The organism is Tropicibacter alexandrii, from assembly GCF_003667315.2.
Classification (GTDB): Bacteria; Pseudomonadota; Alphaproteobacteria; order Rhodobacterales; family Rhodobacteraceae; genus Tropicibacter; species Tropicibacter alexandrii.
This window is the reverse complement of the sequence record NZ_RCTZ02000005.1, coordinates 113,116-224,572: the sequence shown is the minus strand read 5'-3', so window position 1 is coordinate 224,572 and position 111,457 is coordinate 113,116. Positions and strand designations below refer to the sequence as shown.

Annotated in this window: 110 protein-coding genes, 2 tRNA genes, 1 other RNA gene and 1 pseudogene (2 of these 114 running past the window's edge); 60 read left to right on the top strand and 54 right to left on the bottom strand. The window is 64.2% G+C overall.

From position 1 onward, the window contains the following. The 4 genes in view from D8Z78_RS08860 to qhpG are tightly spaced (each overlapping or abutting the next) and all read left to right on the top strand, a layout consistent with a single transcriptional unit that may run on beyond the window. Positions 1–854 carry the end of a hypothetical protein gene (locus tag D8Z78_RS08860; protein ID WP_121629666.1) on the top strand. The gene continues 964 nt to the left of window position 1, outside the view, so the window shows 854 of its 1,818 coding nt (coding positions 965–1,818); its start codon lies beyond the left edge, outside the window; the stop codon is at positions 852–854. Continuing rightward, entirely contained in the window at positions 851–2,689 is a 1,839-nt protein-coding gene (locus tag D8Z78_RS08855) for a ferritin-like domain-containing protein (RefSeq protein ID WP_121629667.1), read from the top strand. The genes D8Z78_RS08860 and D8Z78_RS08855 overlap by 4 nt, the downstream gene beginning before the upstream one ends. Continuing rightward, positions 2,682–3,965: a radical SAM/SPASM domain-containing protein gene (locus D8Z78_RS08850; protein WP_164932925.1), complete on the top strand. Its 1,284-nt coding sequence runs from the start codon at positions 2,682–2,684 to the stop codon at positions 3,963–3,965. The genes D8Z78_RS08855 and D8Z78_RS08850 overlap by 8 nt, the downstream gene beginning before the upstream one ends. After that, positions 3,958–5,283 (top strand): flavin-dependent monooxygenase QhpG, encoded by a 1,326-nt coding sequence (gene qhpG, locus D8Z78_RS08845; protein ID WP_164932924.1) that lies wholly within the window; start codon positions 3,958–3,960, stop codon positions 5,281–5,283. The genes D8Z78_RS08850 and qhpG overlap by 8 nt, the downstream gene beginning before the upstream one ends. Here qhpG and D8Z78_RS08840 read toward each other — a convergent pair. Continuing rightward, complete coding sequence (locus tag D8Z78_RS08840) at positions 5,220–8,609, bottom strand: AAA family ATPase (protein ID WP_121629670.1); 3,390 nt, start codon at positions 8,607–8,609, stop codon at positions 5,220–5,222. The genes qhpG and D8Z78_RS08840 overlap by 64 nt on opposite strands. Positions 8,610–8,674: 65 nt before the next feature. Further along, complete coding sequence (locus D8Z78_RS08835) at positions 8,675–9,049, bottom strand: DUF3307 domain-containing protein (protein WP_128910755.1); 375 nt, start codon at positions 9,047–9,049, stop codon at positions 8,675–8,677. Between the two features lie 131 nt (positions 9,050–9,180). Here D8Z78_RS08835 and ssrA point away from each other — a divergent pair. The 6 genes from ssrA (at position 9,181) to D8Z78_RS08805 (ending at position 12,639) form a co-directional block, all read left to right on the top strand. Continuing rightward, positions 9,181–9,528: a transfer-messenger RNA gene (ssrA, locus tag D8Z78_RS08830) on the top strand. Between the two features lie 53 nt (positions 9,529–9,581). Next, positions 9,582–10,025: a nuclear transport factor 2 family protein gene (locus tag D8Z78_RS08825; protein ID WP_121629672.1), complete on the top strand. Its 444-nt coding sequence runs from the start codon at positions 9,582–9,584 to the stop codon at positions 10,023–10,025. Positions 10,026–10,139: 114 nt separating this feature from the next. Next, positions 10,140–10,613, top strand: a complete 474-nt coding sequence (locus D8Z78_RS08820; RefSeq protein ID WP_121629863.1) for an SspB family protein — start codon at positions 10,140–10,142, stop codon at positions 10,611–10,613. 100 nt (positions 10,614–10,713) lie between these two features. After that, positions 10,714–12,111: a class II fumarate hydratase gene (gene fumC / locus D8Z78_RS08815; protein ID WP_121629673.1), complete on the top strand. Its 1,398-nt coding sequence runs from the start codon at positions 10,714–10,716 to the stop codon at positions 12,109–12,111. 121 nt (positions 12,112–12,232) lie between these two features. Continuing rightward, positions 12,233–12,406, top strand: a complete 174-nt coding sequence (locus tag D8Z78_RS08810) for a DUF4169 family protein (protein ID WP_121629674.1) — start codon at positions 12,233–12,235, stop codon at positions 12,404–12,406. Next, the gene (locus tag D8Z78_RS08805; protein WP_121629675.1) at positions 12,403–12,639 is read left to right on the top strand and encodes a ribbon-helix-helix domain-containing protein; all 237 of its coding nucleotides are present in this window, start codon (positions 12,403–12,405) and stop codon (positions 12,637–12,639) included. The genes D8Z78_RS08810 and D8Z78_RS08805 overlap by 4 nt, the downstream gene beginning before the upstream one ends. Here D8Z78_RS08805 and D8Z78_RS08800 read toward each other — a convergent pair. The 4 genes from D8Z78_RS08800 to D8Z78_RS08785 are packed head-to-tail and all read right to left on the bottom strand — an operon-like array spanning position 12,636 to position 16,263. Beyond that, positions 12,636–13,715, bottom strand: coding sequence for an ABC transporter ATP-binding protein (locus D8Z78_RS08800; RefSeq protein WP_121629676.1), 1,080 nt, complete (start codon positions 13,713–13,715; stop codon positions 12,636–12,638). The two genes, D8Z78_RS08805 and D8Z78_RS08800, sit on opposite strands and share 4 nt — an antisense overlap. Before the next feature lie 59 nt (positions 13,716–13,774). Beyond that, complete coding sequence (locus D8Z78_RS08795; protein WP_121629677.1) at positions 13,775–14,323, bottom strand: RSP_2648 family PIN domain-containing protein; 549 nt, start codon at positions 14,321–14,323, stop codon at positions 13,775–13,777. Then, the gene (locus D8Z78_RS08790; RefSeq protein ID WP_121629678.1) at positions 14,320–15,525 is read right to left on the bottom strand and encodes an RSP_2647 family RNA methyltransferase; all 1,206 of its coding nucleotides are present in this window, start codon (positions 15,523–15,525) and stop codon (positions 14,320–14,322) included. Before D8Z78_RS08790 ends, D8Z78_RS08795 begins: the two co-directional genes overlap by 4 nt. A 42-nt stretch (positions 15,526–15,567) precedes the next feature. Then, positions 15,568–16,263 (bottom strand): DUF6778 family protein, encoded by a 696-nt coding sequence (locus D8Z78_RS08785; protein ID WP_121629679.1) that lies wholly within the window; start codon positions 16,261–16,263, stop codon positions 15,568–15,570. 212 nt (positions 16,264–16,475) lie between these two features. Here D8Z78_RS08785 and edd point away from each other — a divergent pair, with 212 nt between their 5' ends. Together edd and D8Z78_RS08775 are read left to right on the top strand one after the other, a co-directional pair. Continuing rightward, entirely contained in the window at positions 16,476–18,281 is a 1,806-nt protein-coding gene (gene edd, locus D8Z78_RS08780; protein WP_121629680.1) for a phosphogluconate dehydratase, read from the top strand. A 58-nt stretch (positions 18,282–18,339) separates the two neighbouring features. Beyond that, positions 18,340–18,984 (top strand): bifunctional 4-hydroxy-2-oxoglutarate aldolase/2-dehydro-3-deoxy-phosphogluconate aldolase, encoded by a 645-nt coding sequence (locus D8Z78_RS08775; RefSeq protein WP_206169657.1) that lies wholly within the window; start codon positions 18,340–18,342, stop codon positions 18,982–18,984. A gap of 112 nt (positions 18,985–19,096) precedes the next feature. On the opposite strand, the gene D8Z78_RS08770 is transcribed toward D8Z78_RS08775, so the two are convergent. Together D8Z78_RS08770 and D8Z78_RS08765 are read right to left on the bottom strand one after the other, a co-directional pair. After that, positions 19,097–19,366, bottom strand: coding sequence for a hypothetical protein (locus D8Z78_RS08770; RefSeq protein ID WP_121629681.1), 270 nt, complete (start codon positions 19,364–19,366; stop codon positions 19,097–19,099). Then, entirely contained in the window at positions 19,363–22,137 is a 2,775-nt protein-coding gene (locus D8Z78_RS08765) for a [protein-PII] uridylyltransferase family protein (RefSeq protein WP_121629682.1), read from the bottom strand. Before D8Z78_RS08765 ends, D8Z78_RS08770 begins: the two co-directional genes overlap by 4 nt. 89 nt (positions 22,138–22,226) lie before the next feature. Between D8Z78_RS08765 and D8Z78_RS08760 the strand changes: the two genes are divergently transcribed. The 4 genes from D8Z78_RS08760 to D8Z78_RS08745 all read left to right on the top strand — a co-directional run bounded on the left by D8Z78_RS08760 (position 22,227) and on the right by D8Z78_RS08745 (position 24,876). Continuing rightward, complete coding sequence (locus tag D8Z78_RS08760) at positions 22,227–22,694, top strand: YbaK/EbsC family protein (RefSeq protein ID WP_121629683.1); 468 nt, start codon at positions 22,227–22,229, stop codon at positions 22,692–22,694. A 198-nt stretch (positions 22,695–22,892) separates the two neighbouring features. Further along, complete coding sequence (locus D8Z78_RS08755; protein WP_121629684.1) at positions 22,893–23,336, top strand: DUF2852 domain-containing protein; 444 nt, start codon at positions 22,893–22,895, stop codon at positions 23,334–23,336. Positions 23,337–23,397: 61 nt separating this feature from the next. Continuing rightward, a complete protein-coding gene (locus tag D8Z78_RS08750) occupies positions 23,398–23,841 on the top strand; it encodes an RDD family protein (protein WP_420824310.1) in 444 nt (147 codons plus the stop codon). Between the two features lie 222 nt (positions 23,842–24,063). After that, positions 24,064–24,876: an arginyltransferase gene (locus tag D8Z78_RS08745; protein WP_121629685.1), complete on the top strand. Its 813-nt coding sequence runs from the start codon at positions 24,064–24,066 to the stop codon at positions 24,874–24,876. 2 nt (positions 24,877–24,878) lie between these two features. Here D8Z78_RS08745 and D8Z78_RS08740 read toward each other — a convergent pair whose 3' ends face one another. The 4 genes from D8Z78_RS08740 to D8Z78_RS08725 all read right to left on the bottom strand — a co-directional run bounded on the left by D8Z78_RS08740 (position 24,879) and on the right by D8Z78_RS08725 (position 29,862). Continuing rightward, positions 24,879–25,118: a hypothetical protein gene (locus D8Z78_RS08740; RefSeq protein ID WP_164932923.1), complete on the bottom strand. Its 240-nt coding sequence runs from the start codon at positions 25,116–25,118 to the stop codon at positions 24,879–24,881. Between the two features lie 241 nt (positions 25,119–25,359). Further along, positions 25,360–27,720, bottom strand: a complete 2,361-nt coding sequence (locus D8Z78_RS08735) for a TRAP transporter large permease (RefSeq protein ID WP_121629687.1) — start codon at positions 27,718–27,720, stop codon at positions 25,360–25,362. A gap of 13 nt (positions 27,721–27,733) precedes the next feature. Then, a complete protein-coding gene (locus D8Z78_RS08730; protein WP_121629688.1) occupies positions 27,734–28,663 on the bottom strand; it encodes a TRAP transporter small permease subunit in 930 nt (309 codons plus the stop codon). Positions 28,664–28,776: 113 nt separating this feature from the next. Next, positions 28,777–29,862: a TRAP transporter substrate-binding protein gene (locus D8Z78_RS08725; protein ID WP_121629689.1), complete on the bottom strand. Its 1,086-nt coding sequence runs from the start codon at positions 29,860–29,862 to the stop codon at positions 28,777–28,779. A 316-nt stretch (positions 29,863–30,178) separates the two neighbouring features. On the opposite strand from D8Z78_RS08725, the gene D8Z78_RS08720 reads away from it, so the two are divergent. Beyond that, the gene (locus D8Z78_RS08720; RefSeq protein ID WP_121629866.1) at positions 30,179–31,576 is read left to right on the top strand and encodes a cache domain-containing protein; all 1,398 of its coding nucleotides are present in this window, start codon (positions 30,179–30,181) and stop codon (positions 31,574–31,576) included. Continuing rightward, positions 31,573–32,220 carry a response regulator transcription factor gene (locus tag D8Z78_RS08715; RefSeq protein ID WP_121629690.1) on the top strand — a complete coding sequence of 216 codons (648 nt, stop codon included), beginning with the start codon at positions 31,573–31,575 and terminating at the stop codon, positions 32,218–32,220. Before D8Z78_RS08720 ends, D8Z78_RS08715 begins: the two co-directional genes overlap by 4 nt. A 3-nt stretch (positions 32,221–32,223) precedes the next feature. Here D8Z78_RS08715 and D8Z78_RS08710 read toward each other — a convergent pair whose 3' ends face one another. After that, on the bottom strand, positions 32,224–32,448 hold the full coding sequence (locus D8Z78_RS08710; RefSeq protein ID WP_121629691.1) for a hypothetical protein: 225 nt from the start codon (positions 32,446–32,448) through the stop codon (positions 32,224–32,226). 393 nt (positions 32,449–32,841) lie between these two features. Between D8Z78_RS08710 and D8Z78_RS08705 the strand changes: the two genes are divergently transcribed. Both D8Z78_RS08705 and ilvN read left to right on the top strand, forming a co-directional pair. Continuing rightward, positions 32,842–34,596: an acetolactate synthase 3 large subunit gene (locus tag D8Z78_RS08705; protein ID WP_121629692.1), complete on the top strand. Its 1,755-nt coding sequence runs from the start codon at positions 32,842–32,844 to the stop codon at positions 34,594–34,596. A gap of 141 nt (positions 34,597–34,737) precedes the next feature. Continuing rightward, positions 34,738–35,298 carry an acetolactate synthase small subunit gene (gene ilvN / locus D8Z78_RS08700; RefSeq protein WP_121629693.1) on the top strand — a complete coding sequence of 187 codons (561 nt, stop codon included), beginning with the start codon at positions 34,738–34,740 and terminating at the stop codon, positions 35,296–35,298. A gap of 69 nt (positions 35,299–35,367) precedes the next feature. Here the strand turns inward: ilvN and D8Z78_RS08695 are convergent, their stop codons facing one another. Further along, positions 35,368–35,685: a hypothetical protein gene (locus D8Z78_RS08695; protein WP_121629694.1), complete on the bottom strand. Its 318-nt coding sequence runs from the start codon at positions 35,683–35,685 to the stop codon at positions 35,368–35,370. 269 nt (positions 35,686–35,954) lie between these two features. Between D8Z78_RS08695 and D8Z78_RS08690 the strand changes: the two genes are divergently transcribed. The 3 genes from D8Z78_RS08690 to D8Z78_RS08680 all read left to right on the top strand — a co-directional run bounded on the left by D8Z78_RS08690 (position 35,955) and on the right by D8Z78_RS08680 (position 38,246). Next, positions 35,955–36,782 carry a helix-turn-helix domain-containing protein gene (locus D8Z78_RS08690; protein ID WP_240672055.1) on the top strand — a complete coding sequence of 276 codons (828 nt, stop codon included), beginning with the start codon at positions 35,955–35,957 and terminating at the stop codon, positions 36,780–36,782. A 103-nt stretch (positions 36,783–36,885) separates the two neighbouring features. After that, positions 36,886–38,037, top strand: a complete 1,152-nt coding sequence (locus D8Z78_RS08685) for an aromatic ring-hydroxylating oxygenase subunit alpha (protein WP_121629695.1) — start codon at positions 36,886–36,888, stop codon at positions 38,035–38,037. After that, positions 38,034–38,246: a hypothetical protein gene (locus tag D8Z78_RS08680; protein WP_121629696.1), complete on the top strand. Its 213-nt coding sequence runs from the start codon at positions 38,034–38,036 to the stop codon at positions 38,244–38,246. Before D8Z78_RS08685 ends, D8Z78_RS08680 begins: the two co-directional genes overlap by 4 nt. 30 nt (positions 38,247–38,276) lie before the next feature. Here D8Z78_RS08680 and D8Z78_RS08675 read toward each other — a convergent pair whose 3' ends face one another. The 3 genes from D8Z78_RS08675 to prfB form a co-directional block, all read right to left on the bottom strand. Beyond that, positions 38,277–39,089 carry a DUF2189 domain-containing protein gene (locus D8Z78_RS08675; RefSeq protein ID WP_121629697.1) on the bottom strand — a complete coding sequence of 271 codons (813 nt, stop codon included), beginning with the start codon at positions 39,087–39,089 and terminating at the stop codon, positions 38,277–38,279. Between the two features lie 79 nt (positions 39,090–39,168). Beyond that, positions 39,169–39,570, bottom strand: a complete 402-nt coding sequence (locus D8Z78_RS08670) for a RidA family protein (protein WP_121629698.1) — start codon at positions 39,568–39,570, stop codon at positions 39,169–39,171. A 4-nt stretch (positions 39,571–39,574) separates the two neighbouring features. Then, a complete protein-coding gene (gene prfB / locus D8Z78_RS08665) occupies positions 39,575–40,699 on the bottom strand; it encodes a peptide chain release factor 2 (RefSeq protein WP_121629699.1) in 1,125 nt (374 codons plus the stop codon). Positions 40,700–40,790: 91 nt separating this feature from the next. Here prfB and D8Z78_RS08660 point away from each other — a divergent pair, with 91 nt between their 5' ends. Next, positions 40,791–41,645, top strand: a complete 855-nt coding sequence (locus tag D8Z78_RS08660) for an aminoglycoside phosphotransferase family protein (protein ID WP_164932922.1) — start codon at positions 40,791–40,793, stop codon at positions 41,643–41,645. A gap of 33 nt (positions 41,646–41,678) precedes the next feature. Here the strand turns inward: D8Z78_RS08660 and D8Z78_RS08655 are convergent, their stop codons facing one another. Both D8Z78_RS08655 and D8Z78_RS08650 read right to left on the bottom strand, forming a co-directional pair. Then, positions 41,679–44,204: a penicillin-binding protein 1A gene (locus tag D8Z78_RS08655; protein WP_121629701.1), complete on the bottom strand. Its 2,526-nt coding sequence runs from the start codon at positions 44,202–44,204 to the stop codon at positions 41,679–41,681. Between the two features lie 96 nt (positions 44,205–44,300). Next, a complete protein-coding gene (locus D8Z78_RS08650; protein ID WP_121629868.1) occupies positions 44,301–45,845 on the bottom strand; it encodes a helicase HerA-like domain-containing protein in 1,545 nt (514 codons plus the stop codon). 472 nt (positions 45,846–46,317) lie between these two features. On the opposite strand from D8Z78_RS08650, the gene D8Z78_RS08645 reads away from it, so the two are divergent. Beyond that, entirely contained in the window at positions 46,318–46,938 is a 621-nt protein-coding gene (locus tag D8Z78_RS08645; protein ID WP_121629702.1) for an invasion associated locus B family protein, read from the top strand. Positions 46,939–47,011: 73 nt separating this feature from the next. Here D8Z78_RS08645 and D8Z78_RS08640 read toward each other — a convergent pair whose 3' ends face one another. Continuing rightward, on the bottom strand, positions 47,012–47,977 hold the full coding sequence (locus D8Z78_RS08640; RefSeq protein WP_121629703.1) for a DUF808 domain-containing protein: 966 nt from the start codon (positions 47,975–47,977) through the stop codon (positions 47,012–47,014). Between the two features lie 25 nt (positions 47,978–48,002). Beyond that, on the bottom strand, positions 48,003–48,392 hold the full coding sequence (locus D8Z78_RS08635; protein WP_121629704.1) for a DoxX family protein: 390 nt from the start codon (positions 48,390–48,392) through the stop codon (positions 48,003–48,005). Between the two features lie 171 nt (positions 48,393–48,563). Here D8Z78_RS08635 and gap point away from each other — a divergent pair, with 171 nt between their 5' ends. Continuing rightward, positions 48,564–49,568, top strand: coding sequence for a type I glyceraldehyde-3-phosphate dehydrogenase (gap, locus tag D8Z78_RS08630; RefSeq protein WP_121629705.1), 1,005 nt, complete (start codon positions 48,564–48,566; stop codon positions 49,566–49,568). Positions 49,569–49,734: 166 nt separating this feature from the next. Here the strand turns inward: gap and D8Z78_RS08625 are convergent, their stop codons facing one another. From D8Z78_RS08625 to D8Z78_RS08610, 4 genes are all read right to left on the bottom strand, one after another. After that, positions 49,735–51,069, bottom strand: a complete 1,335-nt coding sequence (locus D8Z78_RS08625) for a sigma-54-dependent transcriptional regulator (protein ID WP_121629706.1) — start codon at positions 51,067–51,069, stop codon at positions 49,735–49,737. A 10-nt stretch (positions 51,070–51,079) separates the two neighbouring features. Continuing rightward, complete coding sequence (locus D8Z78_RS08620; RefSeq protein WP_121629707.1) at positions 51,080–52,840, bottom strand: sensor histidine kinase; 1,761 nt, start codon at positions 52,838–52,840, stop codon at positions 51,080–51,082. A 37-nt stretch (positions 52,841–52,877) separates the two neighbouring features. Further along, complete coding sequence (gene purQ, locus D8Z78_RS08615; protein ID WP_121629708.1) at positions 52,878–53,546, bottom strand: phosphoribosylformylglycinamidine synthase subunit PurQ; 669 nt, start codon at positions 53,544–53,546, stop codon at positions 52,878–52,880. Positions 53,547–53,685: 139 nt separating this feature from the next. Next, positions 53,686–55,500 (bottom strand): methyl-accepting chemotaxis protein, encoded by a 1,815-nt coding sequence (locus D8Z78_RS08610; RefSeq protein WP_240672054.1) that lies wholly within the window; start codon positions 55,498–55,500, stop codon positions 53,686–53,688. A gap of 9 nt (positions 55,501–55,509) precedes the next feature. On the opposite strand from D8Z78_RS08610, the gene D8Z78_RS24575 reads away from it, so the two are divergent. Beyond that, a complete protein-coding gene (locus D8Z78_RS24575; RefSeq protein WP_164932914.1) occupies positions 55,510–55,737 on the top strand; it encodes a hypothetical protein in 228 nt (75 codons plus the stop codon). A gap of 12 nt (positions 55,738–55,749) precedes the next feature. Here the strand turns inward: D8Z78_RS24575 and purS are convergent, their stop codons facing one another. The 6 genes from purS to purC all read right to left on the bottom strand — a co-directional run bounded on the left by purS (position 55,750) and on the right by purC (position 61,249). Beyond that, on the bottom strand, positions 55,750–55,980 hold the full coding sequence (purS, locus tag D8Z78_RS08605; protein ID WP_121629709.1) for a phosphoribosylformylglycinamidine synthase subunit PurS: 231 nt from the start codon (positions 55,978–55,980) through the stop codon (positions 55,750–55,752). Between the two features lie 142 nt (positions 55,981–56,122). Next, positions 56,123–58,333 carry a right-handed parallel beta-helix repeat-containing protein gene (locus D8Z78_RS08600; RefSeq protein WP_121629710.1) on the bottom strand — a complete coding sequence of 737 codons (2,211 nt, stop codon included), beginning with the start codon at positions 58,331–58,333 and terminating at the stop codon, positions 56,123–56,125. A gap of 180 nt (positions 58,334–58,513) precedes the next feature. Further along, complete coding sequence (locus tag D8Z78_RS08595) at positions 58,514–59,314, bottom strand: endonuclease/exonuclease/phosphatase family protein (RefSeq protein ID WP_121629711.1); 801 nt, start codon at positions 59,312–59,314, stop codon at positions 58,514–58,516. Between the two features lie 139 nt (positions 59,315–59,453). Further along, the gene (locus tag D8Z78_RS08590) at positions 59,454–59,993 is read right to left on the bottom strand and encodes a hypothetical protein (RefSeq protein WP_121629712.1); all 540 of its coding nucleotides are present in this window, start codon (positions 59,991–59,993) and stop codon (positions 59,454–59,456) included. Positions 59,994–60,107: 114 nt separating this feature from the next. Next, positions 60,108–60,278, bottom strand: coding sequence for a hypothetical protein (locus D8Z78_RS24570; RefSeq protein ID WP_164932921.1), 171 nt, complete (start codon positions 60,276–60,278; stop codon positions 60,108–60,110). Between the two features lie 209 nt (positions 60,279–60,487). Beyond that, the gene (gene purC / locus D8Z78_RS08585) at positions 60,488–61,249 is read right to left on the bottom strand and encodes a phosphoribosylaminoimidazolesuccinocarboxamide synthase (protein ID WP_121629713.1); all 762 of its coding nucleotides are present in this window, start codon (positions 61,247–61,249) and stop codon (positions 60,488–60,490) included. 187 nt (positions 61,250–61,436) lie between these two features. On the opposite strand from purC, the gene D8Z78_RS08580 reads away from it, so the two are divergent. The 12 genes from D8Z78_RS08580 to D8Z78_RS08525 all read left to right on the top strand — a co-directional run bounded on the left by D8Z78_RS08580 (position 61,437) and on the right by D8Z78_RS08525 (position 73,058). After that, positions 61,437–61,751: a DUF1476 domain-containing protein gene (locus D8Z78_RS08580; protein ID WP_121629714.1), complete on the top strand. Its 315-nt coding sequence runs from the start codon at positions 61,437–61,439 to the stop codon at positions 61,749–61,751. 188 nt (positions 61,752–61,939) lie between these two features. Beyond that, positions 61,940–63,808 (top strand): GNAT family N-acetyltransferase, encoded by a 1,869-nt coding sequence (locus D8Z78_RS08575; protein WP_128910754.1) that lies wholly within the window; start codon positions 61,940–61,942, stop codon positions 63,806–63,808. A 76-nt stretch (positions 63,809–63,884) separates the two neighbouring features. Beyond that, positions 63,885–64,760: a DMT family transporter gene (locus tag D8Z78_RS08570; RefSeq protein ID WP_121629716.1), complete on the top strand. Its 876-nt coding sequence runs from the start codon at positions 63,885–63,887 to the stop codon at positions 64,758–64,760. A gap of 111 nt (positions 64,761–64,871) precedes the next feature. Further along, complete coding sequence (locus D8Z78_RS08565; protein ID WP_121629717.1) at positions 64,872–66,086, top strand: OmpP1/FadL family transporter; 1,215 nt, start codon at positions 64,872–64,874, stop codon at positions 66,084–66,086. A 133-nt stretch (positions 66,087–66,219) separates the two neighbouring features. Next, a complete protein-coding gene (locus D8Z78_RS08560) occupies positions 66,220–67,125 on the top strand; it encodes a DMT family transporter (RefSeq protein ID WP_121629718.1) in 906 nt (301 codons plus the stop codon). 52 nt (positions 67,126–67,177) lie between these two features. Beyond that, positions 67,178–68,050 carry an ATPase gene (locus D8Z78_RS08555; RefSeq protein ID WP_121629719.1) on the top strand — a complete coding sequence of 291 codons (873 nt, stop codon included), beginning with the start codon at positions 67,178–67,180 and terminating at the stop codon, positions 68,048–68,050. 31 nt (positions 68,051–68,081) lie between these two features. After that, positions 68,082–68,576: a peptide deformylase gene (locus D8Z78_RS08550; protein ID WP_121629720.1), complete on the top strand. Its 495-nt coding sequence runs from the start codon at positions 68,082–68,084 to the stop codon at positions 68,574–68,576. 144 nt (positions 68,577–68,720) lie between these two features. Continuing rightward, a complete protein-coding gene (metA, locus tag D8Z78_RS08545; RefSeq protein WP_121629721.1) occupies positions 68,721–69,641 on the top strand; it encodes a homoserine O-acetyltransferase MetA in 921 nt (306 codons plus the stop codon). Further along, positions 69,638–70,573, top strand: coding sequence for an alpha/beta fold hydrolase (locus D8Z78_RS08540; protein ID WP_121629722.1), 936 nt, complete (start codon positions 69,638–69,640; stop codon positions 70,571–70,573). The genes metA and D8Z78_RS08540 overlap by 4 nt, the downstream gene beginning before the upstream one ends. A gap of 84 nt (positions 70,574–70,657) precedes the next feature. Beyond that, positions 70,658–71,530 (top strand): polyphosphate kinase 2, encoded by an 873-nt coding sequence (ppk2, locus tag D8Z78_RS08535; RefSeq protein WP_121629723.1) that lies wholly within the window; start codon positions 70,658–70,660, stop codon positions 71,528–71,530. Next, on the top strand, positions 71,527–72,144 hold the full coding sequence (locus D8Z78_RS08530; protein WP_121629724.1) for a TetR/AcrR family transcriptional regulator: 618 nt from the start codon (positions 71,527–71,529) through the stop codon (positions 72,142–72,144). The genes ppk2 and D8Z78_RS08530 overlap by 4 nt, the downstream gene beginning before the upstream one ends. Before the next feature lie 59 nt (positions 72,145–72,203). Beyond that, positions 72,204–73,058, top strand: a complete 855-nt coding sequence (locus tag D8Z78_RS08525; protein WP_121629725.1) for a sulfotransferase family protein — start codon at positions 72,204–72,206, stop codon at positions 73,056–73,058. On the opposite strand, the gene D8Z78_RS08520 is transcribed toward D8Z78_RS08525, so the two are convergent. From D8Z78_RS08520 to D8Z78_RS08505, 4 genes are all read right to left on the bottom strand, one after another. After that, positions 73,043–74,098 carry a glycosyltransferase family 2 protein gene (locus D8Z78_RS08520; RefSeq protein ID WP_121629726.1) on the bottom strand — a complete coding sequence of 352 codons (1,056 nt, stop codon included), beginning with the start codon at positions 74,096–74,098 and terminating at the stop codon, positions 73,043–73,045. The two genes, D8Z78_RS08525 and D8Z78_RS08520, sit on opposite strands and share 16 nt — an antisense overlap. A gap of 158 nt (positions 74,099–74,256) precedes the next feature. Then, entirely contained in the window at positions 74,257–74,742 is a 486-nt protein-coding gene (gene rpsI, locus D8Z78_RS08515; protein WP_121629727.1) for a 30S ribosomal protein S9, read from the bottom strand. Positions 74,743–74,744: 2 nt separating this feature from the next. Then, positions 74,745–75,203, bottom strand: coding sequence for a 50S ribosomal protein L13 (rplM, locus tag D8Z78_RS08510; protein WP_121629728.1), 459 nt, complete (start codon positions 75,201–75,203; stop codon positions 74,745–74,747). 163 nt (positions 75,204–75,366) lie between these two features. Beyond that, positions 75,367–76,767, bottom strand: coding sequence for an aminotransferase-like domain-containing protein (locus tag D8Z78_RS08505; protein ID WP_121629729.1), 1,401 nt, complete (start codon positions 76,765–76,767; stop codon positions 75,367–75,369). A gap of 97 nt (positions 76,768–76,864) precedes the next feature. On the opposite strand from D8Z78_RS08505, the gene D8Z78_RS08500 reads away from it, so the two are divergent. Next, on the top strand, positions 76,865–77,095 hold the full coding sequence (locus D8Z78_RS08500; RefSeq protein ID WP_121629730.1) for a DUF1127 domain-containing protein: 231 nt from the start codon (positions 76,865–76,867) through the stop codon (positions 77,093–77,095). Here the strand turns inward: D8Z78_RS08500 and D8Z78_RS08495 are convergent. Then, on the bottom strand, positions 77,092–77,514 hold the full coding sequence (locus D8Z78_RS08495) for a PaaI family thioesterase (protein ID WP_206169656.1): 423 nt from the start codon (positions 77,512–77,514) through the stop codon (positions 77,092–77,094). The genes D8Z78_RS08500 and D8Z78_RS08495 overlap by 4 nt on opposite strands. A gap of 45 nt (positions 77,515–77,559) precedes the next feature. Here D8Z78_RS08495 and D8Z78_RS08490 point away from each other — a divergent pair. The 3 genes and pseudogenes from D8Z78_RS08490 to gluQRS all read left to right on the top strand — a co-directional run. After that, positions 77,560–78,351: pseudogene (locus D8Z78_RS08490) on the top strand (enoyl-CoA hydratase); the annotation flags it as partial. 31 nt (positions 78,352–78,382) lie between these two features. Continuing rightward, positions 78,383–79,726, top strand: coding sequence for a methylenetetrahydrofolate--tRNA-(uracil(54)-C(5))-methyltransferase (FADH(2)-oxidizing) TrmFO (gene trmFO, locus D8Z78_RS08485; RefSeq protein ID WP_121629733.1), 1,344 nt, complete (start codon positions 78,383–78,385; stop codon positions 79,724–79,726). Then, positions 79,723–80,637 (top strand): tRNA glutamyl-Q(34) synthetase GluQRS, encoded by a 915-nt coding sequence (gluQRS, locus tag D8Z78_RS08480; protein ID WP_121629734.1) that lies wholly within the window; start codon positions 79,723–79,725, stop codon positions 80,635–80,637. The genes trmFO and gluQRS overlap by 4 nt, the downstream gene beginning before the upstream one ends. On the opposite strand, the gene hisI is transcribed toward gluQRS, so the two are convergent. Then, positions 80,630–80,983 carry a phosphoribosyl-AMP cyclohydrolase gene (gene hisI, locus D8Z78_RS08475; RefSeq protein WP_121629735.1) on the bottom strand — a complete coding sequence of 118 codons (354 nt, stop codon included), beginning with the start codon at positions 80,981–80,983 and terminating at the stop codon, positions 80,630–80,632. The genes gluQRS and hisI overlap by 8 nt on opposite strands. 69 nt (positions 80,984–81,052) lie before the next feature. Between hisI and D8Z78_RS08470 the strand changes: the two genes are divergently transcribed. Continuing rightward, complete coding sequence (locus tag D8Z78_RS08470) at positions 81,053–81,505, top strand: iron-sulfur cluster assembly scaffold protein (protein ID WP_121629736.1); 453 nt, start codon at positions 81,053–81,055, stop codon at positions 81,503–81,505. A 53-nt stretch (positions 81,506–81,558) separates the two neighbouring features. Further along, on the top strand, positions 81,559–82,962 hold the full coding sequence (locus tag D8Z78_RS08465) for a methyl-accepting chemotaxis protein (protein WP_121629737.1): 1,404 nt from the start codon (positions 81,559–81,561) through the stop codon (positions 82,960–82,962). Positions 82,963–83,140: 178 nt separating this feature from the next. Here the strand turns inward: D8Z78_RS08465 and D8Z78_RS25220 are convergent, their stop codons facing one another. The 5 genes from D8Z78_RS25220 to sciP form a co-directional block, all read right to left on the bottom strand. Beyond that, positions 83,141–83,263, bottom strand: a complete 123-nt coding sequence (locus D8Z78_RS25220; RefSeq protein WP_255446344.1) for a hypothetical protein — start codon at positions 83,261–83,263, stop codon at positions 83,141–83,143. 172 nt (positions 83,264–83,435) lie between these two features. Continuing rightward, positions 83,436–85,526 (bottom strand): ATP-dependent DNA helicase RecG, encoded by a 2,091-nt coding sequence (gene recG / locus D8Z78_RS08460; RefSeq protein ID WP_121629738.1) that lies wholly within the window; start codon positions 85,524–85,526, stop codon positions 83,436–83,438. Beyond that, a complete protein-coding gene (gene ligA / locus D8Z78_RS08455; RefSeq protein WP_121629739.1) occupies positions 85,523–87,637 on the bottom strand; it encodes an NAD-dependent DNA ligase LigA in 2,115 nt (704 codons plus the stop codon). Before ligA ends, recG begins: the two co-directional genes overlap by 4 nt. A 67-nt stretch (positions 87,638–87,704) precedes the next feature. Next, positions 87,705–88,421, bottom strand: a complete 717-nt coding sequence (gene ctrA / locus D8Z78_RS08450) for a response regulator transcription factor CtrA (RefSeq protein ID WP_121629740.1) — start codon at positions 88,419–88,421, stop codon at positions 87,705–87,707. A 101-nt stretch (positions 88,422–88,522) separates the two neighbouring features. Beyond that, on the bottom strand, positions 88,523–88,795 hold the full coding sequence (gene sciP / locus D8Z78_RS08445) for a CtrA inhibitor SciP (RefSeq protein WP_121629741.1): 273 nt from the start codon (positions 88,793–88,795) through the stop codon (positions 88,523–88,525). A gap of 123 nt (positions 88,796–88,918) precedes the next feature. Between sciP and mnmA the strand changes: the two genes are divergently transcribed. Then, positions 88,919–90,061: a tRNA 2-thiouridine(34) synthase MnmA gene (gene mnmA / locus D8Z78_RS08440; protein WP_121629742.1), complete on the top strand. Its 1,143-nt coding sequence runs from the start codon at positions 88,919–88,921 to the stop codon at positions 90,059–90,061. Between the two features lie 191 nt (positions 90,062–90,252). Here the strand turns inward: mnmA and D8Z78_RS08435 are convergent, their stop codons facing one another. The 4 genes from D8Z78_RS08435 to D8Z78_RS08420 form a co-directional block, all read right to left on the bottom strand. After that, positions 90,253–91,461: a beta-ketoacyl-[acyl-carrier-protein] synthase family protein gene (locus D8Z78_RS08435; protein ID WP_121629743.1), complete on the bottom strand. Its 1,209-nt coding sequence runs from the start codon at positions 91,459–91,461 to the stop codon at positions 90,253–90,255. Further along, positions 91,458–91,715 carry an acyl carrier protein gene (locus tag D8Z78_RS08430; protein WP_121629744.1) on the bottom strand — a complete coding sequence of 86 codons (258 nt, stop codon included), beginning with the start codon at positions 91,713–91,715 and terminating at the stop codon, positions 91,458–91,460. The genes D8Z78_RS08435 and D8Z78_RS08430 overlap by 4 nt, the downstream gene beginning before the upstream one ends. A gap of 35 nt (positions 91,716–91,750) precedes the next feature. Beyond that, the gene (lpxD, locus tag D8Z78_RS08425; protein WP_121629745.1) at positions 91,751–92,842 is read right to left on the bottom strand and encodes a UDP-3-O-(3-hydroxymyristoyl)glucosamine N-acyltransferase; all 1,092 of its coding nucleotides are present in this window, start codon (positions 92,840–92,842) and stop codon (positions 91,751–91,753) included. Between the two features lie 236 nt (positions 92,843–93,078). After that, a complete protein-coding gene (locus D8Z78_RS08420) occupies positions 93,079–94,725 on the bottom strand; it encodes a L,D-transpeptidase family protein (RefSeq protein ID WP_240672052.1) in 1,647 nt (548 codons plus the stop codon). Between the two features lie 356 nt (positions 94,726–95,081). Between D8Z78_RS08420 and mepK the strand changes: the two genes are divergently transcribed. After that, positions 95,082–95,651 carry a peptidoglycan L,D-endopeptidase MepK gene (mepK, locus tag D8Z78_RS08415; protein WP_121629746.1) on the top strand — a complete coding sequence of 190 codons (570 nt, stop codon included), beginning with the start codon at positions 95,082–95,084 and terminating at the stop codon, positions 95,649–95,651. Between the two features lie 367 nt (positions 95,652–96,018). On the opposite strand, the gene D8Z78_RS08410 is transcribed toward mepK, so the two are convergent. Together D8Z78_RS08410 and D8Z78_RS08405 are read right to left on the bottom strand one after the other, a co-directional pair. Further along, positions 96,019–96,095 (bottom strand) — tRNA-Asp (locus D8Z78_RS08410). 36 nt (positions 96,096–96,131) lie between these two features. Beyond that, positions 96,132–96,208: transfer RNA gene (locus D8Z78_RS08405), tRNA-Asp, on the bottom strand. Positions 96,209–96,452: 244 nt separating this feature from the next. Between D8Z78_RS08405 and D8Z78_RS08400 the strand changes: the two genes are divergently transcribed. Beyond that, on the top strand, positions 96,453–97,217 hold the full coding sequence (locus tag D8Z78_RS08400) for a polysaccharide deacetylase family protein (protein ID WP_121629871.1): 765 nt from the start codon (positions 96,453–96,455) through the stop codon (positions 97,215–97,217). On the opposite strand, the gene D8Z78_RS08395 is transcribed toward D8Z78_RS08400, so the two are convergent. Beyond that, positions 97,173–97,523, bottom strand: coding sequence for a hypothetical protein (locus D8Z78_RS08395; RefSeq protein WP_128910753.1), 351 nt, complete (start codon positions 97,521–97,523; stop codon positions 97,173–97,175). The two genes, D8Z78_RS08400 and D8Z78_RS08395, sit on opposite strands and share 45 nt — an antisense overlap. A 282-nt stretch (positions 97,524–97,805) precedes the next feature. Here D8Z78_RS08395 and rimK point away from each other — a divergent pair, with 282 nt between their 5' ends. The 6 genes from rimK (at position 97,806) to D8Z78_RS08365 (ending at position 101,589) form a co-directional block, all read left to right on the top strand. Then, positions 97,806–99,218 (top strand): 30S ribosomal protein S6--L-glutamate ligase, encoded by a 1,413-nt coding sequence (rimK, locus tag D8Z78_RS08390; RefSeq protein WP_121629872.1) that lies wholly within the window; start codon positions 97,806–97,808, stop codon positions 99,216–99,218. Between the two features lie 207 nt (positions 99,219–99,425). Next, positions 99,426–99,788, top strand: coding sequence for an SUF system Fe-S cluster assembly protein (locus D8Z78_RS08385; RefSeq protein WP_121629748.1), 363 nt, complete (start codon positions 99,426–99,428; stop codon positions 99,786–99,788). Positions 99,789–99,838: 50 nt separating this feature from the next. Next, entirely contained in the window at positions 99,839–100,450 is a 612-nt protein-coding gene (locus tag D8Z78_RS08380) for a hypothetical protein (protein ID WP_128910752.1), read from the top strand. 66 nt (positions 100,451–100,516) lie between these two features. Beyond that, the gene (locus D8Z78_RS08375; RefSeq protein WP_121629750.1) at positions 100,517–100,903 is read left to right on the top strand and encodes a HesB/IscA family protein; all 387 of its coding nucleotides are present in this window, start codon (positions 100,517–100,519) and stop codon (positions 100,901–100,903) included. 1 nt (position 100,904) lies between these two features. Then, positions 100,905–101,210, top strand: coding sequence for a hypothetical protein (locus tag D8Z78_RS08370; RefSeq protein WP_128910751.1), 306 nt, complete (start codon positions 100,905–100,907; stop codon positions 101,208–101,210). A 55-nt stretch (positions 101,211–101,265) separates the two neighbouring features. Continuing rightward, on the top strand, positions 101,266–101,589 hold the full coding sequence (locus D8Z78_RS08365) for a TfoX/Sxy family protein (RefSeq protein WP_121629752.1): 324 nt from the start codon (positions 101,266–101,268) through the stop codon (positions 101,587–101,589). A gap of 2 nt (positions 101,590–101,591) precedes the next feature. On the opposite strand, the gene D8Z78_RS08360 is transcribed toward D8Z78_RS08365, so the two are convergent. Together D8Z78_RS08360 and D8Z78_RS08355 are read right to left on the bottom strand one after the other, a co-directional pair. After that, on the bottom strand, positions 101,592–102,206 hold the full coding sequence (locus tag D8Z78_RS08360; RefSeq protein WP_121629753.1) for a glutathione S-transferase family protein: 615 nt from the start codon (positions 102,204–102,206) through the stop codon (positions 101,592–101,594). Between the two features lie 55 nt (positions 102,207–102,261). Further along, complete coding sequence (locus tag D8Z78_RS08355; RefSeq protein ID WP_121629754.1) at positions 102,262–103,158, bottom strand: isopenicillin N synthase family dioxygenase; 897 nt, start codon at positions 103,156–103,158, stop codon at positions 102,262–102,264. A gap of 113 nt (positions 103,159–103,271) precedes the next feature. Between D8Z78_RS08355 and tpiA the strand changes: the two genes are divergently transcribed. The 4 genes from tpiA (at position 103,272) to D8Z78_RS08335 (ending at position 106,249) form a co-directional block, all read left to right on the top strand. Beyond that, positions 103,272–104,021, top strand: a complete 750-nt coding sequence (gene tpiA, locus D8Z78_RS08350; protein WP_121629755.1) for a triose-phosphate isomerase — start codon at positions 103,272–103,274, stop codon at positions 104,019–104,021. A 78-nt stretch (positions 104,022–104,099) separates the two neighbouring features. After that, positions 104,100–104,813, top strand: a complete 714-nt coding sequence (locus tag D8Z78_RS08345) for an ABC transporter ATP-binding protein (protein ID WP_121629756.1) — start codon at positions 104,100–104,102, stop codon at positions 104,811–104,813. Positions 104,814–104,838: 25 nt separating this feature from the next. Beyond that, positions 104,839–105,630 (top strand): ABC transporter permease, encoded by a 792-nt coding sequence (locus tag D8Z78_RS08340; RefSeq protein WP_121629873.1) that lies wholly within the window; start codon positions 104,839–104,841, stop codon positions 105,628–105,630. 67 nt (positions 105,631–105,697) lie between these two features. Further along, positions 105,698–106,249, top strand: coding sequence for a tetratricopeptide repeat protein (locus D8Z78_RS08335; protein WP_338064676.1), 552 nt, complete (start codon positions 105,698–105,700; stop codon positions 106,247–106,249). On the opposite strand, the gene D8Z78_RS08330 is transcribed toward D8Z78_RS08335, so the two are convergent. Next, positions 106,246–106,878 carry an ABC transporter ATP-binding protein gene (locus tag D8Z78_RS08330; protein ID WP_121629757.1) on the bottom strand — a complete coding sequence of 211 codons (633 nt, stop codon included), beginning with the start codon at positions 106,876–106,878 and terminating at the stop codon, positions 106,246–106,248. The genes D8Z78_RS08335 and D8Z78_RS08330 overlap by 4 nt on opposite strands. Further along, on the bottom strand, positions 106,878–107,852 hold the full coding sequence (locus D8Z78_RS08325; protein WP_121629758.1) for an ABC transporter substrate-binding protein: 975 nt from the start codon (positions 107,850–107,852) through the stop codon (positions 106,878–106,880). Before D8Z78_RS08325 ends, D8Z78_RS08330 begins: the two co-directional genes overlap by 1 nt. A gap of 154 nt (positions 107,853–108,006) precedes the next feature. Here D8Z78_RS08325 and D8Z78_RS08320 point away from each other — a divergent pair, with 154 nt between their 5' ends. Both D8Z78_RS08320 and D8Z78_RS08315 read left to right on the top strand, forming a co-directional pair. Then, positions 108,007–108,426 (top strand): c-type cytochrome, encoded by a 420-nt coding sequence (locus D8Z78_RS08320; protein WP_420824309.1) that lies wholly within the window; start codon positions 108,007–108,009, stop codon positions 108,424–108,426. A 192-nt stretch (positions 108,427–108,618) separates the two neighbouring features. Further along, on the top strand, positions 108,619–110,385 hold the full coding sequence (locus D8Z78_RS08315) for a PQQ-dependent methanol/ethanol family dehydrogenase (protein WP_121629759.1): 1,767 nt from the start codon (positions 108,619–108,621) through the stop codon (positions 110,383–110,385). Positions 110,386–110,586: 201 nt separating this feature from the next. Here the strand turns inward: D8Z78_RS08315 and D8Z78_RS08310 are convergent, their stop codons facing one another. Then, a protein-coding gene (locus D8Z78_RS08310) for an N-acetylmuramoyl-L-alanine amidase (protein ID WP_121629760.1) crosses the window boundary here: on the bottom strand, positions 110,587–111,457 show its 3' portion. Its footprint extends 338 nt past the window's final position; only the last 871 of its 1,209 coding nucleotides appear in the window; its start codon lies beyond the right edge, outside the window; its stop codon occupies positions 110,587–110,589.

Below are 111,457 nucleotides of genomic sequence, written 5' to 3'. Positions count from 1 at the left end.
TGTTGATCGAGGCGCGGCTTGCCGCCCGAGGCCATCTGCATCAAGCCAAGGCCCGCGCCTTCGCCGGGCCGCCGGATTTCGCCCCCGACAAGCGCCCGATGTATTCGATCACGGACGAGCTCGAAGACCGCGAACTGCCGCCCGCCGAGCTGGACTTCGACAAGACCCCGACCCAGATGCTCGACCTCTTCCGCCGGATCTTCGAGACCGCCAGCCTGATGAACCTCGACCAGCGCCGCGCCTGGGCGCTGGGCGGCAATGCCTCGATCCTCGGCGCGCAGGACAAGGACGACCCCGATTGGGATGGCGACATGTCCCCCCATGTCGGCCCCAAATCCATGCGCCGGGCGGATGCGCCCTATGCCGATCTGACGCCGGATTACACGCCCGGCCAAGGCGACACCCGCGTGCCTGTCTCGGGCGAGGATGACCGCCTGCCCTATACGATGGTGGTGCAGCAGGTCCATGCCCGCATGGCCGACAGCCCCGTGCTGCGCGCCTATATGGCCCGCAAGCCGGGGCGCGTGCGCGAATTGGTCCGCCCGCCCTTTGCCTCGATCAAGGAACTGCCGCGCAGGCCCGACATGACCAAACCGGCGCGCGTCCCCGTGGGCAAACATGCCGACGCGCCGATCCCGCCGACCCTGATCGACGGCGAGCCTTTGCGCTATCGCGACCCGCGCAACCAGAAGGACCAGACCTATGACATGCGCATGCCGCCCTTCATGCGCCATTCCATGGGCGTGCCGCTGACCATCACGCGGCGCCAATACGACCTGCTCATGGCTTGGCTCGACAAGCTGGAAACCGACCCCGCTTGGCGGGCCGATCCGGTCCGGGAGGATCACGCATGAAAGTCAAACCCGTCAACCAAAGCGCCAAATCCGGCCCTGCCTCACCCGCCTACCCGCAGCCCGTGCTTGGAAACCCGGCTGCGACCTTGATGGAATCCGGCGTTGGCAATTGCTTTCCGGGGCTGGAATTCGACCTGCGTCAGCTGGATGTGCGGTTCTTTCCCGGTCTGGTCTTTGCCTTTCCCGGCATTACCCAGAACGGCCCGGACGGCACGCAAGGCGCGCAGCTTGTCTATGTGAACACCGGCGACGACCCGATCTTCCTTGAGGATCGCAAGTGGATTCACGACCTCGCCAATACGCTGAATGGCGAACAAGGCGGCGCGCTGGGCGGTGGCCAATGGTATCTGCACTGGGTCGAACAGGGCGGCAACCGGATCGAGCTGTATGACAACATCATCTGGCAGAACACCGTCACCAAAACGCCCTACGAGGGCGAGATTGCATGGTGGATCATCCGCCTGATCCAGATCGACCCGGACCCGGATTTCGCCGACCTGACCATTGCCCTGACCCAGCGCGACGAAAACGGCCAGCCCTCGGGCCATCCCGTCGTGCTCAAGGGCAAACGCCGCGCCTATCTGGACGATGAGGGGATGATCCCCGATGTCTACCGCCCGGGCGAATTGACGGCGTCGATGTGTTCCCCATGGACCCATGATTTCCGCGATTGCGCCTGTCAATATTGGGCGTCGAACCATCCCGATGTGGCCTTGGGCGAGGTGCAGGACCCCCAGCAACTGGCCGATCATACCGACGATCTGGACGCCGCGCAGGCGGTCACCTTCCTCGACTGGATGCGCAGGCGGTCCGATCCGGCGCGCGATATCGCGGCACAGCCGACCATCGAACTGGCGCGCCCCATGCGCTACGATCCCTACGAGATCAACCTGCATTGGGAAGAGCTCGATTTCGTCCTACAGGGTCAGGAAACGAGCGGCACCTTCAAGCCTGACCGCGAGGACCTGAACGAAGACCCGTATCCCGATCTGGCCGCGCTGATCCACGATCTCAGCCACAACCTCGCCCGGTTCGAGTTCAGCCTTGCGATGGAATATCTCTATGCTTTTTTCAGCTTGCGCGCCCCGGATGACGTATCACCTGAACAGGAACGCGATTGGCCCGGCTTGACCAACGACCTGCGCGCGGCGCGCCAGTTGATCCTGTCCGTGGCGATATCCGAGATGACGCATCTGCGCTGGGTCAACCAGACGCTGTGGACGCTACACGACATGCACCCCGGTTACGGCCCGTATCTGCCCGTGGTCGCGCCCGCGCCCGGCGTCCCCGGCGAGGATGACGAGATCCGTCCAAGCCAGCTGCGCATCGCCACCCAAAAGGTCATCGGCGAATTCGTCGAGGTCGAACGCCCCGGCGGCGATCTCGACACCGAATATGCCAAGATGGTCCACTACATGCGCGAGCATCCCGGCCAGTTTCCCCCGGGTCTGGATCAACTGGCGGTGCGGATCGACAGCGACGGGCTGAACCACTACCAGAAGTTCCGCGACGTGTTGCGCATCCTCGATCCCTATTCCGGCTGTCCCGACGTCTATCTGCGCCCACTGACCGAGGCCGCGCCGGACGACCCGCGCGCGCAGCCTGCTTTGGCGCTGCTGGATGCCATCGTCGCCCATCTGCGCAGCGGGTATTCGGCCGAGGCGGCCACCGCCCAAAGCAATGCCGCGCGCCTTGCCTCGCAAGACGAGATCACCACCGCGCGCGACCTCATGCATCAGCTGTACGACGCCGCCGAAGTCCTTGCGCGGGACCACGATCTTGGCGTTCCCTTCTTTGCCCATGCGGGCCAGTACGAGGCCGCGTCTCGTGGCTGACGGCGGCAACAGACCCGGTCCCGAGGCGCATCTGGCAAGCAACCTGCTGCTGGTGGCCGAGACGGCGGGCATCTATGCGCTCGACCCGGATGATATGGCCGAGGTGGCCGGGCGCCTGAACGCCGGACTGCCGGTTCTGGCCGATCTTGGGCTGGACACTGACGCGCCATTGCCCGTGATCGCGCCCGGCCCGGTGCGCGCGCTGGCGCTGACGGTCAGCCAAGCCTGCAACATGGCCTGCACCTATTGCTACGCGGCTGGCGGCAGCTTTGGTGGGCCCGAAACCCGGATGACCGAAGCGACCGCCTTTGCCGCCATCGACCGGTTGATCGGGGATGCGCCCCCGGGTGGCGCGGTCAAGATCGCCTTCATGGGGGGTGAACCGATGCTGGCGCGTCCCCTGATCCTCGCCTCTGTGCGATACGCCCGTGAACACGCCGCGGCCCGCGCCGTTCAGGTCGGCTTTTCGATCACCACGAATGGCACATTGCTGACCGAGGCGGACGCGGATTTCCTTGCGGAACAAGGCTTTACCGTCACGGTCAGCCTCGATGGCGGACGTGAGACCAATGACCGCTTGCGCCCCATGCGCGGCGGCGCAGGCAGCTTTGAGCGGGTGGCAAACAGGTTGGCACCGCTTCTGGCGCGAGCCGATCGCATCCCTCTGACGGCGCGGGTGACCGTGACGCCCAAAAATATCAATATCCGTCAGGTGGTTGGCGATCTTTCCTCGCTTGGTTTCTCAAGTGTCGGGGTGTCGCCCATGCTGACCTCACCGACGGGTGACGGCGCGCTTAAACCGTCTGATTTCAGTACCTTGCTGGATGAAATGATCGCGACGGGTGAAGACTGGCTCGCCGCGACCGAGGCGCAGCAGCCACATGCCTTCTCGAACCTCGCCACGGCGGTGCAAGAGCTTCACAGGGGAAAGGCGCGCAGTCACGGCTGCGGCGCGGCGCGCGACTATCTGGCGGTCGATGCCAGCGGTCGATACAGCGCCTGCCACCGCTTCGTGAACGATCCCTTGGGGGCCATGGGCGATCTGGATGACGGCATCGACCACGCCGGTCGCGCCCGCTTCCTTGCCGAGCGCCGCGTCGAGGCCCAGAGCGAGTGCGCGCGCTGCTGGGCCCGCAAGCTGTGCGGCGGCGGATGTCACCAAGAAGTGCTGCATGTCGGGCGACCGGCGTGCGACTACGTGCGCGGCTGGCTCGATTTCGCGTTGCATGCCTACGGCCGACTTCTGGTCAGCCGACCGGACCTGTTCGATGCCTGAGGTTCTGGTCGCGGGGGCCGGTCCCGCCGGGTCCGTCGCCGCGCTGATCCTTGCCCGTGCGGGCCATCGGGTCACGCTGGTCGATCCCTGCCTGCCGGTCCGACACCGCGTCGAAAGCCTGCCCGCCCATGCTATGCCAATGTTGCACGGCCTGCGGCTTGGCAGCGTGATCCAAGCGGCGGAACTGGGCCGGGCGGTCGAGACCGAGCTGGCGTGGCGCGGTGCGCCCGAACATCGCCACCACGCGAACCCGCCGATCCTGTTGCACCGCCCGAGGCTGCATGCCAGCCTACGCAGCGCCGCGCTGGCCTGTGGGGTGCGCCTGCGTTCCGGTCGTCTCGGCATCCAGCCCGATGGCACCGCGATCCTGCGCGGCAACACGGTCGAAGCTCTGACGTCGGATGTGATCCTAGATGCACGCGGCCGCGCCGCGGGTGGGCTGCGTGCACTTGGTCCAGCGCGCATCGCGCTTCCCTTTCAGGCGCGCGCGCCTCGGACCATGCCGGACAGGATGCGCCTTGTGGCTGGTCCCGATGCCTGGATCTGGCTGGCCTGCCATTCCGGTGGGCAGGTCGACGGTGCCCTTCTCGCCGCACCGGAAAGCTTGATGGGCACGAAACCCGACACCAAACGACGCATGATCGTCGAAATCGTGCAGGATCTGACCGAAATCAGCCTTGGGCGCCCTTGCCCTGCGACGCTTGCCTGCGCAACGCCGTGGTCTGACGGGCCAGTGATCCGGGTCGCCGACGCGGCGCTTGCGCGCGATCCGATTGGCGCGCACGGGCTGACGCATGCTTTTCGGAGCGCGGTTCAGGCCGCTGCGGCGACCCGGACGCTGTTTGAGGCCCCGGATGACGCGGGCGCAGCCCGGGCCTATCTGGCCCATCGCCATCAGCTTGATTGCGAGGCCGCATGGCAGGCCACCTGTCGCGCCTATGCAGATCAGGCGCGCTACGCCACGCCGTTCTGGGACGGTCCCGCGCCTGCCCCGCAGCCCGATCTCCCCCGGCCGGAACCCACGCGCCGGTTGACGCTGAACACCCGGGCAACCCGGGTCCCGTGCCTGTCGGGCGGCCTCATCCGCTGGACGGACGGCATGACGCTGCCCGTGAGCGGGACACCGGCGGCGCATCTCGGCGGCGTGGCGGCGCCGATCCTGCTGGACTTGCTGAGCACACCCGGCTCGGCATCGGAAATGGCAACCCGCCTGTCGCGCGTCGCGCCGCGCGCCGCCGTGCCAGCCTTGCTCGATCACCTGTTGGCCGAAAGGGTCCTTGCGCCGATTGCCGAACCCGACGACATCAAGCGTCGATAGCGGCGCATGTCCCAGCCGTCATCATCCGACACGATCCGCGCCGCGACCTGCCGCAGCGCAGCAAAGTCGCGATCCATGCCCCGGAACTCGACGAGGTCGCAGGCGATCCGCAAGGCAAGGGTCACCGAGCCGATGGACGCCGCGCGATCAAAGGCCAATTCGGCCGCACGGTTGGCCGCGTCGACCTCGCCCCGGGCGCGCTGGATCGCTGCGCACAGCCGGTCCAGTTCCGGCGCAGTCCAGACTTCGCCAGTACGCTCTTGGTCTTCGAGTGCGGCGGCCACGCAGGACTCCGCGCGGTCGACCTCTCCGGCCTGAAGATAGACACGCGCCGCCAACCCATACACCGTGGGCCAGTAATTATACGGATTGTGACGGCGCAGCTCGGCCATATGTGCCTCAAGTGCCCGCAATCGTGCAGCATCGGGCACCTCGTTGCGGGCCAGCACCCGCGCCACCAGACCAAAGGTCAGCCCCGCGCCGCGCGCCAGCTTGATGTCGAACCGATCCGCGGTGTCGAGGGCATCATCTGCGGCCTGCACCAGATCGCCGTCATCCACAGCAAGCCCCGCCAACATGCCGCGAAACGCCTGCGCCTGTCCCAGAGAATGGGCATGGGCGATCTTGCGCGCGTGGTCGACGGAAAACCGGCTCATCTCGCGCGCCGCAACCAAGTCGCCCCGCATCCACAGCGCATAGGCAAGGAAGGCCGCGCTGATCTCGGCATGGTCGTACCCATGGGTGTAGGCAAGGACGAGGTCCTGTTGCTCGTCATACGCATCGAGCGCCGCGCGCAGTTCGGTTTCGGCATGTTCGAAACGCCCGACATGCAAGGCGACCTGCCCAAGCGCCCGGCGACTGATCATGGTGAAGACCCGCTCTCCGGTCCGGGAGGCAAAGGTCACCAGCGCCTCGGCCAGACTGTGGGCCCGGCGATAATCCGCGCCGACCAAAGCGTGCGCATAGAGCCCGGCCCGCGCCAAGAATTCCGCACGCGTGTCGCCCAGTTCGCAGGCAAGGGTCAGGGTTTGCTGGGCGAGGTCCCGCACCTCGTCATGGGCGATGCCCAGACGGCCCCGCTTGACCGCTGCAAGGCCGGTGAGGACGCGCATGCGCAGCCGCTTGTGTTCCTCGGTCCGGCTGCGGATGTCCAGTGCGGACAGTGCCGACATAGCCATTTGCAGGTAGTGATCCGCCTCGACCAACGCAGAGGCCGCAAGGAACCGCTCGCCCGCGCTCAGCGCCAGCGGCGCGGCCTGCCCCGGCGCCCCGGCGGCGGCGGCATGCGTGGCCAGCACGTCGGGGCTGCGCGTGCCCATGTCGAGCGACATCTCTTGCAAGGCGGCCATTGCGCGCCGATGCAGGTCGCGGCGATCGGCGCCGACGAGACGCTCGTAGACGACATCGCGGTACAGATGGTGGTGAAAGCGCATGGCGGCGCCGGTCTCTGTCCGGGCGACGATCCCCGCTTCGAGCAACTCGTCCATCCCGAGATCGACCTCGGTCTGCGGACAGCCCAGCATGCGCGCCAGCAGGTCGCGGTCGGCCTCGGCGTCCAGCACCGCCAGCGCCGAGGCGACGGGCCGCCCGGCACCGAGCGTGTCCAGCCGCTCCGAGACGCTTTCATACAAGGTCTGGGGCACGCTGACATCGCGGCCCAGCGTCCCTACCCGATCTTGGGAAAAGGCCCGCGCGAGGCTTTCCAGCATCAGAGGATTGCCCTCGGACAGTTGCAGGATGCGCTTGCGGATGGCGGCGGGCACCGGACGCCCGTCCAACTGCTGTTCCAGCAGGCGCGCCGCGGCGTCGGGCTCTAACGCGCGAAGACCAAGGCGCAGCCGCGCCGGGTCATCGGACCAGAGCGGTTCATCCTGATTGCGCGAGGTCGCGACGAACAGCACGCTGCGACCCTCGGCCCGGCTTGCGCAGGTTTCGAGAAGGTCACGGGTGGTCGCATCGCACCAATGAGCATCTTCCAGCACGATCACCACCGGTTGCCCGGCTGGACTGCGCAGCATCCAGTCGACCAGCGTCTCGATCAATTGGCCGCGCTGCGCGGCGGGCGGCATTGGCCGGTCGGGCTGGCCCCGGCTGGCATCCTCGAGCAGCAGCAGCCTTTGCAGCGGCGCCAGAGCCGTTTCCGGCAAGCCGCCCATCACATGCCGCAAGGCGTCCATCCGCGCCAGCGGCGTCGCGGCCTCGGCATCGCCGATCAACTGGTCGAACATCCGCACCACCGGCGCGAGCGCCGAATTCTGCGACAGCGCACGACAGCCGAGGAAGATCACCCGTGGTCCGGCCTCGCGGATCTCGGACAGGCCCTCGCGCAGGAGGGTCGATTTGCCGAGGCCGGCCCCCCCGGTCAGCACGGTCGTCCGGCGCGCGCCCTGCAAGACCTCGGACCACGCCTGCATCAGGGTCGCGCGTTCCGCCGCGCGCCCCACCGATTGGCCCGGACTGGCCGTCTTGGGCTGGGGACTGGCGCTGGCCCGCGCCCGTCGCACCAGCAACCCGAGGCCATCGACATTGTCGAAGCCCTTCAGCGCCACGTCGGGGCGGTCCTCGAACTCGAACAGGCCCTCGACCTCGGAGCGGGTCGGTCCGTCGACCATGATGCCCAGCGGCGGGCTGACCGTTTGCAGCCGCGCCGCACGATGCATCACCTGACCGACCATATGCAGCCCGTCCCCGGCCACCGCCTCGGAGGGGCGCCCGACCACCGCCGGACCGGTGGCCACGCCGATCCGATAGCTGACCTCGACCTGCCGCCCCGAGGGCAGCGCGTATTCCCGCACCGACAGGTCGTGCTGCATCGCCAAAGCCGCGCCAAGCGCGCGTTCCGCGTCACCCAACCGGGTGCGCGGATAGCCAAACAGCATGATCACGCCATCGCCCTGCAAGGAGGCAACATAGCCCCCGAATCGCCGGGCGAGCGCCCCTGCCGCAAGATAGAAGGACTGGAACAGGTCGTTCATCTCGTCCGGGCTCAGCCGTTCGGCCAGTTGGGTCGAGCCGATCATGTCCACGAAAAGCACCGTGAGGCGGCGCATCTCGAAGCCTTCGGGCAGCGTTTCGGACAGGTCGGGCTGCGTGCCATTGCCCCGGATGATCGAAATCACCTTCTTGCGCTGGCCCAGCGTCAGGCCGAGTTCCTTTAGGTCTGGCTCTTCGAGGGTCCAGAACAGGGCGTCGTCGATATCCTCGTCCCGGAACCGTACGATCAGATCGGCAAGGCCGATCCGCTGCAAGGCGGTTTCCATGTCCGGGCGTATGGCCACGCGCGTCCCCTGTCCTGACCAGACACGCCCCGGTTGGTCCGGGGTCATGTCAATGTTCCTACAGGGTATATTGCGCTGGCAGCCCGGCCTGTCCACCTCGCTTTCGTGACAAGTCAGGCTGCGACCGCTACCAACATGGCAAGATAGGTCAGGTGATGCGCCAACTGATCGAGCCCGACGGCCCGCCAATAGCCGTCCTCCTCGCAGGTGTGGCCCTTGGCCAGCGAGTAACGCGCCTTGGCCCAGTCGATGTGATAATGCACGGCACATTCGAAGACCGCGCCCAACAGGGCCAGCGACAGCGCCACGCCGAATGTTAGCATCAGCAGCAGGCTCATGCCCGCATGCAGCCCCGCATGTGCCAGCCCGCCCGGATGACCCCAGCGGCCCTTGTTCGCCAGCATCCAGGGCGTCTGCCACCAGAAATCCGCAAACATGTGCTTGACCTGCAATGCGGCCAGAAGGGCCAGAACCCATAAAACACTCAAACCGTCATCCCCTCGCACGCGGTCCGCCAGTCTCAGGCTTTCAACTCTGGCCGCAGAGGGAGCGGTTGACTGTGATCCACGTCACATCCGCCGGTTTACCACGCGAAACTGTTGCTGCGACGCCGATCTCACCCCTTGCGCGCGCCGAACAGACGCCTATATTCACTGTGTCCCTTCGGGGACTATGGGCATAAACGCGCATGTAATAAACGGATCGGACCCGGGGGCGGTACCCGGCGTCTCCACCAATATCCTTCGTTTGGGGAGCATGGGGACGAAATAGGATCGACGAACGCGTAAAGATGTAGCTTTGTCCCGGTGAGATACCACCGTTATCGGTTCACAAAGTACAATTGCAAACGACAATCGTGCTCCGGTTGCTCTGGCTGCGTAAGCAGTTCGAGGAATCGAAATCTAAGCCCTTGCGCCTAGCAGTGTAAGGCGGGGTTCGGAGGTACCTGGCAACAGAAACCTCCACTTCCCCCATCCCCATTAGGTCGTTGTTAATTGATGACGTGGCACTCCTGTTGCCATGACATACACCGCTGAAGATTTTTCCCGGATCGTCGATCGTCTCTTCATGAACGTCTGGAAACGGAACGACATGGGGGAAATCGCACATCTCTTCCATCCCGACTGCCGCGTTCACGGATTGGTGCCCGGGGAATCGCTCAATCGCGATGAATATCGCGAGGCGGTCGAGCAATATCAGCAGCTGGCGCGTTTGCACCGATATGAACTGCTCGACGTGCTGTTCGACGGCACCGATCGCGCGGCTGTCCGGCTGTGCCTGCATCTGACGGCCACCGTCGCCGGCATCACCGCGCCGCAGGATGCGATGATGTTCATCCGGCTCAAGGATCGGCAGGTGATCGAGGCGCATGTGCAGTTCGACACGCTCAAGTATTTCGAGCTGATCGGCGCCCTGCCCGCCAATTCCTCCTTCCTGCTGCTGGCCGGGCACGCGCTGACCTGAGCCAATGGCGAAGCCGTCCGGACCGCGGCCGCTTTCGCAAAGCATTTGAGATTCCTCCTTTCCCTCCCTCGCAAAACCAATATGCTGACCACAAAAGGCAAGGGGCTGCACATAATGTCCGATGGGATCGACTACGGCAAACTCATGCACCGCGCGATGCGCGGGCTCATCCAGGAAGTGCTGACCGGCGTCCAGGAACACGGCCTGCCCGGCGATCACCACTTCTTCATCACGTTCGACACTGCGCATCCGGAATCGGAACTGGCGGATTGGCTGTCTGATCGCTACCCGAACGAAATGACCGTCGTGATGCAGCATTGGTTCGACAATCTAGAGGTCACCGATGAGGGGTTTGGCATCACGCTGAACTTCGGGGACGCGCCGGAACGGCTGTATATCCCCTACGATGCAATCAAGACATTCGTGGACCCCAGTGTCGAATTCGGCCTGCGCTTCGAAAGCCAGGAAGAGGATGACGAGGACGATGTGCCGCCCGAACCCAACGATGACGGGCCCAGCGGCGGTGAAAAGCCCACGCCGGAACGCAAGGATGCCGAGGTCGTCAGCCTCGACCGGTTCCGGAAATAGCGTTTCTTGGAGCGGCGTTAACGGTATCCAACGGTATACCGTATTGTCATCCTGAATATCTGCGGTAAGACGGGAGCACCTTGTATCAGGAGGATGCCCCATGACCGCCACCCGCACCGAGACCGACAGCTTTGGCCCTCTCGAAGTGCCGTCCGAGAAATACTGGGGCGCGCAGACGCAACGCTCGATCATGAATTTCCCGATCGGCTGGGAAAAGCAGCCCGTCGCCATCGTCCGCGCGCTTGGGGTGATCAAGCAGGCCTGCGCGATGGAAAACAAGGCAACCGGCAAGCTGGATGCGCGTCTGGCCGACGCCATCATTCAAGCCGCCGGTGAGGTGATCGACGGCAAGTTCGACGACAATTTCCCGCTGGTGGTCTGGCAGACCGGGTCCGGCACCCAGTCGAACATGAACGCCAACGAGGTCATCGCCAACCGCGCGATCGAGATCCTCGGCGGCGTGATCGGGTCCAAGGACCCGGTGCATCCGAACGACCATTGCAACATGGGGCAGTCGTCCAACGACACGTTCCCCACCGCCATGCATATCGCGAGCGCCATGATGGTCCGCGACACGCTGTTGCCGGGGTTGAAGAAACTCGCCGAAGGCCTTGAATCCAAAGCAGAAGAGTTCAAGGACATCATCAAGATCGGCCGCACCCATACGCAAGACGCGACGCCTTTGACGCTGGGGCAGGAATTCTCGGGCTATGCATTCCAAATCCGCAACGGAATCAAGCGCATCGAGGCCGCGCTGCCCGGCATTTACGAACTGGCACAAGGCGGCACCGCAGTCGGCACCGGGCTGAACACCGATCAAGGCTGGGCCGAGGCCGTCGCCGCCCATATGGCCGGGATCACCGGCCTGCCCTTTGTCACCGCGCCGAACAAGTTCGAGGCGCTGGCCGCGCATGATGCCATGGTCTTCATGTCCGGCGCCTTGGCCACCGTGGCGGGGGCGATGTACAAGATTGCCAACGATATCCGCTTTCTGGGGTCCGGCCCGCGCTCGGGCCTTGGCGAATTGATCCTACCGGAAAACGAGCCCGGCTCGTCGATCATGCCGGGCAAGGTGAACCCGACGCAGGCCGAGGCGATGACACAGGTCGCCGCCCATGTGATGGGCAACGACGCAGCGATCAAGTTCGCCGGTAGCCAAGGCCATTTCGAGCTGAATGTCTACAACCCGATGATGGCCTACAATCTGTTGCAGTCGATGCAGTTGATCGGCGACGTGGCGGACAGTTTCACCGAGCGGATGCTGGTTGGCATTCAGGCGAACCGCCCCCGCATCCAGAAGCTGATGGAAGAAAGCCTGATGTTGGTCACCGCGCTGGCGCCCACGATCGGCTATGACAACGCCACCAAGGTCGCCAAGACCGCCCACAAAAACGGCACCACGCTGAAGGAAGAGGCCATCGCTCTGGGATTCGTCGACGCCGAAACCTTTGACGGGGTGGTGCGCCCCGAACAGATGATCGGCCCGAAGGAAACGTGAGCGCCCTTTCGGGTATTTGAAAAGAGAAGAAACACGGTGCGCGCGCGCGCAATCCAGTGGGCCGCTGCGAGATGCATCGATTGTGCATGGATTGTATCGGGTTTTCGGCTAAAGTTTCGCCATGAGCAAAGTCGTGAACCTGACCCGTTTTCGCAAACAGAAGGCCCGCGAGGACAAGCGCCGCGCGGGCGACGAGAATGCTGTGCGCCACGGCGTGAGCAAGGCCCAGAAATCTTTGGATCAGGCTCGCGCCGACAAAGACAGGCGCGATCTCGACGGGCATGAACTCGAATGACCGGCAGGCCAGTGAAACGCTCGCTGACGCTTCAGGGACATCGGACTTCGGTGTCTTTGGAAGATGCGTTCTGGAAGGAGTTTCGCCGCATTGCGACCGAAGAAGGAAAGCCGATCAATGCCTTGGCGGCAGAAATTGATGCATCGCGTGATCCGGATGTGGGGCTGGCCTCATCGATCCGGGTGTTCATCCTGAAACGCCTTCAACGCATCCGGGACGGGTCGCCCCCCTAGCTTTTGGGAAAGATGAAGCACCGGTCGCGGCGCACCGAGAGCCACATCGGCGTGCCCGGTTTGGGCAGGAAGACGTTGGGCACCGTGGCTTTCAGCACTTCGCGGTCGTGGTCCATGCGGAATTCCACAAGGCTTTCGGACCCCATGAAGCGCGCACGCTCCACCAGCCCCCGCGCGGGCGCCCCCTGTGCCACGGTCGGATTCGGCCCCTTGCCAGCGCGGTCGAAATCGATGGCCACGTGCTGCGGGCGAAAGACGATCTCGACCTCGGTGCCGTCGGGCACGCCGGGTGCGAGGAAGCGGCCGAAGGGCGTGGCCACAAGCGCGCCCTGAACCTTGCCCGTCAACAGGTTGATATCGCTGAAGAAGGCGACGGCTTCGCGGTCGGCGGGCGCATTGTAGATGTTGTAGGGTGCGCCCCGCTGGACGATCTTGCCGCCCCGCATCAGGGCGATTTCATCGGCCATGCGCATGGCCTCTTCGGGTTCGTGGGTGACCAGCAGGACGCTAGTGCCCTCTTCCTTGAGCAGATCCAAAGTCTCGTCCCGGATACCGTCGCGCAGGCGGTTGTCGAGACCCGAGAACGGCTCGTCCATCAGCATGACCCGGGGCTTCGGGGCCAGCGCACGGGCCAGCGCAACGCGCTGCTGTTCGCCGCCCGACAGGTGATGCGGGTAGTCGTCAAGGTAATGCGACAGGCCAACTCTGCCCAGCAACTCCTTGGCACGGCGCTTTTTTTCCGCACCGGACCCTTTGAGGCCAAAGGCCACGTTCTCACCCACGGACAGGTGTGGAAACAGGGCGAAGTCCTGAAACATCAAGCCGATGGAGCGCCGTTCGGGGGGCACGCGGAACACGGTGTCGCAGATCAGCTGACCGTCGACATGAATCGTGCCGCTGTCCTGCATCTCGACCCCGGCAATCATCCGCAACGTCGTCGACTTGCCGCAGCCCGACGGGCCAAGCAGACAGGTCACGTGACCCGGTGCAATCGCCAACGACACGTGATCGACCACAGCCTTGCCGTCGAAGCGCCTGACAAGATTGCGAATTTCCAGCCGGGGGGGCACTGTCATCCGGGCGTTCCAAGGTGAGAAAAAGCGTCGGGTTTAGCTATCAGTCCAGTGGCGGGGTTTCAACCCTGCGCGGACACCGCCTTGGCCAGTCGCGGCAGGCGGGCTTTCTTCAATAGCGCGCGCATTTGCCAGTCCTCGCCGGACAGGCGGCGGGCGGTGGCCAGAACCTGATCACAGGTGGCCTGAACGGGATCGGGATCGGACTGGAAAAACCCAATCAGAAAGGCATCGGGATCGGCGCGGCTGACCCCCTCTTCGGCAAGGATATTCCTTGGAAAATCAGAGGCATTCATGGTCACCAGCACATCGGCCGACCCGGCAATCGCCGCCGCAAGCACATGCCGGTCATTCACATCCGGCAGCCAGAGGCGGTCCTCGACCGAAGGCTTCCACGTGACTACGGCGTCGGGCCACGCGGCGCGCAGCAGCGCGATTTCGCCGCGGGCCTGCGGTTCGCCCTCGGGGCCGATCTTGCGGGCGGCGCGGGCCCATTCCTCAAGGATGCGCTCGGACCACAGGGGCTGGTACAGGCCTTGCGCCGCCACGCCCAGCAGGACCTCGCGCATCACCGTCGGGAACAGGACGCAGGTGTCGAGCAGGACCTTCACAGCCGGAAGAACAGCGCCTTGAGATAGCCGCTTTCGGCCAGTTGCGGCAGCAGCGGATGATCCGGCCCTGCAAAGCCGGTATGGATCAGCGTCGCCCGCCGACCGGCGCGCCCGATGCCCCGCAGGCAAGCGCCTGTAAACGCGGACAGATCCGCCGCGTGCGAGCAGGAGCACAGCACCAGGTAGCCGTCTTCGGCCACCAGCGGCGCGGCAAGGCGCGCGACGCGCTCATAGGCGCGCAGGCCCTTTTCCAGCGCCGGTTTGTTGGGCGCAAAGGCCGGCGGGTCGCAGACCACCAGATCGAATGCTTCGCCTTCGGCGCCAAGCGCGTCCAGCACGTCGAAGGCATCGCCCTGCCGGGTCTGGAAGCGGTCGGTCCGGCCCATCCGCTCGGCCCCCTCGCGGGCCAGTTCCAGTGCGGGACCCGATCCGTCCACCGCCAAGGCGCTTTCGGCACCTCCGGCCAGCGCCGCAAGGGCAAAACCGCCCACATGGCTGAACACGTCGACGACGCGCGCGCCGGGCGCCAGCCGCGCGGCAAAGGCGTGGTTGTCTCGCTGGTCGTAGAACAGCCCGGTCTTTTGACCGCCCGTCAGGTCGGCCATGTAGGTCGCGCCGTTCATGCCCACGGGCACGGCGTGTTCGGGCGCCTCGCCGCGCAGGACGGCGTCGACATCATCCAACCCTTCGAGCGCGCGGCCCCGCCCCCCGGCATTCTTCAGCACAGTCGCGCAACCGGTCGCCGCAACCAGTGCCTCGGTCAGTTCCTCCAGCAGCATCTCGGACCATGCCGCGTTGGGCTGGATCACCAGCATCTCGCCGAACCGGTCCACGATAACCCCCGGCAGCCCATCGGATTCCGCATGGATCAGCCGGTAATAGGGCTCGTCATAGATGCGGGTGCGCAGGCTCAGCGCCTTGACCACCTTGGCCTGCAGCCAATCGCCGTCGATGGCCACCTCTTCGCGGTCGAGCATGCGCGCGACGATCTTAGACGTCGGATTGACCGCGACGGTGCCCAGCACCGTGTGATCGTTGTCGACCAGCGTCGCGATGGTCCCCGGCGCGATCTTGCGCGCGCGGCGGTCCATGACAAGTTCATTGTCAAAGACCCAAGGCGCCCCACGGCGGATGGCGCGGGCGTTGGCCTTGGGCAGAAGTCGGAGGACGGGGCGCTCGATGCGCAAAACGGGGGCTGTCATGCCCTCGGCTTTACCGCGCTTTCGGGGTGGTGGGAAGATGCCTCAGATCTGGCTCAGCGCCGTATCCAGCTTGTCGTCCTGATCGTTCCAGCCCCCGGGCAAGGTCAGTTCGGCGCGGATCGCGCGGGCCAGATGCTGGGTGATGCGGACCTTCTGGGTGATGCCCTGACGCTCGGCCTCCAGCGCCTTGCGCCCGCCATATCCATGGAAGTCCAGATGCACCGGGTTCTCCTGCAGCACCGCACCGGTGCGGGCGTCGCGCACCACCATCAGGAAATCGATGGTATGCCGACCACCGACGGAATAGCGCGCCTTTTCGGTCAGCGCGTGAAAGCGCGACACGGTGATCTCGACCTTCACCTCCTGCGCGCCCTCCAGACCGTCGCGGCTGCGTTCGAGGCTTGCCTGAAAGATCTTGCCAACCTGCTCCTTGCGGTTGCCATAGGGGTCTTCCCGCCACACGATATCCGCATAGGGATGGTACATGTTGGCCTCGGAGACCGTCAGGTCCTGCGGCACCTTGATCTCGAAATCCACGACTTTGTAGCGCGCGGCCGGGGCCGTTCGCATATCGGGCGCAGGCCGGGGCAGCGAAGCTGTCCGGTAGCCCTCGGGTGTGTCCGGGACGACCTTGGACGGAACGGCCTCGAACGGCGCATTGCGTGTCACCGTCGTCGAACCACATGCGGAAACGCCCGCCATGAGAACCAGTACCGAAACCAAGCGAAAGGTCTTCATCTGTTCAGGCCTTCTTCCCGATCCCCGGTTGGGGTAATATTTCGTTAACCACTCCCTAGGCGGGAATCTGGGCGCGTTTGCGGCGCAGAGCAGGCAATACGGTGCCAGCAGGCTCAGAGTTCGGATTTGCACGGTAACCCTTTACTGTAACCCTTTACTGTTAGCGGTAACAGGTGTAGGTGAAAGCTAAACGCACAGGATCGGAGGCTCCCATGTCCCTCAACGACACCATCGCATCGGTCACGACCCGCATCGAGGAGCGGTCTGCCACCATGCGCGCCACCTATCTCGACCGCATGCGTCGCGCCGCCGACGAGGGCCCGCGCCGCGCCCACCTGACCTGCGGCAACCAGGCCCATGCCTATGCCGCCATGGGCGACGACCAGAACGCGCTGGCCACCGGCACCGCGCCGAACCTCGGGATCGTGACCGCCTATAACGACATGCTCTCGGCGCATCAGCCGTTCGAGCGGTTTCCGCAACTGATCCGCGATGCCGCACGCGCCACCGGCGCCACGGCGCAGGTCGCGGGCGGCGTGCCCGCCATGTGCGATGGCGTCACCCAAGGTCAGGTCGGCATGGAACTGTCGCTGTTCTCGCGCGACGTGATCGCGCTGGCCGCCGGTGTCGCGTTGAGCCACAACACCTTTGACGCCGCCGTCTATCTGGGCGTCTGCGACAAGATCGTGCCGGGCTTGATCATCGCCGCCGCCACCTTCGGCTATATCCCGGGACTGTTCCTGCCCGCCGGTCCGATGACATCCGGCTTGCCCAATGACGAAAAGGCGCGCATCCGCCAGCTTTTTGCCACCGGCGAGATCGGTCGCGACGAGCTGATGAAGGCCGAGATGGAAAGCTATCACGGTCCGGGCACCTGTACGTTCTACGGCACGGCGAACACCAACCAGATGCTGATGGAGTTCATGGGCCTGCACCTGCCGGGCGCGTCCTTTGTGAACCCGAATACTCCGCTGCGCGATGCGCTGACCGTGGCAGGCGCGCAGCGCGCGTTGGAGATCACCAATCTGGGCAACGACTACCGCCCGGTCTGCGACGTGCTCTCGGAAAAGGCCTTCGTGAACGGCATCGTCGGGCTGATGGCCACGGGCGGATCCACCAACCTCGTGCTGCACCTGCCCGCCATGGCGCGCGCTGCCGGGGTCCATCTGGAACTCGCCGACTTCGATGAGATCTCGTCGGTGACGCCGCTGATGGCCAAGGTCTATCCCAACGGTCTGGCCGACGTGAACCACTTCCACGCCGCCGGGGGTCTGCAATACATGATGGCCGAGTTGCTTGAGGCGGGCCTGCTGCATGACGACGTCATGACCGTCGCAGGCGACGGCCTGTCGCGCTACACGCAGGAACCCAAGCTGGAAGGCGACCGGATCGAGTGGGTCGAGGCCGACCGCCAGACCCAGAATGACAAGATCCTGCGCCCTGTCGGCGATCCCTTCCAAAAGACCGGCGGGCTGAAGCAGCTTTATGGCAATCTGGGCCACGGCATGATCAAGGTCTCCGCCGTCGCCCCCGAACGCCATGTGATCGAGGCCAAGGCGCGTGTCTTTCAGGATCAGGAATCAGTCAAGACCGCCTTCAAGAACGGAGAATTCACCGAGGACACCATCGTCGTCGTCCGCTTTCAGGGGCCTAGCTCCAACGGCATGCCGGAACTGCACGGGCTGACCCCGACGCTGGCGGTCCTGCAGGACCGCGGGCTGAAGGTCGCGCTGGTCACCGATGGCCGCATGTCCGGTGCATCGGGCAAGGTGCCCGCCGCGATCCACGTCTCGCCCGAAGCGAAGAATGGCGGCCCGTTGGCCAAGCTGCGCGACGGCGACATGGTCAGGCTGGACGCGGTCAACGGCACACTGGATTGCCTTGCCGAAGATTTCGAAACCCGAGAGAACGCCACCGCCGACCTGACCGGCAACGGCCACGGTGTTGGCCGCGAGTTGTTCGAAGCCTTCCGACAGAATGTCGGCCTCGCCTCGAACGGCGCCGCCGTGGTGGTCTGACCCCTGTTTCTTCTTGGTCCAAATACCCGAAATCCATCGCCCGCAAGGAGCACTGCCCATGATCACCCCCCAAGACGCCAGCCAGAAAGCGCGCGCCCTGTGCGAGATGGCCCCGGTCATCCCCGTCCTCGTCGTCGACGATGCCGCGCAAGCAAAAGGGCTTGCAACCGCGCTGGTCGCCGGTGGCTTGCCCGTTCTCGAAGTCACCCTGCGCACGCCCGCCGCGCTGGACGTCATCCGTGAAATGGCGCAGGTCGAGGGCGGCGTGGTTGGCGCCGGGACCTTGTTGACCCCGAAGGACGTGCAGAATGCTGTGGATGCGGGGGCGAAATTCGGCGTCTCGCCGGGCGCGACCGACACCATCCTGTCAGCCTGCGAAGAGGCGGGCCTGCCCCTGCTGCCCGGCGCCGCCACCTCGTCCGAGGTCATGCGCCTGCTGGAACGTGGCTATACCGTGCAGAAATTCTTCCCGGCCGAGGCGAATGGTGGGGCACCTGCGCTCAAGGCAATCGGCGCGCCGATCCCGCAGGTCAGCTTCTGCCCGACCGGGGGCGTGTCGATGAAGAACGTGAACGACTACCTGTCGCTGTCGAACGTTCTGTGCTGCGGTGGCAGCTGGGTCGCCCCGGCGGACAAGGTCAAAGAAGGCGATTGGGCCGCGATCGAACAGCTTGCCCGCGAGGCTGCCGCCCTGCCGCGCTGAAAACGCGGGTAGAAGCCGCTTCGAAGCGGCTTGATCCAAGCGCCTTCAAAGGCGCTTGGCACGCAAATTCGAATTTGCGTCCTTCAAGGCTTTTCGAAAAGCCTTGCGCGCCTCAGTCGCGCGGCCGCGATTTCCAGCCGCCGCGGCGGCGCGGACGCTGCATCGGCACCAGCGCCTCTTGCAAGACGATGGTCATCGGATGATCCGGCTGACCATGGCGCTCCAGCAGGGTCCGTATGGGCCCTTCGGTTCCGCAATCGGCTGGCATCGACAGCGCCCAATCCATGAAAATCGAGCGGCATTCCCCGGCGGTGATCCCCTCGATCTTGTAGGCCTCGGAAATCAGACCCTTCGGGTCCTCTGCACTTCCCTTGCTGTTCATTCATCCGTCTCCAGAGCGGGCAAGACCCGCGAAATCACCTCTGCCGCGCGGCTGGCCGCGCCTTGCAACGCATCCCTCAGCGCGTCGATCCCCTCGACGCCGGTCAGTCGCCCAAGGAAAGCGCAACCGCCCTGCCCCAGCACCGCCGGGTCGAGCGCCTCCTCACTGACCAGCCGCGCGCCGATCTGCAAGGCCCAGAACAGCCGGTAGCTGTCGATCAGCGTGTCTTGCTCGGACTTGTCCAGCCAGTCGGCCAACCCTAGCGCGCGCGGCGACTGCCGCACGGCCTTTCGCGACAAAAGCGAGGCCGCCTGCGCCACCAATTCGATATCCTGCATCCGGCCCGGACCGATCTTAGCCTCATAGGCATCGCCGCGCCCCTTCGCATCGAAGATGCGTTTGCGCATGACGGCCACTTCGCGCAGGACGCGATCCTTGTCGCGGGGCCGTGCCAACAGCTCTTCGCGGAAGGCCTCGACATCCGCCGCCAGCGCCGGTGCGCCGGCCACGACCCGCGCACGGGTCAGGGCGAGATGCTCCCAGACCCAAGCCTCGGTCTGCTGGTAGTCCTGAAACGCCGCCCAAGAGGTCGCGACCGGCCCCTGATTGCCCGAGGGACGCAGGCGCATGTCGACCTCGTAGAGACGCCCCTCGGCCATCGGCGCGGTCATGGCCGTCACCAAGGCCTGCGTCAGGCGCGCATAATACGTCCGCGAAGCCAGCGACTTGCGCCCTTCGGAAAACTCCACCCCATCGGGATCGTAGATCACGATGACGTCCAGATCGGACCGCGCATGCAGCCGCCCCGAACCCAGCGAGCCCATGCCCAGCACAACCGCCCCACGCCCCGGCGCGGGGCCATATTTCAGCGCGAATTCCGCCTGCACCACCGGCCAGAGCGCTGCCAGCGTCGCTTCGGCCAGATCGGCATAGGCGCGCGCGGCCTCCTCGGCCTCCATCAAGCCGCGCAACAGGTGGACGCCGACGCGGAAATGCCATTCCTTGCCCCAGCGCCGGGTCAGGTCCAGACGGCGCTCATAATCCGGCTCATCCTCCAACCGGTCCGCCAGTTCCCGCCGCAGCGCATCGCGACCCGGCCAAGCGGCAAAGAAATCGCCCCCGATCACGGCATCGAAGACGCTGGCATTGCGCGCCAAGTATCGGCCCAGATCGGGCGCCGTCGCCACGATATCGACCACCAGATCGACCAGATGCGGGTTCGCCTCGAACAGCGAGAACAGCTGTACGCCCGCGGGCAGCCCGGCGAGAAAGCCGTCAAACGCCACCAGCGCCTCTTCGGGGCGCGGTGAGGCGGCCAGCCTGCGCAGGATCTCGGGACGCAACCGGCGGAAAATCGTCACCGCCCGTTCCGAGCGCAGGCACGGATAGGTCGGCCAGCGCGCGGGAATGTCGCTGTCCTCGAACACATCCGACGTTTCGCCCCCGCCGCTTTCGGGCGCAAAGAACCCTTCGGTCAGCTCATGCACCTCGGTCAGCCGTTCGGTCAGTTCGATCTGGAGATCCTCGACCGACAGGCCCATCAGGCAGGCCACCCGCTCCATCCCTTCGGTCGACTTGGGCAGGTCATGGGTCTGCGCATCGTTGACCATCTGGATACGGTGCTCGACCTCGCGATGGGCGCGGTAATGATCGGTCAGGATCTGCGCCACTTCGCCCGGGATCCAGCCCTTCTCCGCCAGCACCGCCAGCCCGTCACAGGTGCCGCGCACCCGCAAATCCGGGTCGCGCCCCCCGGCGATCAATTGCCGGGTCTGGGTAAAGAACTCGATCTCGCGGATGCCGCCACGCCCCAGCTTCATGTTATGCCCCGGCAGGGTGATCGGCCCACCCAGACCCTTATGCTCGCGGTAGCGCAGCCGCATGTCATGGGCGTCCTGAATGGCGGCGAAGTCGAGATGCTTGCGCCAGACAAAGGGCTTGAGCGTGTCCAGAAACCGCCCCCCGGCCTCTTGATCGCCCGCGCAGACCCGCGCCTTGATATAGGCCGCGCGCTCCCACGTGCGGCCAAGGCTCTCGTAATAGCGTTCCGCCGCCTCCATCGCCATGCAGACCGGCGTCACCGCCGGGTCGGGGCGCAGCCGCAGATCGGTGCGAAAGACATAGCCCTCGCCCGTCAGGTCGTTCAACGTGCCGGACATCTTGCGCGTCGCCCGCACCAAGGCCTGCCGCGCCTCGTGATACTCCGCCGGATCATAGCGCGTCTCGTCGAACAGGCAGATCAGGTCGATATCCGAGCTGTAGTTCAGCTCGCCCGCGCCCATCTTGCCCATGGCCAGCACGACCATGCCCGCCGCCGTGTCTAGATCGGCATCGGTCATGCCCGGCAGTTTGCCGCGCTTGATCTCATGCGCGAGCGCCGCGCGCAGCGCCAGCGCCACCGCGTCATCGGCAAAGGCCGTCAGCGTGCCCGTCACCTTTTCCAAGGGCCACGCCCCCGACAGGTCGCACAGCGCGATCATCAGGGCGATCCGCCGCTTGGCCACGCGCAGGGCCGCGCCCAGCTGGTCCGGCGGGGTCTCGTCCAGCGCCGCGCCAATGGCAGCCACCGCCCGTTCCGGCGCCTCGACGGCGCCTTCCAGCCAAGCCGCCTCCTTCAGGATCAAGCCCATCAGATAAGGCGAGGTGCCACCGGTGCCGCCGATCAGCTCGGCCAAGGGGCCGGACGCCCAGCCACATGCCTCGCGCACCTCGCGCGCGCGGTCTGGATCGAAGGGGCGTGGCAGGCGGGTGATCGTGTCTTGCAAACTCATGGCGCAACATGGCCACGGCTTTTGGCAAAGCGCAACACCCGCTTGCACCGGCCTGCCCCCTCGCCCATCTTGCGCGAAAAGGAACCGCCATGAGCAAATCCCTCAAACGCGTGCGCGCAGCGCTTCAGGCCGCCGGACTGCCCGATGACGTCACCGAAGTCGGCGCCGCCCGCACCGCGCAGGAGGCCGCCGACAGCCTCGGTTGCGCGCTCGACCAGATCGCCAAGTCGATCATCTTTCGCGCCGAAACAACCGGCGAGGCGGTTCTTTTCCTGACCGCCGGGGGCAACAGGGTCTGCGCCGACAAGGCCACCGCCCTCGCCGCAGAGCCGCTGGGCAAGGCCGATGCGGCGCTGATCCGGGCGCAGACCGGCTTTGCCATCGGGGGCGTCGCCCCCATCGGCCACCTGAACCCGATCCGGGCGTGGTTCGATCCCCGCCTTCTGGACTTCACGCAGGTCTACGCCGCCGCTGGAACGCCGCGCCACCTCTTCGCGCTCGACCCTCGCCTGCTGCCCGCACTCACCGGCGCGCAAAAAGCCGATTTCACACTCTGATCCCGGTTTCTTCCGGCCCAAAATACCGTGGGTGAGGCGCAAAGCGCCGAGGGCGAAGCCCTCTAAGCGACTGACGAAAAACACAACCTCCGATAAATGTAAAAAACCTTCACATCACCCCTTGCAAAGCCGGGCCGCAATTCCGATCTCCTGTAATGTGAAAGACATTCACATAGCAACTCAAACACGGAGAGAGACATGACCACCGCCGCTTATACGACCCAACTGCCCGCCCAAGCTGGCTGGCTGTCGCGGGCAGAGGCCTGGCTCGATGCCAAGGGCAAAGGCGCCTGGATCGCGGCCATGGTTCTTGGGTTCATCTTCTTCTGGCCCGTGGGCCTCGCCCTTCTGGCCTACATGATCTGGAGCAAACGCATGTTCGGAAAATCCTGCCGCCACCGTGCCCCGTCCGTCCGCCATCAGGCGTGGCAGGCGATGAAACCCTCGGGCAACCGCGCCTTCGACGCCTACAAGGCCGATACGCTGGCGCGTCTGGAAGCCGAGCAGGACGCCTTCGAATCCTTCCTGGAACGCCTCCGCGAAGCCAAGGACAAGGCCGAGTTCGACCAGTTCATGGATGACCGCGCCAAGCGTGCGAAAGAAGCCAAGGACGCCCCGGTTTCGGAAAACGAAGAGGCCTGATAGCCTTGCTACGCCGGTCCCCCACGGGGGGCCGGTCCCTCATGACGACAGGACCCAAGGAATGTATAGCGAATCGATGACCCACCTGCCCGACCCGGAGCGTCAGGGCGAATTCTACGCCTCCGTCCCCGTCAAGCGCGGTCTGGCCTGGGTCGTGGACACGATCCTGATCGCGCTGATCACCACGGTGCTGGCGCTGATCTCCATCGTGGGCGTGTTTTTTTGGCTGGCGATCTTCGTCGGCGTCAGTTTCGTCTACCGCTGGGTGACCATCGCGCTGGGATCGGCAACGCCAGGCATGCGCCTGATGGCGATCGAGTTCCGGGACGCCTATGGCCGACGGCTGAATTCGATGCAGGCCTTCCTGCACACCGTCGGCTATTTCGTGTCCTGGGGCTTCGGGGTGGTGCAACTGGCCTCGATCATCTTCATGATGACCACCGAACGCGGTCAGGGCCTGACCGACATGGTGCTGGGAACCACGGCGCTAAACCGCCGTGCATAAAACCTGCGGCGCTGAACCGCCGAGCCTGACAAAGACACGTGCCCCGGGCCTGACCCGGGGCCTCCGGCCCGGATTAACCCTGACCTCAAAATTCCGCGAAAATCCGCAAACTCGCCATTTTCGGGGGGTTGGCGAAATCCATCATCATTGTTACCGTTTTGTTAAACGTCCCGAGACAAACCTCGTCTCATTGGACGACGCCTTTTTTGGACACGGACGACAATGCGCCATTCGCTGCCCCTTGCGCCGCAATTCTATGTGACGGCCCCCCAGCCCTGCCCCTATCTCGAGGGCCGGATGGAACGGAAGCTGTTCACCGCCCTGCAAGGCGACAACGCACAGGTGCTCAATGACAGCCTGTCCAAACAGGGCTTCCGCCGTAGCCAGAACGTGCTCTATCGCCCGTCCTGCTCGGATTGCGCGGCCTGCCTGTCGGCACGCATCGACGTGACCCGGTTCACGCCAACCCGCTCGCAGAAACGCGTATGGAAGAAGAACGCCCATCTCCAACGGCGCGCGACCAGCCCTTGGGCGACCGAAGAGCAATACGACCTCTTCCGCCGCTATCTGGATGAGCGCCATGCCGATGGCGGCATGGCCGATATGGACGTGTTTGAATTCGCCGCCATGGTCGAGGAAACGCCGATCCGCACCCGCGTGATCGAATATGCCGATCAGGACAGCGGTGACTTGATCGCGACCTGCCTGACGGACATGCTCGATGACGGCCTGTCCATGGTCTACAGCTTTTACGAACCCAGCCAGATCAAGCAATCCCTCGGGACATGGATGATCCTCGACCATATCGAGATCGCGCGCGAGGCGGGCCTGCCATACGTCTATCTGGGTTACTGGGTGCCGGGCTCGGACAAGATGGGGTACAAGGCGCAATTCGATGCCCTTGAACTGTATGTCAAAGGCGAATGGGTGCCCATGACCACGCCCGAGGATTTCAGCCCCGAGACCCACCCGCTCTCGACCGATCCGATCGCCGAGCAGGTGGCCAATATCTCATTCCCCGACAGCCGCGCCTGAAATCAGGTCAACAGCGCCGGCAGGATTGGCGTCAGGGCAAAGCTGACCGCCAGCAGGGCCGCCATGCGCATGCGGCGGCGCAGCCGCACATGCATCGGCAAGGGTCGCGCAAGTAACAGCGCGGCGGGGTCTTCCGCTTGCAGGATGGCCCGGTTGTGCCAAGTCGGCCCCGGACGATGCACCGGACCAAGGGAACGATGGCCGATGCGATGCCCGGGCCGCTTGATTTCGGGGTCGCGCACAGCGCGCGATTGGGACGAATAAAACGCATTCAACTGAGAACTTGCCATAACACAATCCTCCGTCTGTTTCCGGATAACGCCCGGGACTGACAGCAGATTGGAGATCGTTTGCGGTCTCGAAACGGAGACAGTGGTATTTTTTCGGGGCATTCTCTTAAAAAGTGTGACACCTTTAGGGCGATCCCCCACACGTAAAAAGGGCCACCCTCGGGGCGGCCCTTTGCTTTTCATGTCATGCGGATCAGTTCGGCATCAGGTCCGGCACGATGGTCACGATCCCGGGGAAGAAGGCGAGGATCGCCAGCCCCACCACCTGGATCAGCACGAAGGGAATGACCCCGCGATAGATATGGCCGGTGGTGACTTCCTTGGGTGCGACACCGCGCAGGTAGAACAGGGCAAAGCCGAAGGGTGGTGTCAGGAACGAGGTCTGCAAGTTGACCGCGATCATGATCGTCACCCATTTCGGATCGAAATGCGCGCCGTAGATCACCGGGCCGACGATCGGCACGACGATGTAGATGATCTCGAGGAAATCCAGCACGAAGCCCAGCACGAACAGCACCAGCATGACGATCAGGAAGACCGTCCGCACATCATCGAAGCTTTTCAGGAAAAGCTGGATGTAATGCTCGCCCCCGAAAGAGATCACCACGAGGTTCAAGAGCTGCGAGGCGATGAGGATGGTGAACACCATGCTCGTCACCTTGGCCGTCTCTCGGACCGCAGGCGTCAACACGCCCGAGCGGAACAACACCCAGCAGCTGAACAGCAGGCCGAACAGCGCGTACAGGTAGGCCGCATAGGCAAAGAAGAACGCGACCCAGGATTCGAAGTTGACGTTCTCCGTGTTGATGCGCAGGTCGAAATTCACCCCGATCAGGATCATGATGATGACCGCGAGGGTCGACCAGATGATGATCTTGGGCGAGCGGTCCTCGTCCTGCAGCTTGCGATAGGCCGCCAGCATGATTGCCCCGGCGGCCCCCAGCGCCGCCGCGGGCGTCGGGTTGGTGATGCCGCCAAGAATCGACCCCAGCACCGCCACGATCAGGACCAGCGGCGGGAAGACCACGCGCAGCAGATCGTTCTTTGACAGGCGCTTCATCGCTTCGGTCACACCATACAGCGCGATGGCCCACGGGATCAGCATCACGATCACCGTCCAAAGCGACGACGTGGTCGGCGCGATGAACAGCGCATCCACCAGCAGGCCCAGCACGATCCCCCCGGCCCCGATCAGCAGCGGGCGCGGATCGGACATCGGCGAGATGCCCCGTGCCACCGCAAGGATCAGGCCGAACACCACCGCGATCAGGGCAATCCCGGTCCCGATGGGCGCGGCATTGGCGATCTTGGCGACGCGCAGGGCTTCGATCTCTTCCGGGGTCAGGCGATGCGCAGTCTGCACGCCACCGGCCTCGTCGATCGCCTGTTGTTCGGCCACGGCCTCGTCCCAAGCCTCTTGGCCATGCAGTTCGATCATCGAGGCCTTGCACTGTTCACCGACATTGGTGCGCAGGCTTGCCGTCGCCCCCTGATCCGAGAAGCTGTCGACCTGCGTGGATTGCGACCCGATGAGGTTGACCTGCGTCAGCAGCATCATGCCCGCGATCAGTGCGATCGGCACGCCGAGGAACCAGGTAAAGGCCTCGCCTCGGGTGCGCGGCTCGCTGTCGCCCGCGCCCAGTTCCACGGCCGGGGCCTTGGACGGGTTGAGCATGGCGTAGCCAAAGGCATAGGCCGCATATAGCCCGGCCAGCAGGATGCCGGGCAGCAAGGCCGCCTGGAACAGCGTGCCCACCGACACGACCGCCGGTTCACCCAGATAGGTCAGCGCATCGGTACAGCCTGCATCGACGGCGCGGGTTTCCTGCGCCGAGGAGTAAAGATCCCCGGCCAGCGTCCCCAGAAGAACGATCACGATCGAGGGCGGGATGATCTGGCCCAGCGTGCCGCTGGCCGCGATCACACCGGTCGCCAGTTCCGGCGAATAGTTGTTGCGCAGCATGGTCGGCAGGGCCAGCAGGCCCATCGTCACCACGGTCGCCCCGACGATCCCGGTCGAAGCCGCAAGGAACGCGCCCACGACGACGATCGACACGGCCAGACCGCCCGGCAAGGGGCCAAAGACCCGCGCCATGGTGGTCAGCAGATCGTTCGCGATCTTGGACCGTTCCAGCACGATCCCCATCAGCACGAACATCAGCACCGCCAGCAGCGTCTCGATCGACTGGCCCGCGATCACGCGTTCGTTGATGCGGTTGGTGATGAAGCCCACATTGCGCGACAGCGCGTTTTCCCAGCCACCGGCGGGAAAGATCGACTCGGTCGCGATGCGGGGCAGGTCCGGGTATCGGAAGGTGCTGATCGTGCCCTCGGCCACCCCGCTGGCAACCAATGCGTTATAGGCCTCGGACGAGGTGTCGATGGCCTGGTGGATCAGGATCCCGGCGCTGTCGAGCGCCGCAATGATCCCGAAGGAAATGACACCCGCCCCGCCGATGGCGAACGCCACCGGGAAGCCCGACAAGATTGCCGAGAAGAGCGTCAGGAAGACGATGATCAGGCCGATTTCGACCCCATCCAATCCGAATAGCATGTCTGTTGCTCCCTCAGAATTCCGCGTGGTCGTAGGGCTCTTCGCCCGCTTCGATCACGTCCTTGTCCAGATACTTGCCCTCGGCCTCGGGGCCTTCGCGCCACTCTAGGAAGGAGCGGTAGAAAAATGCCCAGGCCTGGATGAAGATCAACGCGATCATCACCACCATCAGGATCTTGAACAGGAAGTAGCCGTTGAAGCCGTTGGGGCTGAAGCCGATGGTCTCGACATTCCAGCGCAACGCGCGCGCCTTGAGCTCCATCCGCTCGATCGGATCGGTCGGCGAGACCGGCGGCACCACCAGCGAGCGCCACATGAAATACCAGTTATACATCCAGATCAGCACCGCCATCGGCAGCATGAAGAACAGCGAGCCGAACATGTCGATCATGCGCTTCTTGCCGTGGGAAATGGCCGAATAGACCAGATCGACCCGCACATGCCCGCCCTGCACGAAGGTGTAGGTCAGGCACAGCGCCACGACCATCGCATTGTAGAGCTTCAGCTCCTCGGCATACCACGAGATGTCGAAATCCAGCGGGATGCCAAAGCCGAACACCATGTCGGGCCGGGTAAAGATGCGCTGCATGAAGACGATCAATACCTGTTGCAGTACCATCAAAAGGCCCGCCCATGCAAAGAAGCGGCCCACGGTGTTGGCCAATCCTTCGAGCACGCGCACCACGCCCCAAAGGAATTCCCCCTTCCACACGCCAACGGCAAAGATGACCAGGAAGAAGGTCAGGCAGACGAAGAAGAACTCCACCGAAGCGCCGTAATAGACGAACTTCATGATCGCGGTCTTGTCCGACCAGTCGAGCCATGTCGACGGATGCGTGATCGCGTATCCCAGATTGTAGAAGGCCAAGGCAATGTTCTGGATCACCCACCAGATACCCCCGGCCAAGACGGCAAAGAAGCCGCCCCCGCCTGTCTCTTCCATGATTTCCCCCTCGTTTGCCGGTGTCCCCGGTCATCTTGGCTTTGGGCGCAAGGCTCTTGGACCTGCGGAAAGGCCCCCGGCATGCGGGGGCCTTTCGAATGTCTTCAAAGGGGTTACTGACCCAGAACGCGGACGCGCTGCTGGACGTAGAAACCATCCGACTTGTTGATCCAGCTTGCCGAGTTGGCGAGGCTTTCCTCGAACGATGCGCGGATCTTGGCGAACAGCTCGTCGTTCATGTTTTCGTCCATGACTTCCTTGGACGCGGCGCCGAAGGCATCCCAGACATCGTCCGAGAATTGCATGGTGCGCACGCCCTGCGCCTGCAGACGGGCCAGTGCGGCACCGTTGTTGGCCAGCGTTTCGGCCAGCTGGTAATGCGTGGTCGCCATGGAAGCGTAGTTCAGGATCGCCTGCTGCTGCGCGGTCAGGTCGTTCCAGACGTCGAGGTTGACGTTGGCCGACAGCGCCGAGCCCGGCTCGTGGAAGCCCGCAGTGTAGTAGATCTTCGCCACTTCTTGGAAGCCGGCGCGCTCGTCGGCCATCGGACCGACCCACTCCAGACCGTCGATCGCACCCGAGGACAGCGCCTGATACAGTTCGCCGCCGGGGATGTTCTGGACCGATGCGCCCAGCTTGCCCAGCACCTGACCGCCAAGACCCGGCATCCGGAACTTCAGACCGTTGAAATCGTCGGCCGACTTGATTTCCTTGGAGAACCAGCCACCGGACTGCGAGCCCGAGTTGCCGGCCATCAGGCCCTTGAGGTTGAAGATCTGGCCCAGCTCGTCATGCAGATCCTGACCGCCACCATGGTAGTACCAGTTGACCATTTCCTGCGCGGTGCCACCGAACGGCACGGCGGTGAAATAGGCGTAACCCGGGTGCTGCGAGATGAAGTAGTAGTCGGCGGCGTGGTACATGTCTGCCTGACCCGAGGACACGGCGTCGAACACTTCGAACGCGCCGACCAGTTCACCCGGGGCTTTCTTTTCGATGGTCAGCTGGCCATCGGACAGCTCGCTGACGAATTTTTCCAGATAGCTTGCTGCATCATCCAGCACGGCAAAGCCGCGCGGCCACGAGGTGACCATGGTCAGGGTGCGCTTGCCCTGTGCATAGGCCGGAGCGGCCAGACCGGTGGCTGCGGCAGCGCCCGCACCAACGGTCGAGGCGCGAAGGAATGAACGGCGATCCATATGAATCCTCCCAAAGGTTCTTGTTGGTGCGCCGGGCTCCCCACCCGGCGCGGATCGGTTAGAGTGCGGCAACATTAGGCAGCGCATTTTCGTATGGGAATACCCATTGCTACGTAGACCGGGCGGTTTTGGTGCGGAAACCTGACCGAAACCGTGGTCAGATATTGGGCGATCCGGGGCAGAAACCGGCAGTTGGGCGGATTGTGATGCCCAAAAGGGGCCTTCTCGGATGATTCCATTGACCTTGCGCCCGCTCCTTCACAATGCCGCAGCGCCGCCTCTTGCCCTGCGCGGCGCTCTGCGATTAGCTGCCGTCATGCGCCTGCACCTGACCTACGGGCAGAAGCTCTTTCTGCTGGCCTCCGTGCCGTTGATCGTCGCGGCTGCGGCGATCGCGCTGCTTGTGGCGGCGCAGTCGCGCGATCTGGCCGAGCGCGAGATCCGGCAGCTGGAAACCCAGCTGATCGAGGCCAAGAAGCGTGAATTGCGCAACTACGTCACGCAGGCCCGCAACGGGTTCTACTTCATCTATGGGTCCGCCGCCCCCGATGACGAGGCCGCCAAGCAACAGGTGATGCAGATCCTCGCGGCGATGATCTATGGCGAGGAGGGCTTCTTCTTCGTCTATGACTATGACGGCACGAACCTCGTCTCGCCCCGCCAGACCGACATCATCAACACCGACATGTGGGACCATGTCGACGGCGACGGCACTCCCGTCGTGCAGGACTTCATCTCGACGGCCCGCCAAGGGGCGGGCTATGTCACGCATCTGTGGCCCAAGCCCTCGACCGGTGTCGAGGCGCGCATGATCACCTATGTGACCTCGTTTCCAAGCTGGCGTTGGGCGGTCGGAACCGGCGTCTTCATCGACGACATCCTCGCCTCGGTCGCCAATACGCGGGCCGAGGTCGAGGCGCGGGTCAGGCGGACCTTTCTCTATATCGGGGGGATCACCCTTGCGGCGCTGCTGTCGGTCTTTGCCTCGGGGTTGTTCATCAACATCCGCGAACGGCGGCTGGCCGATGCCAAGTTGAAGCAGTTGACCCAGCGCGTCTTCGATGCGCAGGAAGAAGAGCGCGGTCGCGTTGCCCGTGAATTGCATGACGGGATCAGCCAGATTCTCGTGGGCGTCAAATACGCGCTCGACGTGACGCGGCGGCGCATCACCACCGGTGACGCGCGCGCCTCGGATACGCTGGACAAGGGCATCGGCAATCTCGGCCTCGCCATTCAAGAGGTCCGGCGGATCAGCCGCGACCTGCGCCCCGGCGTGCTCGACGATCTGGGCCTTGGCCCGGCGATCAAATCGCTGACCGATGATTTCCGCACCCGCACCGGGATCGATGCGCAATTCGAAACCGTGGTGTTTCGCAATCGTCTCGATCAGGACGCCAAGATCGCGCTCTATCGCATCGCACAAGAGGCGCTGACCAATGTCGAACGCCATTCCTCTGCCACCGAAGTGCGGCTGGACCTGCGCGGTCACCGCGCTGGCGCCACCTTGCGCGTGACCGACAACGGCACCGGGCTGGGCGAGCGGCGCAACACGCAAGGCATCGGTTTGAAGAACATGCAGGAACGGATGGACCAGTTGGGCGGCACCCTGCGGGTCTTGTCCTCGAAAACCGGCACGGTTATCGAGGCGACCGTCCCCTTGACCCACCTCCTGCCGCCCGAGCCGGGCGCGGCACAGATGAAGGCCTTGCCATGACCGATCCCTGCACCCGTGTCGTCGTCGTCGATGACCACCCGATGGTCGCCGAAGGGATCGAGGCCATTCTCGACAGCTATGACGACCTCTGCGTCGTGGCCACGCTGTCCGACGGGCGGCAGATGATCGACCGGCTCGAAGAGCTGTCGCCCGATGTCATCCTGATGGATTTGAACATGCCCGGTCTGGGCGGGCTGTCCGCGACCGAGATGATCCTCGAACGGCGGCCAGAGACGCGCATCCTGATCCTGTCGATGCATGACACGCCCGAATACATCTCGACCGCGCTGTCGCACGGCGCGCGCGGCTATGTGCTGAAGGATGTGCCGACCGAAGAGATCAAGACCGCCATCGACACGGTGATGGCCGGCGAACGCTACCTGTGCACCGGGGCCGAGGGCGCGATCGCCCCGCAAGCCGCCCCGCTGCGCGAGGCGTTGACGACCCGCGAACAGACGGTTCTGCTGCAACTGGCGCAGGGCAAGTCGAACAAGGAGGTGGCGCTGGCGCTGGATATCTCGGTGCGCACGGTGGAAACGCACCGCAAGAACCTGAAGCGCAAGCTGGGCATCAGTTCTACGGCGGGGCTGACCCGCTACGCACTGGAACATGGCGTGCTTCAGGGCACGGGGCGGAATTTCTGAGGGTCAGAGGCTGACGCCGACCTTTTCATGGTGGTCGCACTCGGCATCCTTGATGACGAAGACCGGCAGGATATGGGTGCCGCCCTGCTCTTGCAGATACTGCACCTCGCCCGCGACGCCGACACCGCCCGAGTCGTTGCCCTGCATAAACACCGCCAGCGCCATCAATCCGCACAGCGCCGCCGCCTTGGCCAGCGTGAAGTCCCGGTAATAGATGTTGCGTGCCATGCTGGCCTCCTGAGGGCATCCCGTCATTGACGTTTCGACTGTCCCCAGCATGGCCCATGCCAGCCCCATCGCGCAATTCACGTGTCCGCGCGCGAATGTTGCAATCGGGGGATTTTCGCCAAGCGGCCTTGGCGCGCAACTTTTGGAAAGAAAAAACCCGGCCCGCGACATTTTTTTCGCATTCGTGGTGTTGACCCTGCCCTGCACGAGTCATAATGTCCCCGCGCGACGTATAAGGAGCCTCGGGTATGGAAACCCTGCTGGTAATCGTAGAGGAAAGGCGCATGGGCCGGTAACGGTTTCCCTGACAGGACCCCATGCGCCCCCGCCAGACCCGGACGGGGGCTTTTTTATACGCCGCGTAAATAGAAGTGTCGTGAACGGAGTAGAGCTATGACACGTCAGATGACCGGAGCGAAAATGGTGGTTCAGGCCCTCATCGATCAGGGTGTGGACACGGTATTCGGCTATCCCGGCGGTGCCGTTCTACCGATTTACGACGAGATCTTTCAGCAGAACAGCATCAAGCATGTGCTTGTCCGCCACGAACAGGGCGCCGTGCACATGGCCGAGGGCTATGCCCGCTCGACCGGCAAGCCCGGCGTTGTTCTCGTGACCTCGGGGCCCGGGGCGACGAATGCCGTGACCGGCCTGACCGATGCGCTGCTGGATTCGATCCCGCTTGTGGTGCTGACCGGGCAGGTCCCGACCTTCATGATCGGCTCGGACGCCTTTCAGGAGGCGGACACCGTCGGCATCACCCGCCCCTGCACGAAACACAACTGGCTGGTCAAGGACACCGAAAAGCTGTCCGCCACCATCCACGAGGGGTTCCACGTCGCCAAGACCGGCCGCCCCGGCCCGGTGCTGATCGACATCCCGAAGGATGTGCAGTTCGCCTCTGCCGAATACCAGCCGATGCAGAAGGTCTCGACCTCGCATTATCAGCCGGTCATCAAGGGCGACCCCAAGATGATCGAGCAACTGGTCGAAGCGATTGAAAACGCCGCGCGGCCCGTGTTTTACACCGGCGGCGGCGTGATCAATTCCGGCCCCGCCGCGAGCCAATTGCTGCGTGAAATGGTCGAGGCCACCGGCTTCCCGATCACCTCGACCCTGATGGGTCTGGGCGCCTACCCGGCTTCGGGCAAGGCGTGGCTGGGGATGCTCGGGATGCACGGCCTCTACGAGGCGAACATGGCGATGCATGGCTGTGACCTAATGATCAATATCGGGGCGCGCTTCGACGACCGGATCACCGGGCGGCTGGATGCGTTTTCGCCCAACTCGAAAAAGGCGCATATCGATATCGATCCGTCCTCCATCAACAAGGTGATCAAGACCGACATCCCGATCGTCGGCGATGTGGCCTATGTGCTTGAGGATGTGCTGAACCTGTGGAAGGCGCGCGGCCGCAAGGTCAACCGCGACGGTCTGGCCAAATGGTGGAAACAGATCGAGGAATGGCGCGCCGTCGATTGCCTGAAGTTCAAGCAGGAGGGCGCGGTCATCAAGCCGCAATACGCGCTCCAGCGTCTTGAAGAGCTGACCAAGGGCAAGGACCGCTACATCTGCACCGAGGTCGGCCAGCACCAGATGTGGGCGGCGCAATATATGGGCTTCGAGGACCCGAACCGCTGGATGACCTCCGGTGGTCTGGGCACCATGGGCTATGGCTTCCCCGCGTCGATCGGCGTGCAGATGGCGCATCCGGAGTCGCTGGTCATCAACGTCGCGGGCGAAGCGTCGTGGCTGATGAACATGCAAGAGCTGGGCACCGCGATGCAATATCACCTGCCGGTCAAGCAGTTCATCCTGAACAACGAGCGCCTCGGTATGGTTCGCCAGTGGCAGCAATTGCTGCATGGCGAGCGCTATTCGTCGAGCTGGTCCGAAAGCCTGCCCGATTTCGTGAAACTGGCCGAAGCCTTTGGCGCGAAGGGCATCCAGTGTTCCGACCCTGCCGATCTGGACGACGCGATCATGGAGATGATCAACTACGACGGGCCGGTGGTGTTCGACTGTCTGGTGGAGAAGCACGAGAACTGCTTCCCCATGATCCCGTCGGGCGAGCCGCATAACAAGATGCTGCTGGGCGACGCCAAGGCCACCAATGCCATCGCCGGCAAAGGGGCCGTGTTGGTCTGATCGGTTTCGGGCGGGCTGCGCCCTGCCCGACCGAGGCGGGGGGCTGTCTGCCCCCCGCACCCCCCGAAGGTATTTGCGGACCAAAGAAGCCAAGGACCGCCGCACCGCAGTGAGCTGCATGATACAAAAAGGAAGTCAGGGATGTCCCCGCTAAAGATCAAGAAAGGCTCGTCCAAGCATTCGGCCTATAACCTGCGTCCCACGTTTTCGGATGTGCAGGAGCGTCACACGCTGGCGGTGCTTGTCGAGAACGAGCCGGGCGTGCTGGCCCGGGTCATCGGCCTGTTTTCCGGCCGGGGCTACAATATCGAAAGCCTCACCGTCGCCGAGGTGGACCACAAGGGTCACCTGAGCCGCATCACCATCGTCACCACCGGCACGCCGCAGGTGATCGAGCAGATCAAGGCGCAGCTGACCCGCATCGTGCCCGTGCACGAGGTGCATGACCTGACCGTCGAGGGCGCTTTTGTCGAGCGCGAACTGGCGCTGATCAAGGTGGCGGGCAAGGGCGACGACCGGGTCGAGGCGCTGCGTCTGGCGGATGTGTTCCGTGCGCATGTGGTTGATTCGACGTTGGAAAGCTTCGTGTTTCAGCTGACCGGCACGCCGGACAAGATCGATGCCTTTGCCGATCTGATGCGCCCGCTCGGCCTTGTCGAGATCGCCCGGACCGGGGTTGCCGCCCTCAGCCGCGGCACCTGATCCGGCGACCTCCGCGAAACCGAAAAGGCACCCCGAGGGGTGCCTTTTTTCTTGTCCCGTCGCGGGAGGTCAGCGGCGCACGCCCGGGAAGGCCACCACGTTGTCGGCCTTGGGCAGCGGGGCCAGTCGTTTCGTGCTGCGCAGGTTCTCGGGCAGGCCCGGTGCCCAGCCGGCATCGACGCGGCGCAGGTTGCTGGCGCGGCGGCAATCCTGTTCCTCGCGCAACTCGAACTGGATCAGATCACCCGGATCCAACGCCACGCCTTCGTGCATGCTGTGCTCGGCGCCGTTGTAATAGGCGAGATTGCCATGATCCTCGCACCAGATCACGGCTTTCTGGTCACATTCATCGGCCCACAGGACCACGCCATACATTCGATCTTCCATGACGCTCTCTTTGACGGAAGCGGCGCGTGCCAGAGGCAGGCCTGCCGCGTTAGTTGGTTAATCCACGGTCAAGGTGACGGAAAAACCTGTTTCAGACACGTTTTTTCCCGTGTCGCCGGGTTGATTTTTGTGCCGCATCCCTGCAATCCTGTCGCCAAGACGCATCAGGGCTGACGCCATTCAGCATCACGTCTTCAAGAAAATGTGGCAGCTTACGCGCGATAGGAAAAATGCTGTACGATAAAACACCTAAAGAGAGAGAGGAGAGGATGGCGACCAAGTCGAGCAAGCCCTCTACGCTGTCCAAGCGCCCCAGCCCTGCCGAGCTTCGGTCCATGCTTGGTGCGAACCTGCGCCAGCTGTCCCGTCAGGCTGTCTCGATTTCAGCCTTGTGCCGGGACTTGGGCATCAACCGGACCCAGTACAACCGCTACCTCGCCGGCGAGAGCTTTCCGCGACCGGACGTGCTGCACCGCATCTGCACCTATTTCGGCGTCGATGCGCGCATCTTGCTGGAGCCGGTGGAAGAGATCACGCCGATCTCGGACGGGTTGCTGCAAAACCCGGCCATCTCGGATTTCCTCGGCAACGCGGCCAAACCGCTCTCCGAGGATGAACTGCCCAGCGGCTTCTATCGCTTCACCCGCCGGTCCTTCATGGACGAGGAAAAATACGTGCAGGGGCTGGTTTACGTCTTCCGCAAGGACGGCGACGCCTTTCTCAAGGGGTTCGAGGCCAAGGCTGCAATGCGCCAGCAAGGGCTCAGCACCGATATGCGCAACCGCGAATTCCGCGGCGCGTTCCTGCGACAGGAGGACGGGTTCGCCATCCTCGTCAGCCGCCACCATTCGACGACCTTCTCGTTCAACTATCTCGCCCGCGTGCCGACCTTCGAGAACAATTTCTGGGTGGGCTATGTCACCCGCCCCGTGCGCGAGAATGTCGCCGGACGTCGGGTCGAACGGCTAGTCTATGAATACCTTGGCAGCGATATGCCCCGGGCCCTGCGCGCCGCGCGCAGCGCGGGTTTCTGCAGCGCCGATGATCTGGTCCAGTATCACCGCCAGTTGCTGAAACCGGGCGAAGCCTTTGCGTAAAGCCATGACAGGTCGCTAGGCGTCAGCCTGCTGTCGGAAAACGACACGACCTGCATGGGATCAGCGCCTTAGGGTGGGGCACCCACCAAAGGAGACTGGCCCCATGACCGACTTGTCCGATGTCCGTCGTCCCGTAGCGACCGCGCTTGGATTGCCCAATGCGCATTATATCGATCCCGTCATCTTCGATGAGGAACGTCAGGCGCTTTTGTTCGACCAATGGGCGGGCCTCGATGTGGCCGCGTCGGTGCCCGAAATCGGCGACGCGAAGCCGATCTCGTTTCTGGGGATGCCCCTGCTTTTGGTGCGCGCGCGCGACGACGTGGTCCGCGTCTTCCAGAACATCTGCCGCCATCGCGGCATGATCCTTGTGGAAGAGGCGCGCAAGATCGAAGGCGCGATCCGCTGCCCCTACCATTCGTGGTGCTACGGAACCGACGGGCGGCTGGTGTCGACCCCGCATGTGGGCGGACCCGGCCACAACACGCACGAGGCGATCGACCGCGCGACGCTGGGCCTGATCGAGGTGCGCAGCCATATCTGGCGTGACGTCGTCTTCATCAATGTCAACGGCAACGCGCCAGAGTTCGAGGTCGCCATGGCTCCGGCGATGCAACGCTGGGCCGATGTCGAAAAGCCGCTCTACCACGGCGGGTTCGACAGCGTGATCACCCTGCCCGTCCAGACCAACTGGAAGCTCGCGGTCGAAAACTTCTGCGAAAGCTATCACCTGCCCTGGGTGCATCCCGGCCTGAACAGCTATTCCCGGCTGGAGGATCACTACAACATCGAAGAACCGGGGGCGTTTTCCGGACAGGGCACGCTGGTCTACCGGCAGGTGACGAACGAGAACGGCGAGCCGTTCCCGGATTTCGAAGGCCTGTCCGACAAGTGGGATACGGCGGGCGAATACCTTGCGATCTATCCCAACGTTCTGTTGGGCGTCCAGCGCGACCATGCCTTTGCGATCGTTCTGGTGCCCGAGGCGATCGACCGCACGGTCGAGAACATTCATCTCTATTATGCCCAGCCCGGCACCGATAGCGGCCTGCGGCAGCGCAACACGCAGCTGTGGAAGACCGTCTTCGAAGAAGACATCTTTGTCGTCGAGGGCATGCAGAAAGGGCGCCATGCGCCCGGTTTCGATGGCGGCAAATTCTCTCCGGCCATGGACGGGCCGACGCATTGTTTCCACGACTGGGTGGCCAGCCAGATCGAGGCGCGGCGCAACCGCATGGCCGAGGCGGCGGAATGAAGGCGCTGGACGACATGCTGATCGAGGCCCATGAGGCGCGGGACCACCGCGCGCTGGTGGAGCTTTATGCGCGGGCCGCCGATGGGGCAAACGACCTCGACGCGGCCTGCTTTTATCTGACCCATGCCTATATCTTTGCACTGGAACAAGGCGATGCGCGCGCCTTGGACCTTCATGCCCGGCTCAAGGCCGAGGGGCGCGAAGCGTGATGTCGGGCGGGGTCGCTCCCCGCCCCTGCGTCATTCGGCACTGACGGGGGCCGGAATTTCGCCCTTGTTGGTGCCATAGGCCAGCATGTCATACAGGTGCCAGGTTGCGTGGCCCAGCACGGGAAGCGCAATGAACAGGCCCAGAAAGCCCGGGATCATCGAAATGAAAGTCGCGACGGCAATGAACGCGGCCCAGCCGAACATCCACAGCGGATAGGTCAGCACGTATTGAAACGAGGTGATCATCGCCGTGACGAAATCCACCTCGCGGTCCAGCAGCATCGGCAAGGACAGTACCGTGATCATGTAGAGCAGCGAGGCGAACCCCGCCCCCACCGCTGTCCCGAATCCGAGCATCATCAAACCGTTGGACGTGGTATAGACCTCGAACGAGGACGAGACGTTGGTCATGGTCGACAGCCCCAGAAAGAGGGCAAAGATCATGTGTGCGAGGAAGAACCAGAACAGGAAGATCACGATGATCACCGCGCTAATCGACGGCAGCTGTCGTTTCGACTGGCGCCCGATCACCGAAAAGATCTTCATCCAGTCGAGCGGGCGGCCTTCCTCCAACCGGCGGCTGACATCGTAGAAGCCGACAGCGGCAAAGGGCGCGATCAGCGGAAAGCCGATGGCGGCAAAGACCAGCCAATAGCTTTGCCCGGTGATCCATGTGATCCAGACCATGATCCAGCCGCCAAGGATGTAAAACCCGGCAAAGACCAGCGCGAATCCCGGAGCGCGTCGGAAATCGCGCCAGCCGCGCTGCAGCGCCTTACGGAGGATCCAGTCGTCAACCGGGCCGAGATCCGGTGCGCCATGTTGCGGTTCCTGCTCGATCATGCCCTGTCTCCCTGCACTGGCTGACATGCAGTAAAGGCGATGCGCGGTGGCTTAGGCAAGATGCCTCTCTGATACAGGTTCAGGCGCGCGTCGTCGTGTCGGGGACCACCGCATCCGCCTCCAGTTCCACCAGCCAATCCGGGTCGATGAAGCCGGCCACCTGCACAAAGGTAAAGGCCGGGCGCACCTCCCCGAAGACCTCGCCATGGGCGCGCGCCGCGTCTTTCCACTGGCGGGCATCGGTCAGCATGACGCGGGTGCGGATGACGTCGCTGAGGTCGCAGTCGGCGTCGCGCAACGCCTCCCCGATGATCTCCAGACAGCGTTTGGTCTGGGCGTAGACATCGCCGACGCCGCTGGTGCCGCCACCCGGTGCGATCGGTGCGGTGCCCGACACCGCCACCACATGGCCCACCCGCACCGCGCGGCTGAACCCGATTTCCGGTTCCAGATAAGACCCCGACGAGACAAGCCGGCGCATCGGGTCAGTCCTCGCCGCGGGCGTCGGCGCGGCTCTTGCCGGACAGTTGCAGCGCCAGCGTCGCCTCCATGAACGGGTCGAGATCGCCATCCAGAACGCCCGACGTATCCGCCGTCTCGTATTGGGTGCGCAGGTCCTTCACCATCTGGTAGGGCTGCAGGACATAGGACCGAATCTGGTTGCCCCAGCCCGCGTCGCCCTTGGCCTCGTGCAGCGCGTTGACCTCGGCATTGCGGCGGTCCAGTTCCAGCTGATACAGCCGCGATTTCAGCGCCTTCATGGCGATGTCGCGGTTCTGGTGCTGGGATTTCTCGGACGAGGTCACGACGATGCCCGTCGGGTGGTGGGTGATCCGCACCGCCGAGTCGGTGGTGTTGACGTGCTGACCGCCCGCGCCGGACGACCGGAACGTGTCGATGCGGATATCGGCGGGGTTCACCACCACCTCGATATTGTCGTCGATCACCGGATAGGCGCCCACGGCGGCAAACGACGTCTCGCGCGTGCCCTTGCCAAAGGGCGAGATGCGCACCAGCCGATGCGTGCCGCTTTCCGATTTCAGCCAGCCATAGGCGTTCTTGCCCTTGATCTGGTAGGTGGCGGATTTGATGCCCGCCTCGGCCCCGGCCTGCTCTTCCTGCAACTCCACCTCGAAGCCACGGCTTTCGGCCCAGCGGACATACATCCGCGCCAGCATATTGGCCCAGTCGCAAGCCTCTGTGCCGCCCGCGCCTGCCTTGATCTCCAGAAAGGCGTCATTGCCGTCGGTCTCGCCGTTCAAGAGCGCCTCGAGTTCCTTCTTGGCGGCCTTGTCGACCAGCGTCTTCAGCGCAGTCTCGGCCTCGGTGACGACCTCGTCATCCTCTTCCATCTCGCCCAGTTCGATCAGCTCGACCTGATCTTCCATCTCTTGCTTTATGGCGTTGTAGGTCTCCATCGCGTCGACCAGCGACTGGCGGTCGCGCATCAGCTTTTGCGCCGCTGCGGGGTCGTCCCACAGGTTCGGGTCCTCGACGCGGGCATTGAATTCCTCCAGCCGGAACTGCGCGGTCTCGATATCCATCCGCTGGGCGAGCAGATCGAGCGACTTTTTCACCTTGTCCACGTTATTCTGAGCTTCTGCGCGCATCGGTCGGTTCCTGTCTCGTGCCCTCGGGTGCCGCGTGATACCAAGGGGACAGGCACGTAGCAAGACAGCCAAAGCAAGACGGGAGCAGGACTTGGACGACAGGTTGCAGGATGCATTGGACGGGTTCGCATTGACGGACCCGCAGCCGCTGGCCAACACGCCGCATGCGCGGGTGTTCAAGGTCAGGATGATCTCGGGCGACCCTGCGGTCCTGAAGATCTTTCGCGCCGGGCATTTCGGCAACGAGGCGGCGGGAATCGCCCTGATGCATCACTGGTCCGAGACGGCCCCGCTGGCCTGCGCCGAGATCATTGGCGAGGGGCCGGGCGCGCTGCTGATCGAATACGTGCCGGGCGCCCATCTGGGCGATGACAGCCGCGCCGGGCGCGATCTGGACGCCTGCGAGCGGCTGGCGCTGGTGGCGCATGCGCTGCATGCGGCCCCCCTGCCCGACATGGCCCGCCTGCCGCGGCTGGAGTTGTGGTTCCACGACCTGTTTCAATTGTCCTACGCGCCCACCTGTCCGGTCGCCTTGCAGGCCGACATGCGCCGCGCCAGCGCGCTGGCGCGCCACCTGCTGACCTCCGAGCACAAGCCGCGCCCGCTGCATGGCGATTTGCACCACGACAACGTGATCGTCGGGGCCCATCCCAAGGCAATCGACGCCAAGGGCATCCTTGCCGATCCTGCCTATGAGTTGGCCAATGCCATGCGAAAACCTGCGGGCTGCGAGGCAGTGTTGCGCGACAAGGCGCATCAATCGGCGCGGCTGGACATCTTTGCAGGCACGCTCGGGGTCGACCGCACGCGGCTGGCCGGGTGGGCAGCGGCCAAATGCGCGCTGTCGATTGCATGGCGGGCCAACCGCGTGCTGGTCGATGACCCGGAGTCAGACCTGCTGGCCCTGCTCCTGTCGCTTGCGGACGAGGCAGGCATGGCCGACTGACGCGACGGGGACGGCGCGCCGTCCCCCGCTCGATCAGTACAAGCCGCCCGACGACAACGAACCGAAACCGGCCTTGGGGCCAACGACGGCCTTCCTGCCGGTCGAGGTCACGACTTCCTGTGCCGGTCCCCCATCCGGGCGGATGATGTCGAAGCTGCCCGACATCGCAAAGCCACCGTCGAACTGGATGCCGAAGATCGGCTCTTCGCCTTGGCGGAAGCACTCGCTGACGACATTCTCGCCGCTGGCGCTGTCGGACAGGCGCGCGCCGGAAAAGCGGTCGATCTTGATAAACATGCAGTCCTCCGGCACCTTAAAGTCGCCGCCGCCGTATTTCTGCACGGCCTTGGTCATGAACTGGTTGAAGACCGGCCCGCAGAACCCGCCGCCCGAGGCCCCGCGCCCCAGCGATCGCGGCGTGTCATAGCCGATATAGCAGCCGGCCACGATGTTCGAGGTAAAGCCCACGAACCACACATCCTTGGCGTCGTTGGTGGTGCCGGTCTTACCCGCAGTCGGCACCGGCAGGTTCACGTAGGACGACGCGGTGCCGCGCTGGACGACGCCCTGCATCATCGAGGTCAACTGGTAGGCAGTGACCCCGTTCATCACGCGCTCGCGGTCATTGACGATGCGCGGGCTGCGCCCCGGGTCCAGATCGGCCAGATCGCAATCCACGCAGACCCGCTTGTTGCCGTCGGCTGCGTCATGCGAATAGATCGTGTGGCCATAGCGGTCTTGGACGCGGTCGATCAGCGTCGGCTCGACCCGTTCGCCGCCATTGGCAAACATCGCATAGGCCGCCACCATCTTGTACAGCGTCGTCTCGTCCGCGCCGAGCGCGTTGGCCAGAACCCGGCCCATATTGTCGTACACACCGAACTTTTCCGCGTAATCCGCAACCACATCCATGCCGACCTCTTGTGCCAGACGGATGGTCATCAGGTTCCGCGACCGCTCGATCCCGGTGCGCAGCGGCGTCGGACCATAGAACTGGTTGCTGGCATTCTTGGGCCGCCAGACGCCCTGCGGCGTGTCGATCTCGATCGGCGCGTCGACGATGATCGTCGCCGGGGTATAGCCGCTGTCCAGCGCCGAGGCATAGACGAACGGCTTGAAGCTCGACCCCGGCTGGCGTTTCGCCTGCGTCGCGCGGTTGAAGACCGAGTGCTGGTAGGAAAAGCCACCCTGCATCGCGATCACGCGGCCCGTGTTCACGTCCATGGCCATGAAGCCGCCCTGCACGCGCGGAATCTGCCGCAGCGACCAGCGCATGAACGCGCCGCTGCCATCCTCGGTCATCTCGCGGACATGGATCACGTCACCCTTTTCGAAATTGTCGAACAGGTTGCCGGAGAACCACGACGTGTCCGACCGCGGCACGCGGTTGCCGCGCGGGTCGTCGCTGGCAACGCCCTCGATGCCGATCACCAGTTCCTGATCGCGCACGTCCAGCACAACCGCCGGGTGCCATGGCGCGACCAGATCCACGTCGCGCGCCACGCGCACATTCGACAGCGCCTCGCGCCAGCTTTCCTCGGAGGCCAGCGCCTCGGCGGGGATTTTCTTGCCGGTGCCGTTCCATTTGCCCAAGCCCCGGTCATAGCTTTCCAGCTGACGGCGCAGGGCGTTGGCCGCCTCGACCTGCATCTCGGGGTCGAGCGTCGCGCGCACGGAATAGCCGCCGGAAAAGAACTGTTCCTCGCCGAAATTGCGGCTCAGTTGACGACGGATTTCGTCGGTGAAGTAATCGCGCGGCGGCAAGGCGTTCTGGTAGGGCTCGAAATCCCCGTTCTGCACGGATTTCAACGGCAGCGCGACCTCGTGCTCGTAGGTCGCTTGATCGATATAGCCGTTCTCCATCATCTCTTTCAGGACGAAGTTCCGGCGCTCGGTCACGCGCTCCTTGCGGCGGACCGGGTGGAAATCGGACGGTGCCTTGGGCAGCGAGGCCAGAAAGGCCGCCTCGTGCGGAAGCAGTTCGGAGAGCGACTTGTTGAAATAGACCTGCGCGGCGGCGGTCACGCCGTAGGCGTTCTGGCCAAGGAAGATCTCGTTCAAGTACAGTTCAAGGATCTTGTCCTTGGACAGCGCGGTTTCGACGCGGCTGGCAAGGATGATTTCCTTGATCTTGCGCTCGGCGCGGCGGTCGCCGGACAGGAGAAAGTTCTTCATCACCTGCTGGGTGATGGTCGAGGCGCCGCGCGTATTGCCGCGCGCCGTATCGATCGCGGCGGCGACGATGCCGCGCGGGTCATAGCCCTTGTGGGTGTAGAAATTCTTGTCCTCGGCGCTGATGAAGGCGTTCTTGACGAGGTCGGGGATTTCGGCGGCGGGGGTGAACAGGCGGCGTTCCTGCGCAAATTCGTCGATCACCTGCCCCTCGGTCGAGTAGATGCGGCTGATCGTCGGCGGCGTGTATTGCGCAAGATGCTCGTGGCTCGGCAAGTCCCGGCCATAGATCCAGAAAACCGCGCCGATGGTCAGCGCAATCATCATCAGACCCATGGTCAGGACGGCGAAGATGCCACCAAAGAAAGACAAGATGAATCGCAGCACGTACCCGGCCCCTTTACCACTCGCCGCCTCATTATACGGCAAGACCGCGTGGGTCAAAACACAAGCGCGCGGGGTTCCGCCTACGTCAACCGCGCCTCAGCGGGCCTTGAACAGGCTGCCAAGGATGCCGCGCACAAGGCGACGCCCCGTCGTGCCGGTCAGTTCCTTGACCACCATGTCGCCCATCTGCTCGCCAAAGGACTTCTGCGGCCTGCGCACCGGTTTCGAGGTCGACCGCCCGACCCGCGTGCCCGAGTAGCGCCGCCCGGCCTGATATTCGCGCTCGGCGGCCTCCATCTCCTCTTCGCGCTGTTCGGCCTCGGCAGCGGCCTTGGCGGCGGCCTCGGCACGCTCCTTGAGCATCTCATACGCCGAATGGCGATCCACCGTCTCGGCGTAGCGGACATGCAGGTCGCTGAGATCCAGCACCTCGGCGCGCTCGGATTTGGTGATCGGCCCCAGTTGCGACGAAGGCGGACGGATCAGCGTGCGCTGGACGATGCCGGGGATGCCCTTTTTCTCAAGGAACGAGGTCACGGCCTCGCCCACGCCGACCTCGCGGATCGCGGTTTCGGTGTCGAAATCGGGGTTCGGGCGATAGGTTTCGGCGGCCATGCGCAGCGCCTTCTTGTCGCGCGCGGTGAAGGCCCGCAGCGCGTGCTGCACCCGGTTGCCCAGCTGGCCAAGGATATCTTCTGGGATATCGTCGGGGTTCTGGGTGATGAAGAACACCCCCACCCCCTTGGACCGGATCAGGCGCGCGACCTGTTCGACCTTGTCGACCAGCGCCTTGGGCGCGCCGTCGAACAGCAGATGCGCCTCGTCGAAGAAGAAGACCAGCTTCGGCTTGTCCGGGTCGCCCACCTCGGGCAGTTCCTCGAACAGTTCCGACAAAAGCCACAGCAGAAAGGTCGAATAGAGCCGGGGCGAGGCCATCAGCGTGTCGGCGGCGAGGATGTTGACCTGTCCGCGCCCGTCCTGCCCCACCCGCATCAGGTCGCGCAGGTCCAGCGCCGGTTCCCCGAAGAACCCGCTTCCGCCCTGATTTTCCAAGACCAAGAGACGGCGCTGGATCGCGCCGATCGAGGCGGTCGAGATATTGCCGTAGCGCAATTGCAGATCGGCGCGGTTCTCGCCGATCCAGACCAGCATGGCGCGCAGATCCGCCAGATCGAGCAAAGGCAAGCCGTCCTCATCCGCCAGCCGGAAGGCGATGTTCAGGATGCCCTCCTGCGCCTCGGACAGTTCCAGCAGGCGCGACAGCAGCAGCGGCCCCATCTCGGCCACGGTCGTCCGCACCGGGTGCCCCTGCTCGCCGAACAGGTCCCAGAACGTCACGGGAAAGGCACCATAGGCGAAATCGTCAAAGCCGATGGTCGCGTTGCGGTCCATAAAGGGGGCGTGCAGCTTGCCCGTCTCGGAGCCGGCCTTGGCCAGCCCGGACAGATCGCCTTTGACATCGGCCATGAAGACCGGGACGCCCTGCGCCGAGAAACTCTCGGCCAATATCTGCAAGGTCACCGTCTTGCCGGTGCCGGTCGCCCCGGCGATCAGCCCGTGCCGGTTGGCGTATTTCAGTTTCAGATACTGTTTTTCAGCGTAACCGGCCCCGCCGCCGCCGACGAAGATTTCTTCGACCATGTTCATCCGTCCCCTGCCTGCCGGGCGTTTGGCCTGCAAAAGGCCCGCGCGGCTGATCGTTCCGCCCGAACATACATCCTTAACCATTTGCTGCCATAGTCTTTCGTGTCCGGGGCGTCATGTCCTCTCCTGCTCCGGGCTTACTTCCTCCCTGTCAGACTGGCCGCGCCCCCGGGCGCGGCTTTTTTGGCTTTGCGTGGGCGTGGTGGATTAACCTTCCGAAATTCCCTGAAAAATCCCTGTTGACGGTGACGATTTGTTTTCGTAGCGTCCCGTCAATGACAAAGTCGGCCGGTCCGACAGGGAGTGAAATGAAAAGGGGCCGTGATGGCCCCTTTTCTTTTTTGGCCAAGAGGTTGGACCGCTTTGGCGACAATCCGCGAAGGGCCGGAAAGGTCATGTTTTTCGGGCCTGACACCGGCGGAGACACATGATAACCCATCGCGCAAACACCGGAGTTTTGAGGTCATACATGAAAAAACCGTTTCTCACGCTTTCGCTTCTTGCCGCCCTTGCTGCCGCTCCGGCCCTGGCCCAGGACGAGGGTGCGGAAAACCCTGAGGGTGCCGGCACCAATATCGGTGGCGCGCTCGACATGGGTCAGGACGACGGCGCCCCGGCCGCAGCCGCAGCCCAACAAGGTCCGCGCACCTATGTGAAGGAAAAATTCGGCGACTGGGACCTGCAATGCCTCGAGGTGCAGGACGCCGACGATGTCTGCCAGATGTACCAGCTCTTGACCGATGGCCAAGGCAATAGCGTGGCCGAAGCGTCGATCTTCCAGCTGTCCAATGGCGGTCAGGCCGTCGCCGGGGGCACCTTTGTCGTGCCGCTGGAAACCCTGCTGACCGCCAAGCTGAGCGTGTCCGTCGATGGCGGCCAGCCGCGCCGCTATGACTACGCGTTCTGCGCGCAGGTCGGCTGCTACGCCCGTGTCGGCTTTACCGCCGAGGATATCGCCCGCTTCAAGGCCGGTGCCGCCGCGACCGTGACGCTGGTGCCCGCGCTGGCCCCCGATCAGAAGGTCGAGGTCACCATGTCGCTGACCGGCTTCACCGCCGCGTTCGATCAGACTTCGGCGCTGAACCAGTAAGATCGGCCCGGACCAAACAATCAGGCGCGCCTCGCGGGGCGCGCCTTTTTCGTTGCCGTCGGCTGTGTCGACGTCAGTGTGCCCCGGCCTTGCCGCCAAACAGCGCAGCCCAGACCGGCGCAACCAGCTTGGTCCCGATCGGGATCAGGATCAGGCCCACGACAAAGCCCAGAACGAAATCGACCCCCGCCGTGATCGCCCATTCCAGCAGGCCATTGCCCTGCCCGTAATCCTCCGACAGGTGGTGGATGAACGCCTCTGGCGCGTGCCAGCCCATCTCGGCCAGCGAATGCACGATGATCGAGCCGCCGACCCAGATCATCGCCGCCGTCCCCACAACGGTCAGCGCCTTCAGCAGCCATGGCATGAACTTGACGATGCCCCGTCCCAGCGCACGGGTCAGTCCCAGTCGCCCGACTTGGCTGAGCCAGAGGCCGATATCGTCCATCTTCACGATCACCGCCACAGCGCCGTAGACAAACAGCGTGATCGCGACGCCGACGACGGCCAGTGTCACCGCCTGCATCCAGAAGCCCTCGATCTCGATCGTCGACAGCGCGATCACCATGATCTCGGCAGACAGGATGAAATCGGTCTTGATCGCGCCCTGCACCTTCTGTTCCTCCAGATGCAGGGGATCGCCGATATCGTGGCTGCCGTCGGGCCCGCCGGAATGGTCGTCATGCGGCATCAGCACATGCACGATCTTCTCGGCACCCTCGAAGGTCAGGTAGCAGCCGCCAAGGATCAGCAGTGGCCAGACCAGCCACGGCGCAAAGGCCGACATCAACAGCGCCGCAGGCAACAGAAAGACCAGTTTGTTGACCAGCGAGCCGCGCGCGATGCGCCAGATGATCGGCAGTTCCCGGGCCGGCTCGAAGCCTTGCAGGTATTTCGGCGTCACCGCCGCGTCGTCGATCAGGACGCCCGCCGTCTTGGACCCGGCCTTGGCCGCCGCGCCCGCGATGTCATCGACCGAAGCCGCCGCCACCTTGGCGATGCCCGCCACATCGTCGAGTAATGCCAGAAGGCCGCTCATGACTGTCTCTCCTTGCGGTTTGTCGTCAACTTAACCCGCCCCGCCCCGGGTGCAAGCGCCAGCGCCCCGCCCCATGGGCCGCCAGCACGAGGCAACCGCCGACGATGGCCCAGTTCTTGACGAAGATGCTGATTTGCCAAGGGTCTTCGGGCTGGAAATGAAAATAGGAGGTCACCGCGCAATACACCGCCAGCAAAAGCGCCACCGGGCGCACCAGAATGCCAAGGATCAGCGCCACAGCCGCCACGAGGTTGAAGACCGTGGCCGGCCAGATCAGCCAGCCCGGCCAGCCGCGCATCGCCAAAAGCTCGGTCGCCGGGCCCGGATCGCCGAGCTTCTGCACGAATCCCGCCACGAAAAGCATGGCAATGAACAGCCGCCCCAACAGCACCGCACTATCCTCGAAATGCCGCATCCGGGCCTCCTTTCGCATGGTTCCGCAAACGTTAACGCAACCAGCCGGACAAAGTTAGCGCGAACATGCATGTTTATCGCTAACATATTGAGTTAACTGGTTTTTAAAGCTATGCAGGCGCAGCATGCGTCCGTATACGATCCTTAAATGACAGATGCAGGAGACCGCCCCATGACCGTCACCGTCGGGATCAACGGATTTGGCCGCATCGGCCGTTCGACCCTTGCCCATATCGCCGAAAGCGCCCGCAACGACGTGCAGGTGGTCAAGATCAACGCCCCCGGCCCGATCGAGACGCATGCCCACCTGCTTCGCTATGACAGTGTGCATGGCCGTTTCCCCGGCACCGTCAAGGTCGAAGGCCAGTCGATGGATCTGGGCCGCGGCCCGATCGACGTGATGTCGTCTTATGACATGAACGAGTTGGATTGGGGTGGCTGCGACGTGGTGCTGGAATGCACCGGCAACTTCAACGACGGCGACAAGGCGAACACTCATCTCGCGCGCGGTGCCCGCTCGGTTCTGATCTCGGCCCCCGCCAAGAACGTGCAAAAGACCATCGTCTACGGTGTGAACCACCGCGATCTGGTCAAGGGCGACGTGATGATCTCGAACGGGTCCTGCACGACGAATTGCCTCGCGCCGCTGGCGAAGGTTCTGGATGAGGCCATCGGCATCGAGAGCGGCATCATGACCACGATCCATTCGTACACGGGCGACCAGCCGACGCTGGATCGCCGCCACGCGGACCTGTACCGCGCCCGCGCCGCCGCCATGGCGATGATCCCGACCTCGACCGGCGCGGCCAAGGCGCTGGGTGAGGTGCTGCCGAACCTCAAAGGCAAGCTCGACGGCACCGCCATGCGCGTGCCGACCCCGAACGTGTCCGCCGTCGATCTGACCTTCGTCGCCAAGAAAGACGTCACCGTGGCCGATGTGAACGAGGTTGTGGCCGAGGCCGCCGCCGGGCGCATGGGCATGGTGCTGTCCTACGATCCGGAGCCCAAGGTCTCGATCGACTTCAACCACACCACGCATTCCTCGATCTTTGCCCCCGATCAGACCAAGGTCACGGGCAGCCGTCTGGTCCGGGTGCTGGCGTGGTATGACAATGAATGGGGTTTCTCGGCACGGATGGCCGACGTGGCCGGTGCCATGGGCCGGCTGCTGCACTAAGCTTGCGCGGATCTGTCGAACGGTGCCCGGCCTTTGGCCGGGCGCTTTTCGTTTTCAAGCATGGGCTTTGCCCCTCTGGCCTGAGGCCATTCACCCCACGGTATTTTCAGCCAGAAGAAGACCGGGACGATGGTGCGGGTCGGACGCCGTCACTGCCCGTTTGCCGTCAGAGGTAATCGGCGCGCTGAAGCCCGTATTTGGCCATCTTTTCATTCAAGGTGCGGCGCGGCAGGCACAGCTCGTCCATGACTTGGCTGATCGAGCCCTTGTGCCGCCGCATCGTGTTGTCGATCAGCATCCGCTCGAACGCTTCGACATATTCCTTGAGCGGTTTGCCCTCGGTGGTCATCACCGGTTGCATCTGGTCATGGTCGCTCATCAGCAGGGAGGCAATCGTCCCCTGCCCGCGCCGCGATTGCAGCACGGCGCGTTCCGCGAGGTTGATCAACTGGCGCACATTGCCGGGCCATGGGGCCTGCAATAGTTGCGCAGCCTCCTGCGCGGACACCTTGGGCGCGTCGCAGCCGTATTCCTCGGCGAATTGTTCGCTGAGCCGCGTGAACAGCGTCAGGATGTCCTCGCCGCGCGCACGCAGCGGCGGCACCGTGATCTTGAGCGCGGCAAGGCGATAATAGAGGTCCGGGCGCAGCGCCTGTTCGCAGGTGCGCCCCTCTTCCTGAAGGTTGGAAATCGCCACGATGCGGGTTTCGGGCGGGGTGCCCTGATCGTTGATCGCGGATAACAGCCGCGCCTGCGCTGCGTCGCTGAGCACCTCGATATCTTCGAGAACAAGCGTGCCACCGCGCGCCTCTTCGACCGCAGGCAGCCGGGTGTCATCGGGTTGCATCGGGCCAAACAGGCGCTTGGTCAGGGCGTCCTCGTCCATCGCGCCGCAGGAAATCAGCACGAATTTCTTGCCCGCCCGGGTGCCGACCGCGTGCAGCGCATGGGCCACAAGCGTCTTGCCGGTGCCGGTCTCGCCCTCGATCAGCACATGGCCATCCGCCTGACCCAGATCGAGGATATCCTCCTTGAGCCGTTCCATCGCAGGCGAGGCGCCGATCAGCTTGGACATGATCTGCCCACCTTCGGCCAATTCGCGGCGCAGCGCGCGCGTGTCCAGCGTCAGGCGGCGCGCATTGGTCGCCTTCTTTGCCAGTTCCGACATGCGGTCGGGGTTGAAGGGCTTTTCGAGGAAATCGAACGCCCCGATGCGCATCGCCTCGACCGCGATCGGCACGTCACCATGCCCGGTGATCATGATCACGGGCAGCGAACTGTCCGCGCCCATGAGTTTCTTCAGCAGCTGGATGCCATCCATGCCCGGCATCTTGATGTCGGAAATCACGATGCCCGGATAGTCCGGCCCCAACGCGCCCAAAGCCTCCTCGGCAGAGGCATAGGTTTCGGTGTCGTAGCCCGAGAGGGCCAGCCATTGGCTGATCGACTGGCGCATATCCTGTTCGTCATCGACAATCGCGATCTTCATTGCGTTGGCCATCGTACTCTTTTCACTCCGCCGCTTCGCTTGCCTCGTTCAAGACAGGCAATTGCATTTCAAATACCGCGCCGCCATCTTCGCCATTGCGCGCCGTCAGACGCCCGCCAAGATCGCTGACGATCCCCGAGGAAATCGCCAGACCCAGCCCGACACCATCGCCGGGCTGCTTGGTGGTGTAGAAAGGCTCGAACAGCGAATCCAGATCCTCGATCCCGTGACCATTGTCGCGCACGCTGAGCGTGGCGGTTTCCCCGGCCGCAAGGATGATCTCCACCTGTGGGTCATCTTGTGATTTGGTGGCGTCCAGCGCGTTCCGCAAGAGATTGATCAAAACCTGTTCGATCCGCATCCGGTCGCCCATGACGCGGACAGGTGCGTCGGGCAGGATCTTGGTGATCTTGACTCGGCGCGATTTCAACTGGGGTTCCATCATCGACAGGCTGGAGGCCAGCGCATCCGCCATGTCCACCGGGCTGAACTGTTCCTGCCCTTTCCGGGCATAGGATTTCAACTGACGGGTGATCGCGCCCATGCGCTCGATCAGGTCGTCGATGCGGTGAAAGGCGCTGAGCGCCTCGTCGGGGCGGTTGCGGCTCAGCAATAGGCGCGCGCCCGCAAGATAGGTCTTCATCGCCGCCAAGGGCTGGTTCAACTCGTGGCTGACCGCCGCCGACATCTCGCCAAGCGCGGCCAGTTTCGAGCTTTGCGCAAGGCTTTGTTCGGCAACGGCGAGGTTCTTCTGCACCTTTTCGCGCTCGGAAATCTCGCGTTGCAGGCGGGCGTTCAGGGCGCGCAATTCGGTGGCGTCGCGCTGGAACAGCGCCATGCGCAGCGCGGTCTTGCGCGACAACGTGTAGAACGCCAGCGCGGCGAGGATGGCAAAGCCCATGATCTCCAGCGCCAAGACCGCGTTCACCCGTTCCCGCACGCTCGCATAGGTGGTGAAAGTGATCAGCGACCAGCCGCGAAACGGAATGCGTCCCTCGATCTTCATCACGCCCTCGCCCTTGACATAGGCGTCGGCCTCTTGCGCGGTCCAGTCGGCGGTGGCGCGAATGGCACGTTCGATCGCACCGTCGGCGGGTTGACGGGCCAAGGCGCCGTCGACGGTCAGCCCGCGCCAGCGCGGCTCGGTCGCAAGGATGATCCGGCCTTCGCTATCCGTCACCATCACCGCGTCGGAAATCCCGGCCCAGGCGCGTTCGAATTTCGCCAGATCGACCTCGACCGCGATCACGCCGACGGTTTCGCCGACGCTTTCCATGCGGCGCGAATAGACGAAGCGATAGCCGCCCGCCTCGCGTTCGATGGTGGTGAAGACGGTGGTGTTGGACCGCAGCGCATCGACGAAATAGGCGGCGGTGCGGTGGTTTTCGCCCAGCCGGTTGCGATCTGTCGCGGCGACGGTCCGCCCTTCGCGGTCCAGCAGCATCAGCGAGGCCGCGCCGATTTCGTCCACGAAAGAGATCAACCGCTGCGAGCTTTGGGCATAATCGGCCGAGTTCAGCGCCCCGATCAAGGCCGGGTCGCGTGCCAGCAATTGCGGCACGATGGCGTTGCGGCGCAGTTCGGAGACGAGGTTGCCGGAATAAAGCGCAAGCCGCAGCTCCGCGCGGTTGCGCGTGGTCTCGATGAACCGGTCGGTCAGCAGGCGGTTCGTGATCCAGACGGTGGCAATGGCCGCGACCAGCAAAACGCCCAAGGCAAAGCGCACCCTGAAGGACAGGGGCGCAGAACGCCGAGTGTTGGAAAGGGACGGGAGCCGGGCCATGTGGAGCAGGATAGTTCCCGCGCCACGCCTTCTCAAGTCAGGCCGTAGCCAGCGCCGAGGTCAGATGGGCGAAAAGACGCGCACCGTCCTCGTTGCCATGAGCGGCTTCCGACGCACGCTCGGGGTGCGGCATCATGCCCAGAACCCGTTTGTTTGCCGACACAATCCCCGCGATGTCGCGGGCCGAGCCGTTCGGGTTGTCGGTATAGCGGAAGGCGACGCGGCCCTCGCCCTCGAGCGCGTCAAGCGTTGCGTCATCGGCAAAGTAGTTGCCGTCGTGGTGGGCGATCGGCAGCGCGATCTCGGTGCCGGCGCCATAGCCTTGGGTATAGACGCTGTCGGCAGCCTCGGTCCGCAGACCGATGGTGCGGCAGATGTATTTCAGACCGGCATTGCGCAGCAGCGCACCGGGCAAAAGGCCGGTTTCGGTCAGAACCTGAAACCCGTTGCAGACCCCCAGCACATAGCCACCCCGGTCCGCATGGGCCTTGACCTCGGCGCAGATGGGCGCGTTGGCGGCAATCGCCCCGCAGCGCAGATAGTCGCCAAACGAAAACCCGCCCGGAACACCGACGATGTCCACGCCCGCAGGCAGCGCCGTGTCCTTGTGCCAGACCATCTCGACCTCAAGCCCCGCCTGCGCAAAGGCGCGGGCCATGTCACGGTCGCAATTGGACCCGGGGAAGACGATGACGGCGGCTTTCATGGGCGTTCCTTTCTCACCGAATGCGTAGCGGGCCGATCGGTCCGCGCCGGGGCGATATCCGCAGAATCGCCCCCTTCGCGCGGCTTTTAGCACAGCTTGCCCGGTTTGACAGTCCGGGCAAGCAGCTGTCTCTTGGGCCTCAGAACTCGTCCCAGCTGCCGTTATGGGGTTTGCTCGCTGCCCGTACCGGTGCCGACCGGGCCGGCGCATTGACCGCAACCGGTTCCGCCTCGGGCAGATCGTCCCACTCCAACGCGCGCTCGGCTTGCCAACTGCCCGCTGCCGGAACTGCGGGCTTGCGGTCCGTGGCAACCTCGATGCCAGCCGTGACAGAACGGCCATGGGCAAAGGCGCCCAGCGTATCCGCGAGCCTTTCGGCCTCGATGTTGAGGCTCTGCCCGGCCGCGTTCAGTTGCTCGACGATTGCCGCGTTTTCCTGCGTTGCGCCTTCGAGCCGCTGCACACCGTCATTGATCTCGCCCAAGCTGTCGGTCTGGCTGCGCACCGATCCGGCGATATTGGTGATCAGGCTGCCCAGTTCCGCCACCTGTTTTTGCACCTCGTCCAGCGACGCGCCGGTCTTTTGCACCAACTCGCTGCCCTCGCGCACCTCTTCGGACGAGGACAGGATCAATGTCTTGATCTCTTGCGCCGATTGCGCGGCGGTCTGGGCAAGACTGCGCACCTCGGAGGCGACGACGGCAAAGCCCTTGCCCGCCTCGCCGGCGCGCGCCGCCTCGACCCCGGCATTCAGGGCCAGAAGGTTGGTCTGGAAGGCGATGTCGTCGATCGCCGAGATGATCTGGTTGATCTTGTCCGAGGTCGCCTCGATCCGGTTGATTGCCTCGATGGCGCGGCGCACCACCTGCCCGCTTTCATCCGAAAGCTGGCGCGAGGTCATGGCAAGGCGATCCGCCTCCTCGACATTGCCGGCAATCTCGCGGCTGCTGGCGGTGACCTGATTCAGCGCCTCGGCCGATTGCATCAGCGTCCCGGCCTGCATTTCCACGCGCCGTGCGAGGTCATCCGAGGTGGTGCCGATCTCGTTGGCGGCATTGCGCACGCCAAGCGCTACCCCGTCCGCCTCGGCGAGGGCCTTCGCAAGGCTGTCGACACCAGCGTCGAAGTCGTCGCGCAGCGCCTGATACTCCGCCGGGAAGGGCGCGCCTTCGATCCGCACGGCAAGGTTGCGCTCGGCGATGGCTTCCAGCCCCTTGCGCAGCGCGGTGACGACGCGGGCCTGTTCCGCGGCCTTGCGCTCGCCCTCGGCTTCGCCAGCCTTGGCCTGCGCCAATTGCTCGCGGAAGGTCTCGACGGTCTGTGCCGCCGCTCCCAGCGCATCGGGGCGGTCCTTGTGCGGCACCTCTGCCGTCAGGTCCCCCTCGGCCATGTCCTTGAGACGGGCCGAGATGTCGGTCAGCGGCCGCAAGCCGCGGTTCAGCAACAGCATCGCCCCCAAGACGCCCAGCAAGGTGGCCACGGCAGTCGCGGCGAGGCCCAGCTTGAGCCGTTGCATGACCTGCGCATCAATCGCCGCACGGCTGACACCGACGTAGAAGATGCCGACGACCTCGTTGCTGGCGTTCAGGATCGGCTGGTAGATCGTGTAATAGGACTTGCCAAGAATCATCGCCTTTCCCTTGAAGGTTTCGCGGCGCAGCATCGCGGCATGGACCGGGTTTTCCTTGCCCAGCCATGTCCCCACCGCGCGGCTGCCATCGGGCTTGACGATATTGGTCGTGCGCCGGATGAAATCGCCCTCTTCGGGCACCCAGGCAAACAGCGTCGCCGTCTCGCCAGAGATCTGCCCGACCCTGTCGATCAGTTCGTGGCTGTCAGGCACGACAAGCTCCGGCCAGCGCGCGGCGGACACGTCGCCGTCGCTGTCCAGTTCCATCTCGATTCCATCGAATTCATTGGCAAAGCTGCTGATCAGCACCCGCAGCGATGCCATCTGGCGTTCTTGGGCGGCATCGCTCGCGCTTTGCCGGCTTTGCATGTCAAAGGCAACGAAAAGGCCGCCGCAAGCCAGCAGCAGCAAGGTGGAAAAGCCGACCGCAAGGACGACTTTCAAGGATTTTCCGAAATTTGGCATCGAGCCCCCCGAAGAGCGAAGTTCATCGCCCGTCAGGATGCCATCCCGACCTCTGCCAAGATGTTAACGCCCGGCCAGATCAAACCTTGGATTTGAGACGAAAAAGGTTCAAATCGTCTCGAACCGGTAGCTTTCGATGACGGTATTCGCGAGCAGCTTTTCGCACATCTCGGTGATCGTCTCGTCCGAGGTGCCATCGGCGAGTTCCAGTTCGATCACCTTGCCCTGCCGCACACCGGACACGCCGTCAAAGCCAAGGGCCCCCAACGCGTGGCGCACCGCTTCGCCCTGCGGATCCAGAACGCCCTGTTTCAGCATCACATGCACGCGAACTTTCATGATCCGACCCCTTTGTCTGTGGCATTTCGCTTGGGCGGTTGGAACCGCATCGCGCGCCGAAATGCAAGGGCAAAGCGCGCGCCCGGATGAAAAGACGCCGCCCCAACCGGGGCGGCGCACACGCCTCACACGGCTTGCAGGGTCACTCGATATTGCCGCGGCGGATCACGTTGCCAGCATCCGCCTCGATCAGGAAAGCCCCCGCGCCATTGCCGGACATGTCGTTGTTTTCATAGGTGCCGCCTGCCCCTTCGCGCACGCGGATCGCCTCGTAGACATTGTCCGAAAAGGTGTTGGCGCGCACGATCGGGTTCGAGTCGCCCCGCACCGACATGCCGTAGAAGGCATTGTGGTGGATCGAGTTGTTCTCAAGCACGCCACGCCCGCCTTCGTGGATGTAGATCGCGCTTTGCTGACCGTCTCGGAATTCGTTGCCCGTGACCATCGGGTTGGCGTCGGACTTGATCTCAAGCCCCGAAAAGGCGTTGCCGTAGACGGTGTTGTTCTCGACCCGCCCGGTCGATCCGTCCGACAGCATGATCCCGCCCTGCTGGCCATTGCGCACCACGTTGCCGCGCAGGATCACGTCATAGGCGGATTTGACCTCGATCCCGGCAAGGGCATTGTTGAACACGGTGTTGTTCTCGATGATGCCCGAGCCATCCACGTTGACGAAGATGCCCGACCCGTTGCCATCGCGGATGGTGTTGCCGCGCACGGTGGGGGCCGCGCCTTCCTTGATCTCGATCCCGCCCAACCCGTTGCCGAAGATGGTGTTGTCCTCGATCAGCGCCTTGCCGTTTTCAAATACGAATATCCCGCCCTGCGCGCCGTCATGGATGGTGGACCTGCGGATGGTCGCGCCCTCGTTGCCGCGAATGGCAATCACGGCCAGTTCGGCGGCGGTAAAGTCGCTGTCCTCGATCACCACGTTGCCACCGGCGATATGCACGCCGAAATACTTGCCCCCGGTCTGGCGCACCGTCAGCCCGGAAATCCGCCCCGAGGGGGCCGTCCACTCGATGGCATTGTCATTCGCAACCGCGAGGATGATGTCGGACATGTTGCCGACACCGATGATGTCGAGCGGTTTGCTGACATCGATGCCTTGGGTATAGGTGCCCGGATAGACCTCGATCCGGCTGCCCGGCTCGGCCCGCGCCACGGCTGCGGCCAGCGTGTCGAAATCGCCGCCGCCATTGGCCTTGACCGTCAGGACTTTGGTATCGCCATCGGCGGGCGCGACCGTGGGAATGGAGCATTCGCGCTGGATCACCCGACGCGCCATGGACGCAAAGGTGTGGTCGCCGCACTCGTCGACATAGGCCTCGTATCCGGCGCAGCCCAGAAGCTTGGCCTCGGACCAGAGCGCCGAGCACTGGTTGCCCGCCGGGGCGGCCTTGGGCGCGGCGGCGGTGGGCACGGGTTCCGGATCGGGCACGGCGGCAGGTTCGACCGGCTTCGGTTTCGGTTGCGGTACCGGCGCGGCGGCCACTTGCTGGCCTTCGGCATGGGGGCCAACGGCGGCCTTCAGCACCTTTGACTGGGGGATGATCCGCGTCATCGGGATCGCCATGTTGAAGCCGGTGCGGCTGTCGCCCGCATGGTGCAGGCCGATCACCCGCTTGTCGGTGATGCGCAGCACGGGCGAGCCGGAATTGCCGCCCAGCGTGTCACAGGTATGGACCAGCTTGCCCTCGTCCGAGATCGCGGGGCTGGCGGCGGCGCAACCCTCGCGGCTGATATGCTGCGCTTGGCCCTGCGGATGGCCGATGATCCACAGGAATTCCGCATCCTCGGGGTTTTCCTCGGCCAGTTCCAGCTTGCCGTATTTGGTCGACGGATTGCCAAAGACCCGAAGCACCGAATAATCCAGCTCGCGCGAGGTCTCGACGATCTGCGGGCTGACGGTGTAGCGGTCGACGCCCTCGGAGCGGCCCGGCTTGATGAAGCCCATGACCAACTGCGCCGCCTGCACACCGCTATCCTTGCCCGAGGGGTCGCCATCCATGCCCGGCACGCAGTGGTGATTGGTCAGGATGTGCTGGTCGTCGACGATGAAGGCGGTGCAGAACCCGGTCTTGCCGTTCGAGAACAGCATGTCGAGCCGCCCGATGGGCCGCCCCAGCCGCACCGCCGGGGAGTTCTCGCCATATTCGATGATAGGCTCGTTCTGGTAGTCGCCAAAGGCCTGCTCCAGCACGAAGCCCCCCGCGCCGCCCGCCGCCTGACGCGGTTGGATGACGATCTTGCCAAAGTCGCTCGGGTCGAACTCGGCGGGGCCTTGGGCGTGGGCTGCGCTGAACACGGTGGTACTGGCAAGCAGGGTGAGGGCAATCAGAAGCGGTCTCATGGAAATGTCCCCGTTGGCAAATTGTTGCCTGTCAGGCTACGCCCCGCGCGGCCTTCCGCCAAGTAAAGAATTCCTTGCCTGTCAGAAGCACGCAGAGAACAAAAGACAGGGGCCGATGGCGGATGCGCCAACTTGCCCGACACTCCGCCGCTGTGAAAGAAAGACCGTTCCCGGAGGGCGCTAAACCTCAAGAAGGATCGGACAGTGGTCCGAGACTTCGGTCTCGTAGACGACGTCGAAACCCTTCACGGCATCCTTGTCGTCGATCAGCATATAGTCGGCAAATCGCCCTGGCTTGGTGTAATGCGAGTTGCGGGTCCCGCTGAATCCATAGGCCGTCACGAGTTCGACCAATCCGGCATCGGCGAGGATCGACAGCGTTTCGCTGGTCGGCTCGACGTTGAAATCGCCGCAGATCACCCTGAGGTCGCCGGGCTGTGCCAATTGGCTTGAGAGATCGCGCAGCCTGTGCGCCTGTTCTGCACGCTCGGGCGTGTCCATCTTGCCTGCCAGATCACGCAGCCCGTGCATGTGCGTCACGCTCACGGCGCGGTCCGCGTGATAATCCCAGACCCGCACGCCATGGGCGCTGCGCGAGCGTGGGTGATCGCCAAAACCGACAGGGGAGTAGTCCTTGTGAACGAAGCCCTGAACCTGTCCGATGATCGGGAGCGCGCGATGCACAAAGGTTGCCAAGCCCCATTGCGACGGGATCGACACGTCGCCGTCCCACAGCACGCCCTGCGCCGCAGGACAGAAGATCGCAACATGATCCGGCAGCGCCGCGGTGACGTCGCGAAAGAGGTTTGCGCGTTGCGGCAGGACATGATCGCCGTCGCGATAGGTCAGCCAATCCTTTTCGGACAAGGGGCTATGGATGACCTCCTGAAGGCACAGAATATCGGGTGCGGTTGCGGCCAGATAGGGCAGCATCACGTCATGAAGCTTGCCGCCCCAACCGTTCAAACACATGATTTTCATGACCCGCGATCTTCCGCGAAGCCGGGCATGGTTGCAATGAAAATCACGGGGAAGTCGAGGCTCCTAGCGGCCCTTGAGCCTCGCGGCAAATTGGCTGATGAGCCCACATCAGGCGCTAGGCCCCCGACGCTGGAATACCCTACTGTCGGCTACTGGAAACCCGGACCTCCTCGACCCCGCTGTCGCGGAGCAGGTCCAGAAACTCGATCGCCGCCTGAACCGGCGCGGTGCCGAAATCCAGCTCGATCGCACCGTCGTAGATGCCAAGCGAGTGGATGACCTTGCCCGTAACCTCTCCCTCGGTGCGCCGCGTGGCATCCAGATCGGTCCAATGGTCGAACCACGCCTCAAGCCCCACCAACTCTGCGGGCACCGGGTGCGGTTCAATGCGCATCGCATCCCAAGTCACGGACCCGAAGGTGATCGTCATGTCGTTGTAGCGAACCACCGCGTCACCAGAGAAGGCCGATTGGCTGGGCATCACCTCGATGACACCCATGTCCTCGCCCTTTCTCCGAAAGAAATCAACCGTGTAGAGGCGCTTGTAAACTCCTCCGGATATCTCGAAGGACAGTTCCGGCGCGACATCCTCATACTGGCCGAGCATCTCATGATAGGCGCTTTCGTATTCCGCCACATATCGGTCATGCAGCAGATCCAAAAGCGCGAAAATATCCATGAAACCCACCCGGTCGACTGCGGCAAGTCAATTCGCCCTACTTGCAGAGGTCAATACGCCATTCAGCATCCAAAACGAAAAAGGCCCCGCAGAGACCTTTTCGATTCCTGCCGCCTAGCCGCGGTCCGGATGGTTCATCGAAATCAGGCGTTCAAAGCAATGCTCGCAAAGCAGGCCGATTTGAGCATGATCCTCGGTCACATCGTCCCATTCGCCGCCATGGGCCATGAGAAAATCGTCACATGCCGCGCACCAGCCGTTGAACTGATTGTCTTCGTCCCGCACGAAAGCCAGCCCCCTCGGGACACCATCACGAAGAGACGCAATACAATGAGAACAGGCATAGGCAGGCTGCGCAGGACCGTGCTGCCCGCAATGTACCTTCTTTTCGGGATTTAAAGACATGTGAGGCGCAACACTGCCCTTGATCCATCGTCCGTGTCAAAGAGTAAGGGCCCCGAAGGGCCCTCGTCAGTCACCACCGAACCAACGGATCAGTTGATCAGCGTCGGCTTCGTGCCGTGCGTGGCTTGCTTGGGCATGACGCCCAGACGCTTGGCCACTTCGGTATAGGCGTCGGCGAGGTTGCCCAGATCGTGGCGGAACACGTCCTTGTCCAGCTTCTGGCCGGTCTCGATGTCCCACAACCGGCAGCTGTCGGGGCTGATCTCGTCGGCCACGATCAGACGCTGGAAATCGCCGTCGAAGACCCGGCCGACCTCGATCTTGAAGTCGATCAGCTTGATGCCGACACCGTACATGATCCCGGCCATGAAATCGTTCACCCGCAAGGCGAGGCTCAGAATGTCGTCCATATCCTGCTGGCTGGCCCAGCCGAAGGCGGCGATGTGTTCCTCGGTCACCAGAGGATCGCCCAGCTTGTCGTCCTTGTAGCAATATTCCACGATCGGGCGCGGCAGCGGCGTGCCTTCCTCGATGCCAAGGCGCTTGGACATCGACCCGGCCGCATAGTTGCGCACGATGATTTCGAGCGGGACGATCTCGCAGGCGCGCACCAGTTGTTCGCGCATGTTCAGCCGTTTCAGAAAATGAGTCGGGATGCCGACATTGCCCAAGCCCGTCATGAAGAATTCGGACATGCGGTTGTTCAGCACGCCCTTGCCCTCGATCACGTCCTTCTTGACCGCGTTGAAGGCGGTGGCGTCGTCCTTGAAATACTGCACGATCGTGCCCGGTTCGGGGCCTTCGTACAGGATCTTGGCCTTGCCTTCGTAGATTTTCTTGCGACGTGCCATGGGCGACCTTTCCAAACGGGAAAACCGCGCAGGAACGCGCGGTGTTGGCCGCGTCATAAGCCATGCGCCCCCGTGCTGCAAGACAAAGCGCGGAACGCATTGCCGCAACCCTGCAACAGATGCTTGCGCAGGCGCGCGCGGGGCGGCATACCGAACGAGAACCATTCTTCCCGAGGGAGCGAGAGCCATGACCACCTTCGATGACCGCGAAAACGCGTTCGAAAACAAGTATGCCCATGACGAGGAAATGAAGTTCCGCGCACAGGCCCGCTGCAACAAGCTGCTGGGTCTATGGGCGGCCGAGATGCTGGGCAAGACCGGCCAAGAGGCACAGGATTATGCCATCACCGTCGTCAAGGCCGACTTCGAGGAAGCGGGCCACGAGGACGTGGTGCGCAAGGTCGCGGGCGATCTGGGGGACAAGGCGACCGCCGACGAGATCCGCGGCAAGATGGCCGAGCTTCTGCTGATCGCCAAAGAGCAATTGATGAAAGAAGCGTAAGCTTCGCAAGGGCGCGTAGGCCCCTTGAAAGGCTGACAGTAAGGACGCGTCGCAGAGCCTGCGGCGCGTTCTTGCATTTGAAAGGCGCGCATTTGAGGTGAATGCGACGACTTTCCAATGCAGACGTTAACTCTTGCTCAGTAGGCCCGAATGTAGACATGCGGCGGGACAAGTGGAGTTGACGGGTGGTGAGATCGGAACTGGCACAACGCGTGCAATCGGGGCAGCGCATCTTGCCCGGCCTGTTGGGGCTTGCCCTGCTGTGGATGCTGTGGACCAAGGCGCAGGACCTCGATTGGGGGATGGTCCAGAACGCCTTCCTCGCGATCCCGGCGTCGCGTTGGCTGGCCGCGGCGATTGCCACAGCGGCCAGTTTCTGGGCGATCGGTCAGTATGACGTCGTCGCGCACCGCCATTTCCGCACCGGCCTGCCCGAGCATGTCGCCCGCAATGCCGGCTTGGCGGCAATCGCGGTCGGGCAGACCACGGGCTTTGGCCCGGCGGTCGGCGCGGCGCTGCGCTGGCGGCTGATGCCCGGGTTGGGACACGGCATGGCGCTGCGACTGGTGACCTTTGTCACATTGGGCTTTCTGCTGGCATGGGGATTGCTGGCGGGCACGGTCGCGATCCCGGTGCTGGCGGGGCTTGGCTGGCTGGCCCTGCCGGGTTTTGCCCTTGGGGGGCTGGCACTGGCGGCCTTGGTGCTTCGTAATCCGCGCCTCAGGATAGGGGGCCGGCAGTTGGACCTGCCATCGCTGCCCGCCTTGGTCCAGCTGGTCGGGCTGGCGGCCTGCGATCTGCTCTTTGCCGGGGTGGCGCTGTACCTGTTGCTGCCGCCCGACCTGTCCCTGCCATTTCTGCCCATGGTCGCGGCCTTCACCTTGGCGCTTGGCGCGGGGATGCTCGGCGGCACACCGGGCGGCGTCGGGCCGTTCGAACTGACATTGATCGCGCTGATGCCCGACCTTGCGGGGGCGGACGCGGCCGCTTCGCTCATCGCGTTTCGCGCCGTGTATTATGCAGCGCCCTGCCTGATCGGCGCGGGCTATGCGCTGGTGGCGGCCCCCTGCATGACCCAACGCGCCGCCGCCTCTGCGCCGCCGCTGCGCGGCCCGCGCGCCGAGATTGGCATCGCTGCGCAGACACCGGCGCGCGCTCTGTTTGTGCCCGGCGCCGAGGCCTGTGCGTTGCGCACGCCGCAGACCCTGATGCTGTTTCTCGGCCCGACGCGCGGGTCACTGGCACCCCTGCTGCCGGAATTGAAGCGGGCCGCCCGGTCCGAAAACCGCGTGCCCTGTCTCTATAAACTGACCGACCGCGATGCAGAGATCGCCCGCGCGCGCGGCTGGCATGTCCGCGCCTTCGCCATCGAAGGCGTGATCGACGCGCAGCGGTTCAGCCTGAATGGCTCTCCGCGCCGCCAGTTGCGGCGGTTCCTGCGCAAGGCCGAAAGCGTCGGGTTGGTCTGCGCGCCGATCACCGATCCCGACTGGCAGGCCATGACCGAGGTGCATCGCGCGTGGGAAGCGGCGCATGGCCGCGAACGCGGGCTGACCATGGGCCGCTTCTGCCCGCTTTACCTACGCGACAAGCCGCTTTACGGCGCGTGGCTCGACGGGCGGCTGGTGGCCTTCGTCTCGGGTGTCGAGACACGCGGTGCCATTGCGCTGGACCTGATGCGGCACATGTCGGACCTGCCGCAGGGCGTCATGCATGCGCTGGTCCACGAGATGATCCGCGACGCCGCCGCGCGCGGTCTGCGCGAGGTCAGCCTTGCCGCCCTGCCCCATCCCGACCTGCCCGACCGACTGGCGGCGGATTGCGCGGGACTCGCGCGCTTCAAGTCCAGCTTTGCGCCGGACTGGCGTGTCCTGCACATCGCCGCCCCCAACCCGGCGCTGCTGGCCTTGGCGGCGCTGGACATCCGGCTGGCGATCCTCGACCCGGCGCCGCTGGCGCGCAGCGCCGAGGATCTCTGGGCCCTCGACGCGCTTGTGGACCCAAAGCGGGACACCCCGGTGCCCGCCCTCGACGAGCCAATGCGGCACGCCAGTTGAAAACGGCCCGGCGCAGGCTTGCCATTCCGCCTGCTCTCTGACCAGATGCGCCGCGCGCCAAACGGGAGGGCAATCCATGAGCGAGACGATCCGAGCCTGTCTGTGGATGATCGGGGCCATTGCCTCGTTCACCACCATGGCGATTGCCGGGCGCACCGTCAGCCTCGACCTCGATACGTTCGAGATCATGCTCTACCGGTCGCTGATCGGCGTCGTCATCGTGGTGGTGCTGTCCAGCGCCTTCGGTACCGCCCGCCAGATCACCACGCGCCACATGGGCACCCATCTGGTGCGCAACATCTTTCACTTTTCCGGCCAGAACCTGTGGTTCTACTCGATCACGGTGATCCCGCTGGCACAGGTCTTTGCGCTGGAATTCACCTCGCCGTTCTGGGTGATGCTGCTGGCCGCCGTGATCCTCGGCGAGCGGCTGACATGGAACCGGGCGGCGGCAGCGGTGATCGGTTTCATCGGCATCCTGATCGTGACCCGCCCCAGCCCGGAGACGCTGGAATTCGGACAGTTGACCGCCGCAATGGCCGCCATCGGCTTTGCCGGATCGGCCGTGTTCACGCGCCGGCTGACCCGGACCGAGACGACGACCTGCATCCTGTTCTGGCTCACCGTGATGCAGGCGGTGTTCGGCCTTGTCTGCGCCGGATACGATGGGGACATCGCCCTGCCAAGCGCGCAAAGCTGGCCATGGGTCGCGGTCATCGCCTGCGCGGGACTGGTGGCGCATTTCTGCCTGACCACCGCTTTGAGCCTTGCACCGGCCTCGGTCGTGATGCCCATCGACTTTGCCCGCCTGCCGGTGATCGCGCTGGTCGGGGTCACCTTGTACGGCGAGGCGATCGATCCGATGGTCATCCTTGGCGCGATCGCCATCTTTGCCGCGAATTACGTGAATATCCTCTACGAGACACGACGCCGGACTGTCGCAAAAACGTGACGTAACGTTCCGCGTCACACGCATGACGTGCCGTCAAAGATTGACCCCTGTCCCGTCCCCTTCCTACTGTTGAGCAGGAGACTTCCCACACTCAGGGACGAGGGATACAAAATGAAAAAAGCACTCTCGGCAGCCGCATTGCTGGCTGCCAGCACCACACTTGCACAGGCCGGCGGGATCGAGCGCGTCGTCAACGACTACGGCATGCTGTTCCAGCCCGGCGATCAGCTGAGCTTTGGCGCCTCGATCGTCAACCCCAATATCAGCGGTGATTACGCAGCCGGGCTTGGTGGCGGCAGCACCGGTGAAATGGCCAAGAGCTATGTCGCGACCAGCTTCGGCTACAAGAACGACCTCAGCGACAAGTTGGCCCTCGGGCTGTATTTCAACGATGCCTATGGCGCCGACAGCGCGTATTCGCAGGGCTTCTACACCGGCCTCACGGCGCAGTGGAATTCCAAACAGACGGCGGCCATGCTGCGCTATCGCGTCGGCGAGCGGTTTTCCGTCTATGGCGGCGCGCGCTATGTCGAGAGCGATGCCAACATCGTCATCCCCGACCAGATGATCCGCGCCGCAACCGCGAGCGAGATCGCAGGCGGCATCGCCGCACTGACCGGCGCGGGCGTGCCGGTGACCGATCCGCGGGTCGTCGGCTTGCAGACGCAACTGGCCGCCGTGGGCGCGGCCCCGGTCGGCGCGTTCACCTATACCGCACAGGGCGACCGGCGTGGCGATTGGGGCGCCGTGCTGGGCGCGGCCTACGAGATCCCAGACATCGCGCTGCGCGTCGGCCTGACTTGGGAAAGCGCCATCACCCACGAATTCGACACGTCCGAGGCCCTGCCCTTCTTCGGGCTGAACGGCAACACCTCGACAGAAGTCGAGATGCCGCAAAGCATCGCGCTGGACTTCCAGACCGGTGTCGCACCCGGCACGCTGGTCTTTGGTCAGGTCAAGTGGACGGAATGGTCCGCTTGGGAAGTCCGGACACCGGGCTACGCGGCGATCACCGGCGACGAGGTCACCGGCTTCGACGATGACGTGATGACCTACAAGCTGGGCGTCGGTCGGCAGTTCAACGATGCGGTGTCCGGCTTTGCGCAGGTGACCTATGAGCCCGGCAATGGCGGCGTGGCCTCGCGCCTGTCGCCGACGGATGGGCGGATCTCGCTTGGCGTCGGGGGCCAGATCACCGGCGAGATGGGCAAGATGCGCTTTGGCCTCGAATACGTGAAGCTGGGCGACGCGACCGACGCGTCGGGCACCGAGTTCACCGGCAACTCTGCCGTCGGGGCGGGTATCTCGTTCACCATGAACTTCTGACGGCACGACCTGCCGACGGATCAAGCGCCCGGGCCTCGCGCCCGGGCGTTTTCGTTTGGGATTGCGCAGGTTCCGGGTCGCGGGCGCACGCGGCCATTGGCAGATTGGACGGACCACACCGAAAGGAGCCCGCATGACCCAGACCAGCCTCTCTTCCCGTGCATGGGCCGAGCTGATGCTGCTTGGCCTGATCTGGGGCGGGTCGTTTCTGGCGATCCGCACGGCGCTGGACGAGATCGGCCCGCTGACCGCCGTCCTGTGGCGCACGGGGCTGGCGGCGGCCCTGCTGTGGGCAGTGATCGCGATCCGGCGCCTGCCGATGCCGCCGCGCAGGCTGTGGCCCGCGCTGGCGGTGATGGGTCTGCTCAACAACGTCATCCCGTTCTCGCTGATGGCCTGGGGGCAGTTGCACATCGCCTCGGGGCTGACCTCGATCCTGAACGCGGCGACGGCGATCTTCGGCGTGCTGGTCGCGGCTTTGGTCTTTGCCGATGAGCGCCTGACCGCGCGCAAGGCGCTGGGGGTGGCGCTGGGATTTGGCGGCGTGGTGCTGGCAATCGGGCCGGATGCACTGCGCGGGTTCGACGTCACCTCGGTCGCGCAACTGGCGGTGTTGCTGGGCACGGTGTCCTATGCCTGCGCGGGGGCTTGGGCGCGCAAGACCCTGTCGGGCCTGCCGCCCATCGGCTCGGCTGCGGGGATGCTGACCGGGGCGAGCCTGATCATGGCCCCCTTGGCGGTGATGTTCGAAGGGGTGCCGCGCACCGATCTGTCCGCCGCCACATGGGGCGGGATCGGCTATTACGCGATCGTCGCCACGGCGCTGGCCTATCTGCTGTATTACCGCGTGCTGGCGATGGCCGGATCGGGCAACCTGATGCTGGTGACGCTGGTGATCCCCCCTGTCGCGATCCTGCTCGGCGCATGGGCGCGCGACGAGACGCTGTCGCCTGCGGCTTTTGCGGGGTTCGGCCTGTTGGCTTTGGGGCTGGTGGTGCTGGACGGTCGGGTGTCGCGGCGCGCGCGCAAGGCCGTTTGACGGCGCCATCCCGCTTGCCGTATCAGGGACCAACCCGAAGACAGGACCCCTGATGCTGTACGATTCCGCCGCCTCCTGGCAGGCCGCCCCGCGCAAACGTGTCGTTCTTTTCGCCATGTCCGGCCTGGGCAAGACCCATGTGTCCAACATGCTGCGCGACACCGGCCAGTGGTTCCATTACTCGATCGATTACCGCATCGGCACGCGGTACATGGGCGAATACATCGTCGACAACGCGAAACGGCACGCCATGCAGGTGCCGTTCCTGCGTGACCTGCTGATGAGCGATTCGATCTATATCGGCTCGAACATCTCGTTCAACAATCTCACGCCCGTCTCGGCCTATCTGGGCAAGCCCGGCAATCCGGACAAGGGCGGCATGGCGATGCAGGAATACCGCCGCCGTCAGGCCCAGTTCGAACGTGCCGAGCGGCTGGCCCTGCTCGACACCGCTTATTTCATCGACCGCGCCGAGGATCTGTACGGCTATCCGCATTTCATCTGCGACACCGGCGGCAGCATCTGCGAATGGGTCGACCCCGAAAACCCCTCGGACGAGATCCTGACCGCGCTGTCCTCGGTCGCCCTGCCCGTCTGGATCAAGGGCAGCGACGAGCATACCGAGGAGCTGATCCGCCGCTTCGACCGCGCGCCCAAGCCCATGGCCTACCGGCCCGATTTCCTCGAAACCGCCTGGGCACGCTATCTGGACGAGACCGGCCAGACCGAAGGCGCGGTCGACCCCGATGCCTTCATCCGCTGGACCTATGCGCAGGCGCTGGCGCATCGCCAGCCGATCTACGAGGCGATGGCGCGCAACTGGGGCATCACGGTGGATGCGCGCGACATGGCGACGGTGCGCGATGCCCACGACTTCGATCGGGTGATCGCCGCGGGTCTTGAGACCCGCCGCCAAAGCGCGTAAGCGCGCAAGCCTCGACAGAGTGAAAGACCCCATGACCGACGACCCGATTCTGCCCATCGACCATCCGATCCTGTCCGAACCCTCGGACCCGGTGACCGATTTCGACGGGTTCATCGCCGAACTGGCCGACGAGATGTTCGACGTGATGGAAGCGGCCGCAGGCCAAGGGCTGGCCGCGGTGCAGATCGGCGTGCCGCTGCGGTTGATCGTGATCGACCTGCCCGACGCCATGGGCGACGTCCACCGCCTGACGCTGGCCAATCCGCGCGTAGTCACGCGCTCGGACACCATGCGCATCGGCGACGAGGGCAGCCTGTCGCTGCCCGGACAGGAAATCGCCGTGGCGCGCTACACCCGGATCGAGGTCGTCTTTGACGATATGACCGGCTGCGAGGACCGGCTGATTGCCGACGGGCCGCTGGCCATCGGCCTGCAACAGCTGATCGACCAGACCGACGGCATCCGCGTCTTCGACCGCGTGGCACGCAACCGCCGCGCGGTGGCCGTGGCCACCGGCGTCCGCTAGGCGGGACGCAGCCCCGGACCTGATCCGGGGCCTCATGGCAGGATCGACGCAGAGGTCCCGGGTCAAGCCCGGGACGCGGGGGTGCTTGCCTCCCTGCGGCTTCTCCCCTATCTCTGCCCGGCATCGTTCCAAGGACCCTGACCCATGCCGATCAAACTGCCTTCCGACCTGCCTGCCTTCGACGTGCTGACGCGCGAGGGTGTCATGGTCATGGCAGAAGAGGCGGCCGCGCGTCAGGACATCCGCCCGCTGCGGATCGGCCTTCTGAACCTGATGCCGAAGAAGATCCAGACCGAGAACCAGTTCGCCCGGCTGATCGGTGCAACGCCCTTGCAGATCGAGCTGTCGCTGATCCGCATGAGCGAGCACCAGACCAAGAACACCGCCGCCGAGCATATGGAAAACTTCTATCGCCCGTTCAGTGAGGTCGCCGAGACCGGCGAGAAATTCGACGGGCTGATCATCACCGGCGCCCCGATCGAGCATCTGCCATTCGAAGAGGTCACCTATTGGGACGAGCTGTGCCAGATCTTCGACTGGACGCAGACTCATGTGCAGTCGACCTTCGGCGTGTGCTGGGGCGGCATGGCGATGATCAACCACTTCCACGGGGTCCGGAAACACCTGCTGGACGCCAAGGCCTTCGGCGCGGTGCGCCACCGGGTGCTGGACGCGGCCTCGCCCTATCTGCGCGGGTTTTCCGACGATATCGTGGTGCCGGTCTCGCGCTGGACCGAGTTGCAGCGCGAGGAAATCCTGCAAGCCGGGCTGAAGATCCTGATCGATTCCGATGAAACCGGCCCCTGTCTGGTCGAGGACCCGGCGCACCGGGCGCTCTATGTCTTCAACCATTTCGAGTATGACTCGGGGACCTTGAAGGAAGAGTATGACCGCGACGTGGCTTCGGGCAAACCGATCAACGTGCCCGCGAATTATTATCCCGGCGATGACCCGTCCAAGACGCCGCAGAACCGTTGGCGCAGCCATGCGCACCTTTTGTACGGCAACTGGATCAACGAGATCTACCAGTCGACGCCCTACGACCTCGCCGATATCGGCACATGAAGTGGGTCATCGGCCTTGCGCTGGTCTTGGCGGCCTTCTGGGCGCTGACCCTGTGGAAAGCCGCGCGCCATGAACGGCTGGCCGAGGCGGAGTTTCCGCCATCGGGCCAGTTCCTGACGGTAAACGGCCACCGGGTACATTATACCGAGATGGGTCAGGGCCGACCCTTGGTGCTGATCCACGGGCTGTCGGGCAATATCCGCGACATGACCTTTTCGCTGATGCCCCGGCTGGCGGAACGCTATCGCGTCATCGCCTTCGACCGGCCCGGCATGGGCTATACGCCGCCCATGGGCGGCGCCACGATCACCGAGCAAGCAAATTTGCTTGCGGACGCGGCGGCGGCGCTGGGGGCCGAGCGGCCCATCGTGATGGGCCACTCCTATGGCGGCGCGGTGGCGCTGGCCTGGGCGGTCCACCGGCCAGATGATCTGAGCGCGCTGGTGCTGGAGGCCAGCCCGGCTTATCCGTGGGAGGGGCCGATGCCCCCGCTCTACCGGGTCAATTCCGGACCGCTGGCCGCGCTGGCCGTGCCGCTGATCACCGCTTGGGTGCCGGACCGGGTGGTCGATCAGGCGATCGCCGACACCTTTGCCCCACAGGACGAGGTCCCGGGCTATGCCGAACATATCGGCGCGCCGCTCAGCCTGCGCCGCAGTGCCCTGCGCGCCAATGCCCAGCACCGCGCCGGTCTGCTGGACCAGATCCGCGCGCTGGTGCCGCAGTACCCGGATATCCCGGTGCCCATCGAACTGATCCACGGCACGGCGGATACGACCGTGGGCTTGTCGATCCATGCCGAGCCTTTCATTCGCGACGTGCCACAGGCCAACCTGACCCGGCTCGACGGCATCGGTCACATGATCCACAACACCCGCCCCGGCGCCGTGGTCGAGGCGATCCACCGCGCTGCCCTGCGCAGCCGCATGTAGGATGGGTGATCACCCATCCTCCCCCTGTTTGCATGCCGGTCGAAAAATCCGCATATTGCCCGAGACTTGAACCATGAGGCCCCGATGTCCCTGCCCTTTGACGGCGCCATCAGCGCATTTTACGAGAACGACGCCCCCAAGACCGTGCGCGAAGCCATCGAGCGCGCCGAAAAGGACGATATCCTCGACCCCGGCTATCCCTACTCCGAGGAAATGAAGCGCAAGCATTACGAAAAGGACATGGCGCGCCTGCAGATCGAACTGGTCAAGATGCAGGCCTGGGCCAAGGAAAACGGCCAGCGCATCGCCATCGTCTTCGAGGGCCGCGACGCCGCAGGCAAAGGCGGCACGATCAAGCGGTTCCGCATGAACCTCAACCCGCGCGGGGCGCGTGTCGTGGCCCTGTCCAAGCCGTCCGACACCGAAGCCACGCAATGGTATTTCCAGCGCTATATCGACCATCTGCCCGCAGGCGGCGAGATCGTGTTCTATGACCGCAGCTGGTACAATCGCGGCGTGGTGGAAAAGGTCTTTGGCTTTTGCTCCGACGAGCAACGCGCGCATTTCTTTGCGCAGGTGCCGGATTTCGAAAAGATGCTGGTCGAGGAAGGCATCCATCTCTTCAAGTTCTGGCTCAATGTCGGGCGCGCCGAGCAGTTGCGCCGCTTTCTTGCGCGCGAACGTGACCCGTTGAAACAGTGGAAACTGTCCTGGATCAATGTCGAGGGGCTGAAACGCTGGGATGCCTATTCCGACGCCATTCAGGAAACGCTGTTTCGCAGCCAGAGCCTCGAAGCGCCTTGGACGGTCATTCGATCCGACGACAAGAAACGCGCGCGGCTCGCCGCCATCCGCCACGTTCTGGCGGCGCTGGATTACGACCGCAAAGATGAGAAGGCGCTCGGCAAGCTGGACGAGGCGATCATCGGCGGCCCAGAGATCTGGCAGACGCAGTGAGCAAACGCGGCTATCATCACGGCAACCTGCGCCAAGCCTTGGTCGACGCGGCCCTGTCGCTGATCGAGGCGCGGGGGCCCACGGGGTTCACCCTGTCGGAGGCAGCCAAGCAGGCGGGCGTGACCCCCGCCGCCGTCTATCGCCATTTTGCCGGGCGCGAAGACCTGATCGCCGAGGCGGCGCGGCAGGGATACGAGATCTTCGCCGACGTGATGCAATACGCCTATGACAGCGGGCAACCCTCGGCACTGGCGGCCTTCGAGGCGACCGGGCGGGCCTATCTGGCCTTCGCGCGCAAATATCCCGGCCATTACATCGCGATGTTCGAAAGCGGGATTTCGGTGAATGCCTCGCCCGATCTGGCGGCGGTCTCAAGCCGCGCCCGCGCGGTTCTGGAACAGGCGGCCAGCGATCTGAGCCAGCACATCCCCGAGGGCAAGCGCCCGCCGCCGCAAATGTTTTCCGCGCATATCTGGGCGATGAGCCACGGAGTGGTGGAACTGTTCGCGCGCAACTCGCCCGGCACCCAATCGCCTTTCGCCCCCGAGGACCTGCTGGAAAGCGGGATCGGCGTTTACCTGCGGGGGCTTGGCCTGATCCCGCCGGATACCTAAAAGGGGGCCGGGGCACAGCCCCGGCCTACGATCTGTCGCACGCTGACGCAGGGGGATGCATGACCGGTACGTTTTTCCTGGGCCTCGGGGGGCAGAAATGCGGCTCGAGTTGGTATCAGGCCTATCTCGCCCGCGCCCAAGGGTCGGATTTCGGACGGCTGGGTGAATACCAGATCTGGGAAAGCGACCTTGGCGGGCCGTTTGCGCGCTACCGCGTGCCCGAACCCTCGGCGTTGCAAAAGGCCAAGGCACGGCTCAAGGCCAAGGCCGGGCTGGCCATCCCGCGCGACTATCTGCGCTGGGACATGCAAACCCACCGCCCGGCCTATTTCGACTATTTCGAGGGGCTTCTGGCACGCAAGGGCGTGGTCCGCACCGGGGATGTGACCCCATCCTACGCGGCCTTGCCCCCGGCAATGCTGACCGGCATCCGCGACGGCTTTGCCGAGAGGGACATCGCGGTGAAGGTGATCTTTGCCATGCGCGATCCCGTGGCGCGGCTACGGTCGCAGCTCAAGATGGATCTCGACAAGGGATACCTCAATTCTAGCGGCGACGAGGCCGCCGATTTGGCCGCGTTCCATGCCGGGGCCGAGGCCGCAGCCCGCACGCGCTACGACATGACGCTCGACGCGGTCGAACAGGTTTTCGAGGCGGAAAACCGCCATATCTGCCTGTTCGAGGAAATGACCACGCCGGACGGGATCGCCGATCTCAGCCGCTTTGCAGACATCCCCGCCGATCCGAAGGCAGGCGGGCAGCAGGTCAACGCGCGCGGCTCCGGTGGCAATCCCCTGCCCGAGGACCTGACCCGCGCCATCGCCCAGCACTACGCTCCGGTCTACCATGCCGTCGCCGCCCGGCTGCCGCAGATCGCACAGGTCTGGCCCTCGGCCCGCTACGTGCTGTCCTGATCCGGCCAGCGCATCAGACCGGCCTCGATCAGCGCCTCGGGACCGGTATAGCGTTTCGAGCTTTCGGACAGAAACCCCTCAGGCACGCCGCGCATGCGGGTCAGCAACTCCGCGTAATACCGGTATTTCGAGGCCCCGTTGGTATGCGCCCCCCAAGCGATCGCCCGCTCGATCTTGTCCGCGAATTGCGCGGTGAAGACGAAATGCGCGACGGTCAGCAGGACCTCGCCCGAGGGCGGCAGATTGGCGTAATGCGACCCGGTCAGGCGGCTGTCCGCATTGCGCAACACCAGCGGCGTCTTGTGCCGGGGCGATTTCTGGAAACTCTGCGCCTCACGCGCTTTCTTCGGCATCCACAGCCGGTGCCAGCCCTTGCGCTCCAGCTTGGGACGGACATCGTAGCGCGCGAACAGATGCGCGGTTTTCGACATCGGCGCGATCTTCGGCTGCTGGCCGGGGCGCAAGGTGACCAACGGCTCGGCCTCGAAAAACGGATAGGCCGCGATCAACCCGTCGAATGTCGCGGGCAAGGCTCCGTCCAGCCCGGACATATCTGCTGGAAAGAACTCGACGACAGAGGCAACCGCCGCGGGCGCGCCCTCGGTCCGAAGCCGCGCCACGATCTCGGCGACCGAGCCGATACCGGGCGGCAGGATCAGGAATTCGTCCGCATCCAGATAGCCGACATAAGCCCCGTCAAAGAACAGGTGCGGCACGGCGATCTTCATATAGGTGCCCATGCGCTCATCGCGCACTGCCCCGTCCGGATCACGGTACCGCAGCACATGCCCGAACCCGTGCTCCGACCGCATCACCACCACGTCAGGCTGCGCCTCAAGATAGGCACCCGTCCCGTCATCCGACGCATCGTCCCAGATCAGGAACTGTTCGAACCCGATGGCCCGGTGATGGTCCAGCCAAGCCGGCAGAAAGCCAAACTCGTTCTTCATGGTGGAAAACAGTGTCAGCTTGCCCGGATCGACCGCGCCCGACACGACCCGGGCAAGTTTCCCGGCATCCTCGATCCCGACTGTCTGCATCACAACGCCCCTGCTTCTTTGGTCCGAAAATACCTCGGGGGACTGCCGAAGGCAGGGGGGCAGAGCCCCCTATTTCCGAATTTTCATGAAAATTCGGCCCCCTCACAGCAAAACAGGGGCCCCAAGTGGGACCCCTGCAAAATCGCAAATCGCGAAGATCAGCGCTTCGAGAACTGGAACGAACGGCGGGCTTTGCGCTTACCGAACTTCTTGCGTTCCACAACGCGGCTGTCGCGGGTCAGGAAGCCAGCAGCCTTAAGGGCCGAGCGCAGCTCCGGGTTATAGAGCTGCAGCGCCTTCGAGATGCCGTGCTTGACCGCGCCGGCCTGACCGGTCAGGCCACCGCCCTTGACGGTTGCCATGACGTCGAATTCGCCTTCGACACCGGCCACCTGGAATGGCTGGCGCAGGATCAGTTGCAGCACCGGACGGGCAAAGTACTTGTCCATGTCCTTGCCGTTGACGATGACCTTGCCGGAACCCGGCTTGATCCAGACGCGGGCAACCGCGTCTTTCCGCTTGCCGGTGGCATAGGAGCGGCCCAGCTCGTCGCGGACGGGCTCACGGGGTGCGGATTCCTCGACCACGACGGTCTCGGACACGGCGCCCTTCAGGTCTTCAAGAGAATTGATCTGATCAGCCATGATTACACCCGGGTGTTCTTGGAGTTCTTGGATTTCACGTCCAGAACCTCGGGGTTCTGGGCTTCGTGCGGATGATCGGCCGACGCGTAGATGCGCAGGTTGGTCATCTGCTGGCGCGACAGGCGGTTGCCCGGCAGCATGCGCTTGACGGCCTGATAGACCACGCGCTCGGGATGTGCGCCGGTCAGGATCTCGTCCTTGGTGCGGGACTTGATGCCGCCCGGGTGGCCGGTGTGCCAGTAGAACCGCTCTTCGCGCTTCTTGCCGGTCAGCTGGACCTTGTCGGCATTGACGATGATGACGTTGTCACCACAGTCCATGTGGGGGGTGAAGGACGGCTTGTGCTTGCCGCGCAGACGCATGGCGACGATCGAGGCGAGGCGGCCCAGAACGACGCCCTCGGCGTCGATCACGATCCACTTCTTTTCGATGTCTGCCGGAGTCGCAGAGAAGGTTTTCATGGGTATATCCACTTGATTGACAAGGGCCGCGCGAAGACTCGCCCGGCCCGGTATCCGATGGCGGGGTTATAAACATCCCCGATTGCCAGTCAAGCGGCCAACCCGCGAAAATAACAAGCCTTTCCAATGGCTTAAAATTACGGTATTATTTTACCCCACAATTTCACACCGCCATGCGCTCTGGTGGGTGATCCAGAAGGTGGCGCAGCTTGCCGATCGCCGTCTCGAAACTGCGCATGCTGACCTGCGCGTTCACGCCGACCCGCACCGCATGCGGCGCCAAGCCGTCGCGCGGGATGAAATCCTCGGAGGCACGCACCTTGACCCCCACAGCTTCCGCCGCCTGCACGAAGGCTGACGCCCGCCACCCTTCGGGCAAAGTCAGCCAGATGAAAGGCAGATCCTCGCCCCAAGTGATGTCATAGCCACCTAGCCCGTTCACCGCAGCGCGGGTGTATCGGTTCACCTCCTGACGGATGTCTTCCATAATCTCATAGGTGGCATCGCGCGTCAGCAGGTCTTCGACCAGCACGGCCAAAGGATGCGCGAGCCCGAAGAACCCGTATTCCGCCACCCGGCGCAGCGTTGCGGCATGGGCCTTGGGCGCCAGCGCAAAACCCACGCGCAAGGCGGGGGTCAGCGCCTTGGAGATCGACGAGACATACCAAGCCCGGTCCGGAAGGATCGCCCGATAGGTCGGCGCACGCGACGCGCCCATTCGGTAGCAATCGTCTTCGAGGATATGAAAGCCGCGCCGCGATGCGACCTCGGCGATGGCCTCCCTTCGGTGTTTCGGGGTGAACAGCCCGGTGGGATTGTGCACCTCGGCACTGGTACAAAGCAGCTGTGCCTCATGCCTTTGTGCCAGCTCATCCAGCGCCTCGGGAATCAATCCGTCGCCATCCATGGGCACGGCCACAACCTCTGCGCGCATGATCTGCGCGGCACGGCGGAAGCCGGGATAGGACAGTTCCTCGACCAGAACCACGGGTTTGCGCCCGCGCAGCACCGATTGCATGACAAGCGACACGCCCGACTGCCCACCATGGGACAGCACCATCTCATCCGGATCCACAGCCCCAAGCGCCGCATCCGACAGCCACCGCAACACGGCGCGGCGCGCCGGGCGATAGGCATCCGCAGACGGGTAGCTCAGCAAACTGCCAGTGGGCTTCTCCGCCATCTCGCGATAGGCGTCCCGGATCAGGGCCACCTGCCCCATATCCGGCAGCTTGGTGGAAAAAAGGCTCACGAAGTCGGTATCTTCCGGCATGTTGTGCTGGGCCCAGCGGATATCTCTTTGATCGTCGCGGCTCTGCGGACCGGCGACAAATGTCCCGCGCCCGACCTCGCCGCGCAAGGCGCCCTCATCGGTCAGGATCGCATAGGCCCGCGCCACGGTGCCCGGGGTGATTTGCAAGGCCCAGCCGAGTTCCCGCACGGGCGGCAATTGCGCCCCTGTTTGCAGATCCCCCTCGGTGATCGCGCCCCGGATCGCCTGCGCCAGACGTTTGTATTTCGCACCCTCGGTGGCGCCCGCATAACGGGACAATATTGTATCCATCACAATTCTTTTCTCGACCCGATAAAATCCGAAGCGTATCAATATGCGTACTAAAACAATGCCAATTGTGTCAATACAATGTGAAAGGATACCGACCATGGCACCGCAAATTGCACACCGCCCCGCCCTTGCTCTGCTTGAGCAGAACCAGCCGCTTCCGCTGGTGGCCGAATTTGCGTTGTTCGTCGCGGTATCCACCACCAAGTGGACCATGCGTCGCCGCACCCGACTGGCGCTGAAACAGTTGGAGCCGCATCAATTGCACGATATCGGCCTGACCCGGCAAGAAGCGCTGGACGAGGCCACCCGCGCCTTCTGGCGGACTTAACGCGCGGGCGGGATCGAATAGGTGAGGGAGGCATGGGCGACCGGGTCGTCCATGCCTTCGCTATACAGCAGCACATCCGTCACCGACAGCGCGCGTCCCAGTTTCAGGATGCGCGCATGGGCCAGCAGATCGACGCCCGCCGCCGGTTTGCGCATGAAGTCGATGGAACAATGGGTGGTGACCGCCAGCGCCTCGCGCCCGACAAAGGCCATCGTGGCCACATAGGCCGCCACATCCGCAAGGCTGAACATCGCCGGGCCGCTGACCGTGCCACCGGGGCGCAAATGCCTGTCATCGTTGAACAAACGCATGGTTATGCCGTCCTCGGCGATCTTGTCGATGCCGAACATGCCGTGAACCTGCGGAAAGACCTCTTCGAGATAGTCAGCCATCTCCTCGGCGGTAAATTTAAGCTCCACGTCCTTCCCTCCGTCTTTTGGGACAGGTAATCTGACCCGAAACGGGAGGACAAGATGGAACTGCTCAAACGTCACGATACGAACGGTGTGGCCCATCTGCGGATGAATGCGCCGGAAAAGCTCAACGCCCTCTCGGACGAGATGCTGGCGGCGTTTCAGGCGCAGATCGACGCGCTTCAGGCGGATCGCGAGACCCGCGTCGTGGTGATCTCTGGCGCGGGCAAGGCGTTTTGCGCGGGCCATGACCTGAAGCAGATGCAGGCCGGACGGCAGGCTGAGGACAAGGGCGCGGCCTATTTCGCAGATCTGTTCAAGCGTTGCGCTTCGGTCATGTCGGGGCTGACCCGCCTGCCCCAGCCGGTCATCGCGCAAGTCCACGGGATCGCCACGGCGGCGGGCTGCCAGATGGTGGCGTCCTGTGACATGGCCGTCGCCGCCGAGGGCACGCGCTTTGGCGTGAACGGGGTGAATATCGGGCTGTTTTGCTCGACACCCATGGTCGCGCTGTCGCGCAACATCCCCCGCAAGAAGGCGTTCCAGATGCTGACAACCGGGTCCTTCATCGACGCGAGCGAGGCCGAGGCGCTGGGGCTGGTGAACATGGTCGTGCCGGGTGATCAGCTTGAAAGCGCAACGTTGGAGTTGGCGCAAACCGTGGCGTCGAAACTGACCGCCGCCGTCAAGATCGGCAAATCGGCGTTTTACGACCAGATGGGCATGACGCTGGACGAGGCCTATGCCTTTACCGGCGATGTCATGGTGGAAAACATGCTGCTGCGTGACACGGATGAGGGCATCACCGCCTTTATCGAGAAGCGCAAGCCCGACTGGGCTTGAGCGCGCACGCGGCTTGGCCTACATGCGCGGGATGGAACAAAAGCTACACATCGTCGGCGGCGGAATGGCCGGGTCCGAGGCCGCATGGCAGGCCGCAAACAGGGGCGTCAAGGTGGTCATCCACGAGATGCGCCCCAAGGTGAAGACTTTCGCACATCGCACGGAAAACCTTGGGGAAATGGTCTGCTCGAACTCGTTTCGCTCGGACGATCACGAGCAGAACGCCGTGGGTCTGCTGCATTGGGAGATGCTGCAAGCCGGTGGCTTGATCATGGACACGGCCTACAAGCACCGCCTGCCTGCGGGTGGCGCGCTGGCCGTGGACCGCGATCCCTTTGCCCAAGCCGTGACGGATGCGTTGCACGCCCATGAGAACGTGCAGATTTCCCACGAGGAGATCACCGAATTGCCCGACGACGGGCATTGGATCTTTGCCACCGGGCCGCTGACTTCCGAAGGGTTGGGCCGCGCCATCCAAGAGGAAACCGGTGCTGACCGGTTGGCGTTTTTCGACGCCATCGCGCCGATCGTTTATGCGGAAAGCATCGATATGTCCGTGGCTTGGCTGCAAAGCCGCTATGACAAGGGCGAGACCGAGGAAGAGCGCAAGGCCTATATCAACTGCCCGATGACGAAGGACCAGTACGAGGCCTTCATCGACGCGCTGCTGGCCGCCGACAAGACCGAGTTCCACGAGGGCGAGACCGCTGGCTACTTCGACGGTTGCCTGCCGATCGAGGTCATGGCCGAGCGCGGGCGTGAAACGTTGCGTCACGGCCCGATGAAACCCGTCGGCCTGACCAACCCGCACAATCCCGAGCAAAAGGCCTATGCCGTGGTGCAGTTGCGCCGCGACAACGCGCTGGGGACGCTGTATAATATCGTCGGCTTCCAGACCAAGATGAAGTACGGCGCACAAGCCGCTGTTTTCAAAATGATTCCGGGGCTGGAGAACGCAAGTTTCGCGCGGCTGGGCGGTATTCACCGCAACACCTTCATCAACTCGCCCACGCTGCTGGACGACCAGATGCGCCTGCGCTCCAAGCCGAATATCCGCTTTGCGGGCCAAGTCACGGGCGTCGAGGGCTATGTCGAATCCTCGGCCATGGGGCTTCTGGCGGGGCGCATGGCGGCGGCAGAGATGCTGGGCGCGACCCTGCCCACCGTGCCGCAGGACACCGCCCACGGCGCGCTGATCCATCACATCACAGGCGGGGCCGAGGCCAAGACCTTTCAACCGATGAACGTCAATTTCGGCCTGTTCCGCCCGCTGGAGGAAAAGGTCAAAGGCGGGCGTCGTGGCCGCAAGGACCGCTACAAGCTGTATACCGACCGTGCCAAGGCGGACTGGCAGGCGTGGCTCGCCGCCCAGTGATCACGCGCTTTGCCCCGTCGCCCACCGGCCCGCTGCATCTGGGCCATGCCTATTCGGCGATGCTGGGACATGACCGCGCGAAGGCCGAGGGCGGAACGTTCCTGCTCAGGATCGACGACTTGGACTCAACCCGGTCGCGCCCCGAATGGGAAACGCTTTTGAAACAAGATCTTGCGTGGCTTGGCCTTGACTGGCCAGAGCCGTGCCGCAAGCAGTCGGACTGCATTTCCGAATACGAGGCGGCGCTGGATGAGCTGTGGGGATTGGGCGTCTTGTACCCTTGCACCTGCACCCGCCGCGACATCGTCGAGGCGCAGTCCGCCCCACAGGAAGGCGTGCCCACACATGGTCCTGACGGTCTGATCTATCCGGGAACGTGCCGGCAAGCGATGTGGCAGGACGAACGGTGGTTCGACGGGCACTATCCGCGCCCGAAGGACGTGACCTTGCGGCTGAACATGGCCGAGGCGTGCGATGTCATTCGCTGGGACCACAGGATCACCGCCAAGGGTGGCCTGCATTTCATTGCTTTTGAGGAAACCGGGGCCGGGCCGAACGGCGAGGCAGGAGAGATTCTGATCACACCCGAGGACTTGATCACGCGGATCGGTGATGTCGCCCTGTCCCGCAAGGCATTCGGCGCGGCGTACCATCTGGCGGTCGTCGTGGACGATGCCGCGCAGAATGTCAGCCATGTGATCCGAGGCCAAGACTTGTTCGAGGCCACCAAGATCCATGTTTTTCTTCAAAGGCTGTTGGGCCTGCCGACACCTGTCTACCATCACCACAAGCTGATCCGCGACGAAACCGGCAAGCGGCTGGCAAAGCGCGACGATGCCCGCGCCAATGCGAAATACCGCGACGAGGGCGCCACGCCGGAGGACATACGTCGGATGGTCGGCCTTACATAGGTGCCATCAACTCGGTTTCGCCATCGACGACCGAGGTATAGAAGCAGGACCGGCGGTTGGTGTGGCAGGCCGGGCCTTCCTGGCGCACCACGGCCAGCAGGCAATCTCGGTCGCAATCGACCCGAAGATCGACCAGTTCCTGAGTGTGCCCCGAGGTCTCCCCCTTGATCCAAAACGCCTGACGTGAGCGCGACCAATAAGTTACACGCCGGGTCTCAAGCGTTGCCTGAACTGACTCGGCATTCATCCAGGCCATCATCAGCACCTCGCCCGTGCCCTCGGCTTGCGCGATGCAGGGGATCAGGCCGTTGGCGTCATAGACCAAGGTCGCAGGATCGAACGTCATGGGCAAAAACCTTTTTGCATCCGGGAACATGACGCCTATTTAGAGAGAGACGCGCAGGAAGGGAACGACATGTCCGGCGAAAACGACCTGATCAAGCTGTATTCCGGGCGGATCCTGGAACTTGCAGCCGACATTCCCCGCACCGAGCGGCTGTCCGATCCGGACGCCTCGGTCAAGAAACGCTCGCCCTTATGTGGGTCGACCGTGACGGTCGACCTCAACGTCTCGGACGGCAAGATCACCGATTACGGGCAGGAGGTCAAAGCCTGCGCCTTGGGTCAGGCCGCAGCGTCTGTCGTCGGCGGGGCCATCGTCGGATGTGACGCGGATGAAGTGCGCGCCGCCCGCGACGCGCTGCGCGCGCTGCTGAAGGAAGACGGTCCGACACCGCCTGCCCCCTTCGACGGCCTCGAAGTGCTGCGCCCCGCCAGCGCCTACAAGAACCGGCACGCCTCGATCATGCTCAGCCTCGATGCGGCCTGCGAGGCGCTGGAACAGGCGCAGAAAACCCAGACCGCTTAAGGGTTCGTTCTTGATCTCGTGATACGCCCGGCGTCACGAGGAGCGAACGACCCATGACTCACCCGACCCGGATGTCAGCCCCGGATGCCACCGCCGAATTGGCGGCGCTCACCGATGCGGCCACCAGCCTGGGGCAGGAAACGGTGGAGATCGTTGGCTTTCTCGATGACCTCGACCAGCGGAGCAAGGCCCAACGCGCCCAGTTGGACCACGTCCGGGGCAATACCCGCGACCTTGAACAGATCAGCGCCGCGATGCTGGACTCGGTGCAGCGCATGGCGGCAACGGCGGACACGGCCATCGAAAAGGTCGAGACCTCGACCGAGTTCATCGCCGTCACCAGCCAAAGCTCCCAAGCCTTGGCGCAATGGGTGCGCACCATCCATAACGATGCCGAGGCCGTCGAGGGGTTGCTTCAGGGCGTGCGCAATTCGAACATGCTGATCTCGGACATCGCCGCGCAGGTGCATATCCTCGCCATCAATGCAAAGATCGAGGCGGCGCGCGCCGGTCAGGCCGGCCGGGGGTTTTCCATCGTCGCCGACGCGGTCAAGGAGCTGAGCGAACGCACATCTGACGCGGCCGTCACCATCACCGACACGGTGGCGCAATTGTCGGATTGGATGGCGGCGCTGCATGACGGCGCACAGAGCACGTCACGACAGGCAGACGCGGTGCTCAAACGCAGCACGGAAACGGACGGTGTCCTGTCGGAAATCCGGCTTGGCGTCTCTGACCTGCGCAACGAGGCGCATGCCCTCGCGGAACGGGCCGAAGGGGCGAAGGACGCCGTCGATCAGACCGGGTCGGCCATCACTGCGATCGCCGCCTCGGTCGATCAGGTCTCGTCCGGCGTGGTCGAGGCAAACCGGCGCTGCACCGCGCTGATCGACACGTCGGAGTCGATTCTGCAACACGCGGTGGCGCTTGGCGGCAATGGTGCCGATGGCCCGATGATCACGCTCGTGCAGGATCTGGCCGGACAGGTCGCGCAGGCCTTCGACCGTGCCATCGCAGAGGGTTGGATCAGTCAGGACCTGCTGTTCACCCAACGCTACAAACCGATCCCCGACACCAATCCGCAACAGCTCTTGGCCCCTTATACCACGCTGACGGATCGCTTGCTGCCTGCGATTCAGGAGCCGGTCTTGACGCGCGACCCGCGCATCGTGTTTTGCGCCGTCGTCGATCGCAACGGATATCTGCCGACACATAACGCGAAATTCGCCCAGCCTCAGGGCAAGGACCCGGTCTGGAATGCCGCCCATTGCCGCAATCGACGAATCTTCGATGACCGTGTCGGGCTGAAAGCCGGGAAAAACGAAAAACCGTTCCTGCTGCAGGTCTACCGGCGCGACATGGGCGGCGGGGAGTTCGTCATGATGAAGGACCTGTCGGCCCCGATCCACGTCCGGGGGCGGCATTGGGGCGGTTTGCGCCTCGCCTACAAGTTCTAAAAAAAACCGCCGCACTCCCGGGGAAGGAGGCGGCGGAAGGGACGCGTTTCTACGAACACTCCGGACATCGGTCACAGGCAGGCGGACCGGTTGGGGACAGGCAGGCATATCGGGACAGTGATATGCGCTTTGGCCCGGAAGGTGTCGGTGTCAAACGCAGGCAGAAATCAGGAAATTCTCAAACCAGACTGGGCAGATGCAGCGCGCCAAAGAGGATCACCGCGATCGACAAGGCCCCAAGGGCATCCTGCCACAAGGTGTCTTTCTGTCGGGTCAGGGCAGTCTTGACTGTCTCGATCATGGCGCGGCCTCCTTCGCGTCTTTGTTGCCCCTTTGTTCCATGTCGTTAACCACATGTAAAGAACTTTTTGAGAACATTTGAGAACAAAGTTGAGAACATCACTTTGATCACGGCGCGTATTGGACGCTTTACGCAGGGTGTCGATGGGTCCACAGCCATCGACACCTTTCGTTTATCCGACCGAAATCAAACGGATGGCTTCGTCCTGTCGCATCAGCCACAGCAACAATCTGGCCGCTTGCCCGCGCGGGCTGGTCAGGTCGGGATCTTCGGACAGCAGCAGGCGCGCATCGCTTTGCGCGACCGACATGAGCGCGGATTGCCGTTCCAGATCGGCAATGCGGAACCGCGGCAAGCCCGATTGCGCCACGCCGATCAGATCGCCCGCCCCGCGCATTTCCAGATCGACCTCGGAAATGCGAAACCCGTCCTCGGTTTCGCGCATCGTCGTCAGTCGCTTCATGCCCGTCTCGGAGAGCGGCGGCTGGTACATCAACAAACAGGTCGAGGCAGCCGTGCCGCGCCCGACCCGCCCGCGCAACTGGTGCAACTGCGCGAGGCCAAAGATTTCGGCCCGCTCGATCACCATGATCGAGGCATTGGGTACGTTCACCCCCACCTCGATCACCGTCGTGGCCACCAGAACGCCGGTTTCGCCCGCGACGAAGCGCGCCATCGCCGCGTCCTTGTCCGCTGGCGGCATCTGGCCGTGCACAAGACCGACAACGTCATCGCCAAGCGCCGCCCGCAACCGCTGGAACCGGGCCTCGGCAGCGACGAGGTCGCTGTTCTCGCTTTCCTCGACCAGCGGACAGACCCAATAAGCCTGCCGCCCCTCGGCCACGGCCTTGCGGAGGTGATCCACGACCTCGTCCAGCCGCTCGGTCGAGACCAGCGCAGTCTTGACCGGCAACCGGCCGGGCGGCTTTTCGTCCAGAACGGACACGTCCATGTCCCCATATTGCGCCAGCGCCAAGGAGCGGGGGATCGGTGTCGCCGTCATCACCAGCACATCCGCACCCTGCCCCTTCCGGCCAAGTTCGAGCCGCTGGCGCACGCCGAACCGGTGTTGTTCGTCGACGATGGCCAGACGCAGGTCGGCGAATTCCACATCCTTCTGAAAGACCGCATGGGTACCGACAAGAATCTGGATGTCGCCCCGCGCCAAGGCCGCAAGCTTGGCGCTGCGCTCCGAGCCCTTGTCGCGGCCGGTCAGAAGCTCCAGCACGACGCCCGCCTCGTCGGCGAGGGGTTTCAACCCGTCGAGATGCTGCCGGGCGAGGATTTCGGTGGGCGCCATCATGACCCCCTGCCCGCCGGCCTCGACCGCGGTCAGCAGCGCCATGAAGGCCACCAGCGTCTTGCCGGCCCCCACATCGCCCTGCAGCAGGCGGTTCATGCGCTCGGGCTTGGCCATGTCCTCGGCGATTTCTTCCATCGCGCGTTGCTGCGCGCCGGTCGGGCGATATGGCAGCGACGCCAGCACCTTTTGCCTCAACTGCCCCTTTCCGTTCGTGATCTTACCTCGCTGGCGCCGCCGATCGGCCCGGGCCAGAGCCAGCGTCAATTGATGCGCCATCAATTCGTCATAGGCCAGCCGCAGCCGCGCCGGGGCAGTTTGTGCAAGATCTCCGGCGTTTTGGGGCGCATGGGCCTGCCGCATGGCGCTGGCCCAGTCGACCCAGCTCTCTTTTGCCGCTTGCGCCGGATCGATCCAGTCGGGCAGATCGGGCAAACGGTGCAGCGCATCGGTCACCGCACGCACCATCAGTTTTTGCATCACGCCCGCCGTCAGAGGATAGACCGGCTCGAATTCCGGCAGGCCGGTGATCTCGTCGGGTTCGACGATGTGGTCGGGATGCACCATCTGCGGCCCCCCATCGAACAGCTCTACCCGGCCCGAAACGATCCGCGTCTCACCTTCCGGCAAGACCTTTTTCAGGTAGTCCCCACGGGCGTGGAAAAATACCAACTGGAACCGCATCCGGGCGTCGTCGACCTCGATCCGGTAAGCCCCGCCCTTGCGCGCGGCCGGGCGATGCTGGCCGATGCGCACCGTTACCGTCAGCGTTCCGGGCAAGTCCGCGCCCTGCACCGTCTCGCGCAGGCGCCGGTCGATGCCGGAATAGGGCAGCGTGTACAAGAGGTCGCGCGGCGTCTCCACACCGATCTGGGCCAAGGCCTGCGCCGTCTTGGGGCCAATCCCATCGAGCGTCTTGAGCTCTGCAAAGAGCGGCCAGAGCGGTTCGGGCCGTCCGCTCATCCGCCGATCAACTCCAGCCAGCCGTCTTCGTCGAGGATCGTCAAGCCGAGGTCCCGCGCCTTCTTCTCCTTGGAGCCCGCACCGGGACCTGCGACCACGATATCGGTCTTGCTAGACACGGACCCAGACACCTTCGCGCCCAAAGCCTCGGCGCGCGCCTTGGCCTCCGCCCGGGTCATCTTTTCCAAAGTGCCGGTGAACACCACGGTCTTGCCCGCGACGGGCGAGCCATCGGTGGACGGGCGCTCGGCCTCCTGCACGTCGAGATGGGCCACCAAGCGGTCGATCGAAGCCCGTTCCGCGTCCTGATTCATCGCCGAAACCAGCGAGGTCGCCAGAACCGTGCCGACGCCGTCGATGGCCAAAAGGTCATCCCATGCGGTGCCTTCCATGGCGTCCGCGTCCCGCATCGCGGTTTCGAACGCGTCCCATGAGCCGTAATGCCGAGCCAGCAGGTTCGACGCCTGCTCGCCGACATGCCGAATCCCGAGGGCAAAGATGAGGCGACCAAGGCCGATCCGCCGCCGTTCGTCGATGGCGTCGAACAGATTGTTGGCAGATTTCTCGCCCCAGCCTTCGCGATTCTTCAACTGTTGCAGCCCCTGACCGTACCGCTCCTTCAGGGTAAAGATGTCGGCGGGCTCGGCGATCCAGCCGTCTTGGTAGAACTGCTCGACTTGACGGGACCCGAGACCCTCGATGTCGAACGCCGCGCGCGACACGAAATGCTTCAATTTTTCAACGGCTTGCGCGGGACATATCAGACCGCCCGAGCAGCGCCGCACCGCGTCGCCCTCCTCGCGGATCGCATCGGACCCGCATTCCGGGCAGGCCTTGGGAAAGCTGTAAGGCTGTGCGTCAGCCGGCCTTTGCGACAGGTCCACGTCGGCGACTTTCGGGATCACGTCCCCCGCGCGGTAGACCTGCACCCAATCGCCGACCCGAATATCCTTGCCGCCCCGGATCTCACTGCCGGAACTGTCGCGCCCGGCGATGTAATCCTCGTTATGCAGAGTCGCGTTGGACACGACCACGCCACCGACCGTGACCGGCGCCAGCCGCGCGACCGGCGACAGCGCACCCGTGCGCCCTACTTGGATGTCGATGGCCTCAAGCCGGGTCCAGGCAAGCTCTGCGGGGAATTTGTGGGCAATGGCCCAACGTGGGGTTGTCGAACGAAAGCCAAGGCGCCCCTGAAGCGCCAAGTCGTTCACCTTGTAGACGACGCCGTCGATATCGTAGCCCAAGGTCGCGCGTTGCGTCTCGATCGCGCGATACTGTGCCAGCATCTCGGCCGGCCCATCACAGACGGCCGTCAACGGATTGGTCTGGAAGCCCATTTGCGCGAGCCGTGCGATGGCGTTGGCCTGCGTATCGGCCAAGGGTTCGGACAGCTCGCCCCAAGAATAGGCGAAGAACCGAAGCGGACGGTCCTTGGTGATGCTCGAATCAAGCTGGCGAAGCGACCCGGCTGCGGCATTGCGCGGGTTTGCAAAAGTCTTGCCCCCCTTGGCCGCTTGCCGTTCGTTCAGTTCGGCGAAATCGGCGTGGCTCATGTAGACTTCGCCACGGATTTCCAGAATGTCGGGCGCATCGGGGATGCTCTGCGGAATGTCATCGATGGTCCGGGCATTGGCGGTGACGTTTTCGCCCTCGGCCCCGTCACCGCGCGTTGCCGCCTGAACCAATTGCCCGCGCTCGTATCGCAGCGACAAGGACAGACCGTCGATCTTGGGCTCGGCGGTGTAGGACAGCGGATCCCCCTCGCCCAACCCCAGATAGCGGCGGATCGACGTGTCGAAGTCGGTGATATCCTCATCCTCGAAGGCGTTGGACAAGGACATCATCCGCACGACATGGCGCACCTTGGCGAACCCGTCCGACACCGGGGCGCCGACTTGATCGCTGGGGCTGTCGCTTCGTTTCAGGTGGGGAAACCGAGCCTCGATCTCGGCATTGCGCCGCTTCAGACGATCATAGTCCGCGTCCGAAATCTCGGGCGCGTCCTCGGTATGGTACGCGCGGTTGGCGCGGCTCAATTGCTCTGCAAGATGGGCGAGTTCGGCCCTTGCCTCTTCCTCGTCCAGATCCGCCGTGGATTTTTCCGCCATGGTCCTGCCCCAAATCTCGCACTGTCACAGAGTGATATGCGGGAGCAGGGGCAAGGTCCAGATTGCGTCAGCCGTTGGCGGCAATCGCCTTGGGTTCGTCCTGCGACGGCTCGGGATCGCGCAGCACGTAGCCACGGCCCCAGACGGTTTCGATGTAATTGTCGTCACCCGTGGCCTCGGACAGTTTCTTGCGAAGCTTGCAGATGAAAACGTCGATGATCTTCAGCTCCGGCTCGTCCATGCCACCATAAAGATGGTTCAGGAACATTTCCTTGGTCAGGGTGGTGCCCTTGCGCAAGGAGAGCAGTTCCAGCATCTGGTATTCTTTGCCGGTCAAATGCACGGCCTTGCCGCCGACCTCGACCGTCTTGGCATCCAGATTGACGGACACCTTGCCGGTGCGGATGACCGATTGGGAATGGCCCTTGGAGCGGCGGATGATCGCGTGGATGCGCGCCACGAGCTCATCGCGATGGAACGGCTTGGTCATGTAGTCGTCTGCGCCAAAACCGAAACCCTTGATCTTGCTCTGGGTGTCGTCCTCGCCGGTGAGGATCAGGATCGGTGTTTCGATCCGGGCCACGCGCAGCTGTCGCAGAACCTCGTGCCCGTTCATGTCAGGCAGGTTGAGATCCAGCAGGATCAGATCGTAATCGTACAGCTTGGCAAGATCGATCCCCTCCTCCCCCATGTCGGTGGAATACACGTTCAGGTTGGCATGGCTGAGCATCAGCTCGATGCTTTTCGAGGTCGTGGGATCGTCTTCCACCAAAAGGATGCGCATAAGAAGTCTCCGGGTAACAGCTCTGGTCTTACAGAAAGGTGATCGAAAAAGGTTAACGCGTCGTTACCATAAATCTTTTCCCGGATGAGTAAAATCACGAGTCAGCGAAATTTCTGGACCCGGGTCACCTTCAGCGCCTCTTCGCCATGCTGAGTCGCCGCCTTCACCCATTCATGCAATTCCTCGTCGCTGAGCCCGTAGCGCTCAAGCGCCTGATCTTCGGTCAAAAGCCCGAATTGCACCGCCTTCACCACCGCGGCCTTGCGCGAGGCAACCCAACGGCGGGTATCCGCCGGCGGCAAATCCGCCCGTGTCATCGTGCTGCCATCGGGAAGCTTGACGGCACGCGGGCCATCCACCTTTTTCAGATACATCGGGAACACTCCAAACGTCTTGTTGGAGGCCATCAAGCCATGCCCGCATTAACACGGCCTAAAACCGCCCCTTGAGAGTATCTCGCATTTTCCTATATTCCGGGCATTCCACGGAGACATGCCATGCCCCTCGACCCCAGCCCGCTGAACTCGCTGGGCTTTCCCAAGCCGCCCTCGGAAACCCGAGTCGTCGTCGCCATGTCCGGCGGCGTCGACAGTTCGGTTGTCGCCGCACAACTGAAGGATGAGGGATACGACGTGGTTGGCGTCACGCTGCAGCTCTACGACCACGGCGCGGCGCTGGCGAAAAAGGGCGCGTGCTGTGCCGGGATCGACATCCACGACGCCCGCCGTGTGGCCGAGGAAATGGGCTTTCCCCATTACGTCTTGGACTACGAAAACATCTTTCAGGAAGCGGTGATCGAAGAGTTCGCCGACAGCTATCTGGGCGGCGCGACGCCGGTGCCCTGCATCCGCTGCAACGAGCGGGTGAAATTCAAGGATCTCCTTGAAACCGCTAAGGATTTGGAGGCCGATTGCATGGCGACCGGCCATTATATCCAGCGCAAGATGGGCGCGCAGGGGCCGGAATTGCACAGTGCCGAAGACGCGAATCGCGATCAGTCCTATTTCCTGTTTTCGACCACGCCCGAGCAATTGGACTACCTGCGCTTTCCGCTCGGTCACCTGCCCTCCAAGGATGCGACCCGGGAATTGGCGGCGAAATACGGGCTGGCCGTGGCGGACAAGCCCGACAGCCAAGACATTTGCTTTGTCCCCGACGGCAATTACGCCAAGGTGATCGAAAAGCTGCGTCCCGGGGCTGCGGAACCGGGCGAGATCGTGCACGCAGACGGGCGTGTTCTGGGCACGCATCAGGGCGTGATCCATTATACGATTGGCCAGCGTCGGGGTCTTGGGATCGGCGGCCTGTCAGAGCCGCTTTATGTCGTGCGGCTGGATGTGGACACGCGCCAAGTGGTTGTTGGCCCAAAAGAAATGCTGGCCACCCGCACTATCCCCGTGCGCGAGATCAACTGGCTGGGCGACACGCCCTTCACCTCGCAAAAGGAATGGCATCTGTCGGTCAAGGTGCGGTCCACCCGCCCCCCGCGAGAGGCGATTATACGGCCCTTGTCCGAGACCACGGCAGAGGTCGAATTGTTGACCCCGGAAGAAGGGGTCAGCCCCGGTCAGGCCTGCGTGTTTTACGATCCGGACAGCAGCCGGATCTTTGGCGGCGGCTGGATCTGGCGCGGGTATTGAAACCGCATCGGAAACAAATTGTCGCACGTATGGATACAGAAAACGGCCCCACGGGGCCGTTTCTCGTTCCGATTGCGGGCGGCTGAACCACTCAACCGGGCGATTCGCTGGTGAAAAACGTTCATCCGCGGGTCCGCAAACCCCGGCTGCGACCGCCCGATCAACGTTTTCTCAACGCATCGATTCGCCTGTTACGCCCGCCCCAGCGCCAGAACCGCGTTCAGCCCGCCAAAGGCGAAGGCATTCGACAGCACCACATCGACCTCGGCCTCGCGCGCCACGTTCGGCACCACATCCAGCGCACATTCCGGGTCCGGTTCCTCGTAATTGATCGTCGGCGCGATCACCCCGTCGCGCAGCGCCATGATGCAGGCCAGCAGCTCGACTGCGCCGGTGCCGCCGATCAGGTGGCCATGCATGGACTTCGTCGAGGATATCATCAGCCGGTCCGCATGGGCGCCGAACGCATCCGACACGGCGGCGCATTCGGTCTTGTCATTGGCGGCGGTGCCGGTGCCATGGGCGTTGATATAGCCCACACGCTCAAGCGCGATCCCGCCATCGCGCAGCGCCCCAGTGATGGCCCGCGCCGCCCCCTGCTTCGACGGCATGACGATGTCGGCGGCATCCGACGTCATGGCAAAGCCCTTGACCTCGCACAAGATTTCCGCACCGCGGGCGCGCGCATGGTCATATTCCTCGAAGACGAAAACCCCCGCCCCTTCGCCCTGCACCATGCCGTTGCGGGTCGCGCTGAAGGGGCGGCAGCCGTCGCGCGACATGACGCGCAGCCCTTCCCACGCCTTGACCCCGCCGAAACACAGCATCGATTCCGACCCGCCCGTGACCATCACATCGCACATGCCCGACCGGATCATGTGGAAGGCCTGCCCCATGGCGTGATTCGAACTGGCGCAAGCGGTTGCCACGGTGAAGGACGGCCCGCGCAAATTGAATTCCATGCTCACATGGCTGGCGGCGGCGTTGTTCATCAGCTTGGGCACGACGAAGGGATGGACGCGATTCTTGCCCTCTTCGTAGACGACCCGGTAATTTTCGTCCTGCGTGGTCAGCCCGCCGCCCGAGGTGCCCAGCACAACGCCCGACCGTTCCGACAACTGATCGGTGAAGCTGAGCCCCGATTGCGCCACCGCCTCGCGCGCGGCGACCAGCGTGAACTGCGTGAAGCGGTCATAAAGCGACAATTGCTGGCGGTTGAAGACGGCCTCGGGCTCGAATCCCTTGATCTGCCCGCCGATGCGGATCTGAAGCCGTTCTACGTCTCGGAATTCAAGCCCGGATATGCCACAGCGGCCTTCGCGCATGGCGTCGAGGGTGGCGGGCACATTCTGTCCCAACGGGTTGATCGTGCCCGCGCCGGTGATGACGACACGCTTCACGTCTGCTCTGCCACCAGTTTCTCGATGCCTTCGACGATGCGGGCGACCGAGGAGATGTCGAAATCGGATTGTTCGGGGGCGTTGGCATTGAACGGCACGGAGATGTCGAACCGTTCCTCGATGGCAAAGATCGATTCGACCAAGCCCAGCGAGTCGATGCCGAGGCTTTCAGGGGTCGAGTCCATCGTGACGTCCGAGGGTTCCAGCATGGCCTGTTCGGCGATGATCTCGATGATCTGTTGCTTGATGTCCATCTGTTGGGGTCCCACCTACCTGATCTGCCTAGGATTTAGTCGCTGCCGACCAGTTTTGAAACGGCTTTCTTGAGCTCGGCGACGTCGCGGAACAGGCGCGGCAGGCGGCGCAGGCCCTTGTAGCTTTCGATATGGCTGTCCATCTTCATCGCCGGATAGCCAAGCATCACGCGGCCCTCCGGAACGTTGGACAGGACCATCGTGCCGCCGCCAAGGATGACGCGGTCGCCGATCTGGAGATTGTCGGAAATGCCCGCGCAACCGCCCACCACCACGTTCCGTCCCAGAACGCTGGAGCCAGCGATCGCGGCACCCGCGCAGATCATGCTGTCGCGTCCGATGCGGACGTTGTGGCCGATCTGCACGAGGTTGTCGATCTTGACGCCGTCCCCGACAAAGGTGTCGCGCACCGTGCCCCGGTCGACGCAGGCATTGCAGCCCATCTCGACGTCATCGCCCACGCTCACCGCACCAAGGCTGGCGATCCGCGCCCAAGGCTGCGCGCTGTCGGCGCTCTCGCCCCCGAGCGTGGCCCGCGCCTTTTCGACGCCCGAGGGCTCGGGCGTGACGAAGGAAAACCCGTCGCCGCCCACAATCGCGCCGGGATGGGCGATGAAACGCGCGCCGATCGCGACACGCGCCATCAGTCGCACGCCCGCGTGCAGTACCGCCCCCGCGCCCAGCCGGACATCCTGCCCAACGAAGCAGTGCGGACCGATCACGGCACCGTCGCCGATCCGCGCCCCGGCGGCGACGACGGCCAAGGGTCCGATGCTGACATCATCACCGATCATCGCTGAGGGGTCGATCACCGCCGACGGGTGCACGCCAGCCCCGTAGCCCTGCCCCGGATCCATCATCGCCGACAGGCCCGACAGGGCGAAACGCGGGCGCGGTGCGAGGATCGCCCCCTTCAGCCCGTAGCCCTGCCAGTCGGCCCCCTGCCACATCATCGCCGCCTGCGCACCGCCCGAGGGCAGGCCCTCGGCGAAATCGGGCCGCATCGCCAGCGCAAGGTCGCGCGCCCCCGCCGAGGCCGGTTCGGCAACCGCCGTGATCGGCAGGCTGCCATCGCCCTCTACCGGCAGACCAAGGGCCCGGGCGATCTCGGCAAGCGTATGGGTCATGCGGCTCTCCTTCTTTGGGTCCGGATGTAGGGCCATCGGGCGGCCATCACAACCGCCCACATGACGGCGCCGCTGCGAGAGCTCGCACCGGGCGCATACGGTATATAAATGTCGATGAGGTGACGACCGGGGGCAAGGCGCTTCGAAGCGCCTTGAACAAGCGCCTTCGAAGGCGCTTGACTCGCCCGGTCGGAGATGTGGGAGTCAAGGCCTTTCGAAAGGCCTTGCCCCGCTGCTCAGCTGTTGCCCGCGCGGAAGACCACGCCTTCGCGCTGCAACGCGCGCCACAACTGGCCATCGCGCTCGTAGACATCGTTGCGATAGTTCATCTGACCCTTGGCCGAGGTGAAGGCCGTCCGGTAGATCAGGTGAACCGGCACCGGCTCGACGAGATCGACCTGCGTCTCCTGCCGCGTGTTCAGGATCGAGTGGAAATACCCCTCGGGGTCCGACGTCTGTTTGGCCAGCAGCGCGTAGGCAAAGTCATGCGGATCGTCGAGACGCACGCAACCATGGCTGAAGGTCCGCACTTCGCGCGCGAACAGGTGCTGCGACGGCGTGTCATGCAGGTAGATATTGTACTTGTTCGGGAACATGAACTTCACCGAGCCAAGCGCATTCTTCGGGCCCGGGGGCTGGCGCATGTTGAACGGGAAGTTACGGCCCGAATATTGCGAGAAGCCGATGCTGCGCGGCACCACGCGCCCGCTGGCATCCACGACCTCCAGATGGCCCGCCGCATAGGGGTTGGCGCGCATCGCGGGCAGGTATTCGCTGGCGATGATCGAACGCGGCACCCACCACGATGGGTTGATGACCATATGTTCCATCACGTCCGAGAATTCTGGCGTCTCATGCGTGGGGCGATGCTGGCCGATCACCGACTTGGTCTGGAAGGTCAGCTTGCCGTCATCGAAGATCTGCGCGTGGAAGTTGACGAGGTTCACCTTGACGTGACGCTGGCCCAGCCCTTCGGGCAGGTTCAGCCAGCGTTCGCGTTCCATCGCGACCATGATCGATTGAAGCCGGGTCTCGGGCGCGGTGTTGATCGCCGTCATGGTGTTGCCACCGGCGATCCCGTCTTGTTCGAGCCCCATATCCTCCTGCAACTCGCGCACGGCGGCTTCGATCGCACCATCATAGGTCTGTGTCAGCGACGGCTGAAGGTAGCCCATCGCGGTCAGCCGGTTGCGCAGCGCAACCACGCTGTTGCCACTGTCACCGGGGCGCAGGCTGGAGGCCGGCACCTTCTGGCCCCAGCCCCCACGGGCGATGCGATGTTCCAGCTTCAGCTTTGCCCGCAGCAGGCGGGCATATTCCGGGCTCGACGGCGGCAGCGAGCGCATCACCGCGCGCGGGTCCTCGGAGACCAGACGTGTCAGCAATTCATTGGCGTTGCGTCGCGGCAGCACGCGCTTGATGCCATCGACGATTTTGCCCGGTTCCAGCACGCCCGATTGAATGTCATGAGCGAATTCCAGGTAGGTGCGGGTCAGCTCCAGCTCCAGCAAGCCGCGATCGCGGCCGGTGCGGGCCTGCGCCATGCGGGACTTGAGCGTGGCGGCGTCGAACTTGCCGCGCGGCAGACCGTGATCGTCGGCCATGGCAAAGGCTTCGATCAGCGCAAGACGCCGGGCGCGGTCCTCATCCGAGCCGCTGGTCCAGATCGGTTCAAAATTCCGAGCGCGGTAAAAGGTGCCGATCCCCTCGTCCTCACCGACGGATTCGGCGACCGCCTGCTTGAATGCGGTCACTTTCAGCAGCGCCGCGTTCCCGGCATTCGGCCCGGATTGGGCAAAGCCCGCCTGCCCAAGCGACAGCACACTGACGGCGACCGCCGACATCAGGGCCCGGCGCGCGCTGTCGTGAAATCTCTTCTTCATGCAAAAAACCCTTTTCTCGCGCGTGGTATTGACGTCATTAGACTTTGTATTCAACGGCCTGCTCCTGTCCACTCACTTTCTCGCAAGGGGTGCGACGATGCGGCCACGGGCGCGCGCGCCACAGTTGGCCGATCATTGAGCAGGAACTTGCGCATTTCCCCTTGATTGTCGCAAGCGGTCCGAAATCTTGCTTTTTTGGTAACACGATTCGTGGCATAGAAGTTCCGACATCTGGGGAAAGATGGCAGGGCGCACCTGCCCCGACGCGGGACACACCGCACGGGATGGGGCGCATTCGACAGCCGCGCTGAGCAGTGCGGCAAACAGGTAAACAGCGACCACGGGACAGGTCTCTCATGACTGATACACTCTCGGGCGGCTTCACACGCCGCGGCTTGCTTGGCGCATTCGCCGCGACCGCACTCACCGCCGCCCCGACCTATTCGAACGCCGCAGGCTTCCTGCGCGGTGCCGGTGACGTGCGCCGGATCCGCATGTATTCCGGCCGGACCGGCGAACGCATCGACATGATTTACTGGATCGAGGGCGAATATATCGCCGACGCGGTCAAGGAAATCACGTATTTCATGCGCGACTGGCGCAACAACCAGGTGCTGAACATCGACACCCGGACGCTGGACATCATGACAGCGGCCCACAACCTGATGGATGTGAGCGAACCCTACATGCTCATCTCGGGCTATCGCAGCCCGCAGACGAACGCCATGCTCCGCTCGCGTTCGAGCGGCGTGGCCAAGAATTCCCGCCACCTGCGGGGGCAAGCGGCAGATCTTCGCCTGTCGTCGCGCTCGGTCAACCAGATGGCCAAGGCGGCGGTCGCCTGCAGTGGCGGCGGCGTCGGACGCTATTCGAAGTCGAACTTCGTCCACATGGATTGCGGCCCCGTCCGTACTTGGGGCGGTTGAAACAGCCCCCGGCAACAGACCGAGACTATGGTAAAGCGTCCCTTGCGGGGCGCTTTTTTGATTTGCACGGCGCCTGATCGCGCCATTTCATGCAGGGCCACCCTCTGGCGGGGTTTCTTCGGCACCGTGCGATCTGGGGAACTGCACGCGGCCCGGGCCCACGGGTCTTTTGCCAGAAATCCCGACAGAGACCCAGTCAGGTATACCTGACGATATCGGCGTAACGCGCCGCCGCTCAATGGGTTCCGGAGAATTGAAGATTTTTTCACACAGGTTTCCGCGCCCGCGCGCCGAAACCACCTCGCCCCGACCAAGGCGCATGCAGGACCTTGGTAACACGTCCAAAAAACTGGAGGGGGGGGTGAAGTGGCGCGGTTGACGGGGCTCGAACCCGCGACCCCCGGCGTGACAGGCCGGTACTCTAACCAACTGAGCTACAACCGCGCTTTTCACATCAAGACCAGATCAGGACAGCAGCGGTGGCGCGGTTGACGGGGCTCGAACCCGCGACCCCCGGCGTGACAGGCCGGTACTCTAACCAACTGAGCTACAACCGCTCGCTGCTGTTCCAGACCGTATCGGCCTTGGCGTGAGGGGGCTTTTATGGGCCACGGCCGACCCCGTCAAGCGCTTTCGACAGACAAAATTCGGCATTTTTTTCCGTCGGCCAAAACCGGCGTGATCGAATCGACACGCAAGCTTGGGCGAATCCTTAACAGTTGGGGGAATCGGTTGAACATCAACGCGGTAGAAAGGTCATGTGGCACATACTGCTTGCCTGACCTGCCCATGGATTATCCAATGCCTGTTTTCTGCCGCCGGACATTTCTGTCCGCTTCCACCGCTGCGCTTGCCCTTCCTTTCGCCTCCGAAGCCTCGGCCGCACCGACCATTTCCTTGCCAGCGGATGTCGCGCAGCGCGACGCGGCCACGGTCATGGCGATCCGCACCCCGTCCCCCGTGGTGGCGATGACCTTCGACGATGGGCCACATCCAAGATTGACGCCGGTGCTGCTGGACATGCTCAAGGCCCGCGGGCTCCGGGCGAGCTTTTACCTGATCGGCAACCGGGTGGTGAATTGGCCCGACCTCGTGCGGCGGATCGCCGACGAGGGGCACGAGATCGGCAACCATTCATGGTCGCATCCCAACCTCGCGAAGTATTCCGATGCCGCGGTGCTCGACCAGATCGACCGGACCTCGAATGCGATCTTCAAGATCACCGGGCGCCCGCCGGTGACCTTCCGCCCGCCCTACGGCGCGTTCAGCCGGCGTCAGCGCCTGATGCTGTACGAGGCCCGCAATCTGCCGACGATCCTGTGGTCCGTCGATCCGCAGGACTGGCGCCGCCCCGGCGCCAGCGTCGTCGCCAATCGCATCATCAGCGGCGCGCGATCCGGGTCCATCATCCTCGGCCACGACATCCAGTCGGGCACGGTCAAGGCGATGCCGTCTACCTTCGACACGCTGACAACACGGGGGCTGAAATTCCTGCCGATCAGCCAGATGATGGGCTGGCCGCTATGGCAAAGCCGTCGGTTCCGCCGCGTGAGCCGCCCCGGCTGAGCGCGCCTTCCCCGACCGACCGCTACCTGGCGCCCGAGTGGCGCCGGATTGCAGGCGGATGTCGTCCAGTTGCGCCGCGATCAGCATGAGGCGCGTCACCGGCATGGCGTCTGCGCGATGCGCCATCAAGTAGGCCGCGCGTTCGATCAAGGCACTGGCGGTGCTCAGCGCGATCTCGGGCGCCGCACCCCCCTGCGTGTCATTCAGGCACGCGACGAGTTCCGCGCCGAGCCGCAAGAGCGCATCGTCGCCGGTGGCACCGGAGGTCGACAAGATATCAGGAGAATGGAAGGTCGGCTGGGACACCAAGCGTCGTCTTTCAATGGATGCGCGCGTCGCGCGGGAAAAAGGTTATCCGCGCATTATATCACTGGGCAACGCTCCACTCATAGGAGAAAGAGTCCATGGATATTAGACCTTTGCGAGAATGACACAGAGATTTCGCGTCATCCGCCCACACTTCGATCAATTGCCCAGTGCGATTCGTGCCGGTCTGTACCCAGCTTGGTGCTGACCGCCCTGCCCCGGCTGAGGCCTTGCCCCGGCTTAGCGGGCTTGCTAGGCCCTGAACACCTGATGGAGACCCGCATGACCGACATCCCAGAGCAGACCCCCGACATGATCCGTTTCGGATGGGAGGAATGGGTGTCGCTACCCGACTTGGGCCTTCCGGCGCTGCGCGCCAAGGTCGACACCGGCGCGCGCACCTCTGCCCTGCATGCATTCGACATCGAGACCTTCGGCCCGTCGAGCGCGCCGAAGGTGCGCTTTACCGTGCATCCGGTCCCGGGGCGCGAGGATCTGGTGATCCCCTGCTCGGCCCGCATCGTCGACCGCCGCACCGTGACCTCGTCCAATGGCGAAAGCGAGCAACGCTACGTCATCGCCTCGACCCTGCGCGTGGGCGAGGAAAGCTGGCGGATCGAACTGACACTGACGGATCGTTCGTCGATGACCTCGCGGATGCTGCTGGGGCGCGAGGCGCTGAAGGATCACATCACCATCGTCGCCACGGACCGATTCCAGCAGCCGCGCCTGTCCTATGACGTCTACAACACCGCGCGCGTCCGGCAGGCCGCGCCGAACCGCTCACTGCGGGTGGCGGTTCTGTCGCGCGAGGACAATTATTCGACCCGGCGGCTGGTCGAAGAGGGCGAGGCGCGCGGCCACACGGTCGAGGTGATCGACACCACCCGCTGCTACATGGCGATCAATTCCCTGTCTCCCGAGGTGCATTATGATGGCAAGCGCCTGCCCCGCTACGACGCGGTGATTCCGCGCATCGGCGCGTCCATTACCAGCTACGGCACCGCCGTGATCCGCCAGTTCGAGACGATCGGCGTGTTCTGCGTCAACGGTTCGGACGGGATCGGTGCGTCGCGCGACAAACTCTTCGCCCACCAGCTGATGGCGCGGCACAAGATCGGCATGCCCAACACGGCCTTTGCCGCCTCACCCAAGGATACGGATTCGCTGATGCGGCTGGTGGGCACGGCGCCATTGATCGTGAAGCTGCTGGAATCGACGCAGGGCAAGGGCGTGGTTCTGGCCGAGACGAAAAAGGCTGCTGCCTCGGTCATCGACGCCTTTCGCGGGCTCAAGGCGAATTTCCTCGTGCAGGATTTCGTCAAGGAATCGGCGGGCGAGGACATTCGCTGTCTGGTGGTCGGCGGCAAGGTCGTGGCCTCGATGAAACGCACCGGGGCGGAGGGCGATTTCCGCTCCAACCTGCATCGCGGGGGGTCGGCGACCTCGGTGCGCATCTCGAAGGAAGAGCGCGACACGGCGCTGCGCGCCGCGCGGGCGTTTAAGTTGAACCTCGCCGGGGTCGATCTGTTGCGGTCCGAAACCGGGCCCAAGGTGCTGGAGGTCAACTCCTCGCCGGGGCTCGAGGGGATCGAGACCGCGACGCACAAGAACATCGCCGAGAAGCTTTACGAGCATATCGAGTCCAAGGTCCGCCCCGCCCCAGTGCGCGGCCGCATCAAGGCCGAGGACTGACCGCAAAGCCGGGGGCAAGGCGCTTCGAAGCGCCTTGGATCAAGCGCCTTGCAAGGCGCTTGGGACGCGTCTTCGAAGACGCGTGGCACAAGGCCCTTCGAAGGGCCTTGCCCCCGCCCCCACCCAAGCGCAGTTTTCGCCTTGCGGGCTTTACCCCTCCCCTCCGTTATCCTATATAATCTCTCAGGATTTCGCGAAGAGGACATCATGACCGAACAGAGCCCCCAGCTCGAAGGTGCACCGCTGATTGCGCCCTCCAGCACCGACCACCCGCTCTACGACTCCGTGGTCGAGGCGTGCCGCACGGTCTACGACCCGGAAATTCCCGTAAATATCTACGATCTCGGACTGGTCTACACGATCGACATTTCCGAGGGCGGCGAGGTGCGGGTCATCATGACCCTGACTGCGCCCGGCTGCCCCGTGGCTGGCGAAATGCCCGGCTGGCTGGCCGAGGCGATCGGCCCGGTTCCCGGCGTCAGCCATGTCGACGTGGAAATCACGTGGGACCCGCCTTGGGGCATGGACATGATGTCCGACGAGGCGCGGTTGGAATTGGGCTTCATGTGACGCAAGCGCATTTGCTTGCGCACTTGGTATCGCGTTGATATCGTCGTGGCATGCGCCTTGCCGTCCTGACTGGAACATTGCTGTGCCCGACGGGCTGGACCGCCTCCGAAAGGGAGGCGGCGATGCTGGCGGTGACCCATGCGGCAAAAGGGATTGCGGGCTGGGATGCGGCGGTCAGCGCCTTTGGCCGACGCGACACGCAAGGTTGGCAGCTTGCCATGGCGCAACCCCTGCACGCCCTCAGGGCTGCGCTGTACGTGCAGGCCGCGCTGCGGCGGCTGGACAAGCGGCTTGGCAGCTGTATCGCACTGGCCGTGTCCAAGGGCGTTCTGCCGGACGGCCCGACGCCGCGGCTCGACCGGGGCCATGGCCCGGCCTTCACCCGCTCGGCGGCGCTGCTGGCGACGTTGGGACCGCAGCGGCGCATGGCCCATGCCCGTGGTGGCGCGCAACACGCGGCCTTCGTCCTTGCGGACCACGTCGCGCGCGGGTGGACGCAGGCTCAGGCCCGCGCAGTGGCGGAGCACCTGCCACCCGGTGCCGGACCGACGTCAGAGACCGCCACGCGACTGGGCATCAGCCGCCAAGCCGTGGATCAAGCGCTTTCTGCGGCGGGTTTTCCCGCGCTCGACGCCGCGCTGACCGCCTGGGAGGCGATCTGACGACGCGGCCATCTTGAGATCATCCCCCACAGCGCCTAGATTGAGGGCGAGGCAAAGAGGTATCCCATGTTCAGCATTCCCGGACAGGCCCCGGTCACCATCACCCCCGCTGCGATCACCCAGATTCGCAAGCTCATGACGCGCGACGGCCGCTTCGGTCTCAAGATCGGCGTCAAGAAGGGCGGCTGCGCGGGGATGGAATACACGATGGATTACGTCGACGACGCCGAGGCCAATGACGAAGTCGTGGAACAGGACGGCGCGCGGGTGCTGATCGCGCCCATGGCGCAGATGTTCCTGTTCGGTACCGAAATCGATTATGAAACCTCGCTGCTGGAGTCCGGCTTCAAGTTCCGCAATCCGAACGTGGTCGATGCCTGCGGCTGCGGCGAGTCGATCAAGTTCAAGGATCTCGATGAGCTGGAGGCAGAGCGCAGCGGGTCCGGCGGCTGACATGATCCCGGTCCTAGTGGCGGCGGTGTGCCTTGGGCAAATGGTTTTTACGTCGGTTCAGGCGCAGGCACGATACGCGGACAAAGCCCGGCTGCCGATGAGCTTTGCGCCAAATGGCACCGTCCTGTGGTGGGCCCCTCGGGCCTTAGCCTTGTGGTTCATGCCGGGACTGGCGGCGATCATCGTGCTGCCGATGCTGGCCCTGACCTTGTATGAGCCGGACACATTTGCAGGGCTGTTGGTCGCCTGTTTCAGCATGATCGGCGGACAGGCCTTTTATCACCTGCTCATTTCGCTCACGGTGTGACGTGGGCGAGTCAGGCCTCGGTCTGTCTGCGCGGATCTGAAGAACGGGAAGCCAGATGGCCATCACTGCCGAGGACATCGCCTATGCCACCGATCTGTTCGGCGGTTTGGGCGAGTTGACCACCCGCAAGATGATGGGCGGGTTGTGCCTGTACCACGACGGCACGATCTTTGCGATCATCCACGGCGATATGGGGTTGATGATCAAGGGGGCCGGTGGGTTTGTCGACACGCTGGAGCAGATGGGCTGCACGCGCTGGACCTATACCCGCAAGGACGGCAAATCCGCCGCCATGCCCTATTGGACCCTGCCGCCAGAGGCGCAGGACGATCCCGAAGAGGCGGTGGCGCTGGCCCGCGAGGCGCTGCGCCACCTGTAGGATCAGGCGGCCTGTGACAGCAGGCGGTCGTCCAAGGCCCCCGCCGCCGCGAGGCTTGGATGTGCATTGCACCGCGCCAGCCAGTCCGGGATCGGCCCCTCGTCCGGCACGAGATGCCGGAACCAGTTGAAGGGCGAGGCGATCAGCATATCCGCCGCCGTGTAGTCCGCGCCCAGCAGGTGGTCGCGATCCGCCAAGGCCGTTTCGATCACGCGCATCGCCTCCGGCACACCGCGAAAGGTGGAGGTCAGGACAGGATGGTCGATCTTTGCGACGTCCAGCACCAGAACCGGTTCCAGAACGTACCCATACCACGCCATCCACGACAGGAACGCGCCGTGCTGCGGCGTGCCCACCGGTGGCGCAAGCCCGGCATCCGGGAACAGGGTCGTGAGATGCGTCATGATCGCACCGGTCTCGCGGATCGCGACCCCGTCATGGACCAGCAGCGGCACTTTGCCTTCGGGGTGCGGATTCGCCGGATCGACCCGCCCGGATCCATCGACCCGCGCCACGTCGGTCAGCGTGATCTCGACGTCCTTCTCGGCGCCAAGCGCATGGATCAGTTGGACAACGCGCGTGGAGCGGCTGCGGGGGGCATGGCAGAGCGTCAGCATCGAAAGTCTCCTTTGTCTATGCCGTCACCCTGCCCTGACCTCCTGACAGTTTTCGTCAGCTGCCGGTTTTCAAATGCACGTACGTCTCGTTGAACCGCTTGCTGAGATGGTCGCCCGCCCGGATCACCTGCCCCGACCCCATCGGCGCTACATTGGTGTCCTCGTTGGGGTTGAAGAACAGCGGGACCGAAATCCGTTCGTCGCTGCTGCCTTTGACCCGGTGCAAGGTCGCCTTGACGCGGCCCTTGGTCCACATTTCCAGCATCTCGCCGAAATTGATGATGAATTCGCCCGGCTCTGCGCGCACCGGCAGCCAGTCGCCCCCCGTCGTCAACACTTCGAGCCCCGGCACCCCGTCTGTGCCCAGCAGGGTCAGGCAGCCGTAATCCGTATGCGCGGCGATGCCGAAATCCTTATCCCCGGCCCAATCGGGGCGCGGCGGGTAGTAATTGGCGCGCAGCAGGGCCATGGGCCGGTCAAACTTGTCGTCGAAGTAATGCGCATCCTCGCCGATCGCCTCGGCGATGCCGCGCAAGACCCCCATCGCCACCTGCATCGCGTCGCGGTAATAGGCCTTGATCACCTCGCGAAAGCCCTCGGGCCGCGCGGGCCACAGGTTGGGCGCATAGACCGACAGATTGCTTTCCGGCAGGTAAAAGCCGCAATCGAAGACCTGCTTGTAATCGGGATTGGCCTCTGGGTCGACCTGCTCCGACAAAGGCGCGCCCCAGCCGCGATTGGACCCGGTGCGCGCCATGTCCACATGTGCCTTTTGCGCGTCGGGCAGATCGAAGAAGGCGCGATAGGCGGCGATCACCAACCCCATGCGCGCGGGCGTGATCGCGGTGTTGTGGACCGTCAGGAAGCCCGAGCCAAAGGCGGCCTCGGCCAGTGCCTTGAGGGTTTCGGGATCGCGCGCCGCGATCTTTCGGGCATCCAGTCTGGGGATCATGATGGGCCTCCTTGCAGGTCCCCCCCTTGCCGAAAGGTCGCGGATTTCGCAAGAGCCCTTGACGCCGCGCGCGGGGTTGCGAAACTCCGACCCAACGAAAAACGGGAGGTCACATGCGCCGGAAACTCGCCGCAGGCAATTGGAAGATGAACGGGCTGCGCGCGCAGCTGTCCGAAATCGACGCGATGCAGGAGGCCGCCTCGGGCGGCTCCGAGGTGTTGATCTGCCCCCCCACCACGCTGCTGACCGAGGCGGTGGCCCGCGCGGGCCATATCGAAATCGGCGGACAGGATTGCCACGCGCGGGCCTCAGGCGCGCATACCGGGGATGTCTCGGCGGCGATGCTGGCCGATACGGGTGCCAGCTACGTGATCCTCGGCCATTCCGAGCGCCGCACCGATCACGACGAGCATGACGACGAGGTGCGCGCCAAGTGCAAAAGCGCGTGGGAGGCCGGGCTGAAGGCCGTGGTCTGCGTCGGCGAGACGCTGGCCGAACGCGAGGCCTCGAACACGCTCGACATCATCGGCGGGCAATTGGCCGGGTCGATCCCCGATGGCGCAACGGGCCACAACCTTGTCGTGGCCTACGAGCCGGTTTGGGCGATCGGCACCGGCAAGGTGCCGACCACGGACCAGATCGGCGAGGTGCACGACTTCATCCGCGCGCGTCTGGAGCGCCGCTTTGGCGCCGGGGTCGGGCGTTCCGTCCGGTTGCTCTATGGCGGGTCGGTCAAACCTGCGAACGCCGCCGAGATCTTTGCCGTCTCGAACGTGGACGGGGCGCTGGTGGGCGGGGCGTCGTTGAAGGCGGCTGATTTCGTGCCGATCATCGAGGCGTTGAACGGCGCGTCCGATGGCTGAGCGTGTCAGGGGCTTCGCCCCTCGCGCGTGCCGCGCTCACCCCGCGGTATTTCGGGCCAGAAGAAACCGGGGCGCGGCATGTCGCTGACGGTCGAGGGGCTGAGCTACAGCTACGGGGCGAAACGAGCGCTGGATGACCTGAGCCTCGAAGCGGTGCCGGGGCGGTTCACGGCGCTGTTGGGGCCGAACGGCGCAGGCAAATCGACACTGTTCGGCCTGCTGACGCGGCTGTTCACGGCGCCGGTCGGACGGATCGTGATTGCCGGGCAGGATATGGGACAGGCGCCGCGTGCGGCGCTGGCGCGGATGGGAATCGTGTTCCAGAGCCAGACGCTGGACCTCGACCTGACGGTCCGCCAGAACCTGGTCTATTTCGCGGCGCTGCACGGGCTGTCGGGCCGCGCGGCGCGCCTGCGCATCGACGCCGCGCTGGAGCGGTTGGCGATGCGAGAGCGCGCGGGCGAAAAGGCGCGCGCCCTGAATGGCGGGCACAGGCGGCGGGCCGAGATCGCCCGCGCGCTGATCCATGACCCGGCGGTGCTGCTGCTGGACGAGCCGACCGTGGGGCTTGACGCGCAGGCGCGCGCGGCGATCACCGATCACGTGCATGACCTTGCCAGCGACGGGATGACGGTGCTTTGGGCGACGCATCTGACCGACGAGGTGCGCCGCGAGGACGATCTGCTGCTGCTACATCGCGGGCGCTTGCTGGCGTCGGGACGCGCGAGCGCGCTGACCGAAGGGGAGGCGCTGCAAGACTGGTTCCTTGCACGGACGGGAGAGCCTGCATGAGCGCGACCGCGTCTTGGGGCCGTTCATGACGCGCTGGACCCCGGCCTTTGTCGCGATTCTGACGCGCGAGGCGCTGCGTTTCGTGCATCAGCGCGAGCGGTTTCTGGCCGCCCTCGTGCGCCCGCTGGTCTGGCTTCTGGTCTTTGCCGCCGGGTTCCGGGCGGCGCTGGGGCTGTCGATCACGCCGCCCTACCAGACCTATATCACCTACGAGACCTATATCGTGCCGGGCCTGTGCGGGATGATCCTGCTGTTCAACGGAATGCAGTCGTCGCTGAGCCTTGTCTATGACCGCGAGACCGGGTCGATGCGGCTGTTGCTGACCGCGCCTCTGCCCCGCTGGTTTCTATTGATATCAAAGCTTTGCGCGGCGACCTTCATCGGGTGCCTGCAATGCTACGCATTCTTGGCCGTGGCGTGGATGTTCGACATCACCCTGCCGTGGATCGGGTATCTGGCACTGCTGCCGGCGCTGCTGCTGGCGGGATTGATGCTGGGGGCGCTGGGGCTGGCGCTGTCCTCCTTCATCAAGCAGTTGGAGAACTTCGCAGGGGTCATGAATTTCGTGATCTTCCCGATGTTCTTCCTCAGCTCTGCGCTCTATCCCCTTTGGAAGATGGCAGAATCCTCAGAGTTGCTGCATGATGTCTGCGCTGCGAACCCGTTCACCCACGCCGTCGAACTGATCCGTTTTGCCGCCTATGGGCAACTGGCCCCATGGGCCTTGCTGTGGGTGGTGCTGGCGACGGCGGTGTTCCTTGCGCTGGCGCTTTGGGGTTACGATCCGGCGCGCGGCATGGTGCGACGCAAGGGGTGAGGCTACGACCATAGGCGACGTGATATGCGCGTCCCGATCTGCTATGGTGCCCGCAAGGAGAAGGACCATGCGACAGCTGACCACGCTTTCTATCGGTTTCACAATGGCTTGTGGATCGATCTTCGCGCAGGATATGGTTGAGGACGACCTCGGCACGTTGAACCCGGAGGAGATGACTTGGGGGTCGATCCTTGATCGGGCCGACCGAGGCGAGACCGATATGACGCTATGTGCCTCGGGCTACATGCTGACGAAATCCGGGCGGCACGCGGCGGCGCGCAAGCTGTTCCTGCAATGCGCCGAAGCCGGATGGACAGGCACCATGACATGGATGTCCTACATGGAAAACAATGGCTTCGGCGGGGACTACGATCCGGATGCCGCCGCCGAATGGGACCGCCGTGCGGCCGAGCTGGGCGATCCGGTGGGGCAGTTCAACCACGGCATAAACCTGATGCGCGGGCATGGCATCGCCCGGGACGAAGCCGAGGGGCGCCGTCAGGTGGACGAGGCTGCCGCAGCAGGTCTGGACATTGCGCAACGCCTGCAAGCGGCCGAATACGATCTCGACGAGGTCACGCCAGATGCCGATAACTGGCGCTATGCCCCTGTTTTCTAGTGCAATTCCGCCGGTGACCCGGTCAGCTTGAGGATCCGGTCGGCAAGCCGCTCCGCCTCGGACACGACATGGGTGACCAGCAGCGTCGCCACCGGGCGGCGGCCGCGCAGGGTCTCGAACAGGGTCATCATCTCGTCCGCCAGCGCCGGGTCCAGCGAGACAAAGGGTTCGTCCATCAAAAGCAGGTCCGGCGTTCCGGCAAAGGCGCGGGCCAACGCCATCCGGCGTTGCTGGCCCAGCGACAGTTGCCGCGGATAATCGCCGCCCCGCCCGCCAAGCCCGACCTCGGCCAGCGCCGCCTCGGCCTCGGACCGGGTGACGCCGACCGTCAAGGTGAGGTTCTGCACGAGGGTGCGCCATGGCAGCAGCACCGGCTCCTGAAAGACCATCGAGAGGTGGTCGGGCCGATGCACCTCGGCGGACTGGGCGCGTTCCAGCCCGGCCAGAACCCGCAGGATCGTGGTCTTGCCGATGCCAGAAGGTCCGGTCAGCGCGACGGTTTCGCCCGCGTGCAGGTCCAGCGCGATGCGCCCCAGCACCGGGCGACCGCCAAAGGCGAGGCCCGACAGGCGCAGCCGCGCCACCACCGGCGGCGCGGCCTGTCGATCATGCACCAGTCGCAGCCCCATCACGAGCCGGGCTGGACGAACAGCCCCTCGGGCAGTTCGGTGACCGGTCCGACCAGCTCGGTCCCACCGAGATCCGCCATGAGTTTCAACATCTTGTTGGCGGCGGCCTCATCCACCGGGCCGGGTTGGGGGATGCCATCGCGGAAGCCCTGCTTGAGCTTCTCGAACTGCGCATCGGTGCTGGCATTCATGCGCTCGCGCAGGCGATCCCATGCGGCATCGTCACTGGCCAGCAGATCCTTGGCATCGCGCGAGGCGGCGGCGAGGCCTTCGACCAGTTCGGGGTTGCTGTCCAGCAGCGCGCCGTTCAGCACGTAGCCCAGAAGCGGCGTTTGCGGGTCCAGCCCCAGCGCGGTGGCGGCCTCGTCCACGGTGACGAGCGGACGCATGCCGCCCGCCTCCATCTTGGCGAGGAAGTGCCAGAAGTTGATGGCGCCATCGAGCTCACCCTGAAGGCCGGTCTTGAAGATCAGCGGCGGCGCGCCAAAGACTTGCTCGGTCTCGGTCACGAGGTCCATGCCATAGGCCTGCTGCGCATAGGCGCGCAGGATGATCCACGACTTGTCGAGCGGACCGCCGGCAATGCCGATCTTGCCGCCCTTGAGGTCCGCCAGCGATTGAGCGGGCGAGTCGCCCGGCACCATCACCGCGCCGACCGCGCGGCTGTAGGGGATAAAGACGTAATCCTTGCCCGCCGCGCGCTGGCGCGCCACCCAGAGCCAATCCGACACGATGACATCGGCCTCGCCGCCCTGAAACGCCACCTGCGCCGCAGACCCGCCCGCAACGCCCATGACCTGCAGGTCAAAGCCGTGTTTCTCGTCGAACCCATTGTGCCGGATCGTGTCCAGTTCCCAATTCACGGTGCCGGATTCGAGCACTGCGGCCTTGAGAACCGGCATTTCGGCCAGCGCCAGCGTCGACGTGGCAAGCAGCGCCGCCGCGGCCACGCCCAGTTTCGAGATGAATGACATGAATTCCTCCCCGGTCATGTTGATCGAAGCCTAACATCCCAAGGGGTCACAACCATACGACTTATGGACAGGGGGCCCGTTGACATGGATCAACGGAGCCCGGCAGGCGGAGGCGTAGCCTGACCCCGGATTTCAACCGAGAAGGAGACAAGCCATGCGCATGTCCACCACTTTAGCCGCCCTGACCCTTGGCCTATTGGCCGCCCCGGCCATCGCCGACAGCTACGAAGAGATCAAGGTCGACGCGGGGGCTGCCCTGTTCGACGCGGAATGCCACCGCTGCCACGCGGTCGATGCCAGCGACCCGTCCTACGGGCCGCCGCTGGAGAACGTCCTGTACCGCGCGGCGGGCAGCGTCGTCGATTACGACTATTCCATCGCGCTCGAAGCGTCGGGCATCGTCTGGACCCCGGCGGCGCTGCGGGCATGGATGGAGGACAATACCGGCTTCATGCCCGGCACGAAGATGCGCCATGTGGGCATCGAGGCCCGCACGGTGCAGGATTTCATCCTCGCCTACCTTGAATCGATCAGCCCACAGGACAACCGCGCCATCGAGGGCGACGGCAACTGACCCCAAGCCGGGTCGGGGCGCGGCCCCGACCTGCGCCGTCGCGGGGCGAATCGCGCGTCGGGGCTGTCAACTCTCCTAGGGTCGTACGACCTATGGCGCGTACCGTCGCAGGCCGTCACCGGTATAACCTGCCGTCAGGACCCGCAACCCCGTCCGGGGACCTGCATGGACCTTGTTCAAGGGAGGAGACTTATGAACAGATTCGTCGCAGCCGTTGCCTTTGCCCTCATTGCCGCCACCGGCGCACAGGCTCAGGTGACCGAAGACATGCTGGCCAACGATGCCACGATGACCGAACAGGTCGTCACCAATGGTATGGGACGCCATCTTCAGCGCTATTCGCCGCTGGAAACACTCAACAAGGAGAACGTGAAGAACCTGGTTCCGGCGTGGGCCTTCTCGCTTGGCGGGGAAAAGCAGCGTGGGCAGGAAACCCAGCCGCTGATCTATGACGGCATCATGTACATCACCGGGTCGTACTCGCGCCTTTATGCGATCGACGTGAAGACCGGTGACGAAGTCTGGCAATACGACGCCCGCCTGCCCGAAGGCATCCTGCCCTGCTGTGACGTGATCAACCGCGGTGCGGCGATCCACGGCGACAAGGTGATCTTTGGCACGCTGGACGCCCGTCTGGTCGCGCTGGACCGCAAGACCGGCGACGTGATCTGGCGCGACAAGATCGCTGATTACAAGGCCGGCTACTCCTACACCGCAGCACCGCTGATCGTGGGTGATCTGGTGATCACCGGCAACTCGGGCGGTGAATTCGGCATCGTCGGCGAAGTGCAGGCGCGCAATGTCGACAGCGGTGAACTGGTCTGGACCCGTCCGGTGATCGAAGGTCACATGGGCACGCTCAACGGCGAAGAATCCACCATGACCGGCACGCTCAACGCGACTTGGCCGGGCGATATGTGGAAGACCGGCGGCGGCGCGACGTGGCTGGGCGGCAGCTATGATGCCCGCACCGACACGATCATCATGGGCACCGGCAACCCCGCGCCCTGGAACAGCCACCTGCGCGGCGCGGGCACCCCGTCCGAGGACGGCATGGGCGACAACCTGTACGCCGCCTCGCGCATCGGCCTCGACCCGGCCACCGGCGAGATCAAGTGGCACTTCCAGACCACCCCGCGCGAGGGTTGGGACTATGACGGCGTGAACGAAGTGGTCGCCTATGACGACCGCGACGGCAACATGCGCCTCGCCACCGCCGACCGCAACGGCTTCTTCTACGTTCTGAACGCCGAAGATGGCGGCTTTGTCGGCGCCATGCCCTTCGTCAAGGACATCACCTGGGCTTCGGGCATCGATGAGAACGGTCGTCCGATCTACAACGAGGACAACCGTCCCGGCGATCCCACTGCCGCAGCCGATGGCAAGAAAGGTGAGGTCGTGTTCTCCTCCCCCGGCTTCCTGGGTGGCAAGAACTGGATGCCGATGGCCTATTCGCAGCGCACCGGCAACTTCTACGTGCCGTCGAACGAATGGGGCATGGACATCTGGAACGAGCCGGTCACCTACAAGAAGGGCGCCGCCTATCTGGGCTCGGGCTTCACCATCAAGCCCAACTACGAGGACCATATCGGCAGCCTGAAGGCGATCGACCCCGACACGCTGGAACTGAAGTGGGAAGTCAAGAACGAGGCCCCGCTTTGGGGTGGCGTGATGACCACCGCGGGCGGTCTGGTGTTCTACGGCACCCCCGAGGGCGAGTTCATCGCGCTCGATGACGAGACCGGCGAGGAACTCTGGTCCTTCCAGACCGGCTCCGGCATCGTCGGCCAGCCCGTGACATGGGAACAGGACGGCGAGCAGTTCGTGTCGGTCGTCTCCGGCTGGGGTGGCGCGGTGCCGCTCTGGGGTGGTGAAGTGGCCTCCAAGGTCAACTACCTGAACCAGGGTGGCATGGTCTGGACGTTCCGCCTGCCCAAGGAACTGGCCTCGGCGAACTGATCCATCGCTGAAACGCCCAAACGACGCCCGCGGTGCCACCACCGCGGGCGTTTCCGTTTTCATGCGGCAAAAGCCGCCCCAACCGGGCAATCATGCATGAAACGCCCCGTATCGTGCCCAAAAGGTTTCTTTTGGCCAAAAATACCGTGGGGGTGAATGGCCGCAGGCCAGAGGGGGCAAAGCCCCCTGCCCGCCCTCGGACTATTGCCGCCGCAAACGGTTCAGCGCAGCATCCTCGATGGCCCAGGCCTCGATCCCGTCGCGCAGGCCCGCCGCCATGCCCGCCCGCCAGATCGGGTCGCGCAGGTTGTCGAGATCTTCCTGCGTCGACAGGAACCCCAACTCGACCAAGACCGAGGGAATATCGGCGGATTTCAGCACGCTGAACCCGGCCTGCCGCAAAGGTCGCTTATGCACATGCCCCAGCGCATTGCGGATGCCATCCACCAAATGGCCCGCCAACGCCCGGCTGCGCGGCCCATTGTCCAGCCGCGCCAGATCCATCAGCACCTGTGCCACCCGGTCATCGGCCCCCGACAGGTCCAGCCCGGCCAGCAGGTCATCGCGGTCATGCCGCTCGGCCAGCGCGGCCGAGGCCGCGTCCGATGCCTCATCCGCAAGGGTATAGACCGAGGCGCCATGGGCGCGCCCCTCTTCGATCGCATCCGCATGCAACGAGATGAACAGGTCCGCCCCCGCCGCGTGGGCCGCGCTGACCCGCCCTTCCAGCGACACGAAGCGATCCGTTTCCCGGGTCATCACCACCTGATACTTGCCGGTGCGCAGCAGCACCTCGCGCAATTCCAGCCCAAAGCGCAGCACCAACTCCGCCTCGCTCGACCCGTCGCGCTCGGCACCCGGATCGAGCCCGCCATGGCCGGGATCGAGCACGATCACCAGCGGCGCGCCATCCGGTTTCGGCAGGGCCCGTTTCGCGGTCGGCTCGGGGCGGTCCCAGTCTGGGTCGCTGGGCAGGCCCGAGGCGGCGGCAAAGCCCGCCTCCGACGCCCCGCTCAGCCGCACCAACAACTCGGCCGCGCCGGTCTCGGGCGAGACGCGCAGCCCCGCTTCG

Excerpts from the sequence above, each read along its gene's own strand:
- D8Z78_RS08855 (WP_121629667.1), top strand. The coding sequence starts at position 851 with ATGAAAGTCAAACCCGTCAACCAAAGCGCCAAATCCGGCCCTGCCTCA.
- qhpG (WP_164932924.1), top strand. The coding sequence starts at position 3,958 with ATGCCTGAGGTTCTGGTCGCGGGGGCCGGTCCCGCCGGGTCCGTCGCC.
- D8Z78_RS08840 (WP_121629670.1), bottom strand. The coding sequence starts at position 8,609 with ATGACCCCGGACCAACCGGGGCGTGTCTGGTCAGGACAGGGGACGCGC.
- D8Z78_RS08825 (WP_121629672.1), top strand. The coding sequence starts at position 9,582 with ATGACATACACCGCTGAAGATTTTTCCCGGATCGTCGATCGTCTCTTC.
- D8Z78_RS08820 (WP_121629863.1), top strand. The coding sequence starts at position 10,140 with ATGTCCGATGGGATCGACTACGGCAAACTCATGCACCGCGCGATGCGC.
- fumC (WP_121629673.1), top strand. The coding sequence starts at position 10,714 with ATGACCGCCACCCGCACCGAGACCGACAGCTTTGGCCCTCTCGAAGTG.
- D8Z78_RS08810 (WP_121629674.1), top strand. The coding sequence starts at position 12,233 with ATGAGCAAAGTCGTGAACCTGACCCGTTTTCGCAAACAGAAGGCCCGC.
- D8Z78_RS08805 (WP_121629675.1), top strand. The coding sequence starts at position 12,403 with ATGACCGGCAGGCCAGTGAAACGCTCGCTGACGCTTCAGGGACATCGG.
- D8Z78_RS08800 (WP_121629676.1), bottom strand. The coding sequence starts at position 13,715 with ATGACAGTGCCCCCCCGGCTGGAAATTCGCAATCTTGTCAGGCGCTTC.
- D8Z78_RS08790 (WP_121629678.1), bottom strand. The coding sequence starts at position 15,525 with ATGACAGCCCCCGTTTTGCGCATCGAGCGCCCCGTCCTCCGACTTCTG.
- D8Z78_RS08785 (WP_121629679.1), bottom strand. The coding sequence starts at position 16,263 with ATGAAGACCTTTCGCTTGGTTTCGGTACTGGTTCTCATGGCGGGCGTT.
- edd (WP_121629680.1), top strand. The coding sequence starts at position 16,476 with ATGTCCCTCAACGACACCATCGCATCGGTCACGACCCGCATCGAGGAG.
- D8Z78_RS08775 (WP_206169657.1), top strand. The coding sequence starts at position 18,340 with ATGATCACCCCCCAAGACGCCAGCCAGAAAGCGCGCGCCCTGTGCGAG.
- D8Z78_RS08770 (WP_121629681.1), bottom strand. The coding sequence starts at position 19,366 with ATGAACAGCAAGGGAAGTGCAGAGGACCCGAAGGGTCTGATTTCCGAG.
- D8Z78_RS08765 (WP_121629682.1), bottom strand. The coding sequence starts at position 22,137 with ATGAGTTTGCAAGACACGATCACCCGCCTGCCACGCCCCTTCGATCCA.
- D8Z78_RS08760 (WP_121629683.1), top strand. The coding sequence starts at position 22,227 with ATGAGCAAATCCCTCAAACGCGTGCGCGCAGCGCTTCAGGCCGCCGGA.
- D8Z78_RS08755 (WP_121629684.1), top strand. The coding sequence starts at position 22,893 with ATGACCACCGCCGCTTATACGACCCAACTGCCCGCCCAAGCTGGCTGG.
- D8Z78_RS08750 (WP_420824310.1), top strand. The coding sequence starts at position 23,398 with ATGTATAGCGAATCGATGACCCACCTGCCCGACCCGGAGCGTCAGGGC.
- D8Z78_RS08745 (WP_121629685.1), top strand. The coding sequence starts at position 24,064 with ATGCGCCATTCGCTGCCCCTTGCGCCGCAATTCTATGTGACGGCCCCC.
- D8Z78_RS08735 (WP_121629687.1), bottom strand. The coding sequence starts at position 27,720 with ATGCTATTCGGATTGGATGGGGTCGAAATCGGCCTGATCATCGTCTTC.
- D8Z78_RS08730 (WP_121629688.1), bottom strand. The coding sequence starts at position 28,663 with ATGGAAGAGACAGGCGGGGGCGGCTTCTTTGCCGTCTTGGCCGGGGGT.
- D8Z78_RS08725 (WP_121629689.1), bottom strand. The coding sequence starts at position 29,862 with ATGGATCGCCGTTCATTCCTTCGCGCCTCGACCGTTGGTGCGGGCGCT.
- D8Z78_RS08720 (WP_121629866.1), top strand. The coding sequence starts at position 30,179 with ATGCGCCTGCACCTGACCTACGGGCAGAAGCTCTTTCTGCTGGCCTCC.
- D8Z78_RS08715 (WP_121629690.1), top strand. The coding sequence starts at position 31,573 with ATGACCGATCCCTGCACCCGTGTCGTCGTCGTCGATGACCACCCGATG.
- D8Z78_RS08710 (WP_121629691.1), bottom strand. The coding sequence starts at position 32,448 with ATGGCACGCAACATCTATTACCGGGACTTCACGCTGGCCAAGGCGGCG.
- D8Z78_RS08705 (WP_121629692.1), top strand. The coding sequence starts at position 32,842 with ATGACACGTCAGATGACCGGAGCGAAAATGGTGGTTCAGGCCCTCATC.
- ilvN (WP_121629693.1), top strand. The coding sequence starts at position 34,738 with ATGTCCCCGCTAAAGATCAAGAAAGGCTCGTCCAAGCATTCGGCCTAT.
- D8Z78_RS08695 (WP_121629694.1), bottom strand. The coding sequence starts at position 35,685 with ATGGAAGATCGAATGTATGGCGTGGTCCTGTGGGCCGATGAATGTGAC.
- D8Z78_RS08690 (WP_240672055.1), top strand. The coding sequence starts at position 35,955 with ATGGCGACCAAGTCGAGCAAGCCCTCTACGCTGTCCAAGCGCCCCAGC.
- D8Z78_RS08685 (WP_121629695.1), top strand. The coding sequence starts at position 36,886 with ATGACCGACTTGTCCGATGTCCGTCGTCCCGTAGCGACCGCGCTTGGA.
- D8Z78_RS08680 (WP_121629696.1), top strand. The coding sequence starts at position 38,034 with ATGAAGGCGCTGGACGACATGCTGATCGAGGCCCATGAGGCGCGGGAC.
- D8Z78_RS08675 (WP_121629697.1), bottom strand. The coding sequence starts at position 39,089 with ATGATCGAGCAGGAACCGCAACATGGCGCACCGGATCTCGGCCCGGTT.
- D8Z78_RS08670 (WP_121629698.1), bottom strand. The coding sequence starts at position 39,570 with ATGCGCCGGCTTGTCTCGTCGGGGTCTTATCTGGAACCGGAAATCGGG.
- prfB (WP_121629699.1), bottom strand. The coding sequence starts at position 40,699 with ATGCGCGCAGAAGCTCAGAATAACGTGGACAAGGTGAAAAAGTCGCTC.
- D8Z78_RS08650 (WP_121629868.1), bottom strand. The coding sequence starts at position 45,845 with ATGGTCGAAGAAATCTTCGTCGGCGGCGGCGGGGCCGGTTACGCTGAA.
- D8Z78_RS08645 (WP_121629702.1), top strand. The coding sequence starts at position 46,318 with ATGAAAAAACCGTTTCTCACGCTTTCGCTTCTTGCCGCCCTTGCTGCC.
- D8Z78_RS08640 (WP_121629703.1), bottom strand. The coding sequence starts at position 47,977 with ATGAGCGGCCTTCTGGCATTACTCGACGATGTGGCGGGCATCGCCAAG.
- D8Z78_RS08635 (WP_121629704.1), bottom strand. The coding sequence starts at position 48,392 with ATGCGGCATTTCGAGGATAGTGCGGTGCTGTTGGGGCGGCTGTTCATT.
- gap (WP_121629705.1), top strand. The coding sequence starts at position 48,564 with ATGACCGTCACCGTCGGGATCAACGGATTTGGCCGCATCGGCCGTTCG.
- D8Z78_RS08625 (WP_121629706.1), bottom strand. The coding sequence starts at position 51,069 with ATGGCCAACGCAATGAAGATCGCGATTGTCGATGACGAACAGGATATG.
- D8Z78_RS08620 (WP_121629707.1), bottom strand. The coding sequence starts at position 52,840 with ATGGCCCGGCTCCCGTCCCTTTCCAACACTCGGCGTTCTGCGCCCCTG.
- purQ (WP_121629708.1), bottom strand. The coding sequence starts at position 53,546 with ATGAAAGCCGCCGTCATCGTCTTCCCCGGGTCCAATTGCGACCGTGAC.
- D8Z78_RS08610 (WP_240672054.1), bottom strand. The coding sequence starts at position 55,500 with ATGGCATCGCTGCGGGTGCTGATCAGCAGCTTTGCCAATGAATTCGAT.
- purS (WP_121629709.1), bottom strand. The coding sequence starts at position 55,980 with ATGAAAGTTCGCGTGCATGTGATGCTGAAACAGGGCGTTCTGGATCCG.
- D8Z78_RS08600 (WP_121629710.1), bottom strand. The coding sequence starts at position 58,333 with ATGAGACCGCTTCTGATTGCCCTCACCCTGCTTGCCAGTACCACCGTG.
- D8Z78_RS08595 (WP_121629711.1), bottom strand. The coding sequence starts at position 59,314 with ATGAAAATCATGTGTTTGAACGGTTGGGGCGGCAAGCTTCATGACGTG.
- D8Z78_RS08590 (WP_121629712.1), bottom strand. The coding sequence starts at position 59,993 with ATGGATATTTTCGCGCTTTTGGATCTGCTGCATGACCGATATGTGGCG.
- purC (WP_121629713.1), bottom strand. The coding sequence starts at position 61,249 with ATGGCACGTCGCAAGAAAATCTACGAAGGCAAGGCCAAGATCCTGTAC.
- D8Z78_RS08580 (WP_121629714.1), top strand. The coding sequence starts at position 61,437 with ATGACCACCTTCGATGACCGCGAAAACGCGTTCGAAAACAAGTATGCC.
- D8Z78_RS08570 (WP_121629716.1), top strand. The coding sequence starts at position 63,885 with ATGAGCGAGACGATCCGAGCCTGTCTGTGGATGATCGGGGCCATTGCC.
- D8Z78_RS08565 (WP_121629717.1), top strand. The coding sequence starts at position 64,872 with ATGAAAAAAGCACTCTCGGCAGCCGCATTGCTGGCTGCCAGCACCACA.
- D8Z78_RS08560 (WP_121629718.1), top strand. The coding sequence starts at position 66,220 with ATGACCCAGACCAGCCTCTCTTCCCGTGCATGGGCCGAGCTGATGCTG.
- D8Z78_RS08555 (WP_121629719.1), top strand. The coding sequence starts at position 67,178 with ATGCTGTACGATTCCGCCGCCTCCTGGCAGGCCGCCCCGCGCAAACGT.
- D8Z78_RS08550 (WP_121629720.1), top strand. The coding sequence starts at position 68,082 with ATGACCGACGACCCGATTCTGCCCATCGACCATCCGATCCTGTCCGAA.
- metA (WP_121629721.1), top strand. The coding sequence starts at position 68,721 with ATGCCGATCAAACTGCCTTCCGACCTGCCTGCCTTCGACGTGCTGACG.
- D8Z78_RS08540 (WP_121629722.1), top strand. The coding sequence starts at position 69,638 with ATGAAGTGGGTCATCGGCCTTGCGCTGGTCTTGGCGGCCTTCTGGGCG.
- ppk2 (WP_121629723.1), top strand. The coding sequence starts at position 70,658 with ATGTCCCTGCCCTTTGACGGCGCCATCAGCGCATTTTACGAGAACGAC.
- D8Z78_RS08525 (WP_121629725.1), top strand. The coding sequence starts at position 72,204 with ATGACCGGTACGTTTTTCCTGGGCCTCGGGGGGCAGAAATGCGGCTCG.
- D8Z78_RS08520 (WP_121629726.1), bottom strand. The coding sequence starts at position 74,098 with ATGCAGACAGTCGGGATCGAGGATGCCGGGAAACTTGCCCGGGTCGTG.
- rpsI (WP_121629727.1), bottom strand. The coding sequence starts at position 74,742 with ATGGCTGATCAGATCAATTCTCTTGAAGACCTGAAGGGCGCCGTGTCC.
- rplM (WP_121629728.1), bottom strand. The coding sequence starts at position 75,203 with ATGAAAACCTTCTCTGCGACTCCGGCAGACATCGAAAAGAAGTGGATC.
- D8Z78_RS08505 (WP_121629729.1), bottom strand. The coding sequence starts at position 76,767 with ATGGATACAATATTGTCCCGTTATGCGGGCGCCACCGAGGGTGCGAAA.
- D8Z78_RS08500 (WP_121629730.1), top strand. The coding sequence starts at position 76,865 with ATGGCACCGCAAATTGCACACCGCCCCGCCCTTGCTCTGCTTGAGCAG.
- trmFO (WP_121629733.1), top strand. The coding sequence starts at position 78,383 with ATGGAACAAAAGCTACACATCGTCGGCGGCGGAATGGCCGGGTCCGAG.
- hisI (WP_121629735.1), bottom strand. The coding sequence starts at position 80,983 with ATGACGTTCGATCCTGCGACCTTGGTCTATGACGCCAACGGCCTGATC.
- D8Z78_RS08470 (WP_121629736.1), top strand. The coding sequence starts at position 81,053 with ATGTCCGGCGAAAACGACCTGATCAAGCTGTATTCCGGGCGGATCCTG.
- D8Z78_RS08465 (WP_121629737.1), top strand. The coding sequence starts at position 81,559 with ATGACTCACCCGACCCGGATGTCAGCCCCGGATGCCACCGCCGAATTG.
- D8Z78_RS25220 (WP_255446344.1), bottom strand. The coding sequence starts at position 83,263 with ATGATCGAGACAGTCAAGACTGCCCTGACCCGACAGAAAGACACCTTG.
- recG (WP_121629738.1), bottom strand. The coding sequence starts at position 85,526 with ATGAGCGGACGGCCCGAACCGCTCTGGCCGCTCTTTGCAGAGCTCAAG.
- ligA (WP_121629739.1), bottom strand. The coding sequence starts at position 87,637 with ATGGCGGAAAAATCCACGGCGGATCTGGACGAGGAAGAGGCAAGGGCC.
- ctrA (WP_121629740.1), bottom strand. The coding sequence starts at position 88,421 with ATGCGCATCCTTTTGGTGGAAGACGATCCCACGACCTCGAAAAGCATC.
- sciP (WP_121629741.1), bottom strand. The coding sequence starts at position 88,795 with ATGTATCTGAAAAAGGTGGATGGCCCGCGTGCCGTCAAGCTTCCCGAT.
- mnmA (WP_121629742.1), top strand. The coding sequence starts at position 88,919 with ATGCCCCTCGACCCCAGCCCGCTGAACTCGCTGGGCTTTCCCAAGCCG.
- D8Z78_RS08430 (WP_121629744.1), bottom strand. The coding sequence starts at position 91,715 with ATGGACATCAAGCAACAGATCATCGAGATCATCGCCGAACAGGCCATG.
- lpxD (WP_121629745.1), bottom strand. The coding sequence starts at position 92,842 with ATGACCCATACGCTTGCCGAGATCGCCCGGGCCCTTGGTCTGCCGGTA.
- D8Z78_RS08420 (WP_240672052.1), bottom strand. The coding sequence starts at position 94,725 with ATGAAGAAGAGATTTCACGACAGCGCGCGCCGGGCCCTGATGTCGGCG.
- mepK (WP_121629746.1), top strand. The coding sequence starts at position 95,082 with ATGACTGATACACTCTCGGGCGGCTTCACACGCCGCGGCTTGCTTGGC.
- D8Z78_RS08400 (WP_121629871.1), top strand. The coding sequence starts at position 96,453 with ATGCCTGTTTTCTGCCGCCGGACATTTCTGTCCGCTTCCACCGCTGCG.
- rimK (WP_121629872.1), top strand. The coding sequence starts at position 97,806 with ATGACCGACATCCCAGAGCAGACCCCCGACATGATCCGTTTCGGATGG.
- D8Z78_RS08385 (WP_121629748.1), top strand. The coding sequence starts at position 99,426 with ATGACCGAACAGAGCCCCCAGCTCGAAGGTGCACCGCTGATTGCGCCC.
- D8Z78_RS08380 (WP_128910752.1), top strand. The coding sequence starts at position 99,839 with ATGCGCCTTGCCGTCCTGACTGGAACATTGCTGTGCCCGACGGGCTGG.
- D8Z78_RS08375 (WP_121629750.1), top strand. The coding sequence starts at position 100,517 with ATGTTCAGCATTCCCGGACAGGCCCCGGTCACCATCACCCCCGCTGCG.
- D8Z78_RS08370 (WP_128910751.1), top strand. The coding sequence starts at position 100,905 with ATGATCCCGGTCCTAGTGGCGGCGGTGTGCCTTGGGCAAATGGTTTTT.
- D8Z78_RS08365 (WP_121629752.1), top strand. The coding sequence starts at position 101,266 with ATGGCCATCACTGCCGAGGACATCGCCTATGCCACCGATCTGTTCGGC.
- D8Z78_RS08360 (WP_121629753.1), bottom strand. The coding sequence starts at position 102,206 with ATGCTGACGCTCTGCCATGCCCCCCGCAGCCGCTCCACGCGCGTTGTC.
- D8Z78_RS08355 (WP_121629754.1), bottom strand. The coding sequence starts at position 103,158 with ATGATCCCCAGACTGGATGCCCGAAAGATCGCGGCGCGCGATCCCGAA.
- tpiA (WP_121629755.1), top strand. The coding sequence starts at position 103,272 with ATGCGCCGGAAACTCGCCGCAGGCAATTGGAAGATGAACGGGCTGCGC.
- D8Z78_RS08345 (WP_121629756.1), top strand. The coding sequence starts at position 104,100 with ATGTCGCTGACGGTCGAGGGGCTGAGCTACAGCTACGGGGCGAAACGA.
- D8Z78_RS08340 (WP_121629873.1), top strand. The coding sequence starts at position 104,839 with ATGACGCGCTGGACCCCGGCCTTTGTCGCGATTCTGACGCGCGAGGCG.
- D8Z78_RS08335 (WP_338064676.1), top strand. The coding sequence starts at position 105,698 with ATGCGACAGCTGACCACGCTTTCTATCGGTTTCACAATGGCTTGTGGA.
- D8Z78_RS08330 (WP_121629757.1), bottom strand. The coding sequence starts at position 106,878 with ATGGGGCTGCGACTGGTGCATGATCGACAGGCCGCGCCGCCGGTGGTG.
- D8Z78_RS08325 (WP_121629758.1), bottom strand. The coding sequence starts at position 107,852 with ATGTCATTCATCTCGAAACTGGGCGTGGCCGCGGCGGCGCTGCTTGCC.
- D8Z78_RS08320 (WP_420824309.1), top strand. The coding sequence starts at position 108,007 with ATGCGCATGTCCACCACTTTAGCCGCCCTGACCCTTGGCCTATTGGCC.
- D8Z78_RS08315 (WP_121629759.1), top strand. The coding sequence starts at position 108,619 with ATGAACAGATTCGTCGCAGCCGTTGCCTTTGCCCTCATTGCCGCCACC.